The sequence below is a fragment of the Streptomyces sp. NPDC037273 genome (genome assembly GCF_055603625.1).
In genome coordinates, this window is record NZ_JBVJVO010000001.1 from 423987 (window position 1) to 539329 (window position 115343).

Sequence of the window (115343 nt, forward strand, 5' to 3'; positions counted from 1 at the left end):
GCGCTAGGCCCCCCGGCCCCGCGCTAGGCCCCCCGGCCCCGCGCTAGGCCCCCCGGCCCCGCGCTAGGCCCCCCGGCCCCGCGCTACGCCTCCCCAGACCCGCCCCCGCCCGTTCCCCCGTCCCCCTCCTCGTACCTCAGCCGGTCCACGACTTCCACGACGCCGTCCACCGTCTCGCACAGGTTGACCAGGATCGGGCCGAGGCCGCGCCGTTCGAGGGTGCCGCTGAGGGTGACGCGGCCTTCGTCGACGTCGATGTGGACGGCGGAGGGGGAGAGGCGGAGGATGCGGACGAGGACGTCCTCGCGGATCTCCTCCTGGATGGAGCGGTCGCGGCGGAGGAAGAGCTGGAGGAGGTCGCTGCGGCTGAGGACGCCGATGAGGCGGCCCTCCGCGTCGACTACGGGGAGGCGCTTGACCCGGTGGCGCTCCATCAGGCGGGCGGCCTCGACGGCGGTCCAGGACGGGCGGGCGGTGATGACGGGGCTGGACATCATGGCCTCGGCGGTGCTGGGGCCGTCCTTGGCGGCGTGGCGCCGGAGGAGGTCGGCCTCGGAGACGACACCCACGGGCCGGTGGTCGTCGTCGACGACCGGGACGGCGGTGATGCCGTACTCGTCGAGGAGTCTCGCGATCTCCTTGAACGAGGTCCCGCGCTGCACCGCGACCGCGGTCGGCGTCATCAGGTCCGCGACACTGCGGTGCCTCATCGTCCGTTCCGTCCCTTCTGCGTTCCGGATTCCATGGTCCCGCACGGTGGCGGGGGCTCGCGCGAGGGGGGCCGGAAGAGTGGTGTGAAGGGGGGCGCGACAGGGGCTTGTGAGCCCGACCCGTCCGTGGTTACCTCCGGTAAGTCATCGTCGCGCCACGGAAGAAGGACCCCCATGCCCTCTCCCCGTACGTCCGGTTCCCGACGCCTTCTCGGGGCCGTCGCCGCCTCCCTGGCACTCGTCACGGCTTCCGCGGGCGCCGGTTCCGCATCCGCTCCCGGGCCGGCCGCGGCGAAGGCCTCGGCCGCCTCCGCCGGGCTGCGCGAGGTGATGTTCGTCGGCAACAACTGGGACGGCACCGCCGACGTCATCGCCTCCCACGGCGACTTCGGCCGGATCGGCCGGGTGAACGTCATCCCCGACAAGGAACAGCGGCTCCGCGAGATCTACCTCAACCCGGTCAAGCTCGCCTTCTTTCTCGGCGTCCGCAGTGGTCCGGGCGAGGGTCACGACCAGTACGTCGACGACATGTACGCCACGCCCGACGGCTCCGCCATGGTCGTCTCGCGGCCCAGCTTCGCCGACGTCGTCTCCATCGACCTGCGGACCGGGCGGATCAACTGGCGCTTCCCCGTGGCCGGTTACCGCGCCGACCACATGGCCGTCTCGCCCGACGGCACCCGGGTCGCGGTCTCCGCGTCGACGGCGAACACCGTGCACGTCCTGGACATCGCCACCGGTGCCGAAGCCGGCTCCTTCAAGACGGGCGACAAGCCGCACGAGAACGTCTTCACCTCCGACGGCATGCTCTGGAACATGTCCATCGGCGAGGTCACCACCGCCCTCGACGCCCCCTGGCTCGACTGGTCCAAGGGGGACAGGAAGATCACCGTCGTGGACGCCCGCACCTTCAGGACGGTACGGGTCATCGACATGCGCGACCGCCTCGACGCCTTCGGGCGCGGGGACCTCTCCGACGCCGTCCGCCCGCTCGTCTTCACGCCGGACGAGAAGAAGATCTACTTCCAGGTCTCCTTCTTCAACGGCTTCCTGGAGTACGACGTCGAGTCCGACCGCATCACCCGCCTCAAGAACCTCCCCGGCAACCCGGCCACCGACCCCGACCGCACCAAGTGGGTCAACGACTCCCGCCACCACGGCCTTTCGATCAGCCCCGACGGCGACAAGCTCTGCGTCGCCGGAACGATGGACGACTACGCCACGGTCGTCGACCGGGAGTCCCTCGCTCAGGGTCCGCTCGTTCAGGCCTCCAAGCCGTACTGGGCGACCGTGAGCGGCGACGGCCGTTCCTGCGTCATCTCCGAGAGCGGCGCCGACCGCGTCACCGCCATCGACTTCGCCACCGGGCAGCGCGTGGCCTCCGTGGACGTCGGCGACCACCCCCAGCGCGTGCGGCTCGCCCGTGTCCCCGCCGACTGGACCGGCCCCACGGCCGGCTGAGAGACCACCGAAGAGGACACCGAAGAAGCCAGCGAAGAGCCCACCGAAGAGGGGCCCGCCGGAACGCGTCCGGCGGGCCCCTCCGTCGTACCTCGTCGTGCCTCGCCCTACCTCCTCGGGCAACCTTCCCGTGGTCAGGACCGGTTGACCGACACCTCGTAGAGCGAGTAGCCCCACTGGGTGGCCCGTCGCACGCCGTGGATGCGGACGTAGCGGGCGGACTGGGAGGCGAACTCGGCCGTGTCGAAGCCGCCGTCGCCGCTGTCGGTGGACCAGACGTCACGCCATTCCGATCCGTCGTCGGACAGCTCGATCCGGTACGCGCGCGCGTAGGCACGCTCCCAGTCGAGCGTGACCCGGCCGACCCGGCGTTCGGAGCCCAGGTCGATCCGGAGCCACTGGTCGTCCGACCACTCGCTGGCCCAGCGGGTGCCGGTGTCACCGTCGACCGTGAGCCCCGGCGAGTAGTTGACGAAGGGGTTCCACCACTCGGTGGTGGAGGCGGCGGCGGGGCGGCCGGCCGCGAGGTTCACTCCCGGCTCGTGGTCCTCGGTCCGCTTCCAGGTCGTCAGGTACGACTCCGCGCCACGGGAGAGCTCGTCCACGACGGCCGGGCCGCCGTTGCTGAGCCGGATCTGCTCGATCCAGTCGGGGACGAGGCCGTTGTGGGCGGCGCCGTCCGTGTTGAGGTCCCAGGTGCGCTCGCCGGTGACCTGACGGTCGATCACCGAGCCGCCGTCGAAGCTGCGGAAGGGGTACTTGACGGCGTTCGGGGCGTCGTTGCCGACCGGGCCGGGCCAGCCGCCGACACCGTTCATGTCGGTGCCGTAACCGAAGCCGACGCCGTACTTCTTGCGCAGCTCGGCCTTCTGGCCGGCCTCGCCGACGAAGCCCTCGGCGCCGTGCATGTACGAGGCCGCGAAACCGCCGAGGCGGTAGAGGCGCTCGGTCCAGTCCAGGTCCATCCAGCTGTGGCTGGAGAGGACGCCGGGGTACTCCTCGGCCTCCAGCATGTCGAGCGCGCGCCCGGCGGCCTTCACGCTCATGTGGTCGAGTTCGAGCATCATGCCGCGCTGCATCATGCCCTTGAGGGCGTACTCCCCGAGCCTCGTCAGACCGCGGGTGTTGCACTTGGCGTCGGAGGCGTACGAGGGCACGCTCACCCCGGCCGGGAGCTTCTCGGCCATCGCGGCGGGCGCGGCGGCGAGACCGATCGGGTTGTCGTGCTGCGGGCCCGCGCACTTCTCGGTGGTCCAGAAGGTGCCCGTGGACAGGAACTGGCCGATGTTGACGGCCACGCCCGTCGTGCCGCTGTCGAAGCGGACCCCGCACAGCGCGTTGTCGAACTTGTGGCAGAGGAACATGCTGCGCACACCGAGCGAGTACAGCTCGTCCAGGCCCTTGTCGATGTCGGCCTGGCCGCACTGCGCGACGTCGAGGATCTGCTTGCAGCCGAAGGGCTCCGAGGTCTCCACGCCGAGGACGACGGCGAGCTTGCCCTGCTCGATCACCGAGCGCGCCTGCGCGGCGCTGGTGACGATCCGGAACCAGCCCTTGCCGGGACCGCCGTACATCCCGTCGATGTAGTCCTGCATCTCGTACGTCTTGCGGGCTTCCAGGCGGATCGCGGTCATCTCGTCGCAGCTGCGGTCACGCGGCAGCAGCGAGCAGATCAGGCCGTTGGTCACCAGGTCGTTGACGAGCACCCGCTGGCCACCGCGCCAGGCGCGCTCCACCCAGGCGTAGTAGTTCTGCTGGTGGCTGAGCGAGTTGTTGGCGGGCCAGTCCTTGAACGTGGGCCAGCCGACCGGGTCGTGCTTGCCGTTGTCGCCACCGGTGAGGTGCTCGAAGAGGGCGCCCGAGCCGTCGGGGTAGTGCTCGGGACAGTCCTTCAGGGCGTCGGCGATGCCCGCCGTCGAGAACGTCTGGCCGCAGATCATGCGGCCGCCGAAGCCCTCGTTGGACATCAGGTGGTTGTGCGCGTCGACGAAGCCGCGCACCTTGCCCTGCGCGTCCGTTCCCTTGAACGGCGCGCCGGTCACGTTGATCTGGGAGTCGACCGCGGGCCGTGCCGTGGGCTCCCACCAGGTGCCGCCGGCGTCCGCGGCGGGCACGGGAGCGGAGCCGAAGAGCACGGCGGCCAGGGCGATGAGCAGCGCGAGGAGGGCGGATCTGCCGCCCGTACCGCGCGAATGGGTTCTGGTCATGATCAGCGATGCCTCCGGACGGTGGGGGTGTACCGGGCGCCCCGAGGATCGCGGTGTGGAGGGAGTGAGTCAATAGTCCGGGTCAAACGACCTACTGAATGTGATCGAAACTAATTCGGCGTCATCCCGCGATCAGCGGGACCAGTTGGTCTGCCAGCACGTCGAGCTGCCCCTCGGCCGCCTCGGGGTCGCCGAGGACGAGGAACTGGAGGGTCAGTCCGTCGATCGCCGCCGCCAGATACCGCGCGACGACCTCCACCGGCGCCCCCGGCGCCCCGCCGTACCCGTCCCGCACCTGTTCGATCAGCGCGGCGGCCGACGCCAGGTACTGCTCGTACTGCGCCCGCGCCAGATGCTCGAACCCCGGCTCCCGCAGGGCGTACTGGGTGAGGTCGTAGGTCAGCATGTGCTCGCCCGGATGCGCCGTCACATGGTCCCAGTACGTCCGCAGGGCACCCCGTACGGTCTCCCGCAGCGTCGCGCCCGGCTCGACCGCCGACCGCACCCGCGCCACGTAGTTGCCGGTGATCGTCTCTATGGCGGCTTCGAGCAGCGCCTGCTTCGACTCGAAGCAGTAGTGGAAGACGCTCAGCGACACACCGGCCTCGGCGCAGATCGACCGCGTCGTCGTCTTCGCCACCCCGTCCCTGGTCATCGCCCTGATCGCCGCGTCGACCAGCTGTCTGCGTCGTTCGGCCGACGACATCCGCGCCATGGTTCCTCCTCGCGTCCGGCGCACAGGGTAACCGCAGCCTCTGTGGCCTCCCCCCGGCCGGTCCCGTCCGCGACGGGACCGGCGGAGCACGACGTCAGGGGGTGTACGGGGCGTCGCTGTGGTGCAGTTCGACCATGGCCGGTTCCACCACGCGGTACGCGGCGGTGCGCCGGAGCGTCACGACGGCCGCCGGATCGGCGTCGCCCCGGGTGAGGTAGACGACGGTGGCCTGACGCGCGGCCGGGGAGGACACGACGATCGACTGCACCGGCGTACGGTCGCCGAGCGAGGCAGCCGCGACCGGGACCGGGGAACCCGCGTCGTTGCGCCAGGTGACCAGACCCCAGAACTTGCCCGTGCCGCCCGTGGTCACCTTGACGGCGGCCACGGCGTCCGCCGCCGCGTCGCCCGTCATGTCACCGATCGCGCACTGCGGCTGAAGCTCGATGACCACGCCGTCGCCCTCCCAGCGCCCGTCGGTGAAGGCGACGGTTCCCTCCGGGGCGTCCGGGAAGCGGAAGGACGAGGTCTGCAGCGGGGCGTCGCGGAGCCGGTCGCACGTCAGCGCCTTCGACGGCGTGTCCTTGCCGGGCTTCTTGGTCTCCGAAGGCTTCCCGGGCTTCTTCGACTCCGTCGGCTCCTTGGGCTCCGTCGGCTTCTTCGACTCCGTCGGCTTCTTGGACTCCGTCGGCGACGGCGTGGCCGATTCCTTGCCCTCGCCCGCGCCGGGGGACTTCGAAGCGGTGCCGGACGTCCCCGGCTTGGGGCCGGCGCCGCCCGCACCGCCGTCCGTGTCCTGGCAGCCGACCGTGACCGAGGCCAGAGCCAGGGCGGTGATCAGCAACATCGCCCGTGCCGACCGGTTTCTCTTCGCGTTCACCGCAAGACCCCCTTGTGTCCGTCCCCGCCGGCCGTCCACCGTCCGGCAGGGCCGAAGACGCACCATTTCGCCCCGCGGTTGCGGGTGCGGAGAGCGTGAGGAGAGCACGGGCCCGTGGCCTGTACTCGCCCTCGCCGCCGGAGATAATAGGGCTTTCCCCGCCACCGTTCTCCACGCCCCGAAGAGCCGCCGTGATCGACAGCACCACCGCACTCCCGACCACCGACCCGGCCGGGATACGCGCCGAACGACGCCGCCTCGTCGAATCGGTCATGGCCCACCGGCGTCTCCTCGCCGGGCGCCGCCCCTTCGAACTCGCCGACCGGCGACGGCTGAACCGCGAGGCCGGGCTGCGGACCCGGGAGGAGGACCGCCTCGGCAAGGCCCTCCAGCGGATCCACGAGAAGCGGACCAGGAACGAACGCTCCCTCACCCGCAAGCTCGACGGCCTGGACGGGAAGCGGGAGAGCCGCGAGCGCCAGGCCCTCGCCGTGCTGCGGCGCGAGTCCATCGAACGCTCCCTGCGAGGCACCCGCCTGACCACCAGCCAGGTCAACGGCATCGGCGGCGGCCTCGTCCGCGACCTCGCCGCCCAGGGCATCACCACCGCCGCCGACTTCCGACGGGTCAGCTGGGGCAAGGCCCCCAACGGCCGGGGCGGCGAGGTGCTCTACATCCACCGCACCGAGGGCCGCAAGGTCCACATCAACGGCATCGGAGAACACCGCGGCCGACCCCTCATGGAGTGGCGCCGGGCCGCCGTCGCCCGCGCCGAGGCCCGCGCCCCCGAGGAACTCCCCGCCGACGAACGGCACCGCATCGAGGAGATCATCGAGAACGAACGGCTCCGCCTCCAGGACGAACTCGCCCAGGTCCCGAAGGCCGCCGAGACCGCACGCGCCGAGGCCGAACAGCTCCACGCCGAGCGCCTGTCGGCCCTCGCCGACAGCGAGCGCGAGGCCCAGGAGGAGGCCGACCGGCGCCGCGCCGAGTTCGACGAGACGGCGGAACGCCTGCTCGCCCTCCGGGCCGAACTGGCCGCCCACGTCGACCTCCACGGCGACCTGGGCCTCCGCGACCGGCGCGCCCGCTCGAAGGCGCTGCGCCCGGTGGCGGACGCGCCTCCGGCGATCCCCGGGCCGCGCGCTCCGCGGCCCCGGCGGGAGGCGGATGCGGTGGCGGATGCGGTGGCGATGGCGGACCGGGAACCCGACTTCGGCGGCCGGGAACCCGACTTCGATGTCCGGAAGCCCGGCTTCGGTGTCCGGACCGGGCTCGGGTGGCTCGTACCGGTCGCTCTGTTCGGCGCGACGGCGGTGCTGGGCGCGGGGGAGACGGAGGCGACGCCGCTGTGGTTCTCCGTGGCGGCCCGGGTCGTCTCGCTGGCCGTGGTCGTGGACCTGCTGAGGCTGTGGATCCCGCGTCGGCGTTGGCGGACGGCGGGCGCCATGCCCGCGGGCAGCGGCCTGGTCGCCGCGGGCGCGTTCCTGGGGCTCGCAGCCGCGAGCATGTTCGTCGACCCGGAGCACGGCGCCGGAGGTGCGCCGTGGGCCGTGACGGTGGTGTCGACGGTCCTGCTCGTGGCCGGCGCGGTCCGACGTACGGGCGGCGGCGCGACCGGGGCGACCGGGGCGGCCGGGGCGGCCGACTAGGCCGGCTCCGGGCCCAGGACCTCCCGCAGGGCAGCCACGGCGTGCGCGCGGTGGGTGTCGAGGTGGTGGACGACGGTGTCCTCGTCGCGGGCGTGGAGGGCGGCGAGGACGGCGCGGTGTTCGGCGACGGCCTGCCGGCGGTGCGGGGTGTCGGTGTAGTAGAGGGAGCGGTAGGCGTCGGTGGCGTCCCACAGGGTGGTGACGAGGCGGACGAGGCGGGGCATGCCGGAGGCCTCGATGAGGGTGAAGTGGAAGCGGCGGTTGGCGGCGGCCATGCCGGGGATGTCGCCGGCGTCGGCGGCGCGTTCCACCTCGTCCTGGATGTGTTCGAGCGTGGTGACGGTGCCGTCGGGCAGGTGGCGCACGGCGATGCGTACCGCCTCGGTCTCCAGGAGTTCCCGGATGCGGTAGATCTCCTCCAGGTCGGCGAGCGACAGCTCGGCGACGAAGTAGCCCCTGTGTATGTGGTGGACGACGAGGCCCTCGGCCTCCAGGGCCTTGAGGGCCTCGCGCAGCGGTACCCGGCTGACCTCGTAGCGGGCGGCGAGGGCGTCCTGGCGGATCTGGTCGCCGGGCCTGAGCTCGCCGGTGGTGATGGCGCGCCGCAGTTCCTCGAGGACGAACTGCTGGGCGGTCTGCGGCCGCCTCTTCTGCACCGCGCTGCTCATCGCCTGTGACCTTCCGTTCCTTCGTGTCGCCACCGCCGGGAGCCTGCCCGCCGGTGGGCCCATCTTCCTATGGATCAGGGCGTGCGCGGGGGTCGTCCCAGCGTGGCCAGCAGGTCGTCGGTGTGCTGGCCGAGGCGTGGGGGAGCGGCCCGGTAGGTGGGTGGGGTGGCGTCGAGCCGGAGGGGGTTCGCGACCTGGCCGGGGCCGGCGGCGGACTCGGGCACGCGCGGGGCGAGGCCGAGGCGGTCGGCGAGGTCGAAGGCGGCGGCGAGGTCGTTGATGGGGCCGCAGGGCACGCCGGCCGCGGTGAGGTCCTCGAACCAGGAGTCGGCGGTACGGGTGGCCAGCGGCGCGGCGAGGGCCGTGACGAGTTCCTCGCGGTGGGCGACCCGGGCGGTGTTGGTGGCGAACCGGGGGTCGTCGGCGAGCTCCGGCAGGCCGAGCCGGCCGCAGAGGTTCCGGAACTGGCGGTCGTTGCCGACCGCGAGGACCAGGGGCCGGTCCTGGGCGTCGAAGACCTCGTAGGGGGCGATGCTCGGGTGCCGGTTGCCCATGGCGCGCGGGACGACGCCGGCCCCGAGGTGGGCGGCGGCCTGGTTGGTGAGCGCGGAGAGCAGGGAGGTGAGCAGGGAGACCTCGACGCGCTGTCCCCGGCCGGTGAGGTCACGGTGCCGGAGGGCGGCGAGGACGCCGAGGCCCGCGTGGAGGCCGGTGATGACGTCGACGAGGGCGACGCCGGCCTTCGTACCGGGTCCTTCCGGTTCGCCGGTGACGCTCATGAGGCCGCCCATGGCCTGGACGAGGAGGTCGTAGCCGGGCAGTGCGGCGCCTTCGGCGGTGCCGAAGCCGGTCACCGAGCAGTAGACGAGCCCGGGGTTGGCCGCGCGCACGTCCTCGTATCCGAGGCCGAGCTTCTCCATGGTGCCGGGGCGGAAGTTCTCGACCAGGACGTCCGCGCGGTCCACGATCGCGCGGGCCGTGGCCAGGTCCTCGGGGTCGGTGAGGTCGAGGCAGACGGAGCGCTTGTTGCGGTTGACGCCGAGGAAGTAGGTGGCCTCGCCGTCGGCGAACGGCGGGCCCCACGCGCGCGTGTCGTCGCCGGAGCCCGGCCGCTCGATCTTGATCACGTCGGCGCCGAGGTCGGCGAGGAGCATCGTCATGTACGGCCCGGCGAGCACCCGGCCGAAGTCGGCGACGACGATCCCGGACAGGGCGCCGGCCGTTCCGGGGAGGCCGGGAAGGTCGGGAAGGTCGGAGAGCCCGGGGAGGCCGGGGAGGTCGGGAAGCTCGGGAAGGCCGGGCCCGTCGGCCGCGGCAGGGGTGCCCGGCTGGTCTGCGCGCATTCCGCGTTCCCTCGCTCTCGCTGTGCTGCGGCGATCCGGATATTGGATCCAATCGCGCCGACGGTAGGGCTTCGCCGTGGCGATTTCAAGACTGGATCCAATATTCGATCGGGGGCTACGCTTCGCCTCGCCGCGTTGCCACAGTCGCCAGGAGGCCGTCCGTGAAGTCCTCGTCCACTCCCGTCCACCCCTTCGATCTGCTCGCCGTCGACGGGCTGCTGACCGACGAGGAGCGCGAGATCCGCCGCACGGTCCGCGCCGTCGCCGACCGCGACCTGCGGCCGCACGTCGCCGGCTGGTTCGAGAAGGGCGAGATCCCCGCCCGCGAGCTCGCCCGCACCCTCGGCGGCGTCGGCGTGCTCGGCATGCACCTGGAGGGCTACGGCTGCGCGGGCACCAACTCCGTCGCGTACGGCCTTGCCTGCCTCGAACTGGAGGCGGTCGACTCCGGACTGCGCTCGCTCGTCTCCGTACAGGGCTCGCTCGCGATGTACGCGATCTGGAAGTACGGCTCCGAGGAGCAGAAGCAGCGCTGGCTGCCGAAGATGGCGGCCGGCGAGTACATCGGCTGCTTCGGCCTCACCGAGCCCGACGCGGGCTCCGACCCCGGTTCCATGCGGACCAACGCCAAGCGGGACGGCTCCGACTGGGTGCTCAACGGCACCAAGATGTGGATCACCAACGGCTCCGTCGCCGACGTCGCCGTCGTCTGGGCCCGGACCGAGGACGGCGTCCGCGGCTTCCTCGTCCCGGCCGGCACCCCCGGCTTCAGCGCCCCCGAGATCAAGATGAAGCTCTCGCTGCGCGCCAGCGTCACCAGCGAGCTCGTCCTCGAGGACGTCCGCCTTCCCGCCGACGCGATGCTGCCGGAGGCCCGCGGCCTCTCCGGCCCGCTCGGCTGCCTCAACGAGGCCCGTTTCGGCATCGTCTTCGGCGCGCTCGGCGCCGCGCGCGACTGTCTGGAGACGGCCATCTCGTACGCCAAGGACCGGGTCGTCTTCGCCCGCTCCCTCGCCTCGTACCAGCTGACGCAGCAGAAGCTCGCCGACATGTCCGTCGAACTCGGCAAGGGCATGCTGCTCGCCCTCCACCTCGGCCGCCTCAAGGACGCCGGGCAGCTCACCGCCGAGCAGGTCAGCGTGGGCAAGCTCAACAACGTGCGCGAGGCCATCGCCATCGCCCGCGAGTGCCGCACGATCCTGGGCGCCAACGGCATCACCCTGGAGTACCCGGTGCTGCGCCACGCCAACAACCTGGAGTCGGTGCTCACCTACGAGGGGACGAGCGAGGTCCACTCCCTGGTCATCGGCAAGGCGCTCACCGGCGAGCAGGCCTTCCGCTGACCGCTGACCGGTGCCGCCCACCGGGTGACGGTCAGCCCGCCGTCACCCGGTCCACGAAGGCGTCCAGGTTGCCCGTGAGGCGGGCGACCTGTTCGTCGAGGGTGAGGGACTCCTCGTGGCGCCGGCCGCGGAGCTTCGGCTGCCGCTTGCCCCGTACGTAGAGGGAGCAGGCCAGGTCGGCGCAGAGGTAGATCCCGACCGTGTTCCCCTCGCGGCCCCGGCTCCCGGCCAGCGGCGCCACGAGCAGCGTGACGCCCGAGGACGCGTGCCCGGTCAGACAGACCTGGCACATGCTCGACTTCACCGCACTGGTCCGTCCGGCCGCCGGCACCCGCAGGGTCACGCCGAGGGGCCCGTCCTCCCGGGGCAGCACCAGATGGGCGCGGAGCGGCGCTCCCGGGTCGACCCAGCCGAGGAAGTCCAGGTCCTCCCAAGGGAGTTCGGCGAAGTCGAGCGGCAGCTTGAGGCGGGCCGCCTCGCCCTTGGTGCAGTTCACGAAGGACGCGCGGATCTCTTTGTCGGTCAGCGGTTTCACCCGTTGGACCGTACACGGACCCGGTGCGCCGGGCATCCGAATATGGGGCGGTGCGGGGCCGCCGTCGGGGCCGTACCGGCTCAGGCGACCCAGTCCGGCAGCGCCGGGTCGGCGAACCGGCCCGGGGCCCCGTCCAGGGCCGCGGCGAGCCGCTCGGCGGCGGAGTCGTACACGTCCTCGGGCAGGGTGTACGGGATGCGCAGCCGGTGCTCGTGGGTGCCGGGGTCGACGCCGAAGCGGGCGCCGCCCTCCACCCGCACGCCGTGCCGCAGGGCGCGCGAGGCGAGGGCGGAGGCCACCGGGCGGCCCAGGTCGATCCACAGGCACATGCCGCCGGGCGGAACCGTCCAGCGCCACTCGGGCACGTGCCGGGCGAGGGCATCGGCGAGCGCGGCGCGGCGCCGGCGCAGCTCCTCGACGCGCCGGGGCAGGATCGCGTCGATGCGGTCGAGCAGGGCCACGGCCACCAGCTGGTCCAGGACCGACCCGGACAGGTCGGCGGTGATGCGGACCCGGGCCAGCTCCGTCACTATCCGGGAGGAGGCGCGCACCCAGCCGACCCGCAGCCCGCCCCAGCAGCTCTTGCTGAGCGAGCCGACGGAGACGATCTGTTCCGCCTCGCCCCCGCCCGCCGCCGACGCGAAGGGCGCGGGGGCCGGCACGTCCAGCGCCATGTCGGTGAGCGTCTCGTCCACGACCAGCCAGGTCCCGGTGGCCCGCGCGGCCCGCGCGAGGTCCCGGCGCTGCTCCTGCGGCATGAGCTGCCCGGTCGGGTTGTGGAAGTCGGGGATCAGATAGGCCAGGCGCGGCGCGGTCTGCCGGAGCGCCGCGTCGACGAGCCCGGTGTCCCAGCCGTTCTCGGTCACCGGCACGGGCGTCACCCGGAGCATGCGGGTGCGCATGGCGTCGAGGGCGTTGGTGTACGAGGGGTTCTCGGCGAGCACGCGGTCGCCCGCCCGGCCCAGCAGCGTGAGCACCAGCGAGAGGGCCTGCTGCGCGCCGCTGGTGACGAGGATCTGCTCGGGGCGGGTCGGCAGGCCGCGGGCCGTGTACCGCTCGGCGACGGCGGCGCGCAGGGCGGGCAGACCGTAGGGGTGGTAGCCCTGGGCGCCGGCGTAGCGCGGCAGTTCGAGGGCGGCGGCCGCCAGCGCGGCGGTCAGTTCCTCCACGGGTGCCTGCGGCGCGGCGAGGGCGAGGTCGATGCTCGCGCCCGTCTCGTCGTGGAACCCGCCGAGGGCGGTCGGCGCCTGCCCGTCGGGCAGCGCGGTCCAGGTGCCCGCGCCCCGGCGGCTGTGCGCGTACCCGCTCTCCCTGAGCAGGTCGTACGCCCCCGTCACCGTCGTCCGGCTGACCTGGAGCGCCGTCGCGAGCTCCCGCTCGGCCGGCAGCCGCAGGCGCAGCGCCACCCGCCCGTCGAGCAGCGCCTCGCGCACGGCCCGCGCGAGCTCCCGATACCCGAACCGGCCCTCCGGAGGCGGCGTCAGGAGCGAGGCGAGCTGGCGGCCCGTCAGGGTCCGGTCCGCGGTATGGACCACACGTGCCACCGCCATGCCAATCACTCCTCATTGGCTCTGCTGTCAGGTCCAATAAGACTACAGACTCCTTTCCAGTGGCCTGGTGGCCATCTTCCGAAAAGGGATCCGCCGAGGAACCAAGGAACCCGGGAAAGGGGACGACCGATGTCCGGACACTTCACCGACCGCGACGAGCGGATGTGGCAGCGGCGAGCCGAGGAGCGCGCGACCCGGCCCCTGCCGGTCCGGGCCTGGCTGCGTGGCCTGCGGGGTCCCGCGAAGCGCGGAGGTGCGCCGCGTACCGCCCGCCGCCGCGCGGTCGTGCCCACCGCCTGCGAACAGGCGTGACCCGCGGGCACACCGGCGGGTTCGCGCGCGCCTCCGGCCGGGTCGTGGACGGCGTCAGCGGCTCGCTCGCCTCGCTGGCGGCCCTCCGGCACGCGACCGTCGTCGCCCGGCGCGAGGGCGTGCCGCTGCTCGCCGTGCTGGCCTGGGAACCCCCGGAGGGGGAAGCGCTGTACGCCCGGATGCCGGACCGTGCCTGGGCGCGCACCTGGGTCGACGAGGCCCGTCGGCGTCTGGCGGACGCCGTCCTCGACGGCCTCGGGGGCGTCCCCGCCGACGTGGCCTTCGAGGCCAGGGTCGTCCGGGGCGCGCCGGCGGACTCGCTGTGCGCGGCGGCCGGCCGGCCGGGCGATCTGCTGGTCGTCGGCTCGGCGCCGGGCCGGGGACGGCTCGCCCGGCTGCGCCGGCGGCCGGTCCTGCGGGCCGTCCTGGCCCGTGCGGCCTGCCCCGTGCTCACCGTGCCGGGTCCGGCCCTGCTCCCCGGGGAGGCGCGCGTCCTGCGCCGGAACGCGCGTGCCTCCGCGCCGGGGGGAACCGGGGCGGAGGCACGGGGTGGGGGCGGCGTCAGGACTTCGCCGGGTCGACCTTGAAGACGTGGGCCATGTCGTCGAGGACCAGGTGGGCGCCCTGGAGGGAGACGGAGGTCATCCAGATCTCGTCCTTGACCTCGTGGACGTTGCCCTTCTGGACGGCCTTGAGGCGCTTCCAGAGGGGGTTGGCGAGGAACTTGGCCTTGCGCTCCTCACCGCCCGAGTTGGTGGTGTAGAAGATCACGTCGGCGTCGGCCTGGGCGATCTGCTCCTCGCTGATCTCGATGTTGAACTCTTCGGGGTTCCGCTGGTTGGCGGGCCGGGCGATCCCCATGTCCGACAGGATGATGCCGCTGAAGGTCTTCGGCAGGTAGACGCGGGTGGGGCCGTCGAGGAAGCGGACCACGGAGGCGGTGGGCTTGCCGGCCTTGGCGTTGACGGCGTCGCCGATCTTCTTGGCGCGCGCCTCGTAGGCGGCGACCTGGTCGGTCGCCGACTTCTCCTCGCCGAGCGCCTTGCCGAGGAGGGCGATGTTCTCCTTCCAGGTCGGGCCGGTCGTCTTCACAAAGACGGTGGGCGCGATCTGGCTGAGCTTCTCGTAGAGGTCGTCGTGGCGGACGGTCGCCGAGACGATGAGGTCGGGCTTGAGCAGGGCGATCTGCTCCAGGTTCGGGCTCTCCAGGGGGCCGACGTCCGTGGTGTCCTTCACGGCGTCGCCGAGCCGGGCGGGGAAGGTCTTCTGGTCGCGGTACGAGCCGATGCCGCCGACGAGCGGCCGGTCGAGCGCCACGACGGCCTCGACCAGGCTGTTGTCGAGGGCGACGATCCGCTTCGGCTTGGCCTTGAGCTCCGTCGTGCCCTTGTCGTGCTCGATCGTCCGGGGGAAGCCCGCCTCGGCCTTGGCGTCGGTGGAGGCCGAACCGGCCGGCTTCCCGCCCGACTCGCCGCCGCACGCGGTGAGTCCGGCGGTGAGGGCCGCCGCGAGGGCGAGCACGCCGAGCCGCTGGGTCCAGCGGCCGCGGTTGAGGGTGGTCACGGGTTCCTCCACGATCGGGCGGTGTCTCGGGGTGGTGCTGACGGACAGACAAAATCAACTTAGGGAAGGCTTGCCTTCCTAAATCCTGTGTGAGGATAACGGCATTCCGCCACCGCGTGAACACGGGGGGTGGGGTGCAAGTGAGGTAAGGCATCCCTTAGCTTGTGGCGGTGCCTGTGAAGTCCTCGGCCCCGTCGGCCGCCACACCGCCCGGCCCGCCCCCGCCGACCCCGTCGCCCCGCCCCGCCAGGGCGCGCCGCGGCGCCCTCCTCGCCCCGCCGGTCCTCCTCGCCCTCCTGGTGCTCGCCCTCGCCGCCTCCCTCGCCATCGGCACCAAGTCCGTGCCGCTCGGCGACGTCCTGGCCGCGCTCGGCGGCTCGACCGACGGAGACGCCGTCGTCGTCAGCGAGTTGCGCATGCCGCGCACCCTGCTCGGGCTGCTCGCCGGACTCGCGCTCGGCGCCGCCGGAGCCGTCGCGCAGGACATCACCCGCAACCCGCTCGGCGACCCCGGACTCATCGGCGTCAGCGCCGGAGCGGCCTTCGCCGTCGCCGCCGGCATCGGCGTCCTCGGCCTCACCAGCTCCTCCGCGTACGTGTGGTTCGCCTTCGCCGGGGGAGCGCTCGCCGGACTGCTCGCCTACCTCGTCGGCGGTACGGGGACGGGCGGCGCCACCCCCGCCAAACTGGCCCTCGCCGGCGCCGCCGTGACCGTCCTCCTGGAGGCCGGCACCAACGCCCTCGTCCTGCTCGACGTCCGCACCCTCGACCAGTACCGCTCCTGGGCCGTCGGCTCCCTCGCCGGACGCGACGCCGAACTCGGCCTCCAGCTCCTGCCGTTCATCGCCGCCGGACTCCTCCTCGCCCTCGCCCTCAGCGGCCGGCTCAACGCCCTGGCCCTCGGCGACGACCTCGCCGCCACCCTCGGCACCAAAGTCGCCGCCACCCGGGCCCTCGGCGCGCTCGCCGTCGTCCTCCTCACCGGCTCGGCCGTCGCCGCCTGCGGCCTCGTCACCTTCGTCGGCCTCGTCGTCCCGCACGTCGTCCGCGCCTTCACCGGCCCCGACGCCCGTCTCCTGGTGCCCTGTTCGGCGCTCGGCGGGGCCGTCCTGCTGCTCGGCGCCGACGTCGTCGGCCGGGTCGTCGTCCGCCCCGGCGAACTCCAGGCCGGAGTCGTCACGGCGCTCGTCGGCGCCCCGTTCCTGGCGTACCTCGTCAAGCGCGGCAAGCTCAAGGAGCACACCCGATGAGCGGCAAGCCCACGGCGGTCCGCTCCGCGCGCGGCCTCCGCGTCGAACTCGGCCCCGTCGGCGTACGGTTGCGTCCCCGGGTCGCCGCCGCCGCCACCGGACTCGCCCTCGCCTCCTTCGCGGCCCTGGTCGCCTCCATATCCCTCGGTACGTTCGCGATCCCCGTCCCCGACGTGCTCGGCGCGCTGTTCGGCGGCGGCTCCGGCGACGCCGACCTCATCGTCCACGAACTACGGCTCCCCAGGGCCCTCACCGCCCTGCTCGTCGGCACCGCCTTCGGCATCGCCGGCGCCGTCTACCAGGCCGTCACCCGCAACCAGCTCGCGAGCCCCGACCTCATCGGCATCTCCGCCGGAGCCGGCGCGGGCGCCGTCGGCACCATCCTCGTCGGCGGCGTCACCGCAGCGGGCGCGGGAACCTTCGGCGCCGTACCCTTCGGCGCGCTCGCCGGCGCCCTCGCCACCGCCGCCGTCATCTACCTGCTCGCCTACCGGGGCGGCACCGTCACCGGCTACCGCTTCGTCCTCGTCGGCATCGCCGCGAACGGCGCGCTCGCCGCCGTCACCCGCTGGATGCTCGCCCAGGCCGACATCGACCAGGCGTCGCGGGCGATGGTCTGGCTCACCGGCAGCCTCAACGGCCGCGGATACGAACACGTCGGCTGGGTCGGCACCGCCCTCCTCGTGCTCGTCCCCCTCACCCTCGCCCTGGCCAGGCCCTACCAGCTCCTCCAGTTCGACGACGACACCGCCCGCGGACTCGGCGTCCCGCTGGGCCGGGCCCGCGTCGGCCTCCTCGTCCTCGCCACCTGCCTCGCCGCGCTCGCCACCGCGGCCGCCGGACCGATCGCCTTCATCGCCCTCGGAGCCCCGCAGATCGCCCGCCGCCTCGCCGGCACCGCCGGGGTCCCGCTCGTCCTCAGCGGCCTCACCGGCGCCGCCCTGCTCCTCCTCGCCGACCTCGCGGGACGACTCGTCTTCTCGCCCGTCGAACTGCCCGTCGGCATCATCACCGGCGCCGTCGGCGCCCCGTACCTGCTGCTACTGCTCGCCCGCGCCAACCGCTCGGGACAGGGAGGCTGACATGACCGCCACCACCACCGCGACGGCCGGAGCGTCCCTCAAGGGCACCGGACTGCGCCTCGGATACGGCGAGCGGACCGTCGCCGAGGAACTCGACCTCGACATCCCCGCCGGCCGGGTCACCGCCCTCGTCGGCCCCAACGCCTGCGGCAAGTCCACCGCCCTGCGCGCCCTCGCCCGGCTCCTCAAGCCCGCCGCCGGCGCCGTGCACCTCGGCGGCGAGGACATCGCCGGACTCGCCGCCCGCGACCTCGCCCTCAAGCTCTCCCTGCTCCCGCAGAGCCCGGCCGCCCCCGACGGCATCACCGTCCGCGACCTCGTCGCCCGGGGCCGTACCCCGCACCAGCGCTGGTGGCGGCAGTGGTCGTCGGCGGACGACGCCGTTGTCGACCGCGCCCTGGACGCCACCGGCACCACCGAACTCGCCGACCGCGGCCTCGACGAGCTCTCCGGCGGGCAGCGGCAGCGCGTCTGGATCGCCATGGCCCTCGCCCAGGACACCCCGGTCCTCCTCCTGGACGAACCCACGACCTACCTCGACCTCGCGCACCAGGTGGACGTCCTCGAACTCGTCGCCGCCCTCAACCGCGACGAAGGCCGCACCGTCGTCATGGTCCTGCACGAGCTCAACCTCGCCTGCCGCTACGCCGACCACCTCGTCGCGATGCGCGCCGGCCGGGTCGTCGCGGCGGGCCCGCCCGGCGAGATCGTCACCCCCGCACTCGTCCGCGAGGTCTTCGACCTGCCGGCCACCGTCATCACCTGTCCGGTGGCCGGCACGCCCCTGGTCATCCCGGAAGGGGGCCGACGCCCGCGCGTCCCGGGCCCCAAGGCCGGCGGAACGGCCTGACGGGACCCGGGACGGCCTGACGGGGCCCGGGACGGTCGCACGGACCCGGGACGGCCGTACCGACCGGGTCAGACGACGGGTGCCGCCTGCGGACCCGGCGCGGGCAGCGACGCCGAGCTCGACGCCGAGCCCGAAGGCAGCAGCGGGGAGGCCGACGGGGAGAGCGAGGACGGCGAGGTCAGGGACGACAGCGGCGTCACCGGCTGGACGGCCGAGGACGACGACTGATCGGGCGACTGGTCAGCCGACTCGCTCGTCACGCTCGCCGACTCGTCCGTCGCGGGCCCGGACTCGGGTCCCGAGGACTCGTCCGAAGGCGAGGTGTCGGGGGAACTCGACGAATCGGACGGGGACACCGACGACGTCGACGCGGAAGGCGACAGCGTCGAGGGACACGGCGACGGCGTGATCCCGTTCACCGGCGACGGCGTCTGCGTACCCGTCAGCGTCACGCAGGGCAGCGGCGACGACGGCGAGACCGACGGCGACGTGCTGGACGTGGACGGTGAGGCGGACGTGGACGGCGACACCGTCGGGGAGAGCGTGTGCGGCGGCGGAGGCGGCGGGGTCGGCTTGTCGTGCCGGCCGGTGTCGCCGTGCTTGCGCGCGAACCAGCCGTCGTCCTGGGGGTCGTACACGATGAAGACGTTCACGACCGTCACCGAGGGCGCCACCACGACCACCTGGGAGGAGTTGTACCCCTGCCAGGGCGTGCCCGTCGTACGCGGCTGCTTCTGCGCGACCGGTTCGGTGAGCGGGTTGCCACAGGCGCACCGCACCCGGGGCACCCCGCGCCCGTCGACCATGACCGCGGTGCCGGACTGGAGCACCGCCTGGTACGTGGTGGCGGAGCCGTCACGGAAGCCGTGGTTGGTCACCCGGGTGTCGACCCGGAGCTGGAGCGGGGTCAGGGAGCGCAGATAGCCGGCGACGTCGTTCGTGGGGATGCCGAGGACCTTGGCGAAGGCCGCGTTCTTCGCGGGCGCGCCGGAGAGGAAGCGGACCTGCTGCTCCACGTCGCAGCTGGCGACCGACTGCGTGCCGCCGTAGAGACCCGGCGTCGAGCCGCGCACCTCGGGGGTGGCCGACGCGGTACGCGGCGGCAGCGAGGCCGCCGAGGGGGAGGCACCGTTCGTGCGGGCGGTGGACTGGGTGAAGGGGTCGGGGCCCGAAGCCGCGGCGTTCTGCAGGAATACCTCGCCGCCACCGCCGCCGGCCGAGCCGCCGCCGTCGTCGGGGCGGTTGGTGAGGACGACGGCGAGCGCCGCCGCCGCCACCAGGACCGCGGTGACCGAGGCGACCTTCGGGACGGAGCGCCACCAAGGGCCCTTGCCGTCGCCCTTGCCCGCTCCGCCGTCACCGGCCCCGCCGCCGCCCGGGCCGCCGCCACCTCCCCCCGAACCACCGTGCGGGGGACCTGGGGGCGGCGGAGGCCCGCCGGTACCCGGGCGTGTGCTCGGGCCCGAGAGAGGGCCGGAGGGGGGACCTGAAGGGGGTACCGACGGAGGGCCGGACGGCGGGTGGGAAGTCACTGTATTTCCCTTTCTTCCGTTCCGGGGCCATTGTGTGCGCCGATCCGGCCCGCACGCCAACGGAAGCGTCACGCTCCGCCGAACCCGCGGCTACGGACCGCCGCCGCCGGTACTGCGGACCGCCGCCACCGGTACTAGCGTGGGGAGGGTGAGCAGTCGGCTCCCCACCTCCACACGGCCCGCCGCGACCGGCGGGCTCGTCGCCCGCATCGCGCTCCAGGCCCTCGCGGCCGTGGTCGCCGGATACGTCGCGATGGCCCTCACCGCCGGCCTCGGCCTCTGGGCCGCCGGCGCCGGAGACCTGCCGGGCGGCTTCACCGCCGTCCTCGCCGCCGTCGTCGTCATGGCCGCCGGCGGCAAGGTCGAACTCGCCGGCGACGCCGGCTCCCTCGCCGGCACCCAGGCCGAACTCACCGCCATGCCCCTCACCGTCACCCTGGTGGGCGCACTGGTCACCGGCTACTGCTTCCTGCGCCCGCTGCGCCACCACGCCGTGGCCGGCACCCGCGAACTCCTGCTCCGCGCGACCGGCACCGTCGTCCTCTGGCTGGCCGCCCTCGCGGGGCTCTCCGCCCTCGCGCGGCACGACTTCCGGATCACCATCGGAGGCGGCGGAGACGAACAGAGCTCCCTCGCCGACCTCTTCGGCGACCTGCTCGACGCCGTCAACCCCACCGTGGGCTTCCGCACCGACCTGGGCCCCACCCTCTTCTACGGCCTCCTGTGGATCCTCGGCGTCCTCGCCGTCGCCCTCCTCGTCTCCCGCCGCACCCCCCTGCCGCCACGGCTCGTCCGCTTCCACGAACCCGTCCGCCCCGCCGCCCACGCCATGCTCCTGCTGCTCCTCGCGTACGTGGCCGTCGGCCTCGTCATCGGCGTGGTCGTCGCCGCCACCAAGGGCCACGCCCCCGAGACCCTCGCCGTCCTCCTCCTCGGCCTGCCGAACGTCTCCTGGCTCGCCCTCGGCGTCGGCGTCGGCGGCTCCTGGGAAGGCAAGGTCGAAGGCCCCTTCGGCCTGCCCATGCCGCAGATCCTCGACGCCGTCCTGCGAGGCGGCGGCGACAGCCCCGACCTCTCGGCCGTCGACCTCTCCACCCTCACCGACCAGGACGCGCGCGCGTGGTGGCTGCTCCCCATCGCCGCCGTCCTGCTCCTCGCCGCGGCCTTCGCCGCCGCCGTACGCTCCCCGGCCCGCGTACGGCTCTGGCAGCACTCCCTGCACCTGGGCGTCGCGTTCGCGCTGACCATGCTCGTCGTCATGCCGCTCACCCTCGTCGAGGCCCGCTTCGGCCTCTCGATCCTCGGCATCGGCGAACTGGACTCACTCGGCGGGGAGGTCGTCCTGCGCCCCGACATCTGGAAGACGGTCGGCCTCGCCCTCCTCTGGGGCCTGGTCTTCGGCTTCCTCGGCGGCCTGCTCGCCTCCCGCGTCCGCCGCAAGGGCGAAGTCGTGGACGAGACGCATACGAAGTGACGCACGGGGCGGCCTACCAGCCGGCGCCCGACCCCAGTTCCCGGAACACCGGCCGTGCCCAGGCGGGCGGGGCCGGAGGCGGCCCGAGGACGCGCGGGCCGCCGGTCACCACAGGACCCGGGCCGCCCGTCGTCAGCGCGGCGCGCAGCGCGGACACGAACTCCAGGCACGTCCCGTACCGCTCCTCGGGCGTCTTCGCCAGCGCCTTCGCGAACACGGCGTCGGCCGCGTCCGGCAACCCCGGGCGCACCTCGGACAGCGGGGGAGGCGGGTCGTACTGCTGCGCCCAGAGCACGGCCCAGTCGGTGTCACGGCGGAAGGGCGGCGCCCCCACCAGCGTCTCGAACACCACGCACGCGAGGCTGTACACGTCACACCGGCCGTCGACCGGCTTGCCGGAGATCTGCTCCGGCGCCACGTAGTCCAGCGTGCCGACGAACTCGCCGACCGTCGTGAAGCCGGTCAGCGACAGGGACTTCTTCGTCAGCCCGAAGTCCGTGAGGTACACGTGCTCGGGATGGTCGCGGTCGGTGCCCTCGGCGACCAGGATGTTGCCGGGCTTCACGTCCCGGTGCACCAGGTCGTGCGCGTGCGCCGCGTCCAGGGCGGAGGCGACCTGGAGCGCGATCCGGCAGGCCGTCACGGGCGGCAGCGGCCCCTCCCGGTCGAGGAGGGCCACCAGGTCCTGCCCCGCCACGTACCGCATCGCGATGTACAGCACGCCCTCGGTCTCGCCCGCCTCGAAGACCGGCACGATGTGCGGGTGGTCGATCGAGGCCGCGACCCGCGACTCGTGCGCGAAGCGCTTGCGGAAGGTGTCGTTGCGGGCCAGCTCGGGGGCGAGCAGCTTGAGCGCCACCGTGCGGTCGAGCCGCAGGTCCCGCGCCCGGTAGACGACGGCCATGCCGCCGCGCCCGATCTCGCCCTCCACGCGGTAGCCCGCGATCTCCTTGCCGAGCAGCCCAGAGGGCCGCCCCGCCGGAAGCTCGGCGTCGCCCCGCGTACCGCCCGCCATCACTCCTCACCCGCCCTCTCCGCCGGCCGCACCACCTGCGTCGGCGGCGGCCCCGCCGCCACGGCCGGGTCGACCTGCGGCACCACCTGCGTCGGCTCGTACCCGGCGGGCGCCGCGGCGGGCCGCTCGGCCTCGGCGCCGGCGTCCGGCGGGACGTCCGCGGGCGGGGGGCCGGCCGCGGGTACGGCCGAGGGCGCCGCCGAGGTGGCGTACGTACTGAGGCCGAGCCCGTCGCAGTACACCCAGCGCTCGTGCTCGGCGTCGTACAGCCACACGGACTCGCCGTCGACGACCATGCCGACCCGCAGGCCGCGGGTCCGCAGCCGGAAGTTCTCGCCGTCGAGTCGGCCCGCGCCCAGCTCCTCCGCCGCCCGCCGGTACCGGCCGAGGGCGTCCTCGGCGCGGGCGATCAGCGGCCTCGGATCGGCGGTCCTGGCCAGCGGCCGGCCCGCCGCCGGCGGATCCTCCGGCACGCTCACGAGCAGCCGCGCGTCCACCCACGCCGTCCAGCCGTTGGAGCACAGCACCCGCCCCCAGTCCCCCCTGCGCTCCTCGAGGCGCACCGGCAGGAACGCGTCGAGCGGCGCCGTCGGCAGCCCCGGGTCCGGCGCCTCCCAGGCGTCGAGCCCGTCGCGCGGCACGACATGGCTGGGCCGGAAGTCCGGCACGAACTCCGGTACGGGAAAACTCACGGACCCACCTCCGGTACGGGGACGCTCACGGGCCTACCTCCGGTACGGGGACGCTCACGGCCTTCCTCCGGTACGGGACGCTCACGGCCTACCTCCGCATCACGACCGGCTCGTGGCGGCGCAGCAGGCGGGCCACGACCAGGCCGAGGACGAGACAGATGACCAGCAGCATGCCCATGTCGAAGAGCCAGACGTCGGCGGTGTGCCGCATCAACGGGTCGGTGGTCTTGTCGCTCGGCGCGACCTTCCCGATGTCGATGGTCGCCCCCATGGCGGCGAACGCCCACCGCGACGGCACGAGCCACGCCAGCTGTTCGAGGACGGGCGTGCCGCGCACGGTCAGGAGCGCGCCGCAGAACACCACCTGGACGATCGCGAGGAGGACGAGCAGCGGCATCGTCACCTCCTCCTTGCGCACGACCGCCGAGACGAGCAGGCCGAGCATCATCGCCGTGAAGGCCAGCAGCGCGACGGCGAGGGTGATCTCCACGAGCGGCGGCATCAGCACGCCCTTGCCGCCGGGCACGTTCAGGGGCACGCCGATCAGGGCCACCAGGGTCAGGACCACGGCCTGCACGACCGTGATGAGACCGAGGACCACGACCTTCGAGGCGAGATAGGCGGAGCGGGACAGGCCGACGGCTCTCTCGCGCCGGTAGATCGAGCGCTCCTTCACCAGTTCGCGGACCGCGTTCGCCGCGCCGGTCAGGACGCCGCCGACGCAGAGGATGAGCAGGACGTTCAGCGTCGACTCGGGGTTCAGGCTGCCCTCGGACAGGGCCCGGGCCATCGCACCCATCACGAACGGCAGCGCGATCATGATGGCGAGGAACGTGCGGTCGGCGGCGAGCGCCGCCGCGTACCGGCGTACGAGCGTCCGCAGCTGGGAGCCCCAGCTCTGCGCCTTCGGGGGCGGGCCGGGTTCGGGGGCCGGCGGGGCGCCCGCGCCGCCGAGGGGGACGGGGACGTCCGGGCGGGCCGTGGCGTCGGCGATGTACCGGCGGTGGAAGCGCGAGGACCGGTACTGCCCGGCCCAGTCGCGGTCCCGCTCGTTCTCGAAGGCCTCGAAGGCCTCCGGCCACTGGTCGAACCCGAAGAAGCCGAGGGTGTCGGCGGGCGGCCCGTAGTAGGCGACCCGGCCGCCCGGCGCGAGGACCAGCAGCCGGTCGCACACGTCGAGGCTGAGCACGCTGTGGGTGACCACGACGACCGTCCGGCCGTCGTCGGCGAGCCCGCGCAGCATGTGCATCACGGACCGGTCCATGCCCGGGTCGAGACCCGAGGTCGGCTCGTCGAGGAAGAGCAGCGAGGGCTTGGTGAGCAGTTCGAGGGCGACGCTCACCCGCTTGCGCTGGCCGCCGGAGAGGCTGTGGATCGGCTGCTCGGCACGCTCCACGAGACCCAGCTCCCGGATCACCTCGTCCACCCGGTCCCGCCGCTCGGCCGGCACCGTGTCCTCGGGGAAGCGCAGCTCGGCCGCGTACCCGAGGGCCCGGCGGACGGTGAGCTGGAGGTGCAGGATGTCGTCCTGCGGCACGAGCCCGATGCGCTGGCGCAGCTCGGCGTAGTCCCGGTACAGATCGCGCCCGTCGTAGAGGACCGAGCCCCGGTCGGCGGGCCGCTGCCCGGTCAGCGCGCCGAGCAGCGTCGACTTCCCGGCCCCGGACGGCCCGACCACCGCCAGCAGGGACTTCTCGCCCACCGGGAACGACACCTCGTCGAGCAGCGTCTTGCGCCCGTGGTCCACGGTCACCGCCAGCGACCGGACGTCAAGCGACACCTCGCCGGTGTCCGTGAACTCGACCAGCTGCCCCCCGATCAGGCAGAACGCCGACCGCCCCACGCCCACGATGTCGTCCGCCGTCACCCGCGCGTCCACCACCCGCCGCCCGTTGAGGAACGTGCCGTTGTGGCTGCCCAGGTCATGGATCCAGTACGTGCCGTCCGGATGCGCCCGCAGCTCCGCGTGCCGCCGCGACACCACCAGGTCCGCCACCACCACGTCGTTGTCCGGCGCCCTCCCGATCCGCACACTGTGCGCGGGCAGCGGCCGCACGGACGTCGGCTGCCGAAACGTCCCGGTCGCCGCCGGATGCGAAACGGACGGCGGGCGCAGCGGCGTGTCCGGGGGGTGTACGGGTACGGGCGCGGGCACGGGCTGTGGCGGGGGCGCGGGCTCCCGGAGAGGTGCCGGTGCCGGGGCCACGTGCGGGGCCGGAGGCGGCGGGGGCGCCGGGGCCGGCTCCACGGACGGGGTGGGAGGCGGGGTCGGCTCCACGAGCTGGGCCGGAGGCGGCGGGGGAGGCGGCACGGGTACGGGCGGTGGCGCGCCCGCCGAGAGCACCGCGCGCGGCCCGTCCTCCGGGTGCCCGAACCGTACGACCGTGCCGGGGCCGACCGCGCGGGGACCGGTGACGCGCAGGCCGTCCGCGAAGGTGCCGTTCGTGCTGTGCTCGTCCGCGAGGACCCAGTGGCCGCCGTCGGCGCGCAGCTCCGCGTGGTGCCAGGACGCCCGGGCGTCCGAAAGCACCACGTCGCTGGTCGGGTCGCGCCCCACGCGGTAGACGCGGCTCGGGTTCATGCGCGTCGCGTCCCCGTCGATCTCGAGGACCAGATCGGGCGCCGCGGGCGCGACGGGCCGCTCTCCCATGCCTCGAATTTTATCCGCCGGTGCCGCACCCCGCCCCTGAGGGAGGCGCCGGTAGGGTGGGCGTCCGCCGCGGGCAGCGGCCAGGACCGAGGAGGAAGCACCCGTGCCGAAAGGTGTCACCAGGAGGCGGCCCCGCACCCGCGCGGCGCTCCTGAAGGCCGCCCTGGAGACCTTCGCCGAGCACGGCTTCCACGCGACGACGATCGAGCAGGTCTGCGAGCGCGCCGGATACACGCGGGGCGCGTACTACTCGAACTTCGCCAGCAAGGAGGAGCTCTTCCTCGCCCTCTTCGACGAGCACAGCGACCGGATCGTCCGGCGGCTCGCCGAGTCGATCGACGCGCTGACCGCCGAGGAGTACACCCTCGACCGGCTCGCGGAGCTGGCCGCCCGCGTCGAACCGGACGAGCGCGACTGGTACCTCGTCACCACCGAGTTCACCCTGCACGCCATCCGCGACCCGCAGGCCGCCTGGGTGCTCGCCCGCCACGACGAGCGGCTGCGGGCCGAGATCGCCCGCGGCCTCACGCTCGTCCTGCGCCGCGCCGGGCGCGAACTGACCGTGGACGCCGACCGGTTCGCGCGGCTCCTCATCGCCCTGCGCGAGGGCGGCCTCGCGCAGAGCTACGTCGAGCCGGCCGAACTGCCGCCGGGCAGCCTGGAACGGCAGTTCCTCGTCCCGCTCCTCGAAGCGTCCACCCGGGAGATCCCCGGTCCGTCCGGTCCGTCCGGTCCGTCCGGTCCGTCCGGTCCGTCCGGTCTGAACGGTCCGTCCGGTCCGACCGGTTCTTCCGGTCAGTCGAAGAGGTCGGGGTCGGACGCGGTGATCTGATCCCACAGCGGGCGCGCCTGGAACCAGCCGGCCAGATGACCGCCGATCTGCCCGCGCGTGAGCAGGGCCGTCTCACGGTCGATGAGCTGCGGGGTGCCCGCCGCCATCGCCAGGAGCTGCGCCTGGCAGGAGCGTTCCATCGTGACGAACCACCACACCGCCTCGGCGACCGACTGGCCCACCGTGAGCAGCCCGTGGTTCTTGAGGATGACCGCCTTGTGGCCGCCGAGGGCCTTGGCGACCCGTTCGCCCTCCTCGGCCTCGTTCACCACGCCCCGGTAGTCGTCGTAGATCCCGTGGTCCTCGAAGAACGCGCAGGCGTCCTGCGTGATCGGGTCGAGCGGGATGCCGAGGCTGGAGAAGGCCTTGCCGTGCAGGGAGTGCGAGTGCGCGGCGGCGATCGCGTCGGGCCGCGCGGCGTGCACCTTCGAGTGGATGACGAACGCCGCCCGGTTCACCGGCCTGCGGCCCTCGATGACCGTCCCCTCGTGGTCGACCAGGATCAGGTCGGACGCCTTGATCTGGCCGAAGCTCATCCCGAACGGGTTGACCCAGAAGGCGTCCGGGTCGCCCGGGTCCCGCACGGTGATGTGCCCCGCGACCCCCTCCGAGAAGCCGAACCGCCCGAAGATCCGGAACCCCGCGGCGAGTTGCTCCTTGCGGTAGCGGCGCTCCTCCTCGACGGAGTCGAAGGTGGGCGGCAGCGGCAGCACCACCCCCTCGGGCAGCGGACCTACGGCGGCGGCGAGCGCGGGCGGCACGGTACTCATGACGGCTCCTCGGCGGGCGGGCGAGAGGGGGAGAGGCGCGGGCGCGCCAAAAGATACAGAGACGTATCCGTTGCGACAACGGGCCGGGAAAGAGGCGGATCTCACGCCACCGGGGCGCCGAACCGGGCCAGGCAGTGCCAGACCCGCTTGACGTCCTGCGGGTCGTACAGCCCCGAACCGGCCGCCTCCTGCACGATCCTGGCGTCCAGCCACCCGTCGACGGCGATGCGGGCGCCGAGTTCCACGTACTCCGGCCCACGGAACTCCGGGTGCCGCCGCAGCTCCTCCACCGAAAGGCGGAAGCCGCCGTGCCACTCGACCTCGCAGCCCAGCCGCCGGGCCGCCTCCTCCACCTCCGTACCCCGGTGGCTCGGGTCCAGGACCAGCGCCTCCACATCCCGGCCGATCACCACCGGGCCGTGGACGTGCGACTCGATGTAGTCGTCGATCAGGTCCTTCTCGTCGGCCTCCGCGAGCTCGATCAACCGCATCCGGGCCGCGGTGCCGAAGTCGGCGGGCTCCAGGAAGCTGTCCGGATAGCAGAAGGTCGCCCGCTCCAGGGTGGCGGCCGTCAGGCGCAGATGAGCGGAGCCGAACCGGGGCGCCGCGCCGTAGGGACGCCGGCGGAAGTCGAGCGCCCCGTACACCGGACGGCTCTCCGCGGGGGCCTCGTCGTACGCGCCCCCGAAGATCCGGCTCTCCCAGCGGTGCCGGTCGCCGCCGGGATGCGCGGTCAGGCCGCCGTTGCTGGTGCCGGTCACGAACTGGGACCGGTAGACGCCGTCGTCGGCGAGCCGGTGGAGGAAGTGCGGGTGGAAGTTGAGCGTGACCCGGAGGCTGGGGTCGAGCGCCCCGCCGGTGGAGAGACCCTCCACATGCGCGAGGGCGCGCCGGGCGGGGGAGTCGACGAGGAGAGCGGTCTTCGAATCCATTCGGGCAGTCTGGCGTCAGGGCGGGGCTTGCGGCGCGGTGTTTTCCGTGACTACGGTCGGAGGGCACGGTTAGAAAGCGCTTTCCGTCCTCCGTCGTATCTTAACGGCCCTCCCCGCCCCCTGGAGCCCACCGCGTGCCCACCGCCACCGCCGACGTCCTCATCTACACCCGCACCACCGGCTACCGCCACGACTCCATCCCCGACGCGGCCACCGCGCTCACCGAGCTCGCCGCGGAACTCGGACGCCCCGCCGAGGTCACCGAGGACCCCGCCGCCTTCACCCCCGAGCGGCTCGCCCGCTGCGCCGCCGTCGTCCTCGTCTCCACCACAGGCAACGTCCTGACCCCCGAAGGCCGCACCGCCTTCGAGACCTACCTCAGGAGCGGCGGCGCCCTCCTCGCCCTCCACGCCGCCGCCAACGCCGAACCCGACTGGCCCTTCTACGGCGAACTCCTCGGCACCCGCTTCGACGGCCACCCGGAACTCCAGCCCGGCGTCGTCGTCATCGACGCCCCCGACCACCCCGCCACCGCCCCCCTCCCGGCCCGCTGGACCCACACCGACGAGTGGTACAACTTCACCTCCCACCCGCGCGCCGGCGACCCGAACGACCTCCGCGTCCTCGCACGCGCCGACGAGTCCACCTACCACGGCGGCACCCACGGCAACGACCACCCGCTCGTCTGGTGCCGCGACGGCGACCTCGGCCGCCTCTTCTTCACCGCACTCGGCCACTCCCCGGAGGCATACCGCGACCCCACCTTCCGCGCCCACCTCGCGGGCGCCCTGGCGTGGCTGACGGCTTGAGGGGCGGAGGGGCAGGCGGACCTTGTCCGCCTGGGGGCCTGGGGGCCTGGGGGCCTGGGGGCCTGGGGGGCTGAGAGGCTGAGAGGCTGAGGGCCGGTGGGCCTTGTCGGGCTGACGGCCTGGGGGCTGGTGGGACTTGCCCGGCTGACGGACTGGGGGCCGGTCGGCCTTGTCCGGCCTACGGCCTGCGTGTCTGTGGGCTTTGTCCGGCCGGCGGTCTGAGGGTCTGGTGGCTTGAGGGCCCGGTCGGCCGTGTCCGGCTGACGGCGGGAAGGGCCGAAGCCCACCAGGCCCGAAGGCCTGGTGGGCTTCGCCGACCTCGCCGACCTCGCCGACCTCGCGGACCTCGCCGACCTCGCGGACCTCGCGGACCTCGCGGACCTCGCCGACCTCGCCGGGGGCTGGTCCCCCTGGCGGTCCGAGGGCCCGGTGCGGCCTCGTCCCGCTCACCGGGGGCGGTCACCCCACCGCACCGCCCCTGTTGCGCCGCCGCCCAGGGAGCGGGAGGTTGCAGGGAGGGGCCGATGGCACGAGGAGGCAGGTCATGGGCATCGCCACCGTGAATCCCGCGACCGGCGAGACACTGCGCACCTACGAGGCCCACGGGCCCGAGGAGGTGGAGCGGCGGATCGCCGCCGCGCACGAGGCGTACCGGCAGTACCGCACCACCTCGTTCGCCGAGCGCGCCCGGCTGATGCGGGCCGCGGCCACGCTCCTCGACGAGGACACCGAGGACATCGCCCGCACCATGACGCTGGAGATGGGCAAGCCGATCGCCGCCGCGCGCGCGGAGGCGGGCAAGTGCGCCAAGACCATGCGCTGGTACGCCACCCACGCGGCCGAGCTGCTCGGCGACGAGCACCCGGCCGAGAGCGACGTACAGGACTCCGGCGCGGACCTGGCCCGCGTCCACTACCGGCCGCTCGGCCCGATCCTCGCCGTCATGCCGTGGAACTTCCCGCTCTGGCAGGTGATCCGCTTCGCCGCGCCCGCCCTCATGGCGGGCAACACCGGCCTCCTCAAACACGCCTCGAACGTGCCGAGGACCGCGCTCTACCTCGGCGACCTCTTCCGCCGCGCCGGCTACCCCGAAGGCTGCTTCCAGGCGCTCCTGATCGGCTCCCGCGACGTCGAGGGAGTGCTCCGTGACCCCAGGGTCGTCGCCGCCACCCTGACCGGCAGCGAACCCGCGGGGCGGGCCGTCGCCGCCGTCGCCGGGGACGAGGTGAAGAAGACCGTTCTGGAGCTCGGCGGCAGCGACCCCTTCATCGTCATGCCCTCCGCCGACATCGTGCGGGCCGTGAAGACGGCCGTCACCGCGCGCGTGCAGAACAACGGCCAGTCCTGCATCGCCGCCAAGCGCTTCATCATCCACCAGGACGTGTACGACGACTTCTCCGAGCGCTTCACCGCCGCCATGAACGCCCTCACCGTCGGCGACCCCCTCGACGAGTCCACCGACGTCGGTCCCCTCGCCACCGAACAGGGCAGGACCGACCTCGAAGAACTCGTCGACGACGCCGTACGCCGCGGCGCCACCGCCCTCTGCGGCGGCCACCGGCCCGAGGACCCCGCGCTCCGCAACGGCTGGTACTACCGGCCCACCGTCCTCACCGGCATCACCCCGGCGATGCGGATCCACCACGAAGAGGCCTTCGGCCCGGTCGCCACCGTCTACCCCGTCCGCGACATCGACGAAGCCGTCGCCGTCGCCAACGACTCGCCCTTCGGCCTGAGCTCCAACGTGTGGACCCGCTCCCCCGACGAGATCGCCTTCTTCGTCCGCGACCTCGAGGCCGGCGGCGTCTTCGTCAACGGCATGACCGCCTCCCACCCCGCCCTCCCCTTCGGCGGCATCAAACGCTCCGGCTACGGTCGAGAACTCTCCGGCCACGGCATCCGCGAGTTCTGCAACACCACGACAATCTGGCAACGCGCCTGACCCCGGTGCGGCCAGCCGCCGCCCGGCCCGCCTGCGCCGATCCGCCTCGGCGGCGCGCCTGAACCCGGCGCCCGGGCCTCCCGAGCCGATCCGGCCTCGGCGGCGGGCCTGAGCCCGCGGTGCGGGGTGGCTCGTGCCGAGTCGCCTTGGCGGCGCGCCCGGTCTCGGTCCTGGGGCGGCCTGTGCCGGGTCGTCTCGCCGTGGCGCCTGCGCCGACCCGCCTCGGCGGCGTGGTCGCCCCCGGAGTAGGGGCAGCCTGCACCGATCTGCCTCGGCAGCGCGTCTGAGCCCGCGGTGCGGGGTCGCCCGCGCCGAGTCGCCTTGGCGGCGCGCCTGAGCCCGGCGCCCGGGCCTCCCGCGCCGAGTCGCCTTGGCGGCGCGCCTGAGCCCGGCGCCCGGGCCTCCCGCGCGGAGTCGCCTTGGCGGCGCGCCTGAGCCCGGCGCCCGGGCCTCCCGCGCGGAGTCGCCTTGGCGGCGCGCCTGAGCCCGGCGCCCGGGCCTCCCGCGCGGAGTCGCCTTGGCGGCGCGCCTGAGCCCGGCGCCCGGGCCACCCGCGCCGCCCCGCCTCAGCAGCGCGTCCACTCCGAAAGCCGGTCCGCCGGCCAGGTGTTGATGACCCGGTCTTCCGGCACGCCGCACTCCTCGGCGCGGGCGCAGCCCAGGATTTGCCACTCGAGTTGGCCGGGGGCGTGGGCGTCTGTGTCGACGGCGAAGTACGTGCCGGCGTCGACGGCGAGGCGGAGGAGGCGCAAGGGTGGATCGAGGCGTTCTGGGCGGCTGTTGATTTCGACGGCTGTGCCGGACTCGGCGCAGGCGGTGAAGACGCGCTCGGCGTCGAAGGCGGACTCGGGGCGGAGGCGGCCGCCGGCAACGAGGCGGCCTGTGCAGTGCCCGAGGACGTGCATGAGGGGGTCGCGTACGGCTCGTTCGAGGCGGCGGGTCATGGCGGGGGCGTCCATGCGGAGTTTGGAGTGGACGGAGCCGACGACGAGGTCGAGGCGGGCAAGGAGGTCCGGTTCCTGGTCGAGCGAGCCGTCGTCGAGGATGTCGCATTCGATGCCGGTCAGGAGACGGAACGGTGCCCATTGCTCGTTCAGTCGCGCCACGACGTCGAGTTGCTCCCGGAGCCGTTCAGGGGACAGGCCGCGCGCGACGGTCAGGCGGGGGGAGTGGTCGGTGAGGACGGCCCATTCGTGGCCGAGGGCGGCGGCAGCGCGGCCCATGTCTTCGATGGTGGCGCCGCCGTCCGACCAGTCGGAGTGGAGGTGGCAGTCGCCGCGGAGGGCGGCGCGCAGGGCCTCGCCGCCGGTCCCGGACCCGGCGGCGAGGGAGTCCTGGAGCTCGCGTTCCAGCCGGGCGAGGTACTCCGGCACCTGGCCGGCGAGCGCCTCGCGGACGACGGCGGCGGTTTTGGGCCCGATGCCCTTGACCGCTTCCAGGGTGCCCGCGGCGGCGCGCCGGTCGGCCTCGCCCTCGGGGAGGGCGGCGAGCGCGGCGGAGGCCGTGCGGAAGGCCTTCGAGCGGTAGCCGGGCTCCTGGGCGCGTTCCAGGAGGAACGCGATCCGGTTCAGTGCGGCCACAGGGTCCATGTCGTCCCTCCGCGGTGTCTCAGGAGCCGTTCGCCGTGGCGTCGGCCGGCAGCGCCGCCGGATCGATCTCGCACCACACGGCCTTGCCCTCGCCGCGCGGCTCGACCCCCCAGCGGGAGGCCAGCGCGTCGAGCAGGAGCAGCCCGCGTCCGGAGGTGGCGGCCTCCCCGGGGGTACGCCGCCGGGGCCAGGCGCTCGACCGGTCCTGCACCGAGAGCCGTACCCGCCGTACCGGCTCGGGCAGCACCTCGAGGGTGAGCACGGCGCCGCCCTCGGTGTGGAGCAGCACGTTGACGAGGAGCTCGCCGGTCAGGAGCTCGGCGTCGTCGGAGAGCTCCGGCATGCCCCAGTCCCTGAGCGCCTGCCCGACGGCGGCCCGCGCGTCGGAGAGGCCCTGCGGGTCGGCCTGGTGGATGTACTGGTGGATGCGGGGTGCCCGGGGCGTGCCGGGGTCGGGGCTGCGGCGCAGCACCAGGAGCGCCACGTCGTCGCCCGAACCCCACCGCTCCCAGAGCCGCTCGGACAGGTGGTCGGCGAGCGCTTCCGCCTGCGGCGGGCCGCTGCTGATCGCCTCGGAGAGCGCGGCGAGCCCCGTGTCGATGTCCGAGTCGGGCTGCTCGACGAGCCCGTCCGTGCAGAGCACGAGCGTCTCCCCGGGCACCAGGTCAAGGCGGGTCTCCGGGAACTCCTCGTCGCCGAAGACGGTCGCAAGGCCGAGTGGCAGGCCGCCCCGCAGCTTGGGCTGCCCGACCCGGCCGTCGGTGTGCCGGATCAGCGGACCGAGGTGCCCGGCCCGTACGGCCCGTAGCGTCCCGCTCGCCAGGTCGACCTGCGCGTACGTGCACGTCGCGAATCGGTCGGTGTCGAGATCCGCGAGAAACCGGGAGGCGCGGGCCAGCACGGTCGACGGGGCGTGACCCTCGCCCGCGTAGGCGCGCAGGGCGATCCGCAGCTGCCCCATGATGGCCGCGGCGTGGGTGTCGTGGCCCTGGACGTCGCCCACCACGACCCCGACCCGGCCCCGGGGCAGCGCGATCACGTCGTACCAGTCGCCGCCGACCTGCCGGCCGCTCCACGCCGCGTGGTAGCGCACCGCGATCTCGCCGCCGGTGATCTCCGGAATCCGGCGCGGCAGCATCGTCGACTGGAGACCCGTCGCGAGCTCCCGCTCCTCGTCGAACAGGATCGCCCGCTGCAGCGACTGCGCCACGATCGCCGCGAGCCCGAGCGCGAGGTTGCGCTCGTCCGGGTTGAAGGCCGTACGGCCCCGGTAGAACAGCGCCATGCCGCCCAGCGAACGGGCCTGCGCCACCAGCGGCAGATAGCAGGCGGCGCGGAACGGCAGCCGCTCCACGTACGGGCCCAGCTCCGGGAAGTCCCGTCCCAGCGTCTGAAACGACGACACGAACCGCGGCCGCCCGCTCAGTACCGCCTCGGCGAGCGGAAGTCCCCGGTCGAGGCGCCGGGTGCGGAAGTCGTTCAGCACGTCCAGGGAGTCGCCGCTGAGCGCGATGACGTTCAGCGAGCCGTTCTCCACGAGCCCCAGCGCCAGACCGTCCGCACCCAGCCGGGCGAGCCCGCCTGGCCCCGTCAGCGCGGCCGTCACATCGTCCACCGTCACCGCCCGCGACAGCGCGTTCGTCGTCCGCTCGACGATGCTCGTCTGCACCTCCCGCCGCTTCTCCATCTCCCGTACGAACGCGAAGTTCGTGACCTCCGCCGTCGTGTCCCGCACCACGCCCACGATCCGCCGCGCCCTGCCGTCCGGAGAACGCAGGATCCGCGCCTGCACATGCGTCCAGTGGGGTGACCCGTCCGCCTGCGGGATCGGGAAGTGCGCCGTGTACGACACCGCCCCGCCCCGCACCGCCTCCCTGACCACGCCCTCCAGCCGCTCCCGCTCCTCCGGGTCCAGCCGCTCCACCAACGTCACCGGACGCCCGTCATAGCCCTCTCGGCCCAGCCCGAAGACCAGCAGCCCCGACTCGTCGACATCGATCGTGCCCGTATCGAGATCCCAGTCGAAGCTGCCGGTCCTGTTCATGGCAAGCCACTCGGCGGGCCCGATCTCGCCGTTGTGCGCAGGCCGGTCATCGTCCGTCATCCCCCTCATTGTCGAACCCCCACCCCGCCGACGCCATGGCTCCGACACGGCGTGGCGCCACTTCGCCGCCCCAAACCCAACCAAACCCCCCACCCACCCCCAGCCCCTCCCCGAACCCAGCCCGCACCTGCCCCCTGCCGGCGGCCGCTTCACCGGGACGCGGCGCCTCCGTGTCACGGGGACTCGCTGGGGCCGCCGCCGCCCCCGCGGGCGGGAAGTTTCCGGGGCTGCTGCTGCCGCCGTGGCGCGGCCCCCCGGGTCCGCCGCCCCGCCGGGCGGAAGCCCCCGCATTCGCCGCCCCGCCGGGCGGAAGCCCCTGCATTCGCCGCCCCGCGGCGCGAAGCCCCCGAGCCCGCCGCCCCGCCGGGCGGAGACTCGCCGGAGCTGCGGCCGTTGCGGCGTGGCAGCGTCGTGGAGCTGCCCATGCCGAGGCGCGGAAACTCGCCGGGCCGCTGCCTTTATGGCGCGGACGACTGCCGGGTCCGCTGATCCCGTGGCACGGAAAGGCCCTGGGACCGCCGCCCGCCTGGCGGAATCTCCGGATCTGCCGCCCCGCGGCGCGGAACCCCCCGGATCCGCCGCCCCGCCGGGCCGAGGCTGTCAGGGGCTGCCGCCCTGACAGCGCGGGAGCGTCCTGGAGCTGCCACCTCTGTGGCTGGGAAAGCCGCCGGACGCGCTGTCTTCGCCGCGTGGAAACCTGCCGGGTTCGCTGCCTGCGGCGCCGAAAGGCCCCGGGTCGGTCGCCTCCGCCGACCGGAGGCTCCTTGGGGCTGGCGCCCCTCGCGGCCGGAGCCTCCCTCCGGCTGGCGACCCTCCCGGCCGGAGCCTCCCTGCGGCTGGCGACCCTCCCGGCCGGAGACTCCCCGCGGGCTGGCGCCCCGCCGGGACGGAAACCCCCGGGTCTGCCGCACCGCCGCGCGGAAACCCCCTGGGGCCTCCGCCTCCGCCGGGGCAGAATGGGCCGGTGCAGCTGCTCTACCGCGTTCTCGGCCCCTGCCGGGCCTTCCGTATCGACGATGGCACGGAGGCCGCCCTCGGGGGCGCCAGGCTGCGGGCGTTGCTTGCCGCGCTCGCGGCTGCGGGCGGCAGGGCGGTGGGCCCTGGTGCGCTGATTGAGCAGGTGTGGGGTGATGTCGCCGACGGGGCGGACCGGACGGCGGCGCTGCAGGCCCTTGTGGGACGCCTGCGTAAGGCGCTGGGGAGTGAGGCGCTCCTGTCCACGCCGGGCGGCGGGTACCGGCTCGCTGCCGCGCCCGACGCGGTCGACCTCCATCGTTTCGAGCGCCTCGCCGCTGAAGGCGCGGCTGTGCTCGCGGACGATCCTGGGCACGCGGCCGTACTGCTCGATGAGGCTCTCGCTCTGTGGCATGGGCCTGCTCTCGTCGACCTGCCAGGACGCGAGGCAGATCCCCTGGTTGTACGGGTCTCCCAGCGCCACGGCCAGGCCCGCCGCGACCGGTTCGCCGCCGATGTCGCGCTCGGCCGTGCCGCCTCGGCGCTGGCCCCTCTCACTGCGCTCGCCGCCACAGAGCCCCTCGACGAACCCCTTCAGGCCCTCCGTATCCGCGCTCTCCGCGCCGCTGGCCGCCCGGCCGAGGCGCTGGCGGCTTACGAGGAGGTCAGGGCGACGCTCGCGGACCGGTTGGGTACGGACCCGGGGCCGGAACTGAGGGGGCTGTACGCGGAGCTGCTGTCGGCGGAGACGGAGACGGGGGCGGGGGCGGGGGTGGGGGCGGGGGCCGGGGCCGGGGATCGCGTGACGGGGCGGCAGACAGACGCTGCGGGATCGGCCGAGGTGGTGAGGCCGGTGGGTGACGCCGGTGCGGACGCCGGTGCCGCTGGTTCCGTGGACCGTTCCGGGCCACTCGCGGCCGCGTCCCTGCCCGCCCGTCTGACCTCCTTCATCGGGCGTGACGACGAGCTGGACGCCCTCGCGGGCGCCTGGGGGCACCGGCGGCTGGTCACTCTCACCGGCCCCGGGGGCGTAGGGAAGACGCGGCTCGCTCTGGAGGCGGCCGAGACGTATCCGGGCCGGGCCCACCTGGCCGAACTGGCCGCGGTGCGCGACGGGACGACGGTCGCCGCGGCCGTCCTCACGGCGCTCGGTGCGCGGGACACGCAGCTGTGGCACAGCGCTGCCGCCGGCGAGGCGGCGGCCAGGGACCCGTACGCCTCGCTGGTCGAGCACTGTGCGGGCCGTCGGCTGCTTCTTGTCCTCGACAACTGCGAGCACGTGGTCGACGCGGCTGCCGAGCTCACCCAGGCGCTGCTCACGCGCTGCCCCGGTGTGACGGTGCTCGCGACGAGCCGCGAGCCGCTCGGTGTGCCGGGGGAGGCCGTGCACCCGCTGGGGCCGTTGCCCAGGGAAGCGGCGCTGCGGCTGCTCGGCGAGCGGGGTGCGGCGGCGCGTCCCGGCTTCACGGTGGGGGAGGACGAGGAGGCGGCGGAAGAGGTCTGCCGCCGATTGGACGGGCTTCCGCTGGCGATCGAACTGGCGGCGGCCCGGCTGAGGATGCTGTCCCTGCGCCAGATCGCGGAACGGCTCGACGACCGTTTCCGGCTGCTGACGTCCGGGGCGCGGACCGTACTGCCTCGGCAGCAGACACTGCGGGCGGTCGTCGACTGGTCGTGGGACCTCCTGGACGGCGCTGAGCGGGCGGTCCTGCGGCGGCTGGCGGTGTTCGCGGGCGGGTGTGACCCGGCGGCGGTGGAGGCGGTGTGCGCCGGGACCGATGGCTCTTCGCCGAGTGGCGTCGGAGACCGCGGGACGCCCCGCGAGGCCCCCGCGTACTCCTCCCACCCCGACGTCCTCCACACCCTCGGCGCACTGGTCGACAAGTCGCTGGTCGTCGCCGCGCCCGGGGAGGCCGGGATGCGGTACCGGCTGCTGGAGACGGTCGGGGAGTACGCGGGGGAGCGGCTCGATGAGGCGGGGGAGCGGGAGGAGACCGAGCGGCGGCATCTGAGGTACTACCGGGAGTTGGCGCGGTGGACCGATGCGGAGATGCGTGGGGTCGGGCAGGTGGAGGCGATCGCGAGGTTCGAGAGGGAGCACGACAACCTGCGGGGTGCGCTGAGGGTGGCGCTGGGGCTCGGCGAGGAGCAGGAGGCGCTGTGTCTGGTGCACTGTCTGAGCTGGTTCTGGCAGTTGCGCAGTCATACGGTCGACGCGCGGACGTGGGCGGTCGCGGCGGCGCGGCTGGGGCCTGATCCGTTCGGGGAGCCGGTACGGGCGGCGGAGCCGTTCGAGGGGCGGTGTGTGGATGTGCCGCCGCCGTGGACGGGGGAGCGGCTGAGGGAGGCGCGGCGCGGCGGGCATCTGTACGCGCTCGCGACGCAGGGCGGGGAGGGGGCCACGGCGTTCGAGGAGCCGGGGGCTCGTGCGCGGCTCGCCGCGGTCGTCGCCGCGTACCGGCCGGGTCTGCCGCAGCTGTGCCGTCAGCCGGGGACGATGTGGTTCTTCGCGCGGTTGATGCTCGGAGAGCTGCGGAGCCTGGACGAGACGTTCGCGCTGACGGTGGAGGCCTGTCGTGAGCGGGGTACCGGCTGGGACCTGGCGTTCGCGCTGCTGATGCGGGCCAAGCTCCTGGGGCATGGGCCCGGGGACGCCGACGAGGCGCTGGCCCTGTTCGAGGTCGCCGGGGACTCCTGGGGGATCGCGGAGTCCCTCTCGGCCCGGGGTGAGGCGTACGAGCGGGAAGGGCGGCTCGCCGAGGCCGCCGCCGACTTCGAGCGCGCCGCCGACGCGGCCGCGCGGGTCGGGGCCCGCTCCCAGGTGCCGGTCATCACGGCCCGCCTGGGGGCCGTACGGCTGCGCCTCAGTCCGGAGGGCGATCCGGCGGCGGAACGGCTCCTGGCGAAGGCCGCCGACGAGGCGGGCCGGTGGGGCGCGGAGGCGGCGGGCACGGCCAGGCTGCTGCTCGCCCAGTACTACGCCCACACCGAGCGCGTGCCTCTCGCCCGTACCCAGCTGGATCTCCTGGAGACCGAGTTCGGGGAGATCACGCCGGGGCTGTTCTGGGGCCTCGTCGGCGGGGTACGGGCGTGGCTCGACTGTCTGGACGGCGCGTACGGCGCGGCTCTGGACCGGCTGGCCGGCGCCGTCGCGGACGTCGAGACGCTGGCCCGGCTCGTCGCCCCGTATCTGCTCGTGGCCCAGTTCGCGACGGCCGCCTGGGCCAGGGGCGGTCGGGGCGGGCCCGGTGACGCCGAGGCCGGCGCGCGGCTCCTGGGGGCGTACGACGCGCACGCCGTCACCCACGGCGGCGGGTTCCGGCCCTTCACCGAGCCGACCGAGACCGCGATCCGCGCCCGCGCCGAGGAGACCCTCCGCGCGGCCCTCGACCCGGCGGCGTACACCCGCCACCACGACGCGGGCGCCGGGCTCCCGCTCACCGCCGCCACCGCCCTCGTACGGAATCCACGGGAGACCTCGCATGCCTGACCGCTACCTCCTTCGCGTCGCCGCCCGCAGGGGCGATCTCCATCTGATCTGGCGGCGCGGCGAGGGGGACGAACACGACACCCTGGCCGTCGACGACCGGCGCAGGCTGCTCGCCTTCCACGACGCCGAGGCCCTGCGGGACCACTGCGCACGGAACGGCTGGGACTTCGTGCCGGACGGCGAGTCGGACGTCGACCTCGAAGCCGTACGGGAGTCCGCGGCGGAGTCCGTCCGCGACGCCCGCATACGCACGGCCCCGACAGGGCTGCTCCTGGACGCCTGGAACTTCTTCGAGGACCTCGCGCGCAGCGTCGACACGGCCACGGCGCTGCCCGGCCGGGAGCCGGTCCAGGACGCCGCCTACGAGCGTTTCTTCGACGCCGCCGACGGCGGAGTCTGGTCGGAGGAGGAGGCGGCGGCCGCGTGGGCGCTGCTGCGCGCCGGTCTCGGCGCCTGGGAGGAGGCGGCCCGCGGGGCACGCGTACCGGACGGCTGGTGACGGGAGCGCCGACCCCGTGTCGAACGGCCGGTGACCTGCCCGTTTCCGCCCCCGTCACGTCTTTCCGGTCACCGCCCCGGATGCGGTCACGGGGGCCGGACCCGACAATGGCCAGTGCCGGAAGAAACGTAGGAGGCGGCATGAACGCAGAGCCCGACAAGACGTCCCTGGGGGAAGGTCCGACCCCCGACCGGCTGCTGCACGCCGGGTCGGAAGGCATGATCACGGCGGAGGACATGGTCCTCGCGTCCGGCCGTGACGTGAACCCGAAGACCCTCGCCTGGGCGGAGCGCCGCATGGCGGAGAAGGGGCCACGCGCCTCCATGGACGAGCTGCTCCCCTAGCCTCGTCAGGCACGGGCCCAGGGCCTGTGCGCGATTCCCGTGATTCCCCTCGGGCCCGGATCCGTCCCACGGATCCGGGCCCGAGGGCGAATGGCTTCCGACGATTGGCTTCCGCCGAGCGGCCTCCGACAAGTGGCTTCCGCCGAGAGGCTTCCGCATTACTGGAACACGTTCTACCGTGGCCGCCGTCGCGCGTCGCACCACGCTCGGACGCGCCCCGCACCGAGGACGGCGCACGGCGCCGCCGCAGGACGCCGCCACGGGAGGCACGGATGCACCTCGAGTACACGCCCGAGCAGAACCGTCTGCGGGCCGAACTCCGCGCGTACTTCGCCGAGCTGGTCCCGGAGGACTTCCACACCCGGTACGCGGACCCGGCCGCGCAGAAGCGCTTCTACCGGGAGACCGTGCGCCGGCTCGGCACCGACGGGTGGCTGGGGGTGGGGTGGCCGGCCGAGTACGGGGGCCGGGGGCTGACCCCGATGGAGCAGTTCATCTTCTTCGACGAGGCCGCGCAGGCGGGCGTACCGCTGCCGCTCATGGCGCTGAACACGGTCGGGCCGACGATCATGCGGTACGGCAGCGACGAGCAGAAGGCCTACTTCCTGCCCCGCATCCTCTCCGGCGAGATCGACTTCGCCATCGGCTACAGCGAGCCCGACGCGGGCACCGACCTCGCCGCCCTGAAGACCCGGGCGGTGCGGGAGGGGGACACGGCCACCGGCCACTACACGGTCAACGGCCAGAAGATCTGGACGACCAACGGCGACACCGCCGACTGGGTCTGGCTCGCGGTCCGCACCGACCCGGACGCCCCGCCGCACAAGGGCATCACCATGCTCCTGGTCCCGACCAGCGACCCCGGCTACTCCTGCACCATCATCAACACCCTCGCCTCGCACGACACCACGGCCAGCTACTACGACAACGTCCGCGTCCCCGCCTCCCAGCGCGTCGGCGAGGAGAACAAGGGCTGGCGGCTCATCACCAACCAGCTCAACCACGAGCGCGTCACCCTCGCCGCCCACGGCACGATGGCGATCCGCGCCCTCCACGACGTCCAGCGCTGGGCCGCCGGTACCCGGCTCGCCGACGGCCGCCGCGTCATCGACCTCCCCTGGGTACGCCGCACCCTCGCCCGCACCCACGCCCGCCTCGACGCGATGAAACTCCTCAACTGGCAGATGGTGAACGCCGTCCAGCACGGCACCCTCACCCCCCAGGACGCCTCCGCCGTCAAGGTCTACGGCTCCGAGGCCCGCCGCGACGCCTACGCCGCCCTCATGGAGGTCGTCGCCGCCGCCGGCGCCCTCAAGGAAGGCTCCACCGGCGCCGTCCTCCACGGCGAACTCGAACGCGGCTACCGCTCCGCCGTCATCTTCACCTTCGGCGGCGGCAACAACGAGATCCAGCGCGAGATCATCTCCTGGATCGGCCTCGGCATGCCCCGCGTCCGCCGCTAGCCGAGAGGGACGCGGCCCCGCTCGCGTTCGCGTGCCGCCCGGTCAGCTCCGGACGTTGAGGACGGGGTGGAGCATGAGGTGGTGGGTGGGGCGGGTGGGGTCTTCGAGTCTTCTGACGAGGAGTTCGACGGCTTCGGTGCCGACGGCGCGGCGGGGTGGGGCGACGGCGGTGAGCGGGGGGTCGGCGAGGGTGGCCAGTTCGTCGTCGTAGGTGACGACGGCGAGGTCGTCGGGGACGCGGACGCCGGATTCCTGGAGGCGGCTGACCAGGGGGAGGGCGATCGAGTCGTTGTGGACGAGGATCGCGTCGACCTGGCCGCTCCGCACGCAGCGGACCAGCCGGGCGCACTTGTCGTCGAGGTCCGCGAGGTCGTTCTCCTGGAGGACGGTGGGGACTTCGGGGGAGCAGGGTTCCAGCTTGAGCGCGGTGAGGGCCTGTTCGTAGCCGGTGCGGAGCATGGGCGCGGTCATGGTCTGGAACTGCAGGAGCGCGATGCGGCTGCGGCCCAGCGCGGCCAGATGACGCAGGGCGAGGTGGGCGCCGTACTCGTGGCTGGTGGCGACGTGCTCGACGGGGCCCGTGTCGAGGCCGACGCGGCGCTCGGCGAGGACGACGGGGACGGGGAGTTCCCTCAGCCAGGTCTCGGTGGCGGGTGAGGTGCGGGGGTCCTCCGCGGTCGTCACCAGGAGACCGTCCACGCCGCCCTGGAGCATCTTGGCCACCAGGGCCTTCTCGGTGAAGGCGTTCTGCGACACCTCGACGGACAGCGTCGCGCCGAACGCCTCGGCGGCCGCCTTCGCGCCGCTGACGACCTCCGGGTAGTAGTACGAGGAGTGCGGGACCACCATGCCGAGGCTGTAGGTCCGGGGCGTCCGCCGCGCCGCCGTGGTCCCGGCGGACCCGGGTACCGCGTCCGCGTCGGCCGCGGGCACGGAGGGCGATTCCCCCGGCTCCTCGGAGGGCCAGGCGACTCCGCCGTGGACGCGGACGACCTTGCCGCGCCGCGCCAGCTCGCGCACGTCGCCGCGCACCGTGACGGCGGCGACGTTCAGCTCCTCGGCGAGCGTGCCGATCCTGACCGAACCCCGTTCCCGCACCGCGGCGATGATCGCGCGCTGCCGGTCTTCCGCAAGCATCCCGTGCTCCCCTCTCCCCTCCAGTGATCGCCATCAAACGATATCACTTCCCTTCTCCGAGGGGTGCCGCTGACCCACTTCCGACCTTCACGTGATATCGAAAGGAGCGAAAAGTATTGACGTGATGTTCGCTCTGTCGAATGATGCCGTTCGACATCACATCGAACGATCGGTGAATCCCATGCTTCGCAAAACCGCGGTCACGCTGGCCGGATCGGCCACGGCGCTCGCCCTGCTCGTCACCGGCTGCGGCGACGGGGGACAGGACGCCGCCACCACCACCTCCGGCGCGGCGAAGACCGGAGAGGTCACCTTCTGGTCCTTCCTGAAGGGATCCGAGGGCGTGGCCGCGGCCTTCAACAGGACCCACCCCGGGATCAAGGTGAAGTTCGAGACGGTGCCGTCGGGTCAGGAGTACTACTCCAAGCTCACGAACGCCGTGAAGGCCGGCACGGCACCGGACGTGGCGGTCGTCGAGTACCCCTATCTGCCGGAGTTCGCGGCGCAGGGCAAGGTCGAGGACCTGAGCGGGTCGCTCGGCGCGACCGTGCGGGACGAGTTCCCGGAGGCGGTGCGGCAGCTGGTCGAACTCGGCGGCAGCACGTGGGGTGTGCCGCGTGACGCGGCCCCGCTGACGCTGATGTACCGGAAGGACTTCTTCGACCGGCACAAGATCGCGGTGCCCGCCACGTGGGACGCCTACCGGACCATGACCGAGCAGGTGAAGAAGGCCGACGCCGACGCTCGTGGCGGGGTCCTCTACACCAACAACCCCGGGCAGCTCACCGCCCTCGCCTGGCAGGCCGGCGGGCAGTGGTTCGCCGCCGACAAGGACGCGTGGAAGGTCGGCGTCGACGACGCCCCCTCGAACAAGGTCGCGGCCTTCTGGGGGGACCTCGCCCGCGAGGACCTCGTCCGCTCGGTGACCGACGCCGACCCGTTCTGGACGAGCGTGCAGAAGTCCCGGACCGTCGCCTACGTGTGCGCCAGCTGGTGTGCGGGGGCGCTGCAGGCCACCGTGCCCGACCAGAAGGGCAAGTGGGCCGTGGCGCCCGCTCCCAGCTGGGACGGCAAGCCCGCCTCGGCGATGTTCGGCGGCTCCTCCTTCGTGATTCCGAAGGGCTCCGACAACACCGGGGCCGCCGCCGAGTTCATCAAGTGGATCACCACCGACCCCGAGGGCATGAAGGCGTGGGTGGCCTCGGGAACCAGCAGCATGCTCCCCGCCGCTCCGGACCTCGTGCCGGTCGCCCGAGCGGCGTTCAAGACGGACTACTACGGCGGCCAGGACGTGTACGCGGTCGGCGTGGAGTCGTACAACGCGATCCGGAACGGCTGGACGTGGGGCCCGGTCATGGGCACCACCAACGCGGCCATCTCCGACGAACTGCCCGACGTCGCCGAAGGCAAGACCTCCCTGCCCGCCGTCCTCACCCAGGCCGAGCGGGCCACGGTCAAGCAGATGGAACAGCGCGGCATGAAGGTCTCCGCTCCCTGACCCACCGCGCGGCACGCCCGGCCCGGTGGCCCGCCCCCCGCCGCGGCGCACACGGTCTGGTGGCCCGCCCCCGCCGCGGCGCACCCGGACTGGTGGCCCGCGCCCCCGCGGCACGCCCGGCCCGGTGCCCGCCCGCCGCCCATCGCCGCACACCCGGCCCGGTGGCCCGCCCCTCGCGGGCCCCCGGCCCCCGCCCCGCCCACCTCGGAAGGCCGTCATGGCAAGCATCTCCACACGCGGACAGCGCGGCGCGGCCGCGCTGCTCCTGACACCGTTCCTCGGCCTCTTCGCGGCCGTCACCCTCGCACCGCTCGTGTACGCGGGATGGCTCAGCCTCTTCACCACCCGCACGTCCGGGCTCGGATTCGGCGGCGCCGAGGACGTCTTCGCCGGCTGGGACAACTATGTACGGGCCCTGTCCGACCCCGCGTTCCGCGACGGTTTCCTCGTCGTCGCCGCGTACTGCGCGATCTACATCCCCGTGATGATCGGCGGCGCGCTGGCCCTGGCCCTGCTGCTCGACTCCGGACTCGCCAAGGCCAGGTCCTTCTTCCAGCTGACGCTGTTCCTGCCTCACGCCGTACCGGGCCTCATCGCCGCGCTGATCTGGGTGTACCTCTACACGCCCGGCCTCAGCCCGGTCATCGACGTCCTTGAGGCCGGCGGCTTCGGGGTCAGCTTCCTGTCGGCCGACAACGCGGTGTTCTCCACGGCCAACATCGCCGTGTGGGAGTGGACCGGCTACAACATGGTCATCTTCTACGCCGCCCTCCAGGCCGTACCGCGCGAGACGCTGGACGCCGCGAAGGTCGACGGGGCCGGCGCCCTGCGGACCGCCCTTTCGATCAAGGTCCCGATGATCCGCCCCGCGGTGGCGCTCGCCGTCCTGTTCACCGTCATCGGGTCGATCCAGCTCTTCACCGAACCCCGGGTCGTCTACAGCGCGTCCACCGCCATCGGCAGCAGCTGGACGCCGAACATGTACGTACAGACAGCGGCGTTCCAGGACAACGACTTCGGACTCGCCGCCGCGGGCTCGCTGCTCATCGCCCTGTTCGCCGCTCTCCTCTCTTTCGCCGTCACCCGTATCTCACGCCGCGGGAGCAAGTCGTGACCACCTCCGTCCGTCCCCCCGAAACCACGGCCGCACCCGCACCCGGCGCCACTGTCCGGCCACCGCGCGGCAGCCGGCGCGCCCCGAAGCGGCCCTCGGCCCTGCTGTCCAAGGCGGGGGTCACCGCGCTCCTCGCCCTCGCCGCCGTCTACACCCTGGCGCCCCTGACCTGGCTGCTGCTCTCCTCCACCAAGAGCCGCAAGGACCTGTTCGGCACGAACGGGTTCGCGCTGGGCGACGAGTTCCACCTGACGCGGAACCTGAGGCACCTGTTCACCGCCCAGGACGGCGTCTTCCTGCGCTGGATGGTCAACACCGTGCTGTACGCGGGTGTCGGCGCCCTCCTCGCGGCGGTGTTCAGCGTCGCGGCCGGCTACGCCTTCGACAAGCTGGCGTTCCCGGGCAAGGAGCGCCTGTTCGCGCTCGTCCTCCTCGGCGTGATGGTGCCCGCCACCGCGCTCGCCGTCCCCCTCTACCTGCTCGCCGCCGAAGCCGGCCTGGTCAACACCTTCTGGGGCGTCTTCCTGCCCGGCCTGGTCTTCCCGTTCGGCGTCTACCTGGCGCGCGTCTTCAGCGCCGCCTACGTGCCCGACGAGGTCCTGGAAGCGGCCCGGATGGACGGCGCCGGCGAGTTCCGCACCTTCTGCCGGATCGCCTTCCCGATGATCGCGCCCGGTTTCGTCACCATCTTCCTCTTCCAGTTCACCCAGATCTGGAACAGCTTCTTCCTGCCCCTGGTGATGCTGTCCGACCAGGACCTGTACCCCGTCAACCTCGGTCTGTACGTGTGGTACTCGTCGGCGCTCTCCCAAGGACACCCTGAGGACTACCTCCTGGCCGTCGTCGGCTCGCTCGTCTCCGTCGCCCCGCTCATCGCCGTGTTCCTGATGCTCCAGCGGTTCTGGAAGTCCGGCATGACCGCCGGCGCCGTCAAGTAGCCGCACTCCCCAGGCCGTCACAGTGAGGAACCCCCGCATGGCCCCGCCCACGACCACCCGCCCGCGCGCCCTGTTCGCCATGGGCCGGCACCACCACGGCCTGATGTTCCCGCCGGCCGCGATCCGGCGCCTCCAGGAGTACGTCGAGCTCGACCCCGACCATGTGGTGGAGGACTTCGCCGGCGAGTCCGCGCTGGAGGACGTCGAGATCCTGATCACCTCCTGGGGCTGCCCCGTCCTCGATGAGGACGTGCTGGCCAGGCTGCCCGCGCTCAAGGCCGTCGTGCACGCGGCGGGCAGCGTCAAGCACCATGTGACGCGGGCGTGCTGGGACCGGGGGATCGCGGTGTCCTCCGCGCCCGCGGCCAACGCCGTACCCGTCGCCGAGTACACCGTCGGCGCGATCCTCTTCGCCAACAAGCGCGTCCTGGAGATCGCGGAGCTCTACCGCCGGCACCGCGCACCGCTCGACTGGTCCCGCCGCTTCCCCGGTTTCGGCAACTACCGGCGGACCGTGGGGATCGTCGGAGCCTCCCTCGTCGGGCGCAAGGTCATCGAACTGCTGCGCCCCTACGACCTCGAACTCCTCCTCGCCGACCCGTACGTCGACGCCGGGCAGGCGGACGCGCTCGGCGTCCGCCTGGTGGAGCTCGACGAGCTGGTGAGCGTGTCGGACGTCGTGTCGCTGCACGCGCCCGAACTGCCCGAGACCCGGCATCTGCTGGACGCCCGCAGGCTGGGCCTGATGCGGGACGGCGCCACCCTCGTCAACACGGCGCGTGGTGCGCTCGTCGACACCGACGCCCTCACGGCCGAGGCAGTGACCGGCCGCGTCCACGCCGTCATCGACGTCACCGAACCCGAGGTGCTGCCGGCCGGCTCACCGCTCTACTCCCTGCCGAACGTCCTGCTCACCCCGCACATCGCGGGCTCCCTCGGCGGCGAGCTCGACCGCATCACCACGAGCGCCATCGACGAGGTCGAGCGCTACCGCGCCGCGAGACCGTTCGCGCACGCCGTGCACCGCGCGGCCCTCGCGACCTCCGCCTGACCGGCGCGGGTCACAGCGTCTCGGTGACCTTGCTCAGCCCGCGCGGCCGGTCGGGGTCCTCGCCCCGCGCCAGCGCCAGATGCCGCGCCAGGCTCTGGAACGGCAGGATCTCCACCAGCGGGGACAGCGCCTCGGGTACGCCCTCCGGAAGCGCGATCCCCGCGTCCGCGCGGTCGACGGCCTCGGTACGGCCGACGACGACGAGATCCGCGCCCGAGCCCGTCAGCCGGTCGAGGACCGGGAGCATCGCGTCGCCGCCGCGGCCCTCGGCGACGACGGCCATGACCGGGACCTGGGGATCGAGCATGGCCAGCGGCCCGTGCAGGAGGTCCGCCCCGGAGAACGCCTGCGCCGCGACGTACGAGGTCTCCATCAGCTTGAGCGCCGCTTCCCGCGCCGTCGGGTACGAGTAGCCGCGGCCGGTGCAGACGAGCCGCGAGGCGAACCGGTAGCGGCCGGCCAGCTCGGCGATCCGCGGCTCCTGCCCGAGCACCCGCGCACCGGCCTCGGGCAGGCCCGCGGCGAGCGCGCCCGTGCCGCCGCGCAGCCGGTCCACGAGCAGGTACAGCGCGAGGAGCTGGGCGGTGTACGACTTGGTGGCCGCGACCGCGAGCTCGGGGCCGGCGAGGACGTCGACATGGCACTCGGCGGCCCGCGCGAGAGCCGAGTCGGCGCGGTTGGTGACCGCCAGGGTCAACGCGCCCCGGGCCCGGCCCACTTCGAGCGAGCGCACGAGGTCGGGCGACCCGCCGGACTGGCTGACCGCCACCATGAGCACGTCGCGCGAGACCGGAGCGGCGTCGTAGGTGGTCATCGTGGACGGCGAGACCAGCCCGCAGGGCAGCCCGCACAGGACCTCGAAGAGGTACTTCGCGTACAGCGCCGCGTGGTCGGAGGTCCCGCGCGCGACGAGCAGGACGAACCGGGGGCGGTGCGCCAGGACGAGGGAGACGGCGTGGGCGAGCTCCGAGTCCGGGGCGCGGTACCGGTCCAGCAGCCGCTGCCACAGGAGCGGCTGCTCGGCCACTTCCGCGGCCATGGCAGCGCCGGCCGTCCGGGGCGACTGCGCGAGTTCTGTCATGGGTTCCGCTCCTGTTCAGGTGGGTGGTGCGGCGGCGGCGAGGTCGATCGCCAGCTCCGCCGCGCCGATGAGCTGGGCGTCTTCGAGTGCGGCGCCGGTGATGGCGGGCAGCAGGGGGACACGGCCCTGGAGGCGCCGCCGGACGGCGGGTACGAGCAGGCCGGCCGCGGCGCGGCCGAAGCCGCCGCCGAGCACCACCAGTTCGGGGTCGAGCAGCGTGGCGGCGTTGCCGATGGTCAGGGACAGGTCGTCGACGACCTCCGCGAGGACGGCCGTGGCGGCCTCGTCGCCGGAGCGGGCGAGGCGCAGGAAGTCCTCGGAGCCGAAGCCGTCCGGCAGGCCGTCCTTCCGCTCGCGCATCCGCGCGAGCATCCCGGCCGTGCCCACCCGCGATTCGAGGTCGCCGAAGCCCGGCCACGGCGTGGCCAGGGACGCGCGGCCGAGCAGCGTGTAGCCGATCTCGCCCGAGGCGCCGGAACCGCCGCCGTACAGCTCGCCGTTGAGGACGAGCGACGCGCCGACGCCGGTGCCGAGGGCGATCGTCAGCACGTCGCGCCGGCCGCGCGCCGCCCCGTGGCGGAGCTCGGCCAGGGCGAGCAGGTTCACGTCGTTGGCCACGCGCACGGGCAGGCCGAGACGCTCTTCGAGGAGCGCGCCGAGCGGCAGGTCGTGCCAGTGCAGCGAGGGCGCGAACTCGACCCGCCCGCTGTCCCGCCTGACCACGCCCGGCACGCTCACGGCCACCGCGGCCACCGGCGCGGGCCCGCTCGCCGCCTCCCTGACCAGCGAGGCCGCGAGTTCGGCCAACGCCTCGAAGAAGTACAGGCCGGGGCGCCCGTCGTCGCCGGCGGCGAGGGAGCTCCTGCTGCGCCGGGTCATGCGGGCGTCGAGGTCCGCGACCGCTCCGGCGATCTTGTGGCTGCCGATGTCGAGGGCGAGCACCGACCGGGCCTGCGCGTTGAACCTCACCAGACGTGCCGGCCGCCCGCCCGTCGGCACCGTCTGCCCCGCTTCCAGCACGAGCCCGTCGTCGATCAGCCGGTCGACGAGCCGGTTGACCGTCGCCGTGCTGAGCCCCGTGTGCCGGACGAGCTCGGACAGCGACTGCGGGCCCGCCGCCCGCAGCTGGTCGAGCAGGGCCGTGCTGTTGACCCGGGCCGCCGTGCGGTTCGTCGCCGTGGGTCGCTTCGGCCGGTCGTGGTGCGCGGGCGTGCCTGTGGTCATGGACGGCCTTCCGGGTGGTCCCCGTGAGTGCGCGCCGACAGGGCTTCCGCCGGCCGCGAACCACTTTTCATCAAGTTGAGACGAAGGGAAGCATGCGCGGGATGAGGCGTGCGGTCAAGGGCGCCGGGCAGCCGAACGCCGCTCGGGGCACGCCCCGGCGGCCGACATGCCGTCGGGCCGGGGAGAGGGCAAGGTGGTGTCCCGGAGCGGACCGGGACACGTGGTGCCGAGGACGGGAGGTCGGGGATGACGGGCGCCGACGGGGGTGCGGCGGCACGGCTGCTCGCGCGCGTGGCCCTGCTCGCGGGTCTCGGTTCCCTGGTCGTGCTGGGCCTCACCGTCGGGAACGGCGGACTGCTCGTCCTCGGGGCCGGACTCCTCGGGCTCGTCCTCGGCGCGGCCGGAGTGTGGTGGTTCCTGGCACACCGGGGGCTGCTCCGGCTGACCGGGGCGTGCGTGGCCGTGGCCGCTCCGGTCGGAGTCGTCGTCTTCTACGCCCTGGACGGACTGTGGCGCACGGCGCTGCTCCTCGTCCTGTGCTGGGGCGCGGCGTTCGCCTGCGCGCGGGCCGCGCTGCGCAAGGCACGCCCCGAGCGGACCAAGCGGGCGGTGGCGGCGGCCAGGCCGCAGCGGCCGTTCCTCATCATGAACCCGAAGTCGGGCGGCGGGAAGGTCGGCCGCTTCGGTCTGGTGGAGAAGGCGGAGGCCCTGGGCGCGCGGGTGGTCGTGCTCGATCCCGAAGCGCCCGCCGACGTGGCCGAACTGGCCCGTGAGGCGGTCGACCAGGGTGCCGACCTGCTCGGTGTGGCGGGCGGCGACGGCACCCAGGCGCTGGTGGCGGCGGTCGCCGCCGATCACGACCTGCCGTTCCTCGTCATCTCCGCCGGCACCCGCAACCACTTCGCCATGGACCTCGGCCTCGACCGCTCCGACCCGGCCCGCTGCCTCGACGCGCTGACCGACGGCGAGGAACTCCGCATCGACCTCGGCGACGTCGACGGGCGCCCCTTCGTCAACACGGTCTCCTTCGGCGTGTACGCGGATGTCGTCCAGCGCCCCGAATACCGCGACGACAAGGCGGGCACCGCCCTCGCCCTCATGCCGGACCTGCTGGTCGGCGACGACGCGCGCCGCCTCGACGCCCGCGTCGACGACGGGGAACTGACCGCCCAGCAGGCGGTGCTCGTCAGCAACAACGCCTACGAGTCACCCGACGAGCTCAGCGCGGGCCCCCGGCGCCCCAGCCTCGACGACGGCGAGCTGGGCGTCCTCGGCATCAAGGTGGAGGGCGCGGCGGAGGCCGCCGACCTGGCCGTACGCGGCTCCGAGTCGACCGGGCTGACGGTCCTCACCGCACGCCGGGTCGAGATCACCGCCGACGCGGAGGAGATCCCGGTGGCGGTCGACGGCGAGGCGCTGCGCATGCCCACGCCCGTCGTCTGCACCCTGCGCGCCGGCGCCCTGCGGGTCCTCGTGCCCCGCGACCGGCCGGGCGTCCCGGCGCCCGCCCCGCGCGTGAGGTGGCGGCAGGTCGTCGACCTCGCGCTCGGCCGCGGGTGACGGGGCCCGGGAGCCCGTCGCGGGTGCCGGGTCGGATCAGGGGTCGGGCCCCGGTCGGACCAGCGGTCGGGCCCCGGTCGGGTCAGCGATGTGGTCCCGGTCGGGTCAGCGGTCGGATCCGCGGTCGGGTCAGCGGTATTCGCAGAGGTACGCGGTGTCCACGGCGACCTTGAGCTGGAAGCGGCTGTCGCCGGGGACCTTGAAGTGCTCGCCGGCGGCGAAGGTCTCCCAGTCGGCGGCACCGGGCAGCAGGACCGTGAGGGCGCCGCTGACTACGTGCATGATCTCGGGAGCGGCCGTGCCGAACTCGTACTCGCCGGCGGCCATGACGCCGATGGTCGCGGGGCCTTGCTCCTGGGTGAACGCGATCGACTTGACCGTGCCGTCGAAGTACTCGTTGACCGTAAACATGGGCATCCTCGGGAGAATCGGGCGAAGGGGCGGCCGGAGTGCCGACGCCGGAGCGTCGAGAACCGGCCACGGGTAGGGGCACCCTAACCGGGCGCCGACGGGCCCCTTCGGCCCTTCTCACGTGCTGGACGGTCAGGTCGTCGGACGGCCGCCGAAGGACCAGTCGTGGACCTCGATCTGCGCGTACCGGCCCGGAGTCCGCAGGACGGATGCGGCCGCCGCCGCGTCCGCGGCACGGACCAGGGCCGCCGTGCCCACCCAGGTGGCGCCGTCGTCGGACAGCAGCGGACCGTAGGCGATCAGGTCGTCGCGGTCCGCCGGGCCGTCCGGGGCCGTGAGGTCGACGGCCTCGCCCTCGCCGAAGCCCAGGACCAGGAAGCGGTCGCCGCCCTCACGGCCGCCGGGGAACTCCCACATCGTCCGCCCCAGCACGTTCCGCCACCGCCGCAGCAGGACGTCCCGGTACACGCCCGCCTGGTAGTTGGGCTCGTCGAAGGCGAACGCCCGGGCCGCGGCCGCGTCGGGCAGGTCGATTATGTGGATGCTGCCGGTGCACGCCTCGCCCGCCGCGTCGAAGGTCGGCCCGCGCGCGATCAGCTGCTTCGCGAAGCCGTCCATGTACGCCCAGTGGGCCTCGATCAGTTCCTGCCGCAGGGGCATCGATCCGGCGCGGTCGCGGTGGTAGCAGAGGTATTCCATGGCGCTCAGGATGGGCCACCCGTGACGATCATGTCGAGGGCAGCGGTTCCCGGGCCGCGTGCCAGGCGGCCGGAAGCTTGGCCACGCCCGTACGGGCCGCGATCACCCCGCCCGCGATGGCACACGTGGTGTCGATGTCACCCAGCCCGCCGACCGTCACCCACAGGCCCTCCTCCAGGTCGTCGAGGTGCCCCGCCGCACACCAGAGGGCGTACGGGACCGTGTCGGGACCCGACATCCGGTAGCCGGAACCGAGCACCTCCGCCGCGTGCCGCACCGACGTGCGCTCCGGCATCCGGGCCGCGATCCGCACCCCCGACCGCACGTCGCTCTCGGGCAGCCGCTCGGCCACCTCCCGCAGGAACTCCGGCCGGGCGGGCGCCGCCCCACCGCGGCTCCGCGTCGCCAGCGCCGCGGCGAGAGCCACCGCCACCGCCCCCGCGACCGCCTCCGGATGGTGGTGCGAGACCACGCTCTGCGCGGCCGCGCCCTCGGCCACCGCGTCGAGGTCCCCGGCGAGCCACGCGCCGAGCGGGGCCACCCGCATCGCCGCGCCGTTCCCCCACGACCCTTGGCCCCCGAACTGCCCGGCCACCACCTCGCGCCACGGCTCGCCCGCCCCGATCCTCCGCAGGACGTCGTGCATCGACGCCCCGTACCCGCGATGCGTGTCCTCCGCGTACGCCTCCGCAAGCCGCACGGCCAGCCGGTCCTGGTCGACCGCCCCGCCGCCCTCGGCGAGCTCCCGCACCAGCACCACCGCCTGCGCCGTGTCGTCGCTCCACTGCCACAACGGCTCCGGCGGCGGCACCCGCGCCTCCAGGGCCCCCGGCCCCTCACGGCGCAGAATGCCGAACCAGCGGTCACCGAAGGCATCACCGAACGCGAGCCCGGACAAGGAGTCGAGAACCGGGACAGGGACCGGGACCGGGACGGGGCCGGGGCCGGGGTCGGGGACGGAGGCGGGGTCGGGGACGGAGGCGGGGTCGGGAAGGCTGGTCATCGGAGCAGTATCGCCAGGCGGCGGAACTCCCGGCACCCGCATTTCTGGGCGGGCGTTCGCGGAGCCGTGACGGCCGGCCGCCGTCAGCGCCCGTGGTCCGCCGCGTACGCCGCGAACACCCCCTCGGGGGGCCGGCCCGTGCGCAGGAAGCGCTCGTCGAGGACGGCGGCCAGGTCGTCGAGCGCCGTGCGGAGGACCGAGGCGGAGAGGCGGACGTCCGGGTGGCGGGCCCGCTCGGCGTTCTCCGTCAGGGTGACGGCGTGGCCGAGCCGGGCGGCCAGGGAGATCTTCTCGTCGACGTCGTAGAAGTAGTAGGACTCGGCGTACTGGAGGAAGTCGACGGTCACGGTGGACAGCGCCGAGGCGAGCCCGTCGAGGAGCGCCGCACCACCGGCGGAGTCGATCGCCCCGGCCGTGACGGAGCTGCGGCGCAGGTGGGAGAGGCGCAGGGCGAGCGCTCTGCGGCGGGCGAGCGCCGGGTAGATCCCGAGGACCCAGGCGACGGTCGCCGACAGGAGGGCGAAGCCCACCAGGGCCTCCATCGGCGCGAGGACGCGCAGCCACCCCGACGTCGGCGCGATGTCGCCGAGGCCGAGGGTGGCCAGGGTCACCAGCGACACGTACAGGGCGTCGACCGGGCCCGCGTGCTCGCCGGGGGTGAGCCCCGTGGCGTACGAGAAGTCGTCCGGCATGTGGGGCCAGTAGATCAGCGCCCAGCCGACCGCGAGGACCACCGCCCACACGGCGACGACCGCCATCATGCCCACCGGCCCCGCCAGACCGACCGGCCGCCACCGCGCCCCGCGATGCGCCGACAGCCGCCAGAGGACCCGCATCACCAGCCTGCTCAGCCCGCCGTGCCGGGTGGGGTGCCAGATCGTGTGGAACACGTCCCGCAGGATGAACCCGATCAGCACCGCGCCCGCGGCGACGCACAGCCACGTCATGCCGGCACCGCGGGCCTGAGCGCACCCTCGCTGACCATGCTTCGAGCATGCGCGGCCGAAGGCCGCCCCGCACGCCACGGCCCGCACGCCACGGCCCGCCCGCACGCCCTGCCGCGCGGTACGCGGAGAGCCGCCGCGCGCCGCACGGGCGCCGCCCGTCCGCCTCCGCCCCGGCCCTCCGCCCCGAAGTCGGCGCGTACCGATCGGTTTGCCGGGGCGCGTTCCGGCGTAGCCTGAGCGCCATGAGGCAGGACGCCGATCCCGGGCTTTTCGGGCCCCGTTCCGTGACGTGGCAGGTGCACTCGGACCCGGTGATGTGGATCGCGGGGGTCCGGGCCCTGTGGCTGCAGGCCTTGCATCCGGTCGCCGTGCGGGGCGTGATGATCAACAGCGGCTTCCGGGAGGATCCCTGGGGGCGGTTGATGCGGACGGCGAACTTCGTGGGGACGCTGAGCTACGGGACCACCGAGGCCGCGGAGGCGGCGGGCGCGCGGGTGCGGAAGATCCACCGGCTGCTCGGGGTCGACGACCCCGAACTGCTCCTGTGGGTGCACTGCGCGGAGACGGACTCGTACCTGTCGGTGGCCCGCCGCTCCGGCATCCCGGTGACCGACGCGCAGGCCGACCGGTACGTGGACGAGCACCGGACCTCGGCCCGGCTCGTCGGGCTCGACCCGCGGGGCGTGCCGGGGTCGACCGCCGGGCTCGCCGCCTACTTCGAGGCGATACGGCCCCGCCTCGCGGCCGGCGAGGACGCGCGGACCGTCGAGGACTTCCTGCGCCGCCCGCCGGTGAAACCCGTCCTGGTACCGGCGCGCGAGGTGATCTGGCGGCGCGTCACCGCACTCGCGTACGACACGCTGCCTCCTTACGCCCACGAGCTCTACGGCCGCCCCGCCCCGCCCGCGGAGACGGTCACCCGCCGGCTGGTCGCCACGGCCGGACTCCTCCGCCGCATCCCGGCCGGCCTGCGGTGGCGGCTGCCGCCCCGGCACATCATCCGGGCCGTCGAACGCCTCGGCCCCGAGACCAGGCCCGACCCGTACGTCCGGCTGGCGGCCCGGCTGCCGTCCGGGGGAACGGAACCGGACACCCGCTAGCCGTACCCCGCCCCGTATTCACTGTCCGACCCGGCGGCCATACTGGAGGAGCCGGGCAGGCAGGACGAATCGACGGGGGCGACGGCACGCGATGGGGGACTCGAGACTGATCCACGGCCGGTACCGGCTGCAGGAGGTCATCGGCCGCGGCGGCATGGGCGAGGTCTGGCGCGCCACCGACGAGGCGCTCGGGCGCCGCGTCGCCGTGAAGTGCCTCAAGCCGCTCGGCCCGCAGCAGGACCCGCAGGTCCTCACCGTCGTGCGCGAGCGGTTCCGGCGCGAGGCGCGGGTGGCCGCGGCGCTCCAGCACCGGGGCATCACCGTCGTGCACGACTTCGGCGAGTACGACGGGGTCCTCTTCCTCGTCATGGAGCTCCTGGAGGGGCGCAACCTCAGCCAGCTCCTCGCGGCCAACGCCCAGCAGCCGCTGCCCGTCCAGGACGTCGTCGAGATCGCCGACCAGGTCGCCGACGCCCTCGCCTACACGCACGGCCAGGGCATCGTCCACCGCGACCTCAAGCCGGCGAACATCATGCGGCTGCGGGACGGCACCGTGAAGATCTGCGACTTCGGGATCGCGCGCCTCGGCGCCGACATGGGCTTCACCTCGAAGCTCACCGGGACCGGGATCGCCATGGGCACCCCCCACTACATGTCGCCCGAGCAGATCGGCGGCAGCGAGGTCGACCACCGCAGCGACCTCTACTCCCTCGGCTGTGTGCTCTACGAACTGGCCACCGGCGCCCCGCCCTTCGACCTCGGCGACTCCTGGGCCATCCTCATCGGCCACCGCGACACCGTGCCGCGCCCGCCGCGCACCCTCCGCGCCGAGCTCCCGCCCTTCTTCGACCGCCTCGTCGTCGACCTGCTCGCCAAGGCCCCCGAGGAGCGCCCCCCGCATGCCGCGGACCTGCGCCGCCACATCGCCCTGGGCCGCGTGTCGACCGTCCTCCAGCCCGGCTCCACGCCTCCTCCGCCCGGCCCGTGGCCCGGCGACACCGCCCCCTACCCGGTCCCGGGTCAGCCCCCGGTCGGCCCGGACCCGGTGACACCCGCGCCGGTGCCCGCGCCCGTGCCCGCGTGGGCGCGGGGGATCGGCGGCGGACACCGTCCGGCCGCCGACGCCCCCCACGAGGCCGCCGCCGGCGCCCCACCCCGGCCGGTGGCCCACGACCCCGCCGCCGCCGTCCTCACCACCGAGTGGACCACCGCCGGCCCCCCGTCGGACGTCCCCGCACCCGCGCCGCACGCCGCCGCGAGCACCCCTCACGCGCCCGCCGCTCCCGCGCCCGCCGAGCTCGTCGCCGTGCTCGCCGGCCGTCACCGCGCGGGCATGGGACTCGGCAGGCTCGGCCGCTGGGAGGAGGCCGAGTCCGTGCACCGGTCCGTCGCCGATGACCGTTCGCGGGCGCTCGGCGACGACCATCCGGACACCCTGGCCAGCCAGTACGAGGTCGGGTTCGCGCTGGCCAGACTCGACCGCCCGGCGGAGGCGCTGGGCGTCTTCGGCCGGGTCGCCGACGTGCGCGCCAGGGTCCTGGGCGATGACCACGCCGACACGCTGGCGGCGCGGCAGGAACGGGCTTACGCGCTGGGCCGGTTGGGGCGCCACGGGGAGGCGTACGAGCTGTACGCGGAGGTGCTTGCGGCCCGTGAGCGGACGGTGGGCCCCGACCACCCGGACACCCTGCGGTGCCGTCACAACCTGGCGTTCACGCTGGGCAGGCTCGGCCGCCTCGAGGAGTCGTACCGTACGGCGCACGAGGTCGCGGAGGCGCGGGCCCGGCTGCTGGGCGAGGGTCATCCCGACACCCTGGTGACCCGTCACGAAGTGGCGTACACGCTGGGGAAGCTGGGGCGCGGGCAGGAGGCGCTCACCGAGTACCGGGCGGTGGCCGACGCGCGCGCCGCGGCCCTCGGCCCCGACCATCCGGACACCCTCGCCGCCCGGTACGAGACCGGCGTCCACCTCGGCCGTCTCGGCCAGGCCGCGGACGCGCTCGACGTCTGCCGGGACCTCGTCGCCGCCCGTACCCGCGCACAGGGCGCCGACGCGCCCGAGACGCTGCGGGTCCGCCACGCCCTCGCGGTCAACCTCGGCCGGCTGGGCCGCTGGCCGGAGGCCCTCGCGGAGTCGGAGACCGTGTACGCGGACCGGGCGCGGGTCCTGGGCGCGGAGCACTCCGACACCCTGCTCAGCCGCCGGGAGGCCGCCGTCGCCCTCGGCCGGCTGGGCCGCTGGGAGGAGGCACGGGAGTCGCACGGGGCGATCGCCGCGGCCCGCACGCGGCTCCTCGGCCCCGCCCACCCCGACACCCTCGCCGCCCTCGACGACGAGGCCCACTGCCTGGAGCGCCTCGGCCGCCACGCCGAAGCCGCCGCGCTCCACCTGCGCGCGGCCACCCCGCCCCCGTCCTGACCGGCACTCCCCAAGGCTGTTCAGGCCACTGACCGGTTCCCGCCAGGTCCTCTTCCGCGCGCCGCCGGCCGCGTGTGAGCATGAGCCATGACCGACCTCGACGCGCCGCAGGGCGCCCCGGCCGCAGCCCGTCCGTACGACGCCGTGATCGTCGGGGCGGGCCACAACGGCCTTGTCGCCGCCGCCTATCTGGCGCGAGCCGGAAAGAGCGTTCTGGTGCTGGAGCGGCTCGGCTCCACGGGTGGGGCGGCGGTGTCGACGCGGCCGTTCGCGGGGGTGGACGCGCGGCTCTCCCGGTACTCGTACCTGGTGTCGCTGCTGCCGGAGAAGATCGTGCGGGAGCTGGGGCTGCGGTTCGAGGTGCGGAAGCGGTCGGTGTCCTCGTACACGCCGAAGGGCGACGGGGGGCTGCTCGTCGGGGGAGGGGCCGAGCGGACGCGGGCCTCGTTCGCGGCGCTGACGGGTTCGGACCGGGAGTACGAGGCCTGGGAGGCCTTCTACGGCCGTACGGCCCGGGCGGCGCGGCGGATCTTCCCCACGCTGACCGAGCCGCTGCCCACGCGTGCGGCGCTGCGCGCCCGGGTCGACGACGAGGAGACCTGGCGGATGCTCTTCGAGGAGCCGCTGGGCGTCGCCGTGGAGCGGAGTTTCGCCGACGACCTGGTGCGCGGTGTCGTCCTCACCGACGCCCTCATCGGCACGTTCGCCGACGCCCACGACCCGGCGCTGCCGCAGAACCGGTGCTTCCTCTACCACGTCATCGGCGGCGGCACCGGGGACTGGGACGTGCCCGTCGGCGGCATGGGCGCCCTGACGGACGCGCTCGCCGACGCGGCCCGGGCGGCCGGGGCCCGGATCGTCACGGGCCACGAGGCCACCCGGATCGAGACCGACGGGCGGCGCGCCGAGATCACGTACCGCACCGCCGACGGCGAGGGCACCGTCCAGGCGGGGCACGTCCTCGTCAACGCCTCGCCGAGGGAGCTCGCGGTCCTGCTCGGCGAGACGGCGCCGCCCGCCGCGGAAGGCGCGCAGCTGAAGGTCAACATGCTGCTGACGCGGCTGCCGAGGCTCCGCGACCGCTCCGTCGACCCGCGCGAGGCGTTCGCCGGGACGTTCCACATCGCCGAGGGGTACGGGCAGCTGGCCACCGCGTACGAGGAGGCGGCCGCCGGCAACCTGCCCAGCGCGCCACCCTCCGAGATCTACTGCCACTCCCTCACCGACCCGACGATCCTCGGCCCCGAGCTCGCGGCCCGGGGGCACCAGACCCTGACCCTGTTCGGCCTGTACACCCCCGCCCGGCTCTTCGCCGCGGACAACGACGGCGCGCGTGCCGCCCTCCTGAAGGCGACCCTCGACCAGCTCGACGCGCACCTCGACGAGCCGATCGCCGACTGTCTGGCCCTCGACGCGGAGGGCCGGCCGTGCGTCGAGGCGAAGACCCCGCTCGACCTCGAACGGGAGCTGCGGCTCCCCGGCGGCCACATCTTCCACCGCGACCTGTCCTTCCCGTACGAGGCGGACGGCGCGGGCCGCTGGGGAGTGGAGACCGGGCACGCCAACCTGCTGCTCTGCGGGGCGGGCGCGATCCGGGGCGGCGGGGTGAGCGGCATCCCGGGCCACAACGCGGCGATGGCGGTGCTGGGACGTTGACGCGTGGCGGCCTTCCGGCGGGGGTGTGAAGCTGATCTGCGAGCGCGCTTAAGAAATCCTCGATGGACCGGGAGCGCGACGTACGGAAGATTCTCTTCCAGGGATCTTGGGCACGCAGCCGTGCCCGCAACCCCACATCACAGGAACACGCACGTCGGGAGCCGTTGCATTGAAGGCGCTGGTCAAGCTGAAGGCGGAGCCGGGACTCTGGCTCACGGACGTGCCCGAGCCGGAGACCGGCCCGGGGGACGTGCTCATCAAGGTCAAGCGGACCGGCATCTGCGGCACCGACCTGCACATCCGCTCGTGGGACGGCTGGGCGCAGAAGACCATCGCCACCCCGCTGACGATCGGCCACGAGTTCGTCGGCGAGGTCGTCTCCGTCGGCCGTGACGTCGCCGACATCGCCATCGGCGACCTGGTGAGCGGCGAGGGCCACCTCGTCTGCGGCAAGTGCCGCAACTGTCTGGCCGGCCGCCGCCACCTCTGCCGCGCCACCATCGGTCTCGGCGTCGGCCGCGACGGCGCCTTCGCCGAGTACGTCGCGCTGCCCGCCTCCAACGTGTGGGTGCACCGCGTCCCCGTCGACCTCGACGTCGCCGCGATCTTCGACCCGTTCGGCAACGCCGTGCACACCGCGCTCTCCTTCCCGCTCGTCGGCGAGGACGTCCTGGTCACCGGCGCGGGCCCGATCGGCATCATGGCCGCCGCCGTCGCCAAGCACGCCGGCGCCCGCAACGTCGTCATCACCGACGTCAGCGAGGAGCGCCTCGCCCTGGCCCGCAAGACGGGCGTCTCCCTCGCCCTCAACGTCGCCGAGCAGACCATCGCCGACGGCCAGCGCACCCTCGGGCTCAAGGAGGGCTTCGACGTCGGCCTGGAGATGTCCGGCAACCCGCACGCGATGCGTGACATGGTCGCCAACATGACCAACGGCGGAAAGATCGCCATGCTCGGCCTGCCCGCCGAGGACTTCGCCGTCGACTGGGCGAAGATCGTCACGTCCATGATCACGGTCAAGGGCATCTACGGCCGCGAGATGTTCGAGACCTGGTACGCGATGTCGGTGCTTCTGGAGGCGGGTCTCGACCTCAGCCCCGTCATCACCGGCCGCTACGACTTCACCGACTTCGAGGCCGCCTTCGACGACGCGGCCTCCGGCAAGAGCGGCAAGATCATCCTCGACTGGACTGCGGGAGCCTGATTCATGTTCGATTCCGTACGCGACGACATCCGTACCACCCTCGACGAGATCCGCGAGGCCGGGCTGCACAAGCCCGAGCGCGTCATCGGCACCCCGCAGTCGGCCACCGTCGCCGTCACCGCGGGCGGCCGCCCCGGCGAGGTCCTGAACTTCTGCGCCAACAACTACCTCGGCCTCGCCGACAACCCCGAGATCATCGCGGCCGCCCACGAGGCGCTCGACCGCTGGGGCTACGGCATGGCGTCCGTCCGCTTCATCTGCGGCACCCAGGAGGTCCACAAGGAGCTGGAGGCGCGGCTTTCCTCGTTCCTCGGCCAGGAGGACACGATCCTCTACTCCTCCTGCTTCGACGCCAACGGCGGCGTCTTCGAGACGATCCTCGGCCCCGAGGACGCCGTCATCTCCGACGCCCTCAACCACGCCTCGATCATCGACGGCATCCGCCTCTCCAAGGCCCGCCGCTTCCGCTACGCCAACCGCGACATGGCCGACCTGGAGCAGCAGCTCAAGGCCGCCGTCGAGGGCGGCGCCCGCCGCAAGCTGATCGTCACCGACGGCGTCTTCTCCATGGACGGCTACGTCGCCCCGCTCGACGAGATCTGCGACCTCGCCGAGCAGTACGACGCCATGGTCATGGTCGACGACTCGCACGCCGTCGGCTTCGTCGGCCCCGGCGGCCGCGGCACCCCCGAGCTGCACGGCGTCATGGACCGCGTCGACATCATCACCGGCACCCTCGGCAAGGCCCTCGGCGGTGCCTCCGGCGGCTACGTCGCGGCCCGCGCCGAGATCGTCGCCCTGCTGCGCCAGCGCTCGCGCCCGTACCTCTTCTCGAACACCCTCGCCCCGGTCATCGCCGCCGCCTCCCTCAAGGTCCTCGACCTCCTGGAGTCCGCCGGCGACCTGCGCGAGCGCCTGAACGCCAACACGGCGCTCTTCCGCTCCCGCATGACCGAGGAGGGCTTCGACATCCTCCCCGGCGACCACGCCATCGCCCCCGTCATGATCGGCGACGCCGCCGTCGCCGGCCGCATGGCCGAGCTGCTCCTGGAGCGCGGCGTGTACGTGATCGGCTTCTCGTACCCGGTCGTGCCGCAGGGCCAGGCGCGCATCCGCGTGCAGCTGTCCGCCGCGCACTCGACGGAGGACGTGAACCGGGCCGTCGACGCCTTCGTGGACGCCCGCGCGGCCCTCGACGTCTGAGCGGGGCGCGGCAGGGCCCCGCGAGGGGCCTGAGCAGGGCTCCGGCCCTGCGAAAATAGGAACATGATCGAAGCGCGGCGGTTGCACATCCTCCGTGCGGTGGCAGACCACCGCACGGTCACGGCGGCGGCCGCCGCGCTCTATCTCACCCCCTCCGCGGTCTCCCAGCAGCTCGCCGCCCTCGAGCAGGAGACCGGTCACCGCCTGGTCGACCGCAACGCCCGCGGCGCGCGGCTCACCCCGGCCGGCGAGATCCTGCTCAGCCACGCCAACGCCGTCCTGGCCCAGCTGGAGCGCGCCGAGTCCGAACTCGCCGCCTACGGCTCGGGCGAGGCCGGTACGGTCACGGTCGCGGCCTTCGCCACCGGCATCGGCCTCGTGGTGGCCCCCGCCATCGCCGCCCTCTCCCGCACCGCGCCCGGCATCCGGGTCCGGGTGCGGGACGCCGAGGGCGACGAGAGCCTGATGATGGTCCTCGACCGGCAGGTCGACGTGGCCGTCGCCGTCGAGTACCGGGGCGCCCCCGGCGAGGACGACGCCCGGCTCACCCGCGTCCCCCTCTACGCGGAACCCTTCGACGCGGTCCTGCCGCCGGGCCACCCGCTGGCCGCCGGCGAGCGCGTCGCGCTCGGGGACCTCGCCAAGGACGCCTGGATCGGCCAGTCCGTCGGCAACCCCTGCCGCGATGTGACGGTCCTGGCCTGCGAGTTCGCCGGATTCGCACCGCGCCTCGAACACGCCTCCGACGACTTCCGCGCCGTCGTCGCCCTCGCCTCCGCCGCGGCCGGCGTGGCGCTCGTGCCGCGCTCCGCCCTGCGCGGCGTGGAGCTCACCGGTGTGGAGGTCCGCCCCGTCGACGGCGTCGCGCCGACGCGCCGGGTCTTCGCCGCGGTGCGGCGTGGCGCCGAGGACCACCCGCTGATCAGCCCGGTCCTCGCGGCGCTCGGTGACGCGGCAGGACCCCGGAGCTGACGGCAGACTTCCGGACGATCAAGCGCTCGTACGATTGCTCCAATCTCGAACTTTTCCCGCGTCCGCGCAGGTGAGGGGGTCGTGCAAGCTTGTACAGCCCTCCGGTCGCACGGGCCTCTGACCGCTCGTGACCCGTCCCGCACCCCTCCCCAGCTCCCCGAACGACCAATCGGTCGGGATCGATACGTGCATACGGCCGGAAAATGCGGACGGATGTGCGATCACTCTTCGCGTCGACAAGACTCCTCTCCGCAGCCGACCGGCTCGCACCCCCGAACCCACGCGAAGGGACACCCCCGTGCTTTACTTCCGTACCCTCGGCGCCACCGCGCTCGCCACCCTCACCGGCCTCGCCCTCATCGGCACCGCGATCACCGGCACCGCCGAGGCCGCGCCCGCCGGCCTCTACCCGCCGTCGGCCCTCGTCCTCACCCTCGGCGAGGGCGACGACCCCGCCACCGCCAGGATCGTCCGCGCCGTCACCCTGAGCTGCGCCCCCACCCCCGGCGGCACCTACCCCAGCCCCGCGACCGCCTGCGCCGAACTCGCCGCGTCCGAAGGCGACCTGGGCGCCCTGACGGCCTTAGCGGGCCGCCGCCCCTGTACCCGCGAGTGGGCCCCCGTGACGATCACCGGCGACGGCGTCTGGCAGGGCCGCCGCGTCTCCTGGTCGGAGACCTACTCCAACGCCTGTGACCTGCGCGCCCGCACGGCCAGGACGACGGCCCTCACCTTCTGACCCACCCATCCGCCCGGCCTCGGCCGGCTTCCGCGCGAGGCCCCGACCGCCTCCCCGTACGGCCCGCCCCGCGCGGGGCTCAGTCGGCCGAGCGGTCCCAGCCCCGGGCCTCGATCCGCGCCCCGTCCGCCGGCCGGGCGTCGTCGAACACCGGCCGCCCCGCCGCGTCCAGGAGCCTCAGCCCGTCCACGTACACGCCCCGCCCCACGTACCGCCGGTCCGTGGTGTACCGCCAGCGAAGCAGTACCGGGGCTCCGGGCAGCGGCGCGGACACGGTGTGCCAGCGGCGGCCCGACCAGCCGCCGACCGCGCCCGTCGGCCGCGGGAGCCCGCGGTCGACGGTGAAGGGCACGGGCCGCCAGCTCGTGCCGCCGTCGGCGGAGGACTCCAGGACGACGGGGTCGGCGCCCGGCTCGGTGTCCCACCACAGCGCGCACCGCAGGGACGTGGCGCCCGGGGCGGAAGGGAGCGTCAGTGTCGCGGTCGTGGCGCTCGCCATGCCGGCGAACCAGGGGGCGTGCCGGCCGGGCGAGGTGCGGTTCCGGGCGGGGCGCACCGGGACCGCGCGGGCCAGGGCGTCCGCCGTGGCGACGCGCGGGGCGGAGCCGGAGCGCCAGGAGCGGACGGGGTGGACGGAGTTGCCGAGGACGATCAGGAAGGAGTCGGTCGTCGGGTCGAGGACGAGGCTGGTGCCGGTGAAGCCGGTGTGGCCGGCCGTGTGGGGCGTGGCCATCGCGCCCATGTACCAGTGCTGGTAGAGCTCGAAGCCGAGACCGTGCTCGTCGCCGGGGAAAGCGGTGTTGAAGTCGGTGAACATCAGCTCCACGGAGGCGGGGGAGAGGATGCGGGCCCGGCCGTAGGCCCCGCCGTTGAGGAGCGTGCGGGCGAGGACGGCGAGGTCCCAGGCGCACGAGAAGATCCCGGCGTGGCCGGCGATCCCGCCGAGACCGTAGGCGTTCTCGTCGTGGACCTCGCCCCACACCATGCCCCGGTCGAGGCCGGACCACGGCGGTCGGGCGTCCTCGGTGGCGGCGATGTCGGGCCGCCACGAGAGCGGCGGGTTGAAACGCGTGCGGTGCATCCCGAGCGGAGCGGTGATCTCGTCGTGGAGCAGTGTCTCCAGACCGCGAGCGGTGATCTCCTCCAGGATCAGCTGGAGCGTGACCAGATTCAGATCCGAGTAGAGGTACGTGGATCCCGGCGGGCTCACCGGCTTCTCCGCCCACAGCAGCCGCAGCTTCCCCTCCCGCGTCGGTTCCCGGTACAGCGGGATCCAGGACCTGAACCCCGAGGTGTGGGTGAGCAGCTGACGGACTGTGATGTCCCCCTTCCCGCCGCCCCCGAACTCCGGCAGATACGTCGTGACCCTCGCCTCCAGGTCCAGGGCCCCGCGCTCGATCTGCTGCACCGCCAGGATCGAGGTGAACAGCTTGGTGACCGACGCCAGGTCGAAGACGGTGTCCTCGGTCATCGGCCGCCGCTCCTCGGGCGGCAGCTCGACCCCGGTGCCGGTCTTCTCGTCGTACGCCGCGTACCGCACGGCCCAACCGATCGCCCGGTGCAGGGCGACGGTCCCGCCGCGCCCGGCGAGCAGCACCGCGCCCGCGTACCAGGGATGGTCCGGGGACGGCCCCAGGAAGGACTCGGCCTCCGTGACCAGCCGGTCCAGGTGAGGGGCGAGCAGCCCCGCCCGCTCGGCCGACCCCCGGCGCAGGGTGGTCCGCCGCGCCGCGGAGAAGCCACCGGACCCGGAACCGAACCCGCCCTCGGGCCCGAACCCGCCCTCGGGCCCCACGGCGCTCCCGGACCCGGCCGAGGGCGTGCCCCCCGCCCCCGTACCCCGCTCCGGGGACGCCGCCGCCCCTGGCACCGCACCGATCATCAGCGCACCTCCGAGGGCCAGGATGCCGCCGCCGAAGGCGCGGCGGCTCGGCCCTCCCTCTCGCTTCGCGTGCTCCGTCATGCCCACCCTCTCCCACGGGGGCCGACGGCGAAACCCGGGCGCGCCGCCAACCGTCCGACCGCAAAGAATCTGACGATGCATCAGAAAACCTCTTCCCTCCGTCGCACGGCTGGGGCATCCTGCCGCCCATGAAGACGGAGCTGAGTCGCACCCTGGGGATCGAGCACGCCATCTTCGGCTTCACGCCCTTCCCCGCGGTGGCCGCCGCACTGACCAGAGCGGGCGGGTTCGGCGTCCTGGGCGCGGTCCGCTACACCGCCCCCGACGACCTCGCCCGCGACCTCGACTGGATGCAGGAGCACACCGACGGGCTGCCCTACGGCCTCGACGTCGTGATGCCCGCGAAGAAGGCGGTCGAAGGGGTCACCGAGGCCGAGATCGAGGCCATGATCCCCGAGGAGCACCGGGCGTTCGTCCGCGCGACCCTCGCCAAGCACGGCGTGCCCGAACTCGCCGAGGGCGAGGCCTCCGGCTGGCGGATCACCGGCTGGATGGAGCAGGTCGCCCGCAGCCAGCTGGACGTGGCCTTCGACTACCCCATCAAGCTGCTCGCCAACGCCCTCGGCTCGCCGCCGCCGGACGTCGTCGCCCGCGCCCACGAACACGGCGTGCTCGTCGCCGCCCTCGCCGGCAGCGCCCGGCACGCCCGGCACCACGCCGAGGCGGGCATCGACGTCGTCGTCGCCCAGGGCTACGAAGCCGGCGGCCACACCGGCGAGATCGCCTCCATGGTCCTCACCCCCGAGGTCGTCGACGCCGTCTCCCCGCTCCCCGTGCTCGCCGCCGGAGGCATCGGCAGCGGCGAACAGATCGCCGCAGGACTCGCGCTCGGCGCCCAGGGCGTCTGGCTCGGCTCGATCTGGCTCACCACCACCGAGGCCGAGCTGCACTCCCGCGCCCTCACCGAGAAGCTCCTCGCCGCCGGTTCCGGCGACACGGTCCGCTCCCGCGCCCTGACCGGCAAGCCCGCCCGTCAGCTCCGTACCGAATGGACCGACGCCTGGGACGACCCGGCGGGCCCCGGCCCGCTCCCCATGCCGCTCCAAGGGCTCTTGGTCGCCGAGGCCGTCTCCCGTATCCAGAAGTACGAGGTCGAGCCGCTCCTCGGCACCCCCGTCGGCCAGATCGTCGGCCGGATGAACTCCGAGCGCAGCGTCCAGCAGGTCGTCGACGAGCTCACCCGCGGCTTCGAGAAGGCCGTCGACCGCATCAACCGCATCGCCGGACGGAGCGCCCAGTGAGCAACGGTCCCACCGGATTCTGGTCCCAGGCGGCCGCCGACCCCGGCCGCACGGTGCTCGTCGCGCCCGACGGCGAGGAGTGGAGCGCCGGGCAGCTGCACGCGGCGGCCAACCGTCTCGTGCACGGGCTGCGCGCCGCGGGCCTGGAGCGCGGCGACGCCTTCGCCGTCGTGCTGCCCAACGGTCCCGAGTTCTTCACGGCCCATCTGGCCGCCACCCAGGCCGGCTTCTACCTCGTGCCGGTCAACCACCACTTCGTCGGCCCCGAGATCGCCTGGATCGTCGCCGACTCCGGCGCCAAGGTCCTCATCGCCCACGAGCGGTTCGCCGACGCGGTCACCCTCGCCGCCGACGAGGCCGGACTCGCCGCCACGCACCGGTACGCGGTCGGCGCCGTCCCCGGCTTCCGGCCGTACGCCGAACTCCTCGACGGCCAGGACGAGGCGGCCCCCGCCGACCGCACCCTCGGCTGGGTCATGAACTACACCTCCGGCACCACCGGACGCCCCCGCGGCATCCGCCGGCCCCTCCCCGGAAAGCTCCCCGAGGAGACCCACCTCGGCGGCTTCCTCGGCATCTTCGGCATCCGGCCCGCCGAAGGGAACGTCCACCTCGTCTGCTCCCCGCTCTACCACACGGCCGTGCTCCAGTTCGCCGCGGCCGCCCTCCACATCGGACACCCGCTCGTCCTGATGGACCGCTGGACACCGGAGGAGATGCTCCGCCTCATCGACCGGTACGCCTGCACCCACACGCACATGGTCCCCACCCAGTTCCACCGGCTGCTCGCCCTCCCGCAGGACGTACGGGGGCGCTACGACGTCTCCTCGATGCGCCACGCCATCCACGGCGCCGCGCCCTGCCCCGAGCACGTCAAGCGGGCGATGATCGACTGGTGGGGGCGCTGCGTCGAGGAGTACTACGCGGCCAGCGAGGGCGGCGGCGCCTTCGCCACCGCCGAGGAGTGGCTGAAGCGCCCCGGCACGGTCGGCAGGGCCTGGCCCATCAGCGAACTCGCCGTCTTCGACGACGACGGGAAGCGGCTGCCGGCCGGCGAAGTCGGCACCGTCTACCTCAAGATGAACACCGGCGGCTTCCAGTACCACAAGGACGAGGCCAAGACCGCGAAGAACCGCATCGGCGACTTCTTCACCGTCGGCGACCTCGGCGTCCTCGACGAGGACGGCTACCTCTACCTCCGCGACCGCAAGATCGACATGATCATCTCCGGCGGCGTCAACATCTACCCCGCCGAGATCGAGGCCGCCCTCCTCTCCCACCCCGCCGTCGCCGACGCCGCCGCCTTCGGCATCCCCCACGCCGACTGGGGCGAAGAGGTCAAGGCCGTCGTCGAGGCCGCCGAAGGCCACCACCCGGGACCCGACCTCGCCGCTGCCATCCTCGCCCACTGCGCCGACCGCCTCGCCGGCTTCAAACGCCCCAAATCCGTCGACTTCATCCCCGCCATGCCCCGCGACCCCAACGGCAAGCTCTACAAGCGCCGCCTCCGCGACCCGTACTGGGAGGGCCACGACCGGCCCCTGTGATCTCCCGCGCCCCGCACCCGGAACCGATCGGGGTGCGGGGTGCGGCCGTTCCGACCCGCCGCCGCCGGGTTCAGCCCGTCGTGCCGCGGGCCTGCGCGCGCAGGGCGCGGGGGGAGAGGCCGAACTCGGCGCGGAAGACGCGGCTGAAGTGGCTGGCCTCACCGAGGCCGCTGCGGGCGGCGAGGGAGTAGGCGGGGAGGTGGGAGAGGGCGGGGTCGAGGAGGTCGCGGCGGATGCGTTCGAGACGGCGACGGCGGACGTGGTCGCCGACGGTCGTGCCCGACTCGCGGAACAGGGCGTGGAGATGGCGGACCGAGATGTGGTGGGCCGCGGCGATCGCGCCCGGTGAGAGGTCCTCGGCCAGTCGGTCGTCGATGTAGCCGAGGACGCGGTCCAGGACGCCCGCCGCGCCGGTGGCGGGCGCGGCGCCCGTGCCGGACGTCTCGCGGAGCAGGGTGCGGAGGATCGCCGACACGTGCTCGCCCATGTCGCGGCGCGCCAGCGGGCCGAACCCCTGGGCGCGCTCGGCGAGTTCGCCGACCATCGCCGCGAGGACCCGGCCGCTGGGCGAGCGGGGCAGGGCGGCGTTTGCGGTCACCGGGCCGCCGGCACTGGCCAGGTGCCCGGCCGTGGCGGCGTCGAGAGCCAGGACGAAGTACCGGTGGGACGAGCCCAGTTCCAGGCGGAACGGACGGGCGCCGGTGTAGAGCACGAAGTCGCCCGGCGCGAGCTCCGCGAGCCGCCCGTCCTGCTCCAGCTCGCCGCGACCCGAGACGAGCAGGCCGAGGAGATGGCCCGGCCGGGGCGCCGCGGGGGAGCGGCGGGGCATGACCCTGATCTCCTGCTCGCCGCTGATGTCACAGCCGCTCAGCGCCCCGAAACGGCTGGGCCGCATGTCGGCCGCGTACCCCTCGTCGCCCGCCCGTGCCCGGACGAGCACCGTGTCGGAGGCGCCCGACAGGTCCGCCGACGCGGTGTCGAGGTAGCCGAAGACCAGGTTGCCGTCGTCGCGTCGTTCCACCGGCATGTCGTTCTCCCCCCAGCCCGCACCGCCGCGCCCTTCGCGCCGTGCGGTCCCCGCGCTGCGGGCACAGAACCGTGCGCTGCCGGGCCAGTGGCCTTCGCGGGATTGCCAGATGCTCGCAGAGTCCCCGCTGCACCCGGAAGCACAGAGGCGGTAACAGATGGATGTACTTCTGGCCATCCTTGGCCAGTTCGGCCTCTACGGCCTGCTCACGGTCGGCATCGCGGTGATCTTCGCCGCGACCCGGGTGGTCAACCTCGCCCAGGGGGACCTGGCCATGGCGGGCGCGTACGTCGCGGCGACCGCGACCGCCGCCCCCTTCGGCCTCCGCACCCTGCTCGCCCTCGCGGCGGGAGTGCCGCTGCTCCTGGCCATCGAGCGGCTGCTGCTGCGGCGCCCCGGCTCCGACGGGCTCGCCGCCATGCTGGTCACCTGGGGTCTGGGCATGGCGCTGCGGCAGGGCGCGGAACTCCTCTTCACCGGCACCTCCCGCACGGTCGCCGTACCCGTGGACGGCACCCTGGACGTCCTCGGCACCCCGTACCCGGCCTACCGGCTGGTCTGCGCGCTGACCGCGGTCGCCGTCATCGGGCTCGTCCTGTTCGCCGCCCACCGCACCGACTGGGGCCTGAGGCTGCGCGCCGTGGCCGACAACCCTTCCATGGCGGCGCTGCTCGGCACCGACCCGCGCCGGATGCGCGCCACCGCGTTCACGATCGGCGGCCTGCTCGCGATCCTCGCCGGGGCGCTCTACAGCCCCGTGCTCGCCGTCAACCCCGGCATGGGCTTCGGCCTGCTCGTCCCCGTCTTCTTCGGCCTGCTGCTCAGCCGCCCGGGAGCCCTGGCCACCGCCGCCGGCGCCGCCCTGCTGATCTCCGCCCTGTCGGTGCTGCTGCGCACCTGGCTCTCCGACACCCTCGCCGAAGCCCTCTTCTACGCCGTCGTCGTAGCGATCGCCGCCCTGCGCTCGCGCCCCTGGATCGGAAGGTTCTCCGCATGGTTCCGTCGTACCCCCGCGCCCGCGAGCGCCGCGTGACGCCCGCACCCCGCCCCACCGCGCCGGCGGTCGCGGCCCTCCTCGCCCTCGCGCTCACCGGCTGTCAGGGCGCCGCCGTCTCCGGCGACGACACCCCGGCCGCCGGCGGCCCGGTGAAGATCGGTGTGATCGTCCCGCTCACCGGACCGGTCTCCCAGGTCGGCACCGCCCTGCGCAACGGCCTGGAACTCGCCGTCAGGAAGGTCAACGCCGACGGCGGCGTGCACGGCCGACCCGTGGAGTACGTCGTCGTCGACGACGCCGGAGACCCCGCCAACTCCACCCAGCTCGCCCGCCGTCTGGTCCGCCAGGACAAGGTGACGATGCTGTTCGGCACCATCACCGGCGACACCGCCGAAGCGGTCGGCCGGGTCGCCGACGAGGCACACGTGCCCTTCGGCACCGCCATCCTCGGCGACACCGAGCACTGCTACTCCTACCAGTGGGGCTTCGGCGAGTCAGCCCGCCAGATGCTCGCCCCCACCGTCCCCGGCCTCCTCGCGAAGTACGGCACCAAGGTCGCCCTCGTCGGCTCCGACTACAACTACCCGCACTTCTACGCCGGCGTCGCCAAGGACCTGGTGGGGAAGGCGGGCGGCACCGTCGTCGCCGAGGAGTACAGCCCCCTCGGCCAGACCGACTGGCAGCCGGTCATCGGCCGCCTCAAGGCCGCCCGGCCCGACGCGGTCCTCTCCATGGTCGTCGGCGCTGACGCCGTCACCTTCGGCAATCAGGGCCGGCAGTTCGGCCTCCTCAAGCCCGAGCTCGGCTTCGAGGGCGCGTCCCTGGACGCCGACTTCCAGCCCGCTCTCGCCGACCTCGTGGCCGGCCGCACCCACACCGTGCGCTGGAGCGACCGGCTCGACGACCCCGAGAGCCTCGCCTTCGCGAAGGACTACCGGGCCGCCCACCAGTGGAAGGCCCCGATCCCCGAGGTGGCGGGCAACGCCTACTTCGGCGTCAAGTTCTTCCTCGCCGCCGCCGAGAAGGCCGGATCCAACGACCCCGCCGCCGTGAACAAGGCGATCGGCGCCCTGTCCTTCGACAGCCCCCTGGGCAAGGGCACCCGCTTCGAAGCCCGCAACCACGTCCTCCAGGCCGACATGCGGGAGGTCACCATCGGCCGCGACGGCGCCTACACCGTCACCGCGACGCGCCCGATGGTCGCCGACACCACCCCGAAGAAGGGCTGCTCGTGACCGTGACCGTGCCCGTGGCGCCGGGCGCCCCGGCCGCGTCCACGGTCCGCCGCCTCCTGCGCCTCGCCCTCCCGGCCCTCACCGCGGCCGGTCTGCTCGCCGCGCCCTTCGGCCTCGACGCCTTCGCCGTCGCCACCCTCACCCTCGGCCTCTGCCACGGCCTGTTCGCCTACGGCCTCGACCTGAGCTGGGGCCGGGCCGGACTGCTGAGCGTCGGACACGCAGCCTTCTTCGGACTCGGCGCGTACGCCGTCGCCCTCGGCCAGGAGCACCGGCTGCCCCAGGCCCTGACGGTGACCGCGGCCGTCGCCGCCGCCGTGATCATCGCCGTGCCCGTCGTCCGCATCGGCCTGGCCGCCGTGGTGCCCGACGCGCCGCTGATCCTGCTGACCATCGGCGTCGGCCTCCTGCTCCAGCGGGCCGCGACCGCCCTCGCCTCCGTCACCGGCGGGACCAACGGCCTCTCCGTCTCGGGAACCGACGTGGTGACGTCGTACTACGTCACCCTCGGGGCCGTCGCGGCCGTGGTCGCCGTCTGCGGAGTCCTGGTGGTGCGCGGCAGGTTCGGCGCCCGTCTGGTGGCCGCCGCCCGCAACCCGGAGCGGGCCGCGCAGAGCGGCGTCGACGGAACGCGGGTGCGCACCACGGCGTTCGCCGCGAGCGCGGCCGTCGCGGCCCTCGCCGGAGCGCTGTACGCGCCGGTGGCGGGCCTTGTGTCACCGCAGGTGTTCGGCCTCGGCCTGTCGACGTCCGTGCTGATCTGGCTGGCACTCGGGGGCCGCGGGTCGACGGTGGGACCCTTCGTCGGCGCCGTCGCCGTCACCGTCGGCCAGCAGTACCTGGGCTCCACCTGGCAGGGCTGGTACCTTCTCGCGCTCGCCGCCCTGTTCCTGCTCGTCGTCCAGGTGGCACCGGCCGGCCTGACCGCCGCACCCCGCCGGTGGCTCGCCGGGCCCGGGCCCGACGTACGGCTGCCTGCCGCGGCGCGCCGCACTCGGGGGCGTACCACCGCCGAGGCGCCCGACGGCGGGGTCCCGCTCGCCGTCACCGGCGTGCGGAAGTCCTTCGGTCCCGTCGAGGTGCTCGCCGGGGTGGACCTGAGCGTCGAGGCGGGCCGGTGCGTGTGCCTGATCGGGCCGAACGGCGCGGGGAAGAGCACCTTCCTCAACGTCGTCGCCGGACAGCTCGCCCCCGACGCCGGGACCCTGCGGCTCTTCGGGACGGACGCGGCCGGCCTTCCGGTGCACCGGCGGGTGGGGCTCGGCGTCGGGAGGATGTTCCAGATCCCCAGCGTCGTCGCCGAACTCTCCCCGGCCGACAACCTCCGCCTCGCCCGGATCGAGGCACCCGAACCCACCGAACCCCCCGACGCGTTCCGCGACCTCGCCGAGGACGGACTCCGGCCGGCCGGCACCCTGCCGCTCGCCGACCGCAGACGCCTCGAACTCGCCATGGTCCTCGTCGCCGCGCCCCGGCTGCTGCTCCTCGACGAACCCGCCGCCGGACTCGGACCCGACGACGCCCGCTGCCTCACCCGCGAACTCCGCGAGGTCAACCGGCGCACCGGCTGCGCCCTGCTCGTGGTCGAACACGACATGGACATCGTGCGGGAACTCGCCGACGAGGTCGTCGTCCTCGCCGGCGGCCGGGTCCTCGCCCGCGGCCCGCTCGACGAGGTCGCCGCCGACCCGGAGGTCCGCGCCGCCTACCTGGGAGCACGCTGATGCTCGAACTGACCGACCTCGCCGGCGGATACGGGCAGGCCGCCGTCGTCCGCCCCACCGGTCTCACCGTGCGCGGCGGCGAGATCACCGCCCTGATCGGCCGCAACGGCGCCGGCAAGACGACCCTCCTGCGGACCGTCTTCGGCCTCGCCGACCGGCACGGCGGCCGGGTGAGCCTCGACGGACGGGACCTGCCCCCGGGCCGTCCCGAGCTGCTCGCCCGGGCCGGCGCCACGCTGATGCCCGAGGACCGGGGGGTGTTCCCGTCCCTGACGGTCGCCGACAACCTCCGCCTCGCACGCCGCCGTGACGTGGTCCCCGTCGTCGACCCGTACACCGTCTTCCCGCTCCTCACCGACCGCGCGGGCCAGCAGGCCGGCACGCTCTCCGGCGGGCAGAAGCAGCAACTGGGCATCGCACGCGCGATGCTGGCCGGCCGCACCCTGATCGCCGTCGACGAACTGACCCAGGGGCTCCAGCCCTCCGTGGTCTCCGACGTCCTGGAGGCCCTCGGCACGATCGCCGCCGCGGGCGTGGCCGTCCTCCTCGTCGACCAGCACGCCGGCGCCCTCCTCGAACACAGCCGGCACGTCGTGGTCATGGAGGCCGGGCGGGTCGTCCTCGACGCGCCGAACGGGCCGGGTCTGCGCGACCGCCTCGACGACATCCTCGCGGTCCGCTGACCGCCCCCACCCCGCTTGGAGCCACCTCCCATGGACCCCTTCTCCTCGGCCACCGACCTCGCGGCGGCCGTACGCAGGCGCGAACTCAGCCCGGTCGAGATCGCCGAGACCTACCTCCGCAGGATCAAGGAGTACGACGGCGAGCTCGCCGCGTTCACCTGGCTCGACGAGGAAGCCGTCATCGCCGCCGCCCGCCGCGCCGAACAGGCCGTCACCGACGGGCTCCCGCTGGCGCCCTTCCACGGCGTCCCCATCCCCGTCAAGGAGTTGACGCAGGTCGAGGGACAGCCCGCCACCTACGGCTCCTACGGAGTCGACGACCGGCCCCGCACCCTCACCGAACCGGTGGTCCGCCGCCTGCTCGACGCCGGATTCCTCCTCATGGGCCGTACCAACTCGCCCGAGATGGGCCTGCTCTCGACCACCGACAACAGCCGCTTCGGCAGCACCCGCAACCCCTGGGACCACGCCTACTCCGCGGGCGGCTCCAGCGGCGGCGCCGCGGCGGCCGTCGCGGCCGGCCTCGCGCCCGTGGCCCACGCCAACGACGGCGGCGGCTCGATCCGGATGCCGTCCTCCGCCTGTGGACTGCTCGGACTCAAGCCCAGCCGCGGCCGCGTCCCCCAGCAGGTACCCGGCTGGGAACACGCCACCGTCGAAGGCGCCATCACCCGCACGACCCGCGACGCCGCGGCGCTGCTCGACGCCATGTCCGTACCCGACCGGCTCGCCATGTACCAGGCGCCCGCCCCCGAGCGGCCCTACGCCGACGAGATCGGCCGTGACGCCGGACGCCTCCGGATCGGCCTGCTCACCAAGGCGCCCACCGGACTCCCCGTCGATCCGCAGTGCGTCGCGGCCGCCGAGCACACCGCCCGGCTGCTCGTCTCCCTCGGCCACCACGTCGCCCCGGCCTCCCCGCGCTTCTTCAGCGAGGAGGCGATCACCGGGTACGCGCAGACGGTCCTGGACGCCGCCCTCTGGGCCGCCCCCTACGAGCGGCCGGAGCGCGCCGAGCCGCACCTGCGGTTCCGGATGGACCGGGCCGCGCGCCGGCACTCGGGGGAGTACACCCGGGCCGCGGGCCTCCTCGCCGAGGAGGCGCGGGCGGTCCGCGCCCAGTGGGGCGAGGACTTCGACCTGCTCCTCACCCCCACCATGGCCTGCCTGCCGCCGCCGGTCGACGCGCTCCTGGAGGAGGCCAACGCCGACCCGGGCGGCCCGCGCACCACCGAGACCCGGATGATCTCCTTCACCGCGATCTGCAACATCACCGGACAGCCCGCCATCAGCCTGCCGACCCACACCTCGGCCGAGGGCCTCCCCGTCGGCAGCCAGCTGATCGCCGGCCCCTGGGACGAAGCCGCCCTCATCCGCGTCGCCGCCGAACTGGAATTCCTCGACGGCTGGCCGCACCGCCGCCCCGCGCGCCACCTCGGCTGATCCCCGGGACCCGCGCGCAGGCCTCCCTTCGTCGGCGGTGACACCACGCCACCGCCGTCTCCCGGTTCCCGTCCCCAGGGAACCGGCCCCCCTTTGGAAGGAGCCGTACATGGCACGCACCGCACCGGCCCGCATGCTGCGCCGGATCGTCGCCGAACACTCCACCGACACCGGCGGCCAGGCCCCCGGGGGCCCCTCCCGCCGTACCGTCCTCGGCGGCCTCGCCGCCGGCGCCGGCCTGGCCGCCGTCTCCGCCGTCGGCGCGGCCGGCACCGCCCGCGCCGAGACCGCGCAGCCCGTCATCGCGATCGTCGGCGCGGGCATCGCGGGACTGAACGCGGCCCTGCGCCTCGCCGACCACGGCATCGGCAGCGCCGTCTACGAGGCCGACACACGGGTCGGCGGCCGCATGTACTCCAACCCGGCCGGCTCCTACTGGGGCGACGGCCAGTCCTCCGAATGGGGCGGCGAGATGATCGACACCGGTCACGCCCTGATGCAGAGCCTGGCCGCCCGCTTCAACCTGCCCCTCGACGACCTGCGCGCCGCCGAACCCGCCGGCGCCACCGAGGTCTACCGCTTCGACGGCGCCTACTACACCTATGCCCAGGCGAGCGCCGACTTCAAGAAGATCAGGCCGGCGCTCCAGCAGGACCTCTCGACCTTCGAGTGGCCGGTCGCCTGGAACGCCGCCAACAGCCCCGGCGCGGTGGCCCTGTCGAACCTGTCCATCCACGACTGGATCGCCACCCGTGTCCCCGGCGGACACGCCTCGCCGTTCGGGCAGCTCCTCGACGTCGCCTACACCACCGAGTTCGGCCGCGACACCACGTCCTCGTCCGCCCTCGGCATCATCGGCATGCTCGCCTACCAGCCCAGCCCCAACGGCTTCGCGCTGTTCGGCGAGAGCGACACCCGCTACCGCGTCCGCGGCGGCAACCAGCGCCTCCCGCAGGCCATCGCCGCCGCCCTGCCCCCGGGCACGGTCCGCCACGGATGGCGGCTCGAATCGGTCGCCGCCGCGCCCGGCGGCCGCCAGCTGCTCACCTTCACCGCCGCGGGCTGTACGAGGACGGTCCTGGCCGACCACACCGTCCTCGCCCTGCCGGCCGGCGTCCTGCAGCGGCTCGACCTGTCCGCCGCCGGATTCGACAGCCGCAAGCTCGCCGGCATCGCCGCGGCGCGCATGGGCAGGAACTGCAAGCTCTCCCTGCAGTTCGACACCCGCCACTGGAACGGCTCAGGCCCGTGGGGCACGGCCAGCGGCAGCACCATGACCGACACCGGCTACCAGACCTCCTGGGACTCCAGCAGGGCCCAGCCCGGCGGCAAGGGCATCCTCACGGTCTACGCCGGCGGCAGCCGCACCGCGGACTTCACCCCCTCCTCGCCCTTCCGCACCGCGTCCGACCCCCAGATCACCAGCTACGCCCTGGCGGCGCTCGCCCAGCTCGAACCGGTCTTCCCGGGCCTCACCGCCCACTGGACCGGCAAGGCCACGCTCGCCGCCTGGCCGCTCAACCCGAACGCGTACGGCTCGTACGCCGCCATGCCCCTCGGCTACGCCCACCAGTACGGCGGCTACGAGGGCGTCCGCCAGGGCAACACCCACTTCGCGGGCGAGCACACCTCCGAAATGGCCCAGGGCTACATGGAGGGCGGCGCCGAGTCCGGGCAGCGCGCGGCCGACGAGGTCCTCGCCGACCTCGGCGTCCTGTAGCCGCCCAGGGCCGTGCCGCCGGAGCGACACCGGTGGCACGGCCCGCCGGCCGCTGGGGCAGAATGCTCCACCGGAACGGCAGGCAGCGCGGAGGAAGACCGAGATGGCGGGACAGCACGTCGACGTGCTCATCATCGGCGCGGGCCTGTCCGGCATCAGTGCCGGCTGCCACCTGCTCGCCGGGAACCCCGGGTCCACCTTCCTGGTCCTGGAGCGGCGTGCCGGGGTCGGCGGCACCTGGGACCTGTTCCGTTACCCCGGCGTGCGCTCGGACTCGGACATGTACACCTTCGGATACCGCTTCCGGCCCTGGCGCGGCACCAAGGTCCTCGCGGCCGGCGCGGACATCCGCGGCTACCTGCGGACCACGGCCGACGCCTACGGGGTCTCGGACCGGATCCGCTTCGGGCGGAGGGCGGTCCGGGCGGACTGGTCGAGTGAGCGGGGGAGGTGGACGGTGGAGGCGGTGGACGAGGCCACCGGCGAGACCGAGATCCACACCGCTCGCTTCCTGGTCGGCGCGACCGGCTACTACGACTACGACGCGGGACACCGCCCCGAGTTTCCCGGGGAGGAACGCTTCACCGGGACCTTCGTGCACCCTCAGCACTGGCCCGAGGACCTGGACCACGCCGGAAAGCGGGTGGTGGTCATCGGCAGCGGTGCGACCGCCGTCACGCTGGTGCCCGCGCTGGCCGCGGAGGCCGCGCACGTCACCATGCTCCAGCGCTCGCCCACGTACCTGGTCAGCCTCCCGGCCGACGACCCCTTCACGCTCCTGCTGCGCCGGCTGCGGCTGCCGGCCGGGCTCGCCCATCGGCTGGGGCGCGCCCGCAACATCGCCATGCAGCGGTTCCTGTACGTGCTCTGCCGCCGGGCGCCGCGCCTCACGCGGAGGGTGCTGCTGAACCGGGTGCGGGCGCAGCTCGGCGGGCGGGTGGACATGCGGCACTTCACCCCGGCGTACCGGCCGTGGGACCAGCGGATCTGCGCGGTGCCGGGCGGGGACCTGTTCGCGGCGCTCAGGGGCGGGCGGGCGTCGGTGGTGACCGACCACGTCGAGACGTTCACCGAGACGGGCGTCCGGGTCAGGTCGGGGGAGGAGATCCCGGCGGACCTCGTCGTGACGGCGACCGGTCTGCGGCTGCGGCTGGCCGGGGGGATGGAGCTCGCGGTCGACGGGGAGCCGGTCGTCCTGAGCGAACGCCTGCTCCACAAGGGCGTGATGGTCGACGGCGTGCCCAATCTGGCGATGGTCATCGGCTACACCAACGCGTCCTGGACGCTCAAGGCCGACCTGGCCGCCGGGTATGTCAGCCGGTTGCTCGCGCATCTGGACCGGCGCGGGCTCACCAGCGTGACCCCGGTCGCCGCCGATGCGGACCGTTCGTCGGTGTCCGTCCTCGGTGAGTCGCTGACGTCGGGTTACGTGGCGCGCGGCGACGCGATCATGCCGCGTCAGGGCACCCGGGACCCCTGGCGGCTCCGTAACGACTACTTCCGTGACCGGCGGGCGCTGCGGCGCGGCCCGGTCGAGGACTCCGCCCTCCGCTTCCGGTGACCGATTGATCCCGATGCGGGGGTAGGCGGGGGCCCGGCGGCGTAAGTCAAGGCCGCAGAGGGGTTGTCAGTGCAATTTCACATTACTATGTTACACCGCACACGGTTCGATGAACGCCTGTCATACGCCGTGCGAACCACCCCAGTTCGCGTACCCATCCCCGCCCCACCCCCCTCATCAGCAGGAGTTCCGTTGTCCCTCCACCGACGTGCGCGCTCGTCCCTGCTCGCCTCCGCCATCACGGTGACCCTCCTGGCCTCCGCCGGTCAGTCCGCCGTGTCGGCGGCGGAAACCGAGAACCGGCCGGCCCCGGTCGCGGGCCCCGCGGCACCCCAGGCCGCCACCGCGGACACGACCAACCCCTTCCTCCAGGGCGACGAGGTCGACCACCTCGCCGACGCCACACCCAAGACCTTCGGGCCCGCCCCCGCCCCGGGCGGCCTCGCCGCCGGCCGCGTCGCCGGAAAGGCCAAGGCCACCGGCCGGACCAAGGCCCAGACCCAGACCCAGACCCAGGCCCAGAACCAGAGCCAGGCCAAGTCCGGTGCCACCGACGGCGCCAGGAGCCTCACCGCGGCCGCCGAAACCACCGCGGCGGGCGTGCCCTGCACCCTCGACGGCATCACCGGCCTCAGCGCCGACCAGTTCGCCGCCTTCCTCGCGGACCCCGCCGTCACCACCGACTGCGTCAACAAGCTCGTCTGGACCTGGGACGCCCGCCTCGTCCCCGTGATGTCCGACGCCCACGTACAGGCCGTCTCCCGCCGCATATCGAGCCTGGCGGCCACCCACGACGGCAAGAACTCCTCCGGCCTGGAGGGGATGTTCACCTATCTCCACGCCGTCGCCTACCACGACTACTCACGCACCGAGATCGACACCACCGACGCGCCCACCGTGGACGCGATACGCCAGGCCGTCGCCGACTTCGGCGCCGCCCCGCGCACCTTCGACGTCACGACGAGCAACGCGAACACCCTCCGCGAGGCGCTCTACGCCGCCAGCGCCCCCGGACTGCGCCAGCACCAACTCGGCCTCATCAAGCGGGTCCTCGCCACCATGGACCCGTCCCACACCGCGACCAACCTCGACCCCGCCTGGGCGGGGGCCGCGCTCGCCGGCCTCTCCGTCAACTACCTCGGCGTCTACCCGGGCAACCAGGACGCCGCCTTCCACGCGGCCGTCACCGCCGACCCCGCCTACCGCGCCCTCTTCAAGGCCTTCGCCGGCTACAGCCACCTCAAGGGCACCGCCAACTCCTGGGTCGCCCGCGACGCCCTCAGCGAGTACGGCCGCTTCGGCCAGGTCGACGCCCTCAGGACCCAGATCGTCGCCGACCTCGGCCCCCTCCTCGACCAGACCGTCACCACCTTCGGCCGCGGCAGCGAGCAGTGGGCGCAGATCGTCTCCTGGCTCAACCACTACGACGCCTGCAAGCCCTACGGCGTGTGCAAGGCGGACATCGAGAAGCAGCTCTTCCCGTACACGTACACCTACGACAACGGCGCCATCCGGGTCCGCACCGCGCTCGACCGCGCCACCGTCGACCAGCTGTACTACGCGAGCAAGCAGGTCAAGGCGCAGTACCACCGCGTCCTCGGCACCGAACAGCCCCTCGCCGGCGACACCAACACGACGCTGAACATCGTCCTCTACGCCTCCCGCGCGGACTACGTGAACTACCACCCGATCCTCACCGGGTACAGCACCAACAACGGCGGCATCTACATCGAGAACGGCGCCACCTTCTACACGTACCAGCGCCGCGTCCCCCAGGACTCCAGCCTCACCCTCGAAGAGCTCTTCCGGCACGAGTACGTCCACTACCTCAACGGCCGCTTCGCCGTCCCCGGCACCTTCGGACAGGGCCCCTGGTACCAGGGCGACCGCACCACCGCCATGGACGAGGGCACCGCCGAGTTCTTCGACGGCGCCACCCGCGACAACGGCATCGCCGTCCGCAAGTCCCTGGTCCGCGGCATCATCAACGACACCGCCGGCGGCGGCCCGCGGATGACCGTGAACCGGCTCCTGCACGCCACCTACGACGGCGACGGCTTCCGCTTCTACAACTACGCGGGCACCTTCTTCGAGTTCCTGTGGACCGAACGCCCCTCGCTGCTCCGCGAGATGTACACCCACCTGCGGAACAACGACGTCAGCGGCTACGACGCCTGGCGCGACCGGCTCGGCGCCGACCCCGGCCTCCAGCAGGCCTACGACCGCTTCCTCGACGCTCAGATCGCCAAGGTCGACACGCTGTTCGTCCCGAACACCACCTACACGGCCAACGGCTCCCTGCGCGACGCGGACGTCTCCGCCGTCCGCACCGCCTTCGCCAACGCCACCCAGAACACCCCCGACTGCCGCGAGGCCGGCGAGTACGGCAAGCGCCGCTTCGTCTGTACCGGCCGGATCACCGCCAACCTCTCGGACGCGAACAACGCCGACAAGGTCTTCAAGGACATGTCCGAGACCGTCGACTACTTCATCCTCGACCGGGCGGGCGCCGCCTCCAACAACCTCGCCGACATGAACTGCTCCTTCGGCACCGTCGACATCTGGTCCAACCGGGTCGCCGGCACGTCGACCTTCAACTGCGAGGGCCCCCTGCGCAGCTGACCCGCCCACCCGTCCGGGCCGGCCACTCCACGGGGGGAGTGGCCGGCCCGGCACCCGTTTCCCCCGACACCGTTCCCCGGAGGACGCACGTGAGCACCACCCCGCACCAGATCCGCACCACCGACTACCACACCGCAGGCGAACCCTTCAGGATCGTCGACCAGGACCTCCCCCCGATCCCGGGCGACACCGTCGCCGAGCGCCGCGCCCTCGCCCTGCGGCTCGGCCCCCTCGACGAAGTGCGCCGCCTCCTCGTCCGGGAACCCCGCGGCCACTCCGGCATGTACGGGGGCTTCATCGTGCCGCCCGACGACGACGGCGCCCACTTCGGCGTGCTGTTCTGGCACAAGGACGGCTACTCCACCGCCTGCGGCCACGGCACCATGGCCCTCGGCGCCTGGGCCGTCGACACCGGCCGCGTCCCCGCGCCCGACGACGGCGACGTCCCCGTCCGCATCGACGTCCCCTCCGGCCGCGTCACCGCCACCGTCCACCGCGCCGGCGGCCGCACCACCGGCGTCACCTTCCGCAACGTCCCGACCCGCGTCCTCGCCCGCAAGACCGCGGTGACCACCGGCTTCGGCACCGTCGAGGCCGACATCGCCGACTCCGGAGCCGTCTACGTCTCCGTCCCCGCGCGCGAGCTCGGCCTCGACACCAGCAAGGCCGCGCTGCCCGAACTCGTCCGCGCCGGACGGGAGATCCGCGCCGCCCTCCCCGAGTACGACGTCTACGGCGTCATCCTCCACGACGAGCTCCCCGACACCCCCGAAGGACCGCGCCAGCGGAACGTCACCGTCTTCGCCGACGGCCAGATCGACCGCTCGCCCTGCGGATCGGGCACCTCCGCCCGGCTCGCCCTGCTCGGCGAGGACGGCCGGCTCGACGGCGGGGCCACCCTCACCCACGAGTCCGTCGCCGACACCGTCTTCACCGGCCGGCTGCTGCCCGGCGGGATCACGGAGGTGACCGGCGCCACCCACCGCACCGGCACCCATACCTTCGTCCTCGACCCCCACGACGAGCTGGGTACGGGATTCCTGCTGTGACCGAACCGCTCCGGATCGACGCCGCGGCCATGACCCGGGTGTTCACCCCGGGAGCGACGGCCCGCGTCCTCGCCGACGTGCTGCTCTCCGGATTCGACCCCGAGACCGCCCCGCACCGGACCTCCGTCCACGTCCCCGCCGGTGAACTCCTCCTCATGCCGGCGGCCTTCGGTCCGCTCGCCGGAGTGAAGATCGCGGGCGTGGCCGCCGGCAACCCGGCCCTCGGCCTGCCCCGCATCACCGGCTCCTACCTGCTGCTCGACGGGGCGAACCTGCAGCCCCTCGCCCTCCTCGACGGAGCGGCCCTCACCGAACTCCGCACCCCCGCCGTCTCCGCGCTCGCCGTCCACCACCTGACACCGGACGACAGGCCCCTGCGCCTGGTGCTCTTCGGCACCGGACCCCAGGCCTACGGCCACCTGGAGGCGGTCCTCGCCGTCCGCCGGGTCGCCGAGGCGATCGTCGTCGGACGCAACCCGATCGGCGCGCGGGCCCTCGCCGGATACGCCCGCACGCTCGGCGCCACCGCCCGTACCGGCACGCCCGGGGACGTCGAGAAGGCCGACCTCGTCGTCTGCTGCACCACGGCCCGCGAACCCCTCTTCGACGGCACCCTGGTGGCGCCCGGCGCCACCGTCGTCGCGGTCGGCTCGCACGAGCCGGAGGCCCGGGAGACCGACACCGCGCTCGTCACCCGCGCCGACGTGTACGTGGAGGCCCGCGCGGCCGCGCTCCGGGAGGCCGGCGACCTGCTCGTCCCGATGGCCGAGGGCGCGATCGGCCCGGACCACATCGCCGGCACCCTCGCCGACCTGGTGCGCGGCCACCGCGCCCCGACGGCGGAACGCCCGATGTTCTTCAAGAGCGTCGGCATGGCCTGGCAGGACCTCGCGGTCGCGGGGGCCCTCTACCAGGCCCTCCGCAGACCCTGACCGCATCGCGAACGCCCCGGCCCCGCACCAGCGGGACCGGGGCGTTCGCCGTGTGCGCTCAGCCCTCCTCGGGGAAGTGACAGGCGACCTCCCGCGCCTCACCCGGGACGGCGATCCGCAGCAGCGGCGCCTCCGTCCGGCAGATCTCCCGCGCCTTCGGGCAGCGCGGGTGGAAGGTGCAGCCCGGCGGGGGAGCGGCCGGGCTCGGGGGATCGCCGAGCAGCGTGATCCGCTCCCGGGCCCGCTCGGCCGCCGGATCGGGCAGCGGTACGGCCGACAGCAGCGCCCGGGTGTAGGGGTGGGCGGGGGCCGCGTACACCCGTTCCTTCACGCCGATCTCGACGATCCGGCCGAGGTACATCACCGCGACCCGGTCGCAGACCCGCTTCACCACCGACAGGTCGTGGGCGACGAAGAGGTAGGCGAGGCCCAGTTCGCGCTGGAGCCGTTCCATCAGATTGACGATCTGCGCCTGCACGGAGACGTCGAGCGCGGAGACCGGCTCGTCGGCGACCACGAGCCGGGGGCTCGTGGCGAGCGCCCGGGCGATGCCGATGCGCTGGGCCTGGCCGCCGGAGAACTCGTGCGGGTAGCGGTCGATGTGCTCCGGGATGAGCCCGACCAGATCCATCAGCTCCACGGCCCGCCTGCGGGCGTCGGCCGCCGAACTCCCCTGCACCATCAGCGGGTCGGAGATGATCCGGGCCACCGACTGCCGCGGGTTGAGCGAGGAGTGCGGGTCCTGGAACACCATCTGGAGGTCCCGGCGCAGCGGCTTGAGCTGCCGCTGGGACAGATGGCTGATGTCCCTCCCGTCGTACGAGACCGAGCCTGCGGTCGGCTCAAGGAGCCGCACGATCATGCGGCCGGTGGTCGACTTGCCGCAGCCGGACTCGCCGACCAGGCCGAGCGTCTCGCCCGCCGCCACGTCGAAGGAGACCCCGTCGACGGCCCGGACCGGCGCCGAACGGCGCCGCCCGGGAAAGGTCATGGTCAGATCGCGCACCCGCAGCAGCGGCGGCGCGGAGGTGTCGTCGGGCGCGGGCGCCGGGTGCGGCAGCGCCGCCTGGGCGGTGGTCATGAGTCGACCCCTTCGTGCGGGGAAGGCGCGGCGGACAGCGCCGGGAACGACGGGAAGTGACAGGCGGCGGCGTGGCCTCCGGGGCCGTCGAGCCGGGGGCGCTCGCTCGCGCAGCACTCCCGCTCCTCGTCGGTGCCGGCGGCGGCCCGCGCGCAGCGCGCGGCGAAGGCGCAGCCGGGCGCCGGTTCGAGCAGCGACGGCGGGCTGCCGGGGATCGCCCGCAGCGGTGTGTCGTCGGGGTCGTCGAGCCGGGGCAGCGAGTCGAGCAGCCCGCGCGTGTACGGGTGCGCGGGCTCGGCGAACAGTGTGTCCACCGGGGCCTGTTCGGCGGCCCGCCCGCCGTACATCACCAGGACCTCGTGGGCGACCCGGGCGACCACGCCCAGGTCGTGCGTGATCATCACGACGGAGAGCCGCCGCTCCTGCTGGAGCCGGGCGAGCAGGTCGAGGATCTGGGCCTGCACGGTGACGTCGAGGGCGGTGGTCGGCTCGTCGGCGATGAGCAGGTCCGGTTCGCAGACCAGCGCCATCGCGATCATCACCCGCTGCCGCATGCCGCCGGAGAACTGGTGCGGGTACTCGCCGGCCCGGCGCTTCGGCTCGGGTATGCCGACCTCGGCGAGCGCCTCGACGGCCCGCGCCCGGGCGGCGGCCCGCCGGGAGCCGAAGTGCACCCGGTGGTGCTCGGCGATCTGCTCGCCGACCGTGTAGTAGGGGTGGAGGCTGGACAGCGGGTCCTGGAAGATCATCGCCATCCGGCGGCCGCGCAGCCTGTTCAGGTCCCGGTCCGGCAGGCCGACGAGCTCGCGCCCGCCGAGCGCGACGGAGCCGGAGACCTCGGCGCCGGTGTGCAGCCCCATCACGGCGAGCGAGGTCACGGACTTGCCGGAGCCGGACTCGCCGACGATGCCGAGGGTGCGCCCGTGCGGCACGTCGAAGGAGAGGGAGTCCACGGCCCGGACGGGGCCGCGCGGGGTCGGGAAGGTGACCGTGAGGTCGCGGACCCGCAGCAGGGGTTCCGGTGCGGCCATCAGTACCTCACTCGCGGGTCGACGACGGCGTACAGCAGGTCGACGGCCAGGTTGGCGACGACGATGAAGGTGGCGGCGAGCAGGGTCACGCCGAGGATGACGGGCTGGTCGCCGGTGGTGAGGGCGCCGTAGAAGAGGCGTCCGATGCCGGGCAGCCCGAAGAGGGACTCGGTGATGACGGCGCCCGCGAGCAGCCCGCCGAGGTCCATGCCGAAGATGGTCAGGACCGGCGTCATGCCGGCCCGCAGACCGTGCTTCACGACGACCGTGCGCCGGGGCAGGCCCTTGGCGCGGGCGGTGCGGATGTACGGCTCCGCCATGGACTCGATCATCGAACCGCGGCTCTGCCGCGCGTACATGGCGGCGTAGAGCACGGCGAGCGCCAGCCAGGGCAGCAGCAGGTTGGAGGCCCAGGACAGCGGGTCGGTGGTGAAGGGGACGTACTGCGGGTAGGGCAGCAGTCCGGTGAGCCGGATGAATCCGTAGATGAGCAGCACCGAGGTGAAGTACACCGGCAGGGAGGCGGCGGCGACCGCGCCGACCATGAGGACCCGGTCGGTGAGGGTGTCCTTGCGGAGGGCGGCGGTGACGCCCGCGCTCAGGCCGAGGACGAGCCACAGGACGGCGGCGCCGACGGCGAGCGAGGCGGAGACCGGCAGGCGGTCGACGAGCAGGTCCCAGACGCCCTCGCTGTTCTCGTAGGAGTAGCCGAGACAGGGGAAGTCGCAGCGCAGGGCGTACTGGCCGCTGCCCATGGTGCGGCCGGTGAAGATGCCGGTGACGAAGTCGGCGAACTGGCTCCACAGCGGGGCGTCCAGGCCCATGTGGGCGCGGATCGCCTCCAGGCGTTCGTCGCTGCAGGCCTTGCCGCAGGCGGCGGCGGCCGGGTCGGAGGGCAGCACGTAGAAGATGACGAAGGTGACGGCGGCGATCGCGAGGAGGACGCCGATCACGCCGAGCAGCCGGCGGCCGAGGTAGAGGATCACGAACGGCCCCCTCGCGGGTCGAGGATGTCGCGCAGGGCGTCGCCGAGGAGGGTGAACGCGAGCACGGTGAGGAAGAGGCAGAGGCTGGGGACGAGGAAGTACATCGGGTCGGTGTCGTAGTAGGCGACGCTCTCCGCGATCATCTGCCCCCAGGACGGGGTCGGCGGGCGCACCCCGACGCCGAGGTAGCTGAGCGCGGCCTCGGTGGCGATCATGCCGGGGATCATCAGCGTGGTGTACGCGATGACGGGTCCCGCGACGCCCGGGAGGACGTCCCGGGCGAGGATCCGCCAGGGCCCGGAGCCGCCGACGCGGGCCGCGTCGACGTACTCGCGGTGCTTGAGCGAGAGGGCCTGGCCCCGGACGACCCGGGCCACGCCGGGCCAGCCGAAGAGGCCGATGACCAGGATCATCAGGAGGGTCCGGTTGACGTCCCTGGCCACCGACATCATCGCGATCATGAAGATGAGGGAGGGGAAGGACATGGTGAGGTCCATCAGACGGGAGAGGACCGTGTCGGTGCGGCCGCCGAAGTAGCCGGCGGCGATGCCGGCGGCCGTCCCCGCCACCACGACGATCGCGGTGGCGGCGAAGGCGATGAGCAGCGACACCTGGGCGCCGTGCACGACACGGGCGAACAGGTCGCGTCCGGTGACGGGTTCGACGCCGAGCCAGTGCTCGGCGGAGACCCCGCCGAGCGGCCCGATCGGCTGGCCGCCGAGGTAGGGGTCGACGGCGGACTTGTCGAACTCCTCGGGGCCCCAGCCGCCGAGCCCGCTGATCAGCGGCGCGGCGACGGTCATCAGGGCGAAGAGGGCGATGACGGCGAGGGAGGCCTTGAGCGAGGTGCGGCGGCGCAGTTCCGCGCGGACCGACCGCCAGGCCCCGCCGCCCCCGGAGATCGCCGGGGAGGAGGGGGTGGTGGTGAGCGTCATGGGAGGGGCGTCCTTCAGTTCGCGCTCTTCGACGGGTCCTTGAGACCGACGGTCGCGTAGTCGAGCTGGCCGCTCCAGGAGGTGTGTCCGAAGGCGCCGGCGACGTTGGTGCCGATGAGGAGCGTGCGGCGCTTCGAGGCGCCGGGGGCGACGGGGGCCTTGGCGAGGATCTGCCCGTCGAGCTCCTGCCACGCCTTGTTGGCCTGGTCGCCGTCGGACATGGCGGCGATCTCGTCCATCCGCTTCATGGTGGCGTCGTCCGTGAAGAGGGAGTGGTTGCCGGAGTTGCCCTTCTCCTTGATGAAGCGTCCGTCGAAGACGAAGGGGAGGAAGGTGGAGCCGGACGGGTAGTCGGGGCACCAGCCGGTGTAGACGAGGTCCGTGCGGTTCTTGGTGTCGCCGATGGTGTCGTAGAAGGCCGAGGGGTCGACGGTCTCGATGGTGACCTTGATGCCGGCCTTGCCGAGGGACTCCTGGACGGCCTCGCCGATGCGCTTGTCGTTCATGGAGACGGTGAGGCGGGTGGAGAAGCCGTCGGCCTTCCCGGCCTCCTTGAGGAGCTGCCTGGCCTTCTCGGGGTCGCCGGCGAGCGGGATCTTCAGGGTGTCGGGCTGCTTGCCGCCGGTGAAGAGGGGGCCGGGCATGGCGGCGGTGGAGGCGTCGACGACGGCCGGGCCGCCGGCGGCGGTGACGATCGCCTCCCGGTCGAGGGCGTACTGCACGGCCTGGCGGACCTTCAGGTCGTCGAAGGGGGCCTTGCGGGTGTTCATCTGGACCATCTCGGTGCAGCTGCTGGACTCGGCGAGCAGCCGGGCCTTCACGTCGGCCTTGGTGAGCACCTTGGAGATGGACTCGGGGCGGAGCTGGGCCCAGGAGACGGCGGAGGCGTCGGTGCCGGTGGAGGCGATGAGGCGGTCGTCGATCTGGTTGCCCTTGAGGCCCATGGTGACGACGATCCGGTCCGGGTACGCCTTGCGGACGGCGTCGGACTTCGGGTCCCAGTGGGTGTTGCGGACCAGCACGAGCTGCTTGTCGCGGGCGTAGCTCTCGACCTTGTACGGCCCCGAGGAGAACGGGCGGCTGTCGTACTGGGGGCCCTTGTCCTGGGCCTGGGGCACGGGGGCGAAGGTCGGGAGGGTGGCGGCGAAGGGGAACTCCGCGAAGGGGGTGTGGAGTTCGAAGACGATCGTGCGGGCGTCGGGGGTCTTCACCGAGGCGAGGTGCTTGCCCTCGGCCGGGCCTCGGTAGTCCTTGCCGCCGACGAGGTAGCGGGCCGCGTAGTCGGGGCCGCCGGGCAGGTCGGGGGAGAAGGACCGCTCGACGTTGTGCTTGATGTCCTGGGCGGTGATCGGGGTGCCGTCCTCGTACTTCAGGCCGGCCTTGAGGCGGAAGGTCCAGGTCTTGGCGCCGTTGGACGGGGTGCCGAGGTCCTCGGCGAGGTCCGGGACGAGCTCGCTGCCCTTGGCGCCGGCCTCCGCCTTGTAGGTGACGAGGGTGCGGTAGAGGAGCCGGGTGCCGAAGTCCATGTCGGGCATGACCCAGTTGCGGGCCGGGTCGAGGTGGGTGAAGTCCTGGTTGGACAGGACGGTGAGGGTGCCGCCCTTCTGCGGGGTGCCGCCGAGGACGGAGCCGTTGGTGCCGGTCGCGGGGTTCTTGCGGTCCCGGGACCCTTCGGACTTCTTGCCGTCCCCGCAGCCGGTGATGCCGAGGGCCAGGGTCGCCACCAGGGCGGTGGCCAAGGTGTACGTGCGCTTGTTCATGGGTGGTCACTCCGGGAGCAGCGGTTCGGACAGCCGGCGACGGCTGGAATGTGACCGGTAACATAGTAATGTGAAATTGCACTGACAAGATGTCGGAAGCTCCGTTATCCATCCGTGTCCGGCGGGTCGCCGTGGCGCCCGCGCGACGACTGCGATGCTCCGCCGGTGGGGTCTTGGCAACCGCAGTGCCATGTGAAATATTACTGACGTGCCCACGAGAAAACCCTCGGATGTCATCATCGTCGGCGCCGGCGTCGTCGGCGCGGCCTGCGCCTACTACGCCGCCCTCGCCGGCCTCTCCGTCACCGTCGTCGACCGCGGCCCCGTCGCGGGCGGCACGACCGGAGCGGGCGAGGGGAACCTCCTGGTCTCCGACAAGGAGCCGGGACCCGAACTCGAACTCGCCCTCCTCGCCACCGCGCTGTGGCGGGAACTGGCCGACCTGCTCCCGCCGCAGGTCGAGTACGAGGCCAAGGGGGGCCTCGTCGTCGCCTCGGGCGAGTCCGGGATGCGGGCCCTGCGGGAGTTCGCGGCCCGTCAGGAGAAGGCGGGCGTCACCGCCCAGGAGGTCCCCGGGGACCGGCTCCACGATCTGGAGCCCCACCTCGCTCCTGGCCTCGCGGGAGGCTTCCTCTATCCACAGGACGCCCAGGTGATGCCCGCCCACGCCGCCGCCCAGCTGCTGCGCGCCGGCGGCGAGCGGATCAGCCTCCGCCTCGGCGAGGAGGTCACCGGCCTCCTCACCGGACCGGCCGGCGAGATCCGCGGCGTGCGGACCACGGCCGGCGACCTGCACGCCCCCAAGGTGGTCAACGCCGCCGGAACGTGGGGCGGCGCCCTCGCCGAACTCGCGGGCGTACACCTTCCCGTACTGCCCCGCCGGGGCTTCGTCCTCGTCACCGAACCGCTGCCGCGCCTGGTGCGGCACAAGGTCTACGCCGCCGACTACGTGGCCGACGTCGCCAGCGGCTCCGCCGCGCTCCAGACCTCCGCCGTCGTCGAGGGCACCCCGGCCGGGCCCGTCCTCATCGGCGCGAGCCGCGAGCGCGTCGGCTTCGACCGCACGCTCTCCACCGAGGTCCTCCGCCGCCTCGCGGCCGGAGCCACCGCGCTCTTCCCGGTCCTCGGCGAGGTCCGCGCGATCCGGACCTACCTCGGCTTCCGCCCCTACCTGCCGGACCACCTGCCCGCGATCGGCCCCGACCCGCGCGCCCCCGGACTGCTGCACGCCTGCGGTCACGAGGGCGCCGGCATCGGCCTCGCCCCGATCACCGGCCGCGTTATCGCGGCCTCCCTGACCGGCGACGAACCGCCCCTCGACATCGAGCCGTTCCGCCCCGACCGCTTCCCCACGCCCACGCCCACGCCCACGCCCGCGCCCTGAGGCACGCGCACCGTCACGAGAGGAGGGCCCGTGGCCCGCACCCCCGCCGACCTCGTCGGCGCACAACCCGAACCACCGTTCGAGATCACCTTCGACGGCCGGCGCGTCACCGCCCTGCCGGGCCAGACCGTCGCCGCCGCCCTCTGGGGCGCCGGCATCCTCGCCTGGCGCACCACCCGGGACGGCGGCCGGCCCCGCGGCGCCTTCTGCGGCATCGGACAGTGCTACGACTGCCTCGCCACGGTCAACGGCGAACCCAACCGCCGCGCCTGTCTGGTCCCCGCGCGCCCCGGCGACGCGATCACCACCCAGGAGGGACACGGCCATGACCGCCTCGCCGTCTGAACCGGACGCGCCCGGCGCGACCTACGACCTCGCCGTCGTCGGCGCGGGCTCCGCCGGACTCGCGGGCGCCGTCACCGCCGCCGAACTCGGCCTCTCCGTCGCCCTCCTCGACGCCTCCGCCCAGACCGGCGGACAGTTCTACCGGCACCCCGCGCCCGCCCTGGGCGCGGTACGGCCCGAGGCCCTCCACCACGACTGGTCGGCCTTCTCCGACCTGCGCCGACGCCTGGCCGACAGCCGTGTCACCCATCTGTCCGGGCATCACGTCTGGTCCACCGTGCGGGAGGCCGACGGCACCTGGACCGTGCACGCGGTCACCGGCGCCGACGGCGCCGACGAACGGCCCGCCCGCGTCAGGGCGCGGGCGCTGCTCCTCGCCACCGGGGCGTACGAGCGCCAGCTGCCCTTTCCCGGCTGGACCCTGCCGGGCGTCGTCGGCGCCGGGGGAGCGCAGGCGATGCTCAAGTCCGGGCTCGTGCTGCCCGGCCGCCGCGTCGTCGTCGCGGGCAGCGGCCCGCTGCTGCTCGCCGTCGCCTCGTCCCTCGCGGCGGCCGGCGCCCGGGTGCCCGCCGTCGTCGAGGCCGCCGGCTATCTGCGGTACGCCCGCAGCCCCCGGGCGCTCCTGACCAACCCCCGCAAGGCGGCCGAGGCCCTGGTGCACGGGGCCGCGCTGCTCAGGCACCGCGTGCGGGTGGTGCCGGGCAGCGCCGTCACCGAGGTGCACGGCACCGACCGGGTGGAGGCCGTCACCGTCAGCCGCCTCGACGGCGACTGGCGGCCCGTGCCGGGGACGGGCCGCCGCATCCCCTGCGACGCGCTCGCCGTCGGACACGGCCTCGTCCCGCAGATCGAACTGGCCACGGCCGTCGGCTGCGCCACCCGGCCGCTGCCCGACGGCACCCTGGGCCTCGTCCTGGACGTCACCCAGGAGACCTCGGTGGCCGGACTGTGGGCGGCGGGCGAGACCGGCGGCGTGGGAGGCGCCGAACTCGCCCGCACCGAGGGCGAGCTCGCGGCCCGCGCCGTCGCCGCCCGCCTCCGGGGCCGCCCCGCGGTCGCCGGGACCGGTGGACTCCGGCGCCGCCGGGATCGGATGCGCGCCTTCGCGGACGTGATGTCCGCGGCCCACGCCCCCGGTCCCGGCTGGCAGGCCTGGCTGGACGACGACACGGACGTCTGCCGCTGCGAGGAGGTGCCCGCCGGACGCGTCCGCGAGGCGGTCGCCGAGCTCGGGGCGCGGGACGCGCGGACGGTCAAACTCCTCACCCGGGCCGGCATGGGCTGGTGCCAGGGGCGGATGTGCGGCACGGCCGTCGCCTGCCTCGCGGCACGCGGCGGCGAGGCCGAACCGCCCTCCGAGCGCCGCCCGTTCGCCGTACCGGTCCGCCTCTCGGCGCTCGCCGCGCTGGAGGAGACACCCGGGCCGGACGGCCCGCACTAGACCCCACCCGGGGGAGAGGCCCATCAGGGGGCCTCTCTTCCTACCCCCTTATAAAATGTCACACACTACAGAAAGGCCGTCGACATGACCGCCACCACCTGGAACACCGACCGCCCCTGGCGCGGCATCATGGTCGCCACCACCCTCCCCTTCCGCGAGGACCGCTCCGTCGACTACGACGCCTACGCCGAGCACGTGTCCTGGCTGATCGCGAACGGCTGCGACGGTGTCGTGCCGAACGGTTCCCTCGGCGAGTACCAGACCCTCACCGACGCGGAGCGCGCGGAGGTCGTCCGTACCGCGGTCGCGGCGGCCGGTGACGGGGCGCGGGTCATGCCGGGCGTCGCCGCGTACGGCAGTGCCGAGTCGCGGCGCTGGGCCGAGCAGGCCGCCGAGGCGGGTGCCGGATCGGTCCTCCTCCTGCCGCCCAACGCCTACCGCGCCGACGAACCCGCCGTACGCGCCCACTACGCCGAGGTCGCCAAGGCCGGCCTGCCCGTCGTCGCCTACAACAACCCGATCGACACCAAGGTCGACCTGACCCCTTCGCTGCTCGCGAACCTGTACGCCGACGGCAGCATCGTCGCCGTCAAGGAGTTCAGCGGTGACGTGCGCAGGGCGTACGAGATCGCCGAACTCGCCCCCGGGCTCGACCTCCTGATCGGCGCCGACGACGTCCTCCTGGAACTCGCCCTCGCCGGGGCCGTCGGCTGGATCGCCGGCTATCCCAACGCGTTCCCCACCAGCTGCGCCGAGCTGTACCACGCCGCCGTCGGAGGCGACCTGGCCACCGCCGTGCCGCTGTACAAGTCCCTGCACTCGCTGCTGCGCTGGGACTCCAAGACCGAGTTCGTGCAGTCCATCAAGCTCTCCATGGACCTCGCCGGACGCCAGGGCGGCCCGACCCGTCCGCCGCGCCACCCGCTGACCGGGGCCGTCGAGGCCGCCGTGCGCACCGCCACCGAGAAGGCCATCGCCGAAGGTCACCGCTGACGCCCGCCCCCGCCCCTCGACCGAAAGGATTCCCGTGCGTACGCGTCATGTCTTCCACGCCGTCGACTCGCACACCGAGGGCATGCCCACCCGTGTGATCACCGGGGGTGTCGGGGTGATCCCCGGTGCCACCATGGCCGAGCGCCGGGTGCACTTCATCGAGCACATGGACCACCTGCGGACCCTGCTGATGTACGAGCCGCGGGGGCACGCGGCGATGAGCGGGGCGATCCTGCAGCCGCCCACCCGCCCCGACGCCGACTACGGCGTGCTGTACATCGAGGTCTCGGGACTCCTTCCGATGTGCGGCCACGGCACCATCGGGGTGGCGACGGTACTGGTGGAGACGGGCATGGTCCCGGTCGTCGAGCCCGTCACCACCGTCCGCCTCGACACCCCGGCCGGCTTGGTCAGCGTCGACGTACGCGTCGAGGACGGGGCGGCGAAGGCGGTCACCTTCACCAACGTGCCCGCCTTCAGCGTCGGCCTGGACCTGAAGGCCGAGGTCCCCGGCCACGGCACGGTCACCTACGACCTGGCCTACGGCGGCAACTTCTACGCCTTCGTCGACCTCGACGCCCTGGGCCTGCCCTTCGACCGGGCCCGCAAGGACGACCTGCTCGCCGCCGGCCTGGCCGTCATGGACGCGGTCAACGCCTCACCGGACCGGCCCGTCCACCCCACCCACCCCGAGATCGCCGGCCTCAAACACGTCTACCTGGCCGCCCCCGGCTCCGACGCGACCCGCTCGCGCCACGCGATGGCCATCCACCCCGGCTGGTTCGACCGCTCGCCCTGCGGCACCGGCACCTCCGCCCGCATGGCCCAGCTCCACGCCCGAGGACACCTCCCACTGGAACGCGACTTCGTCAACGAGTCCTTCATCGGCACCGAGTTCACCGGCCGCCTCACCGCCGAGACCGAAGTCGGCGGCCTGCCCGCCGTCATCCCCACCGTCACCGGCCGCGCCTGGATCACCGGCACCGCACAGTACTTCCTCGACCCGCACGACCCCTTCCCCGGAGGCTTCCTCCTGTGAACGACACGCTTCCCCTCCTCACCTCCCGGAACCCCGCGGACCCGGCCGACGTGCTCCTGCGGATCCCCGCACCCGGCGCCTTCGCGGCCGTCGACACCGTCGAACGCGCCCGCGCCGCCCAGCCCGGCTGGCTGCGCGCCGGGGCGGCCGCCCGCTCGGCAGCGCTCGGCGCGGTCGCCGACGGCATCGAGGCCGCGGCCGCCGAACTCGCCGCCCTCGCCGTCCGCGAGGTCGGCAAGCCCATCGGCGAAGCCAGGGCCGAAGTCGCCCGCACGGTGGCGATCTGGCGCTACTACGCCCAGGCGCCCTTCGAGCCCACCGGCGCCGTCCACGAGACCGCGGCGGGAGCCGGGCTGCTGCTCACCCGCCGCCGCCCGCACGGCGTGGCCGGCCTCATCACCCCCTGGAACTTCCCCTTCGCCATCCCGACCTGGAAGGCCGCACCGGCACTCGCGACCGGGAACGCGGTCGTCCTCAAGCCGGCCCCCGAGGCCACCGCCTGCGCCCAGCGCCTGGCGGAGATCGTCTCGGCGGCGCTCCCCGAGGGCGTGTTCACCGTCCTGCCCGGCGGGGCGACCGAGGGCAACGCGCTCGTCTCCGCCGTCGACGTCGTCTCCTTCACCGGCTCCACCCCCGTCGGCCGCGCCGTCGCACGGGCCGCGGCCGCCCGCGGCATCCCGGCGCAGGCCGAGATGGGCGGCCTGAACGCGGCGCTCGTCCTGCCGGACGCGGACATCGCGCAGGCCGCCGCCCACATCGCCGCCTCCATCGCCGGGTACGCGGGCCAGAAGTGCACGGCCACCAGCCGGGTCATCGCCGTCGGCGCAGCCCTCGACCCGCTGCGCGAGGCGCTCTCCGAAGCCCTGCGGGCCGTCCCCGTCGGCGACCCCGCCGACCCGGCCACCGTCTGCGGGCCCCTCGTCGCCGAGTACGCTCGCGACCAGGTCGTCGAGGCCACCCGGGGACTCTCCGTGCTCGCGGGCGGCACCGTACCCGACAGGACCGGCTGGTTCGTCGAGCCGACCCTGGTCGAGAAGGTGTCGCCCGGACACCGGCTGCTCCGCGAGGAGGTCTTCGGACCCGTCGCCTCGCTGCTCGCCGCCGACGACCTCGCGCACGCCGTCCGGATCACCAACTCGGTGCCGTACGGCCTCGTCACCTCGGTCCACACGGCGGACCTCAACACCGCCCTCTACGGCCTCGACCTGCTCGACACCGGCATGATCCGGATCAACGCCCCCTCCACCGGCGTCGACTTCCACCTGCCGTTCGGCGGCTCCAAGGCGTCCAGTCACGGGCCCCGCGAGCAGGGCGCCGCCGCGCTCGAGTTCTACACCTCGGGACGGACGTACACGCTCAACCCCGCGGGCGCCGGAGCGTGACATCGTACGGTGGTGATGTCGAACGGAACGAAGGGATCACCACCGTCATGGGGCATCTGACCCAGCGCGACCTCAACGCCTCCAGAGAGCGGCTGCGCGACCAGGTCGCCCATGCCCTGCGCGCCGCCCTCATCTCGGGCGAGCTGCGGCCCGGGGTGGTGTACTCGGCGCCGACGCTCGCCGAGGACTTCGGCATCTCCGCCACCCCGGTCCGCGAGGCGATGCTCGACCTCGCCCGCGAGGGCCTGGTCGAACCCGTACGCAACAAGGGCTTCCGGGTCACCGAGGTCGACGAGCGCGACCTCGACCAGTACAACGAGATCCGGGCGCTCATCGAGATCCCCACGGTCGGCCGGGTCACCCGCGTCGCCGCCCGCGAGGACCTGGAGGCCCTCCGGCCGGTCGCCGAGGACATCGTCCGCGCGGCCCGCGAGCACGACCTCATCGGCTATCTGGAGTCGGACCGGCTCTTCCACCTCACCCTGCTGGGCCTCGCGGGCAACCAACGGCTCGTCGAGACCGTCGGCGACCTGCGCAAGCGGTCCCGGCTCTACGGCCTCACCGCCCTCGACGAGAGCGGCAACCTCCTGCCGTCCGCCGAGGAGCACCTGGAGCTCCTCGACCTCATGCTCGCCGGCGACGCCGAGGCCGCCCAGGCCTGCATGACCCGGCACCTGGGCCACGTCCGCTCCCTGTGGGCCAAGGGCGGCGGTCCGTCCGAGGCGTAGGGTCCGTCCGGCGGATGACGGCGGGGGCGCGGCGTCCGACACGGCACCTATGCCATGTCACACCTCACACCTCACCCGTAACCGACGGCCGCTGCCACAGCGTCCCGGAAGGAACCCATGAACCCCGCGTACGCGACCGCCGACCACACCTTCACCGTCCCCCTGGACCACGCCGACCCCGGCGGCCCCACCATCGAGGTGTTCGCCCGCGAGGTCGCCGACCCGGCTCGCGCGGGCGAGGAACTGCCCTGGCTGCTCTACCTCCAGGGCGGACCCGGCGGCAAGTCGCCGCGTCCGTCCGCCGGTTCCCCCGGCTGGCTGCCGCACGCCGTCAAGACCCACCGGGTGCTGCTCCTCGACCAGCGCGGCACCGGCCGCTCGACGCCGGTCACCGCGCGCTCCGCCGCCCGGTTCGCCTCGCCGGAGCGGCTCGCCGACCACCTCGCCCACTTCAGGGCCGACGCGATCGTCGCCGACGCCGAGCTGATACGCCGTGAACTCTGCGGCGACACCCCCTGGGAGACCCTCGGGCAGAGCTACGGCGGCTTCATCACCCTCAGCTACCTGTCCCGGGCGCCCGAAGGGCTGCGCGCCTGCTACATCACCGGCGGCCTGCCCGGACTCACCGCCACCGCCGACGACGTGTACGCCCACACCTACCCCCGGGTCCGCGACCGCGTCCTCGACTTCTACGCCCGCTACCCCGAGGACGCCGCCCGGCTGCGGAAGATCGCCGACCTCCTGGAGGACCGCGACGTCCGGCTGCCCGACGGCGACCGGCTCACCCCGCACCGGCTCCGGACCCTCGGCCTCGCCCTCGGCATGGGCGACGGGTTCGAGCGCGTCCACTGGCTGCTCGACGAAGCCCTCGACGCCGGTGGCGAGTTGACCGACACCTTCCTGCATCAGGTGGCGACGGTGACCGGATTCACCGACAACCCGCTCTTCGCCGTCCTGCAGGAGAGCCTGTACGGGCAGGGCGCGGGACCGACCGGCTGGGCGGCCCACCGGGCGCTCGCCGACTTCCCTGAGTTCGCCGCCTCCGCCGACCCCCTGCTGCTCACCGGCGAGATGATGTACCCCTGGATGTTCCGCGAGATCAAGGGTCTGCGCCCGTTCGCGGAGGCGGCCGAGCTGCTCGCCGCCCGCACCGACTGGCCGGCCCTGTACGACCCGAGCCGCCTCGCCGCCAACGAGGTCCCGCTCGCCGCGGCCGTCTACCACGACGACATGTACGTGGACGCGGGCATCTCCCTGCGCACCGCCCGGGCGATCGGCGGCGCCCGCGTCTGGGTGACCAACGAATGGGAGCACGACGGCCTCGCGGCCTCCGGCGACCGCGTCCTCGCCCGCCTCATGGACCTGGCCGCCGGACGCGCCTGAGGCCGCGGACCCCGACGGCGTACGGGTGCGGCCACGGCGGCCACGGCGCCCGAACGAAAGGGGCGAAAGGCCCGATGTGGCAGGATGCGGATCATGAGTTCGAGCACCACGGCGATGACACGGCAATGGACCACCTGGGGGCCGGTGGTGGCGGCGCTTGCCCTCGGCGCGGCCTGGGGCCGCGACCTACCGGGCTTCGCGGTGGCGATCATCGCGCTCTGCCTGATCGCCGCCGTCCTCGCGGCGGTCCACCACGCGGAGGTGATCGCCCACCGCGTCGGTGAACCCTTCGGCTCCCTCGTCCTCGCCGTGGCCGTCACCGTCATCGAGGTCGGCCTGATCGTCGCCCTCATGGCGGGCGGCGGCGAGAAGACCTCGACCTACGCGCGCGACACCGTCTTCGCCGCCGTCATGATCACCTGCAACGGCATCGTCGGCCTCTCCCTCCTCGTCGCCGCGCTGCGCAACCGCGTCGCCGTCTTCAACGCCGAGGGCTCGGGCGGCGCGCTCGCCACCGTCTGCACCCTCGCCGTGATGACCCTGGTCCTGCCGACGTTCACCACCAGCCACCCCGGCCCCGAGTTCTCCTCCGCGCAGCTGGCCTTCGCCGCCGTCGCCTCTCTCTGTCTGTACGGCGTGTTCGTCGGCGTCCAGACCGTGCGGCACCGCGACTACTTCCTGCCCGTGGCGCGCCCGGGCCAGGATTCGGAGGACGACCACGCCGACCCGCCGGGCAAGCGGGAGACCTGGGTCAGCGTCGGGCTGCTGATGCTCGCCCTCGTCGCCGTCGTCGGCAACGCCAAGCTGATCTCGCCCACCATCGAGGACGGCGTCCAGTCGGCCGGTCTGCCGAAGGCGGTCGTCGGTGTGGTCATCGCCCTGATGGTGCTGCTCCCCGAGACCCTGGCCGCCGTCCGGGCGGCCCGCAGGGACCGCGTACAGACCAGCCTCAACCTCGCGTACGGCTCCGCGATCGCCAGCATCGGCCTGACGATCCCGTCGATCGCGCTCGCCTCGATCTGGCTGTCCGGGCCCCTCGTGCTGGGCCTGGGCGCGCTGCACATGGTCCTGCTCGCCCTCACCGGTGTGGTGAGCGCGCTGACCGTGGTGCCCGGACGAGCCACTCTCCTCCAGGGCGGCGTCCATCTCGCGATCTTCGCCGCCTTCGTGTTCCTGTCGTTCAGCCCCTGACGACCACCACCCGCAGCGCCGGCGAGCGCAGGATGTCCTTCTCGCAGAACCGGGAGGTCACCCAGCGCTCGCCGGAGTACAGCCGGGTCTGGTCGCTGTAGTGCGGCGACGCCGGGTTCGAGGACTGGGAGTACGACAGGAGTGTGCGGGCCACCGGGCACCGGCCGCCGTCCCAGCCCACCGCCTGGACGTGACTGGTGCCGTGCGCGACCTCGACGTAACCGCCGCCCGCCGCGTTCCACACCGGCTCGGTCTTGTTCCAGACGCCCAGCGCCTCGGTCCCGCCGCTCACCGGGATCCGCTGCCCGTTCCGCACGACGAACTGGTGCTCCCCGAGGGGCGCGTCCAGCGGGATGCCCGCCGCCCGCAGCTCCGCCACCGCGTCGGCCAGCGCCTTCGCGAAGCCCGGCGCCGCCGTGTTCACGGTGCGCGGGGTACGGACCGGGTCGGCCGCCGAGAACGGCACCAGCCACTGGTCGGCCGGCTTCACCGTGCCGGCGAACTTCCGCCAGAACCGGTCGAAGAGCAGCGCGCCCGCGCTGTCCGTGTTCACCGTCCGGTCCCAGGCCCCGATCACCCGGCAGGCCTCGGGCTCGTCCGGCAGCGCGGCCGGGCAGGCCGCGGCCACGTCGGCCGCCGCCAGGTCACCGACCGGCGCCCGGTTGGCGAACTGCTGCCGCTGGAGGTCGGCCACCGTCAGACCGCCGCGCCCGGCCATCGCCGCCACGTCCTCGACACCGCCCCGGGTGCGCGGCGAGCGCGGGGTCGCGATCGTGCCGAAGATCCGCTCGTAACCGGTCAGCGGCCGGTCGGCGTTGGTCAGCCAGGCGCTGTCGTTGGAGTTCTCGACGTACGGGGTGTCCCGCAGCACCGGCATCCGGGCCGGTCCGAATACCCCCGGCTGGACCGCGTCCGGGTCCGAGCCGAGCGCGCAGTCCGAGCGCGAGCCGTCGAGCACCGCGACACCCGACGCCGGATAGGTCGCCCGGCCGAGCGGGGTGGAGCAGCGCTGGGCCAGCTCGTCGGTGATCCGGGGGAGCACCTGCGCCTGGCTGAAGTACGAGTGCCCGGCCGAGTCGGCCGCGATCGTGTTGACCCACGGCAGGCCCTGCGTGCGGCGCAGCGCCTCGGCGACGTCCTGCGTCGAGCGGGCCTTGCCGAAGCCGAGCGCGGTGTCGGAACCGCGCAGGTTGGCCGCGTTGGGGTCGTTCAGCGCGTACGCCGTGGTCGCGGTCCAGGGCAGCGGGAGCTGTGCGCCGAGGCCGCCGACGACCGGGCCGTACCGCGTCCACCACTGGGTACGGGTGACGGGGGCGCCGTCCTTCACCGGCACGGTCACCGAGCGCTCCGTCATCCGCTCCGGCCTGCCGTCCACCAGATAGGACGTCGGGTCGCCGGGGGCGAGCGTCAGCTGGTGCAGGTTGAGCGGCACCCCGGTGGCGACGGTGTGGCTCCAGGCCACCTTGTCGTTGAAGCCGATGTTCACGACGGTGGTGCCGAGCAGCGAGGCGCCCGACACGTTCAGCTCGCCGGGGATCGTCTGCTGCGACTGCCAGAAGCGCCGGCCGCCCTGCCACGGATAGTGCGGGTTGCCCAGGAGCAGCCCGCGCCCGTTCGCCGTGGTCGACCCCGCGAAGGCGACGGCGTTCGAGCCCATGGTGGCGTTCTCGGCGGCGAACAGCTCCTTGGCCGCGGCCGCCGCGTCGTCCGGATCGGGGACGGCAGCGGGGACCGCGCCGGCGGCGGTGGGCGCGAGGGCCGGGGGAGCGGCCGGCGGGCGGGCCGCGGTGATGCCGTCGACGGCGCGGCCCTGGCCGCCGAGCACCGACACGGCGAAGCCGCGCCGGGCGACGTCGAGCGCGGTCACCGGGCGGACCCAGTCGGCGCCCGCGCAGGCCGGGTCCGTGATCCGGTTCTTCCGCAGCCAGGCGTTGTAGCCGGCCGCCCAGCCGCGCATCAGCTCCTTCAGATCGCGGCTCGGCCCGGCCGGCGCAGGCGTGCGCAGCAGCTCCTCGACCGTCCCCGCGTCCTTCACGCCACGGAAGTACAGATCGCTGGAGAGGTTGTTTGTGGCGGAGGACAGCGAGCCGTCCGGCGCCGCGTCCGGGCCGAAGTACCGGGAGCGCTCGCCGGTGACGGTGAGGAAGCCGTCCGCGAGGACGCAGACCTGGTCGGCGGCCTGCGCCCACCCGGTGCCGAAGCCCAGGTTCGCGTAGTCCTTCGCCACGATGTGCGGGATGCCGTACTCGGTGTACCGGATGACCGCCGACAGGCCCCGGTCGGACGGGTGCCGGTCCCGGTCGCCGGAGTCCGCGGCCGCCGCGCCGGGCAGCGAGGCGGTGACGACGGACAGGGCGGCGGCGGCCAGCGCCAGGTGTTTCAGACGGGTGCGGAGGTGCAACGTGCCTCCCAACGGATCGATGAGCACTGCGGGTCGGACCATGCACGCAGCCGCCCGCCCCGTTGTCAACATGCCGTTCGGTATCCGAGGTCCGGCCATGTACGGCGCACCGCGCGGTACTTGACCTTCCGCCGGTGCCGCGCGGAGGATCACCGCATGGAACGACTCCTCAGCCGCGCCGTCGACGGTGTCCTGCGCATGAGCGCCCAGCGCGTCCCCGACCGGATCGCCGTACGGTACGCCGACCGCACCTGGACGTACGCGGAGCTGGACGCGGCCGTCACCACCGCCGCCGCCGTCCTGCGGGAGCCGCACCACGGCCTCGGCCTGCCGGACGCCGCCCGGGTCGCCACCTACGGCCACAACTCGGACGCCTACCTCATCGCGTTCCTCGCCTGCTCGCGCGCCGGCCTCATCCACGTGCCCGTCAACCACCACCTGACCGGCGACGACCTCGCGTACATCCTGGAGCAGTCGGACGCCTCGCTCGTCCTCGCCGACCCCGCCCTCGCGGACCGCGTCCCCGACGGCTACGCGGTCAAGGCGCTCCGGGACGCCCCCGGCTCGCTCCTCGACGCGCTCGCGGCACCGGAGGAGTACGACACCGACCGCGATGCCCGCGAGTACGTCCAGCTCCTCTACACCTCGGGCACCACCGCTCTGCCCAAGGGCGCGGTGATGACCCATCACGCCCTCGTCCACGAGTACGCGAGCGCCATCGAGGCCCTCGACCTGGGCGAGGACGACCGGCCGGTGCACGCGCTGCCGCTCTACCACTCGGCCCAGATGCACGTCTTCCTGCTGCCGTACCTCGCCGTCGGCGCGGAGAACACCATCGTCGACGGGCCGGACCCGGCCGTCCTCTTCGACCTGATCGAGGCGGGCCGCGCCGACAGCGTCTTCGCCCCGCCGACCGTCTGGATCGGCCTCGCCAACCACCCGGAGTTCGACACCCGCGACCTGTCCGGGCTGCGCAAGGCCTACTACGGGGCCTCGATCATGCCCGTCCCCGTCCTGGAGCGGCTGCGCGCCCGCCTGCCCGGCCTCGCCTTCTACAACTGCTTCGGCCAGTCCGAGATCGGCCCCCTCGCCACCGTCCTCGGGCCCGACGAGCACGAGGGCCGGATGGACTCCTGCGGCCGGCCCGTCCGCCACGTCGAGGCGCGCGTCGTCGACGAGGACGGCAAGGACGTGCCCGACGGCACCCCCGGCGAGATCGTCTACCGGTCCCCGCAGCTGTGCGACGGCTACTGGCGCAAGCCCGAGGAGACCAGGGCGGCCTTCCGGGGCGGCTGGTTCCGCTCCGGTGACCTCGCCGTCCGCGACGCCGAGGGCTACCTCACCATCGTCGACCGCGTGAAGGACGTCATCAACTCCGGCGGCGTCCTGGTCGCCTCACGCCAGGTCGAGGACGCCCTCTACACCCACCCCGACGTCGCCGAGGCAGCCGTCATCGGCCTCCCCGACGACCGCTGGATCGAGGCCGTCACCGCCGTCGTCGTCCGGCGCGGCGACGTCACCGAAGCCCAACTCCTCGCCCACGCCCGCGAGAACCTCGCCTCCTTCAAGGCCCCCAAGCGCATCCACTTCGTGGACACCCTTCCCCGCAACGCCAGCGGCAAGATCCTCAAGCGCGAACTCAGGGACCGCTTCGGCGCGGCCTGACACCCCGCCCGTGCGTTCCCGTCCCGCTCAGCCCAACTCCTCCGTGACACAGAGGATGTTGCCCTCACTGTCCTTGAACCAGGCGCCCCTCATCGTGTCCGACTCGACCACCCCGTCGACCGTCTTGATCCCCGGCAGGTCGTACTCCTCGAACGTGACCCCCTTGGACCGCAGCGTCGCCATCTCCGCGTCCAGGTCCCCGACCTTCCAGCTCGCCAACGTGTGCTCCGCCTTGCCCCCGTACGGCGTCTCGTAGAGCCCGATCGTCGTGCCACCACACTCGTACCTGGTGTCCTCGGCCGACTCCCTCGTGAGAGGAAGACCGAGGGTCTCCGAGTAGAAGCGCTTCGCCCGCTCCATGTTCTCCACCGGAATGATCGCGGCGATAGGGGAGTCCGACAGCATCGCAACCACCTCCTCCCCCCAGGCTACGCGCGAGAGCCCCGGCAAACCCGTTTGATCTTCGTCGGGGAGGTGTTAGCTTGACGGCCGAACTTTTAAGTGATCCCGGGGGGGATTTTCGTGAACCGTCGAAATCTGCTGAAAAGTGCCATCGCGATCGGCATGGGCGCTCCGCTCGCCTCACTCGCCACGGCGACGCCCGCCCAGGCCGCGGGCAACTTCGGCGTGCTGATCACCGAGCAGCTCAAGAACAAGGTCATGCTGTTCGACGCCATCAAACTGTGGACGCCCGAGAACCTCGTGTGGGAGTGGCAGGCGCCGAGCCAGACGGAGTGGGCCCGCCTCAACGACGCGCGCTACCGCGAGACCGACCGCTACGGCTGGACGTGCGCCGTCGCCGCCGGCGGCGGCAAGGTCGGCATCGTCAACTTCGGTGACGACGACGCGTTGTTGTGGTCGGCGACCCCGGGCGGGAACCCGCACGCGGTCGAGTACCTCCGCAGCCACGGAGTCGTCGTCGTGGCGTCTTCCGCGAAGGTGTCCGCCACTCTCGACTACCCGGGCTACATCTCCGTATACGCCCCCACCAACGCCGACGACGTCAGCACCCTCGGGTCCGCGCCCGTCCAGCGCATCGAGTTCACGGGCGCGCACGGCCTGTGGTGGGACGGTTCGCACCTGTACGCGCTCGGCACGTGGACGCTGGCCAAGTACCGCGTGACCGGTTCGCTGAAGAACGCCAGGCTCGAACTCGTCGACAAGCACGTGTGGGCCACCGAGTTCGGCGGCCACAGCCTCGACATGGACTTCACCGACCCGAACCGGCTCGTCCTGAACGGCGGTCAGGCCATCTGGACCGTCGAGAAGTCGAACCTCGCGCTCACCAACATCCGGCCGAAGAGCTACGGAGTGAAGTCCTTCTCCCGCGCCGCCGACGGAGAGTCGTTCTGGCTCCAGTCGATCGAAGTGACCGACCCGGGCAAGGAAGGCTGGTGGAACACGTACGTGCAGTTCTTCGACCCCACCGGCAAGCCGACCTACGCCCGCGGCCTCGACTACTACGGCTACGAGGGCCGGATCTACCGGGCCCGGATCTCCAGCATCAGGCTCTCCTGAACGGAGGGGCCGCCCGCCGGCCCCTCCGCGATCGTGGCTCCGGGGCTCCCGGTCAGGAGTCCCGGAGGTCCACGATCCGCTTGATCTTGCCCACCGAGCGCTCCAGGGTCTCCGGGTCGACCACCTCGACCGTGACGGAGACGCCGATGCCGTCCTTCACGGCGGTGGTGATGGCCCGCGCCGCCTCCGCGCGGTCGGCGGGGGTGGCGTCGGGGCGGGCCTCGGCGCGGACGGTGAGGGCGTCCAGGCGGCCCTCGCGGGTGAGGCGGAGCTGGAAGTGCGGGGCGACGGCGGGGGTGCGGAGCACGATCTCCTCGACCTGGGTGGGGAAGAGGTTCACCCCGCGCAGGATGATCATGTCGTCGCTGCGGCCCGTGACCTTCTCCATGCGGCGGAAGACGCGGGCGGTGCCGGGCAGGAGCCGGGTGAGGTCGCGGGTGCGGTAGCGGATGACCGGCATGGCCTCCTTGGTGAGGGAGGTGAAGACGAGTTCGCCTTCCTCGCCGTCCGGCAGGACCTCGCCGGTGAAGGGGTCGACGACCTCCGGGTAGAAGTGGTCCTCCCAGATGTGGAGGCCGTCCTTGGTCTCGACGCACTCCTGGGCCACACCGGGGCCGATGACCTCGGAGAGGCCGTAGATGTCGACCGCGTCGATGGCGAAGCGGTCCTCGATCTCCTTGCGCATCGCCTCGGTCCAGGGCTCCGCGCCGAAGACGCCCACCTTCAGCGAGGTGGAGCGGGGGTCGACGCCCTGGCGCTCGAACTCGTCGAGCAGGGTGAGCATGTAGGAAGGGGTCACCATGATGACCTCGGGCCGGAAGTCCTGGATGAGCTGGACCTGGCGGGCCGTCATGCCGCCCGATGCGGGGATGACGGTGCAGCCGAGCCGCTCCGCGCCGTAGTGGGCGCCGAGACCGCCGGTGAACAGGCCGTATCCGTACGCCACATGGACCTTGTGGCCGGGACGGGCGCCGGCCGCGCGCAGGGAGCGGGCCACCACGTCCGCCCAGGTGTCGAGGTCGCGGTCGGTGTAGCCGACGACGGTCGGCCGGCCGGTGGTGCCGCTGGAGGCGTGGACGCGCCGGATGCGGGACTGGTCGACGGCGAACATCCCGAAGGGGTAGTGGTCGCGCAGGTCCGACTTGGCGGTGAAGGGGAATCGGGCCAGGTCGGCGAGGGTGCGGCAGTCGTCCGGGGTCACTCCGGCCGCGTCGAAGGAGCGGCGGTAGAAGTCCACGTTCGCGTACGCGTGCCGCAGGGTCGCGCGCAGCCGCTCCAGCTGGAGTGCCGCCAACTCGTTCCGTCCGAGCCGCTCGCCGCTGTCCAGCAGTTCCGTCATGCGCCGCTCCCGTCGTCGTAAAACGGACTACCGATCATTCGGTAGATACGTTCAGGGGCCAGTTAAACCGTGGACACCCCCGCCTTGGCAAGGGTCCGGCGGAACTTTTCGCCCCCGCGCGGCTGCCCGGACGGCGGAGCGTGCGGGGCGCTCACGGGGCGGTTGCCGCCACCCGGTGCTCCAGCCCGCCCGCGCCGCACCCGGAAGCCCTCGGCGACGGTGCGTTACACCTGGACGCGGAGAGTGACGAAAGAGTCCGCGAGCACCACAGAACCCCCAGAAAAGGGAGTCACCATGTCGGTCGACACCGAGCCGGCGGCCACCCCCGCGCCCACGCCCGCCGTCCGCGTCCGCGAGGTCCGGCTCAGCCTGAGCACCGCTGCCGCCCGCAACCTCGCCACCACCACCAAGTCCGAACCCCAGATGCAGGGCATCAGCTCCCGCTGGCTGCTCCGCACCCTGCCCTGGGTCGAGACGCCCGGCGGTGTCTACCGGGTCAACCGCCGTCTCTCGTACGTCGTCGGCGACGGCCGCGTCACCTTCGTGAAGAGCGGCTCCAGGGTCGAGGTCATCCCCGCCGAACTGGCCGAGCTCCCGCTCCTGCGCGGCTTCGACGATCCCACCGCGCTCGGCGCGCTCGCCGAGCGCTTCGTCCAGAAGGAGTACGAGCCCGGCGAGGTCGTCGTGCACGCCGGCGCGGACGCCGACCACGTCTACCTCATCGCCCACGGCAAGATCGAGAAGCTCGGCACCGGACAGTACGGCGACGAGACCCTCCTCGGACGCCTCGGCGACGGCGACGCCTTCGGCGGCCAGGTCCTCGCCGGCGCGGCGACGTGGGAGTTCACGGCCAAGGCCGTCACCGCCGTCACCCTCCTCGCCCTGCCCCGCACCGCCTACCAGGCCGTCGCGGAACAGTACGAGAACCTCCACGACCACGTCATGGACCTGCACACCGACGGCCACCGGCGCACCACCAACCGGGCGGGCGAGGCGGCCATCGAGCTCAGCGCCGGCCACATCGGCGAGTTCGCCCTGCCCGGCGCCTACGCCGACTACGAACTCAGGCCCCGCGAGTACGAGCTCAGCGTCGCCCAGACCGTCCTCAAGGTCCACACCCGCGTCGCCGACCTCTACAACCAGCCGATGAACCAGACGGAGCAGCAGCTGCGCCTGACGATCCAGGAACTCCGCGAGCGCCAGGAGCACGAACTCGTCAACAACCCGGAGTTCGGCCTCCTCCACAACGCCGACTTCGACCAGCGCATCCAGACCCACTCGGGCCCGCCCACCCCGGACGACCTCGACGACCTGCTCAGCATGCGGCGCGACACCCAGTACCTCTTCGCCCACCCGCGCGCCATCGCCGCCTTCGGCAAGGAGTGCAACAAGCGCGGCCTCGCGCTCTCCTCCGTCGACCTCCACGGCCATCGGATCCCCGCCTGGCGCGGAGTCCCCCTGCTGCCCTGCGGGAAGATCCCCGTCAGCGACAAGCAGAGCTCCTCGATCATCGCCGTCCGCACCGGCGAGGACAACGAAGGCGTCATCGGCCTCCACCAGACCGGCCTGCCCGACGAACTCGAACCCGGCCTCAACTGCCGCTTCATGGGCATCGACGAGAAGGCGATCATCTCCTACCTCGTCACCGCCTACTACTCCGCCGCGATCCTCGTCCCCGACGCCGTCGGCATCCTGGAGAACGTCGAGGTACGCCCCCGCGCCTGACCTCGTACACACCCGGGCCCGAACGTCACGCCTTGGGGTGCATTCGGGCGCGTCCGGACCGGGAAGCCCCGGGGCGTGGGAAAGGGTGACCCCGTGACCACCACCGTCCCCGGCGCCGCCGACATCCCGCAGGTCCACTTCTGGGCCGTACCCGACCTGACCGGCCTCGACTTCGACCCGCTGCTCGCCAGACTGCTCCACGAGGACCCGGTCAGCCGGGTCCGGATGCCCAACGGCGAGGGGTACGCCTGGCTCGTCACCCGCTACGAGGACGTCAAGTTCGTCTCCGTCGACCCCCGCTTCAGCCGCCAGGCCGTCTGGGGCCGCTCCATCACCCGCGTCGCCCCCCACTTCATCCCCATGGAGGGCGCCGTCGGCTTCGCCGACCCGCCGGACCACACCCGGATGCGGCGCGTCGTCGCCCGCGCCTTCAGCGCCCGCGCGCTGCGGGCGCTCCGCGACCACGCCCAGGCGACCATGGACCGGCTCCTCGACCGGGTCGAGGAGCACGGCGCCCCCGCCGACCTCATGGAACTCGTCAACCGGCCCTTCCCGCTCGCCATGGTCAGCGAACTCATGGGCGTGCCCGAGGAGGACCAGCCGCTGATGGCCCGCTGGTCCGACACCATCATCTCCGCCGCCGCCGGACGCGAGGCCAGCGAGCGGGCCAAGTCCGAGATGGGCGCCTACTTCACCGAACTCATCGGCCGCAACCACGGCACCGGCAAGGAGACCCTCGCCGCCGTCCTCGCCGACGCCGTCGACGACGACACGCTCACCGGGCACGAGGCCGTCGGCCTCGCCGTCCTCATCCAGATCGGCGGCGCCCACGCCGTCCGCAACAACAGCGCCAACATGGTGTACGCGCTCCTCACCCACCCCGAGCACCTCGCGCGGCTGCGCGCCGAACCCGCCCTGGTACCGCAGGCCGTGGACGAACTCCTCCGCTACATCCCGCACCGCAACGCGGTCGGCCTCTCCCGGATCGCCATGGAGGACGTCGAGGTCGGCGGGGTCACCATCCCGGCCGGCGACCCCGTCTACGTCTCCTACCTGACCGCCAACCGCGACCCGGACGTCTTCCCCGAGCCCGAACGGCTCGACTTCGACCGAGGCCACAACCCGCACGTCGCCTTCGGCCACGGCCCCCACTACTGCCCCGGCTCCGCGCTCGCCCGCATCGAGTCCGAGATCCTCGTCGAAACCCTCTGGACCCGCTTCCCGGACCTCCGGCTCGCAGTCCCCGAAGAGGAACTCCGCTGGCAGCGCGGCGCCCTCATCCGGGGCCCCGAGACCCTTCCCGTGACCTGGTGAGAGGACCCGCCACCCCGTGACCGCCACAGCGATCGGACCGGGCGGCGGCCTCATCGTGCCGCCCGGCCACGGAAAGACCCTGACCACCGCCGCCCAGCACGTCACCTTCAAGGTGACCGGCGAGCACTCCCGTACCGCCTCCACCTTCGAGGTCGTCGTACCGCCCGGCTTCGACGTCGGCGCCCACGCGCACGGGCACAGCGAGGAGCTCTTCTACGTCCTGGAGGGCGAGCTCGACGTCCTCGCCTTCGAACCGCTCGTCCGCACCCGCGACAGCTGGCGCGAGTGGGAGTCCGCCTCCGGACAGCGGGCCGTCCGGGCCACCCCCGGCACCCTCATCCTCGTGCCGCCCGGCTGCCCCCACGCCTTCGCCAACCCCACCGGCGAACCCGTCCGCATGCTCTTCCAGGCCTCGCCCCCACCCGACCACGAGCGGTACTTCGAAGAGCTCATGGAGATCCTCGGCTCGGGCGGCGAAGTCGACCACGCGGCCATCGAGAAGCTCCGCGTCCGCTACGACATCGAACAGATCACCCCGCTCCGGCACGACGCCGGCGTCCGACGGAAAACGGCCCCCACCCGATGAACCCGCCCGAGAACCCCACCGGCGACCACGGCCCGGTCATCCACGACTGGCCCGTGGTCCCGCTCCCCGGCACCGACTTCGACCCGCTGCCGCACCGCCTGCTCCGCGAGGAGCCCGTCGCCCGCGTCCGGCTCCGCCACGGCGAGGGCCACGCCTGGCTCGTCACCCGGTACGAGGACGTCAAGCAGATCGCCTCCGACCCCCGCATGAGCCGGGCCCTGACCGTCGGCCGGCCCATCACCTCCATGACCCCGCACAACCTCGCCCCGGCCGGCGGCGTCGGCCGCGCCGACCCGCCCGACCACACCCGGCTGCGCAAGCTCATCGCCCCCACCTTCGGGCGCCGCCGGATGACCGCCCTGCGCGAGCACACCATGCGGCGCGCCGAAACCCTCGCCGTACGCCTCCTCGACGCGGGACCGCCCGCCGACCTCGCCGAGACCTTCATCGGCCCGCTCTCCGCGACCGTCGTCGCCGAACTCCTCGGCGTACCCCACGCCGACCTCGACCGCGTCCAGCGCTGGCGCGAGGGCGTCCTCTCCAGCGACACCACCGCCGCCGAGGGCGAGTCCGTCAAGAAGGAGATCGCCGGCTACTTCGCCGACCTCGCCCGGCACCGCGCCGAACACCCCGGCGACGACCTGCTCAGCGAGCTCGCCGTCGCCCGCGCCGCCGGCGGGCTCAGCACCCCCGAGCTGGTCTCCATGGCCGTCATGCTCACCCTCAACGGCCTCGACGCCGTACGGAACACCGTCGCCACCATGGTGTACGTACTCCTCGTCCACCCCGAGCAGACGGCGAAGCTCCGCGCCGACCCCGCCCGGCTGCCCACGGCGGTCGACGAACTCCTGCGGTACATCCCGCAGCGCAACGGCGTCGGCATGCCACGGATCGCCACCGCCGACACCGAGGTCGGCGGCGTCACCGTCCGCGAGGGCGAAGCCGTCTACGTCTTCTACCCGGCGGCCAACCGCGACCCCTCCGTCTACACCGACCCCGACCGCCTCGACCTGACCCGCCAGGAAGCCCCCCACCTCGCCTTCGGCCACGGCGCCCACTACTGCGCCGGCGCCCAACTCGCGCGCATGGAGGCCGAGGTGATGCTCGCCACGCTGCTCGCGCGCTTCCCCGGACTCGCCACGGCGGTGGAGCCCGAGCGGATCGAATGGCGCCGGGGGACCGTCAACCGGGGGCCCGTCTCGCTGCCCGTGACCTGGTGACCCCGGGCCCCGAGCCGAGACGGGTCAGGCCGTCCAGTGCGCGGGGCGCTCGAAGCCCGCGGGCAGCCGGGTGGCGGCGCTGCCGCGCGCCGCGTTCAGCTGGGGCTGGGTCAGGAAGAGGGCCCCGGTCAGGTCGGCGCCCGACAGGTCGGCATCCCGCAGGTCGGCGCCGATCAGGTCGGTGAGCGACAGATCGGCGTCCGTCAGGTCGGCGGCGATGAGAAGGGCCCCGCGCAGGTCCGCGCCGCGCAGCTTGGCCCCGCGCAGCCGCTTGCCGATCAGGTCCGCGCCCCGGCGGCTCTTCGGCTTGCCTCCGGCGCCCGCGCGGACGAGCTCGCTCGTGCGCAGCAGCAGCGGGTTCACCTCGGCCCGTACGGGTCCCACGTCGAACTTCTCCAGCTCGGCGGGCGTGCCCTGGGTGAGCGCCTCGACCCGGGCGAGCGCCGTGCGCAGCTGGGCGTGCACCGGGCGCGCGGCCGGCAGCGCGAGGGCCTCGGTGAGGTAGCGGAGCAGCTCGTGGAGCTGACGCACCACGGGGAAGACCTCGTACATCTGCCGGGCCGTCTCCGGAGCCTCGCGCCAGGACACGCCGCCGAAGGTCACCTGGGAGACGTGCTGGCCGGCGCCGAAGCAGTCGTACACCGTGCAGCCCTGGAAACCGCTCGTGCGCAGCCGGGTGTGGATGCCGCAGCGGAAGTCGTCCTGGAGGTTCCGGCACGGCTCGCCGGACGACTTGTTCACGGCGAAGTCGGCGGACTTGGCGAAGGGCAGGGCGACACAGCACAGGCCGAAGCAGTTCGCGCAGTCGCCGCGCAGCGCGGTTTCCCGGGTCTCGGGCACGGGGGAACGGTTCCTTCGCAGTTCGGGGACGGTACGACCACCGTATCGCGCTCTCCGTGAAACCCGTTGCGAAGATCGTCCGGGGCCCGTGAGGATCGGGGCCATGGCCACCTTCACGAGCTACGACGGAACCGAACTCGCCTACCGGACACTCGGCGCGGGGGACCCCCTCGTGTGCCTGGCGGGCGGACCGATGCGCGACGCCGCGTACCTGGGAGACCTCGGAGGACTCGCCGCCCATCGCACGCTGGTGCTGCTCGACGCCCGCGGCACCGGGGCGAGCGCCGTGCCCGCCGACCCCGGCACGTACCGCTGCGACCGGCAGGTCGGCGACGTGGAGGCGCTCCGCGCCCACCTCGGCCTGGAGCGGATCGACCTGCTCGGCCACTCGGCCGGCGGGAACCTGGCCACCCTGTACGCGGCCGCCCACCCCGAGCGGATCCGCTCGCTCGTCCTCGTCACCTCGGCCGGCCGGGCGCTCGGCGTCGGCACCACGGACGAGGAGTGGGACGAGGCCGTCACCGTCTTCGCCGACCAGCCCTGGTACCCAGAGGCCAGGGCCGCGCTCGACGCACTCGGACCGGACACCCCGATGTCCGTCGACCACGAGGTCGCCGCCCCCTTCTCCTACGGCCGCTGGGACGAGGCCGCGCGCGAGCACGCCGCCGCCGAGGCCGGGCAGGCGCACTGGGAGGCGGCCGAGGCCTACCACGGCCCCGGGGCCTACGACCCGGAACGCACCCGCCGCGACATCGCCGCGCTCACGGCGCCGGTCCTCGTCCTCGCGGGGGAGTACGACGGCGGCCCGACCCCGGCCAAGGCCGCCGAGGCGGCGGCCTTCTTCCCGCACGCCGAACTCGTCGTCCTGCCCGGCGCCGGGCACTTCCCCTGGATCGACGACGGCGACGCCCTCGTCCGCCTGGTCGCCGCCTTCCTCGACCCGGAGGTGCGCACGGTCACCGTCGACGGCGTACGCCTCGCCCACCGCGTCCTGGGCCCCGAGGACGCCCCGCCGGTCGTCCTGGTCCACGGCCGCGGCGAGAACTCCACCACCTGGACCGAGATCGCCGCCGACCTCGCCCACGACCACCGGGTGTACGCCCTCGACCTGCGCGGCCACGGCCTCAGCGACCACCCCGGCCGCTACGGCTTCGACACCTTCCGCGACGAACTCGGCGGCTTCCTCCACGCCCTCGGCCTCACCGGCGCCACCGTCGTCGCCCACTCGATGGGCGCGGGCGCCGCCTGCCTCCTCGCCCAGCGGGAACCCGGCCTCATCGGCCGCCTCGTCCTGGAGGAACCGCCCGGCTTCGTCCCCCTCGACCCGCCCCGCCCGCCCGCCGAGCGCCCCGAAGGCCGCCTCGCCTTCGACTGGCCCCTCGTCCCTGCCACCGACGCCCAGCTCAACGCCCCCGACCCCGCCTGGCGCGCCGGCCTCCCGGCGATCACCGCCCCCACCCTCGTCCTCGCCGGCGGCCCCACCAGCCACGTCCCCCAGGACCACCTCACCGCCCTGGCCGCCGCCATCCCCCACGCCCGCCTCGTCACCCTCGACTCCGGCCACCTCCTCCACACCGACCGCCCAAAGGAATTCCTCACGGCGCTCAGGGAGTTCGGCCTCCACTGAGGCCCGTGACCGCCCCGCGGCGCGCCGGGTCCCTCACCCACCGTGCCGCTCCTGCGCGGCCATGACCTCGTCCCCGTGCTCGAAGGCCCACGCGCCGAACGCGTCGATGGGCCCGAGCAAGGACCGCCCCAGCCCGGTCAGTTCATAGAAGACCCGGGGCGGCGGGCCCGCGTCGGCGTGCCGCTCGAGCAGCCCGTTGAACTCCAGCCGCCGCAGCGTCTCGGTGAGGACCTTGGAGCTGATCCCGCCGATCCGCTCGCGCAGTTCGCCGTGGCGGCTCGGCCCGTCGCTAAGGGACCAGAGCACCACGGAGTTCCAGGTGTTCGCGAGCAGGTCGAAGGCGAGGCGGGCGCGGCAGTCGGCGAGGAATCCGTCGGAAGTCACGTACCAGATGGTGCCCGACCGGCTTCCTAATGTCGTTCCCGAGGCCCCCGGACGTACCGGGAGCCGGAGAGGGACGGATCGATGAGGATCGGCGTACTGGGCACGGGCAACATGGCGGACGCCCTGGGCGGCCACTGGGTGCGGGCGGGGCACGAGGTGTTCTTCGGAGGCCGCGACGAAGAGAAGGCGCGGCTGCTGGCGCGGCGCGTCGGTGACGGCGGGCGCTTCGGGAGCCTGCGCGAGGCCGCCGGGTTCGGCGACGTGGTGCTGGTGGCGCTGCCGTACGGCACCGGGGCGGAGGTCGTGGCGGAACTCCGGGACGTGCTGGCGGGGAGGGTCCTGGTCGACTGCTCCAATCCGGTGGGACCGGGCTTCCGGCTGCTCACGGAGGGCGGCCCGTCGGCGGCGCGCCGGCTCGCCGCCGCGGCGCCGGGCGCGCACGTCGTCAAGGCATTCAACCTGTGCCACGAGGACGTGTGGCGGATGACGCCTCCCGTCTTCGACGGCCTGCCGCTCGCCGTCCCGGTCTGCGGCGACGACCCGGAGGCCCTCGTGCGTGTCGGCGCGCTGGTACGGGACGCCGGCTGCGCCCCCGTGGCCGGCGGCGGCCTTGACCGGGCCGGCCTTCTCGAGGCCACCGCGGCGCTCTACATCGGGCTGTGGGTTGGTGAGGGTGCAGACGTCCGGGCGATCGCTCCGCCGCTCGCGTTCGCGACGGGTCCTTCCTGAGAAGGGGGGCCGGGCCGGGTGTGGCGGTCGGGGCCTTCCCTTCGTGGCGTTTCTGTGGCGGGGTCACGGGGTGCGTGAGACGGTGAAGCGCACACGTGGGGGCGTGTGGGGCCAACGCGCGGGTGACGAGGGGGAGTTGACGTCATGGGTGATGTCGTATCGGACCTGTACGAGGTGCTGATCGCCGAGTACTTCGCCAAACCGGAGGCGGATCAGGCGCCCTTCTACGGGGTCGCGGAGGGGCTGCGGGCGTACGCCGACTCGATCTGGGACGACGCGGGGGACGCGAATCTTCACGTGCGGCGGTTGCTGTCGTCGGGGCGGGGCGAGGCGATGGACGCGCTGGCGGCGCACTGGGAGAAGGTGATGAACCAGGACGTCAGCTCGGTGGTGGAGGCGGCGCGGGCGACGGGGATCGCGGCCTACGAGATCGGTGACGTGATCGCCGTGACCAAGACGCAGCTGACCCAGGTGGCGGCCGTGTGCGCCGCCGAGGCCGCCGCCGCGCTGGTCGCCGGGGTGGTGACGTTCGGTGCCTCCGAGGCCGTCGTGGTGGCCGCCGTCACCCAGGGGCAGACACAGTCGCGGGTGATGGTGGAGAAGTGTCACCGGCTGGTGTCGTCCACGCTGACCAGGCTGCTGCGGGATCCGTCCGTGGCCGGGCTCGCGGGCGTCGCCGCCGGGTTCTCCGGCGGGGTCGGGGGTCAGGCCGGCGGGGGTGGGGGCGAGGCGGGGACGGGCCGCGCCTGGGGCGACGAACTGGCGGCCGGGCCCGGCGCGGCGGGCGTCAGCGTCGACCACGCCGAGCACGAGCGCGCCGCCGAGAAGCTCAGGGAGGTCGCCACCCAGGTCTTCGGGGAGACGGCGGGCCTGCTGGCCGGAGCCGCGGGCCACCACGCCACCGCCGCCGCGAGCGGTGCGCTCGGCGCGGCGGTCGCGGGGGCGCTCAACAAGGTCTTCGAGGACCTGGCCGCGTGCACGAACGCGTTCGGCGACCATCTGAACGGCGCCCTGCCCGACGGCATCCTGCGGATCTCCACCGGTCAGCAGGCGACGGACGGCGACAGTAAGCGGCGGATGTCCGAGCTGGACCGCTGAGGGAACGCGCGGGGGCGCGGGCGTGCTGCCCGCTCCCCCGCCGCCGTGTCCGCGTCAGGCCGTGTCCTGCGAAGCGTCCGCCTCCACCGCGACCGTGCGGGCCCAGCGGTAGTCCGCCTTGCCGCTGGGGGAGCGTTGGATGCGGTCGGTGAGGACGAGCTGGCGGGGGACCTTGTAGCCGGCGAGGCGCGAGCGGCAGTGGGTCTGGAGGGAGTCGAGGTCGAGGGGCGGGGCGTCGGCGCGGAGCTGGACGACGGCGGCGACGTGGTTGCCCCAGCGGGCGTCGGGGACGCCCGCGACGAGGGC

Annotated in this window: 95 protein-coding genes (1 of these 95 only partly in view); 58 read left to right on the plus strand and 37 right to left on the minus strand. The window is 73.6% G+C overall.

The features are described from left to right. Positions 1-83 precede the first annotated feature (83 nt). A complete protein-coding gene (locus tag ACZ7G1_RS01875) occupies positions 84-710 on the minus strand; it encodes a CBS domain-containing protein (RefSeq protein ID WP_470877633.1) in 627 nt (208 codons plus the stop codon). Positions 711-884: 174 nt separating this feature from the next. Here ACZ7G1_RS01875 and ACZ7G1_RS01880 point away from each other — a divergent pair, with 174 nt between their 5' ends. Next, positions 885-2171, plus strand: coding sequence for a YncE family protein (locus tag ACZ7G1_RS01880; RefSeq protein ID WP_470877634.1), 1287 nt, complete (start codon positions 885-887; stop codon positions 2169-2171). Positions 2172-2305: 134 nt separating this feature from the next. Here the strand turns inward: ACZ7G1_RS01880 and ACZ7G1_RS01885 are convergent, their stop codons facing one another. The 3 genes from ACZ7G1_RS01885 to ACZ7G1_RS01895 form a co-directional block, all read right to left on the minus strand. After that, positions 2306-4378 (minus strand): galactose-binding domain-containing protein, encoded by a 2073-nt coding sequence (locus tag ACZ7G1_RS01885; RefSeq protein WP_470877635.1) that lies wholly within the window; start codon positions 4376-4378, stop codon positions 2306-2308. Positions 4379-4499: 121 nt separating this feature from the next. Next, complete coding sequence (locus tag ACZ7G1_RS01890; protein ID WP_470877636.1) at positions 4500-5093, minus strand: TetR/AcrR family transcriptional regulator; 594 nt, start codon at positions 5091-5093, stop codon at positions 4500-4502. Between the two features lie 94 nt (positions 5094-5187). Next, positions 5188-5973 carry a hypothetical protein gene (locus ACZ7G1_RS01895; RefSeq protein WP_470877637.1) on the minus strand — a complete coding sequence of 262 codons (786 nt, stop codon included), beginning with the start codon at positions 5971-5973 and terminating at the stop codon, positions 5188-5190. Positions 5974-6164: 191 nt separating this feature from the next. Between ACZ7G1_RS01895 and ACZ7G1_RS01900 the strand changes: the two genes are divergently transcribed. Beyond that, positions 6165-7625, plus strand: a complete 1461-nt coding sequence (locus tag ACZ7G1_RS01900) for a hypothetical protein (RefSeq protein ID WP_470877638.1) — start codon at positions 6165-6167, stop codon at positions 7623-7625. On the opposite strand, the gene ACZ7G1_RS01905 is transcribed toward ACZ7G1_RS01900, so the two are convergent. Then, complete coding sequence (locus ACZ7G1_RS01905) at positions 7622-8293, minus strand: GntR family transcriptional regulator (protein WP_470877639.1); 672 nt, start codon at positions 8291-8293, stop codon at positions 7622-7624. The genes ACZ7G1_RS01900 and ACZ7G1_RS01905 overlap by 4 nt on opposite strands. 74 nt (positions 8294-8367) lie before the next feature. After that, positions 8368-9636, minus strand: coding sequence for a CaiB/BaiF CoA transferase family protein (locus ACZ7G1_RS01910; RefSeq protein ID WP_470877640.1), 1269 nt, complete (start codon positions 9634-9636; stop codon positions 8368-8370). A 161-nt stretch (positions 9637-9797) separates the two neighbouring features. On the opposite strand from ACZ7G1_RS01910, the gene ACZ7G1_RS01915 reads away from it, so the two are divergent. Next, on the plus strand, positions 9798-10979 hold the full coding sequence (locus ACZ7G1_RS01915; RefSeq protein ID WP_470877641.1) for an acyl-CoA dehydrogenase family protein: 1182 nt from the start codon (positions 9798-9800) through the stop codon (positions 10977-10979). A gap of 31 nt (positions 10980-11010) precedes the next feature. On the opposite strand, the gene ACZ7G1_RS01920 is transcribed toward ACZ7G1_RS01915, so the two are convergent. Both ACZ7G1_RS01920 and yczR read right to left on the minus strand, forming a co-directional pair. Continuing rightward, entirely contained in the window at positions 11011-11550 is a 540-nt protein-coding gene (locus ACZ7G1_RS01920; RefSeq protein ID WP_470877642.1) for an FBP domain-containing protein, read from the minus strand. A gap of 44 nt (positions 11551-11594) precedes the next feature. Further along, the gene (yczR, locus tag ACZ7G1_RS01925) at positions 11595-13064 is read right to left on the minus strand and encodes a MocR-like transcription factor YczR (protein WP_470877643.1); all 1470 of its coding nucleotides are present in this window, start codon (positions 13062-13064) and stop codon (positions 11595-11597) included. A 129-nt stretch (positions 13065-13193) separates the two neighbouring features. Here yczR and ACZ7G1_RS01930 point away from each other — a divergent pair, with 129 nt between their 5' ends. Next, positions 13194-13376 (plus strand): hypothetical protein, encoded by a 183-nt coding sequence (locus ACZ7G1_RS01930; protein WP_470877644.1) that lies wholly within the window; start codon positions 13194-13196, stop codon positions 13374-13376. Beyond that, positions 13373-13963: a universal stress protein gene (locus tag ACZ7G1_RS01935; protein ID WP_470877645.1), complete on the plus strand. Its 591-nt coding sequence runs from the start codon at positions 13373-13375 to the stop codon at positions 13961-13963. Before ACZ7G1_RS01930 ends, ACZ7G1_RS01935 begins: the two co-directional genes overlap by 4 nt. Here the strand turns inward: ACZ7G1_RS01935 and ACZ7G1_RS01940 are convergent. Then, a complete protein-coding gene (locus ACZ7G1_RS01940; RefSeq protein WP_470877646.1) occupies positions 13938-14939 on the minus strand; it encodes an ABC transporter substrate-binding protein in 1002 nt (333 codons plus the stop codon). The genes ACZ7G1_RS01935 and ACZ7G1_RS01940 overlap by 26 nt on opposite strands. 176 nt (positions 14940-15115) lie before the next feature. Between ACZ7G1_RS01940 and ACZ7G1_RS01945 the strand changes: the two genes are divergently transcribed. Genes ACZ7G1_RS01945 through ACZ7G1_RS01955 form a run of 3 tightly spaced genes read left to right on the plus strand, consistent with a single transcriptional unit; the run spans position 15116 to position 18121 of the window. Next, positions 15116-16189, plus strand: a complete 1074-nt coding sequence (locus ACZ7G1_RS01945; RefSeq protein WP_470877715.1) for a FecCD family ABC transporter permease — start codon at positions 15116-15118, stop codon at positions 16187-16189. Continuing rightward, positions 16186-17271 carry a FecCD family ABC transporter permease gene (locus tag ACZ7G1_RS01950; protein ID WP_470877647.1) on the plus strand — a complete coding sequence of 362 codons (1086 nt, stop codon included), beginning with the start codon at positions 16186-16188 and terminating at the stop codon, positions 17269-17271. The genes ACZ7G1_RS01945 and ACZ7G1_RS01950 overlap by 4 nt, the downstream gene beginning before the upstream one ends. A 1-nt stretch (position 17272) precedes the next feature. Further along, positions 17273-18121: an ABC transporter ATP-binding protein gene (locus ACZ7G1_RS01955; protein ID WP_470877648.1), complete on the plus strand. Its 849-nt coding sequence runs from the start codon at positions 17273-17275 to the stop codon at positions 18119-18121. Between the two features lie 68 nt (positions 18122-18189). Here ACZ7G1_RS01955 and ACZ7G1_RS01960 read toward each other — a convergent pair whose 3' ends face one another. After that, positions 18190-19653, minus strand: a complete 1464-nt coding sequence (locus ACZ7G1_RS01960) for a DUF6777 domain-containing protein (RefSeq protein ID WP_470877649.1) — start codon at positions 19651-19653, stop codon at positions 18190-18192. Positions 19654-19801: 148 nt separating this feature from the next. Here ACZ7G1_RS01960 and ACZ7G1_RS01965 point away from each other — a divergent pair, with 148 nt between their 5' ends. Beyond that, on the plus strand, positions 19802-21127 hold the full coding sequence (locus tag ACZ7G1_RS01965) for a streptophobe family protein (protein WP_470877650.1): 1326 nt from the start codon (positions 19802-19804) through the stop codon (positions 21125-21127). A 13-nt stretch (positions 21128-21140) separates the two neighbouring features. On the opposite strand, the gene ACZ7G1_RS01970 is transcribed toward ACZ7G1_RS01965, so the two are convergent. The 3 genes from ACZ7G1_RS01970 to ACZ7G1_RS01980 form a co-directional block, all read right to left on the minus strand. Next, on the minus strand, positions 21141-22142 hold the full coding sequence (locus tag ACZ7G1_RS01970) for a serine/threonine-protein kinase (RefSeq protein WP_470877651.1): 1002 nt from the start codon (positions 22140-22142) through the stop codon (positions 21141-21143). Continuing rightward, positions 22142-22834 carry a hypothetical protein gene (locus tag ACZ7G1_RS01975; protein ID WP_470877652.1) on the minus strand — a complete coding sequence of 231 codons (693 nt, stop codon included), beginning with the start codon at positions 22832-22834 and terminating at the stop codon, positions 22142-22144. Before ACZ7G1_RS01975 ends, ACZ7G1_RS01970 begins: the two co-directional genes overlap by 1 nt. A gap of 88 nt (positions 22835-22922) precedes the next feature. Then, entirely contained in the window at positions 22923-25484 is a 2562-nt protein-coding gene (locus tag ACZ7G1_RS01980; protein WP_470877653.1) for an FHA domain-containing protein, read from the minus strand. 103 nt (positions 25485-25587) lie between these two features. Between ACZ7G1_RS01980 and ACZ7G1_RS01985 the strand changes: the two genes are divergently transcribed. Beyond that, positions 25588-26316 (plus strand): TetR/AcrR family transcriptional regulator, encoded by a 729-nt coding sequence (locus tag ACZ7G1_RS01985; RefSeq protein WP_470877654.1) that lies wholly within the window; start codon positions 25588-25590, stop codon positions 26314-26316. Here ACZ7G1_RS01985 and ACZ7G1_RS01990 read toward each other — a convergent pair. Both ACZ7G1_RS01990 and ACZ7G1_RS01995 read right to left on the minus strand, forming a co-directional pair. After that, positions 26280-27086: a class II aldolase/adducin family protein gene (locus ACZ7G1_RS01990; RefSeq protein WP_470877655.1), complete on the minus strand. Its 807-nt coding sequence runs from the start codon at positions 27084-27086 to the stop codon at positions 26280-26282. The two genes, ACZ7G1_RS01985 and ACZ7G1_RS01990, sit on opposite strands and share 37 nt — an antisense overlap. A gap of 101 nt (positions 27087-27187) precedes the next feature. Continuing rightward, a complete protein-coding gene (locus tag ACZ7G1_RS01995) occupies positions 27188-28018 on the minus strand; it encodes a DUF3626 domain-containing protein (protein WP_470877656.1) in 831 nt (276 codons plus the stop codon). A gap of 134 nt (positions 28019-28152) precedes the next feature. On the opposite strand from ACZ7G1_RS01995, the gene ACZ7G1_RS02000 reads away from it, so the two are divergent. Further along, the gene (locus ACZ7G1_RS02000; protein WP_470877657.1) at positions 28153-28827 is read left to right on the plus strand and encodes a ThuA domain-containing protein; all 675 of its coding nucleotides are present in this window, start codon (positions 28153-28155) and stop codon (positions 28825-28827) included. Positions 28828-29371: 544 nt separating this feature from the next. Continuing rightward, positions 29372-30769 (plus strand): NADP-dependent succinic semialdehyde dehydrogenase, encoded by a 1398-nt coding sequence (locus ACZ7G1_RS02005; protein ID WP_470877658.1) that lies wholly within the window; start codon positions 29372-29374, stop codon positions 30767-30769. A 566-nt stretch (positions 30770-31335) separates the two neighbouring features. Here ACZ7G1_RS02005 and ACZ7G1_RS02010 read toward each other — a convergent pair. Both ACZ7G1_RS02010 and ACZ7G1_RS02015 read right to left on the minus strand, forming a co-directional pair. Further along, positions 31336-32358 (minus strand): PHP domain-containing protein, encoded by a 1023-nt coding sequence (locus ACZ7G1_RS02010; protein ID WP_470877659.1) that lies wholly within the window; start codon positions 32356-32358, stop codon positions 31336-31338. Between the two features lie 19 nt (positions 32359-32377). Next, a complete protein-coding gene (locus tag ACZ7G1_RS02015; protein WP_470877660.1) occupies positions 32378-34462 on the minus strand; it encodes a SpoIIE family protein phosphatase in 2085 nt (694 codons plus the stop codon). Positions 34463-35426: 964 nt separating this feature from the next. On the opposite strand from ACZ7G1_RS02015, the gene ACZ7G1_RS02020 reads away from it, so the two are divergent. From ACZ7G1_RS02020 to ACZ7G1_RS02035, 4 genes are all read left to right on the plus strand, one after another. After that, positions 35427-38906 carry an AfsR/SARP family transcriptional regulator gene (locus tag ACZ7G1_RS02020; protein ID WP_470877661.1) on the plus strand — a complete coding sequence of 1160 codons (3480 nt, stop codon included), beginning with the start codon at positions 35427-35429 and terminating at the stop codon, positions 38904-38906. Beyond that, positions 38899-39405 carry a hypothetical protein gene (locus tag ACZ7G1_RS02025; RefSeq protein WP_470877662.1) on the plus strand — a complete coding sequence of 169 codons (507 nt, stop codon included), beginning with the start codon at positions 38899-38901 and terminating at the stop codon, positions 39403-39405. The genes ACZ7G1_RS02020 and ACZ7G1_RS02025 overlap by 8 nt, the downstream gene beginning before the upstream one ends. Positions 39406-39545: 140 nt before the next feature. Then, positions 39546-39749 carry a hypothetical protein gene (locus ACZ7G1_RS02030; RefSeq protein WP_470877663.1) on the plus strand — a complete coding sequence of 68 codons (204 nt, stop codon included), beginning with the start codon at positions 39546-39548 and terminating at the stop codon, positions 39747-39749. Positions 39750-40021: 272 nt separating this feature from the next. After that, positions 40022-41212, plus strand: coding sequence for an acyl-CoA dehydrogenase family protein (locus ACZ7G1_RS02035; RefSeq protein ID WP_470877664.1), 1191 nt, complete (start codon positions 40022-40024; stop codon positions 41210-41212). A 42-nt stretch (positions 41213-41254) separates the two neighbouring features. Here the strand turns inward: ACZ7G1_RS02035 and ACZ7G1_RS02040 are convergent, their stop codons facing one another. Further along, positions 41255-42349 carry a LacI family DNA-binding transcriptional regulator gene (locus ACZ7G1_RS02040; RefSeq protein ID WP_470877665.1) on the minus strand — a complete coding sequence of 365 codons (1095 nt, stop codon included), beginning with the start codon at positions 42347-42349 and terminating at the stop codon, positions 41255-41257. Positions 42350-42530: 181 nt separating this feature from the next. Between ACZ7G1_RS02040 and ACZ7G1_RS02045 the strand changes: the two genes are divergently transcribed. The 4 genes from ACZ7G1_RS02045 to ACZ7G1_RS02060 all read left to right on the plus strand — a co-directional run bounded on the left by ACZ7G1_RS02045 (position 42531) and on the right by ACZ7G1_RS02060 (position 46950). Further along, entirely contained in the window at positions 42531-43847 is a 1317-nt protein-coding gene (locus ACZ7G1_RS02045; protein ID WP_470877666.1) for an ABC transporter substrate-binding protein, read from the plus strand. Positions 43848-44064: 217 nt separating this feature from the next. Next, on the plus strand, positions 44065-44961 hold the full coding sequence (locus ACZ7G1_RS02050) for a carbohydrate ABC transporter permease (RefSeq protein WP_470877667.1): 897 nt from the start codon (positions 44065-44067) through the stop codon (positions 44959-44961). Beyond that, positions 44958-45899: a carbohydrate ABC transporter permease gene (locus ACZ7G1_RS02055; RefSeq protein WP_470877668.1), complete on the plus strand. Its 942-nt coding sequence runs from the start codon at positions 44958-44960 to the stop codon at positions 45897-45899. Before ACZ7G1_RS02050 ends, ACZ7G1_RS02055 begins: the two co-directional genes overlap by 4 nt. Positions 45900-45936: 37 nt before the next feature. Next, a complete protein-coding gene (locus tag ACZ7G1_RS02060) occupies positions 45937-46950 on the plus strand; it encodes a hydroxyacid dehydrogenase (protein ID WP_470877669.1) in 1014 nt (337 codons plus the stop codon). A 10-nt stretch (positions 46951-46960) separates the two neighbouring features. On the opposite strand, the gene ACZ7G1_RS02065 is transcribed toward ACZ7G1_RS02060, so the two are convergent. Next, complete coding sequence (locus tag ACZ7G1_RS02065; protein WP_470877670.1) at positions 46961-48031, minus strand: SIS domain-containing protein; 1071 nt, start codon at positions 48029-48031, stop codon at positions 46961-46963. 15 nt (positions 48032-48046) lie between these two features. After that, positions 48047-49255: an ROK family transcriptional regulator gene (locus ACZ7G1_RS02070; RefSeq protein WP_470877671.1), complete on the minus strand. Its 1209-nt coding sequence runs from the start codon at positions 49253-49255 to the stop codon at positions 48047-48049. A 246-nt stretch (positions 49256-49501) separates the two neighbouring features. Here ACZ7G1_RS02070 and ACZ7G1_RS02075 point away from each other — a divergent pair, with 246 nt between their 5' ends. After that, the gene (locus ACZ7G1_RS02075) at positions 49502-50815 is read left to right on the plus strand and encodes a diacylglycerol/lipid kinase family protein (RefSeq protein WP_470877672.1); all 1314 of its coding nucleotides are present in this window, start codon (positions 49502-49504) and stop codon (positions 50813-50815) included. Positions 50816-50944: 129 nt separating this feature from the next. Here ACZ7G1_RS02075 and ppnP read toward each other — a convergent pair whose 3' ends face one another. The 4 genes from ppnP to ACZ7G1_RS02095 form a co-directional block, all read right to left on the minus strand. Continuing rightward, the gene (gene ppnP, locus ACZ7G1_RS02080) at positions 50945-51232 is read right to left on the minus strand and encodes a pyrimidine/purine nucleoside phosphorylase (RefSeq protein WP_470877673.1); all 288 of its coding nucleotides are present in this window, start codon (positions 51230-51232) and stop codon (positions 50945-50947) included. A 126-nt stretch (positions 51233-51358) separates the two neighbouring features. Next, on the minus strand, positions 51359-51925 hold the full coding sequence (locus ACZ7G1_RS02085) for a YciI family protein (protein WP_470877674.1): 567 nt from the start codon (positions 51923-51925) through the stop codon (positions 51359-51361). Positions 51926-51953: 28 nt separating this feature from the next. Further along, the gene (locus ACZ7G1_RS02090) at positions 51954-52928 is read right to left on the minus strand and encodes an ADP-ribosylglycohydrolase family protein (RefSeq protein WP_470877675.1); all 975 of its coding nucleotides are present in this window, start codon (positions 52926-52928) and stop codon (positions 51954-51956) included. Between the two features lie 83 nt (positions 52929-53011). Further along, positions 53012-53875 carry a potassium channel family protein gene (locus ACZ7G1_RS02095; RefSeq protein ID WP_470877676.1) on the minus strand — a complete coding sequence of 288 codons (864 nt, stop codon included), beginning with the start codon at positions 53873-53875 and terminating at the stop codon, positions 53012-53014. 242 nt (positions 53876-54117) lie between these two features. Here ACZ7G1_RS02095 and ACZ7G1_RS02100 point away from each other — a divergent pair, with 242 nt between their 5' ends. The 7 genes from ACZ7G1_RS02100 to ACZ7G1_RS02130 all read left to right on the plus strand — a co-directional run bounded on the left by ACZ7G1_RS02100 (position 54118) and on the right by ACZ7G1_RS02130 (position 63168). Beyond that, a complete protein-coding gene (locus ACZ7G1_RS02100; RefSeq protein ID WP_470877677.1) occupies positions 54118-54975 on the plus strand; it encodes an oxygenase MpaB family protein in 858 nt (285 codons plus the stop codon). Positions 54976-55066: 91 nt separating this feature from the next. Continuing rightward, positions 55067-57394, plus strand: a complete 2328-nt coding sequence (locus tag ACZ7G1_RS02105) for a serine/threonine-protein kinase (protein ID WP_470877678.1) — start codon at positions 55067-55069, stop codon at positions 57392-57394. An 87-nt stretch (positions 57395-57481) separates the two neighbouring features. Beyond that, positions 57482-59050, plus strand: coding sequence for a phytoene desaturase family protein (locus ACZ7G1_RS02110; protein WP_470877679.1), 1569 nt, complete (start codon positions 57482-57484; stop codon positions 59048-59050). 169 nt (positions 59051-59219) lie between these two features. After that, on the plus strand, positions 59220-60254 hold the full coding sequence (gene tdh, locus ACZ7G1_RS02115; RefSeq protein WP_470877680.1) for an L-threonine 3-dehydrogenase: 1035 nt from the start codon (positions 59220-59222) through the stop codon (positions 60252-60254). Between the two features lie 3 nt (positions 60255-60257). Then, positions 60258-61457 carry a glycine C-acetyltransferase gene (locus ACZ7G1_RS02120; RefSeq protein WP_470877681.1) on the plus strand — a complete coding sequence of 400 codons (1200 nt, stop codon included), beginning with the start codon at positions 60258-60260 and terminating at the stop codon, positions 61455-61457. Between the two features lie 63 nt (positions 61458-61520). Further along, positions 61521-62429, plus strand: a complete 909-nt coding sequence (locus tag ACZ7G1_RS02125; RefSeq protein WP_470877682.1) for a LysR family transcriptional regulator — start codon at positions 61521-61523, stop codon at positions 62427-62429. Between the two features lie 298 nt (positions 62430-62727). Further along, a complete protein-coding gene (locus tag ACZ7G1_RS02130) occupies positions 62728-63168 on the plus strand; it encodes a subtilase-type protease inhibitor (RefSeq protein ID WP_470877683.1) in 441 nt (146 codons plus the stop codon). 79 nt (positions 63169-63247) lie between these two features. Here the strand turns inward: ACZ7G1_RS02130 and ACZ7G1_RS02135 are convergent, their stop codons facing one another. Next, entirely contained in the window at positions 63248-65131 is a 1884-nt protein-coding gene (locus ACZ7G1_RS02135) for a serine hydrolase domain-containing protein (RefSeq protein WP_470877684.1), read from the minus strand. A 128-nt stretch (positions 65132-65259) separates the two neighbouring features. Here ACZ7G1_RS02135 and ACZ7G1_RS02140 point away from each other — a divergent pair, with 128 nt between their 5' ends. Together ACZ7G1_RS02140 and ACZ7G1_RS02145 are read left to right on the plus strand one after the other, a co-directional pair. Next, the gene (locus ACZ7G1_RS02140; protein ID WP_470877685.1) at positions 65260-66372 is read left to right on the plus strand and encodes an NAD(P)H-dependent flavin oxidoreductase; all 1113 of its coding nucleotides are present in this window, start codon (positions 65260-65262) and stop codon (positions 66370-66372) included. Continuing rightward, positions 66369-67919: an acyl-CoA synthetase gene (locus ACZ7G1_RS02145; protein WP_470877686.1), complete on the plus strand. Its 1551-nt coding sequence runs from the start codon at positions 66369-66371 to the stop codon at positions 67917-67919. Before ACZ7G1_RS02140 ends, ACZ7G1_RS02145 begins: the two co-directional genes overlap by 4 nt. Before the next feature lie 70 nt (positions 67920-67989). On the opposite strand, the gene ACZ7G1_RS02150 is transcribed toward ACZ7G1_RS02145, so the two are convergent. After that, the gene (locus ACZ7G1_RS02150) at positions 67990-68946 is read right to left on the minus strand and encodes a helix-turn-helix domain-containing protein (RefSeq protein WP_470877687.1); all 957 of its coding nucleotides are present in this window, start codon (positions 68944-68946) and stop codon (positions 67990-67992) included. A gap of 157 nt (positions 68947-69103) precedes the next feature. On the opposite strand from ACZ7G1_RS02150, the gene ACZ7G1_RS02155 reads away from it, so the two are divergent. From ACZ7G1_RS02155 to ACZ7G1_RS02200, 10 genes are all read left to right on the plus strand, one after another. Continuing rightward, positions 69104-69979, plus strand: a complete 876-nt coding sequence (locus ACZ7G1_RS02155) for a branched-chain amino acid ABC transporter permease (RefSeq protein ID WP_470877688.1) — start codon at positions 69104-69106, stop codon at positions 69977-69979. Further along, positions 69940-71178: an ABC transporter substrate-binding protein gene (locus ACZ7G1_RS02160; RefSeq protein WP_470877689.1), complete on the plus strand. Its 1239-nt coding sequence runs from the start codon at positions 69940-69942 to the stop codon at positions 71176-71178. The genes ACZ7G1_RS02155 and ACZ7G1_RS02160 overlap by 40 nt, the downstream gene beginning before the upstream one ends. Next, positions 71175-72902 carry a branched-chain amino acid ABC transporter ATP-binding protein/permease gene (locus ACZ7G1_RS02165; RefSeq protein ID WP_470877690.1) on the plus strand — a complete coding sequence of 576 codons (1728 nt, stop codon included), beginning with the start codon at positions 71175-71177 and terminating at the stop codon, positions 72900-72902. The genes ACZ7G1_RS02160 and ACZ7G1_RS02165 overlap by 4 nt, the downstream gene beginning before the upstream one ends. Then, the gene (locus ACZ7G1_RS02170; protein WP_470877691.1) at positions 72902-73585 is read left to right on the plus strand and encodes an ABC transporter ATP-binding protein; all 684 of its coding nucleotides are present in this window, start codon (positions 72902-72904) and stop codon (positions 73583-73585) included. Before ACZ7G1_RS02165 ends, ACZ7G1_RS02170 begins: the two co-directional genes overlap by 1 nt. 30 nt (positions 73586-73615) lie before the next feature. Continuing rightward, the gene (locus ACZ7G1_RS02175; protein ID WP_470877692.1) at positions 73616-75028 is read left to right on the plus strand and encodes an amidase; all 1413 of its coding nucleotides are present in this window, start codon (positions 73616-73618) and stop codon (positions 75026-75028) included. 109 nt (positions 75029-75137) lie between these two features. Next, a complete protein-coding gene (locus ACZ7G1_RS02180; RefSeq protein WP_470877693.1) occupies positions 75138-76748 on the plus strand; it encodes a flavin monoamine oxidase family protein in 1611 nt (536 codons plus the stop codon). A gap of 103 nt (positions 76749-76851) precedes the next feature. Continuing rightward, positions 76852-78309: a flavin-containing monooxygenase gene (locus ACZ7G1_RS02185; protein ID WP_470877694.1), complete on the plus strand. Its 1458-nt coding sequence runs from the start codon at positions 76852-76854 to the stop codon at positions 78307-78309. 192 nt (positions 78310-78501) lie between these two features. Continuing rightward, positions 78502-80931: a collagenase gene (locus tag ACZ7G1_RS02190; RefSeq protein WP_470877695.1), complete on the plus strand. Its 2430-nt coding sequence runs from the start codon at positions 78502-78504 to the stop codon at positions 80929-80931. 89 nt (positions 80932-81020) lie between these two features. Further along, positions 81021-81980 (plus strand): proline racemase family protein, encoded by a 960-nt coding sequence (locus ACZ7G1_RS02195; protein WP_470877696.1) that lies wholly within the window; start codon positions 81021-81023, stop codon positions 81978-81980. Then, positions 81977-82912: an ornithine cyclodeaminase family protein gene (locus tag ACZ7G1_RS02200; RefSeq protein ID WP_470877697.1), complete on the plus strand. Its 936-nt coding sequence runs from the start codon at positions 81977-81979 to the stop codon at positions 82910-82912. The genes ACZ7G1_RS02195 and ACZ7G1_RS02200 overlap by 4 nt, the downstream gene beginning before the upstream one ends. Before the next feature lie 58 nt (positions 82913-82970). Here ACZ7G1_RS02200 and ACZ7G1_RS02205 read toward each other — a convergent pair whose 3' ends face one another. The 5 genes from ACZ7G1_RS02205 to ACZ7G1_RS02225 are packed head-to-tail and all read right to left on the minus strand — an operon-like array spanning position 82971 to position 88705. Next, positions 82971-83993, minus strand: a complete 1023-nt coding sequence (locus ACZ7G1_RS02205; protein WP_470877698.1) for an ABC transporter ATP-binding protein — start codon at positions 83991-83993, stop codon at positions 82971-82973. Beyond that, positions 83990-85024, minus strand: a complete 1035-nt coding sequence (locus tag ACZ7G1_RS02210) for an ABC transporter ATP-binding protein (protein ID WP_470877699.1) — start codon at positions 85022-85024, stop codon at positions 83990-83992. Before ACZ7G1_RS02210 ends, ACZ7G1_RS02205 begins: the two co-directional genes overlap by 4 nt. Beyond that, complete coding sequence (locus tag ACZ7G1_RS02215; RefSeq protein WP_470877700.1) at positions 85024-86010, minus strand: ABC transporter permease; 987 nt, start codon at positions 86008-86010, stop codon at positions 85024-85026. The genes ACZ7G1_RS02210 and ACZ7G1_RS02215 overlap by 1 nt, the downstream gene beginning before the upstream one ends. Then, entirely contained in the window at positions 86007-86945 is a 939-nt protein-coding gene (locus tag ACZ7G1_RS02220; protein ID WP_470877701.1) for an ABC transporter permease, read from the minus strand. Before ACZ7G1_RS02220 ends, ACZ7G1_RS02215 begins: the two co-directional genes overlap by 4 nt. Before the next feature lie 14 nt (positions 86946-86959). Next, a complete protein-coding gene (locus ACZ7G1_RS02225) occupies positions 86960-88705 on the minus strand; it encodes an ABC transporter substrate-binding protein (protein ID WP_470877702.1) in 1746 nt (581 codons plus the stop codon). Positions 88706-88913: 208 nt separating this feature from the next. Here ACZ7G1_RS02225 and ACZ7G1_RS02230 point away from each other — a divergent pair, with 208 nt between their 5' ends. The 9 genes from ACZ7G1_RS02230 (at position 88914) to ACZ7G1_RS02270 (ending at position 98591) form a co-directional block, all read left to right on the plus strand. Continuing rightward, entirely contained in the window at positions 88914-90089 is a 1176-nt protein-coding gene (locus ACZ7G1_RS02230; protein WP_470877703.1) for an NAD(P)/FAD-dependent oxidoreductase, read from the plus strand. A 30-nt stretch (positions 90090-90119) separates the two neighbouring features. Next, on the plus strand, positions 90120-90434 hold the full coding sequence (locus ACZ7G1_RS02235; protein WP_470877704.1) for a (2Fe-2S)-binding protein: 315 nt from the start codon (positions 90120-90122) through the stop codon (positions 90432-90434). Continuing rightward, positions 90415-91875, plus strand: a complete 1461-nt coding sequence (locus ACZ7G1_RS02240; protein WP_470877705.1) for an FAD-dependent oxidoreductase — start codon at positions 90415-90417, stop codon at positions 91873-91875. The genes ACZ7G1_RS02235 and ACZ7G1_RS02240 overlap by 20 nt, the downstream gene beginning before the upstream one ends. An 84-nt stretch (positions 91876-91959) precedes the next feature. Then, the gene (locus tag ACZ7G1_RS02245) at positions 91960-92868 is read left to right on the plus strand and encodes a dihydrodipicolinate synthase family protein (RefSeq protein ID WP_470877706.1); all 909 of its coding nucleotides are present in this window, start codon (positions 91960-91962) and stop codon (positions 92866-92868) included. A gap of 34 nt (positions 92869-92902) precedes the next feature. After that, positions 92903-93907: a proline racemase family protein gene (locus ACZ7G1_RS02250; protein ID WP_471203932.1), complete on the plus strand. Its 1005-nt coding sequence runs from the start codon at positions 92903-92905 to the stop codon at positions 93905-93907. Beyond that, entirely contained in the window at positions 93904-95289 is a 1386-nt protein-coding gene (locus tag ACZ7G1_RS02255) for an aldehyde dehydrogenase family protein (RefSeq protein WP_470880095.1), read from the plus strand. The genes ACZ7G1_RS02250 and ACZ7G1_RS02255 overlap by 4 nt, the downstream gene beginning before the upstream one ends. Before the next feature lie 47 nt (positions 95290-95336). Continuing rightward, positions 95337-96017, plus strand: coding sequence for a GntR family transcriptional regulator (locus ACZ7G1_RS02260; protein WP_470880094.1), 681 nt, complete (start codon positions 95337-95339; stop codon positions 96015-96017). Between the two features lie 117 nt (positions 96018-96134). Then, complete coding sequence (locus ACZ7G1_RS02265) at positions 96135-97400, plus strand: alpha/beta fold hydrolase (RefSeq protein WP_470880092.1); 1266 nt, start codon at positions 96135-96137, stop codon at positions 97398-97400. A 93-nt stretch (positions 97401-97493) separates the two neighbouring features. Then, positions 97494-98591 carry a calcium:cation antiporter gene (locus tag ACZ7G1_RS02270; protein WP_470880090.1) on the plus strand — a complete coding sequence of 366 codons (1098 nt, stop codon included), beginning with the start codon at positions 97494-97496 and terminating at the stop codon, positions 98589-98591. Here ACZ7G1_RS02270 and ACZ7G1_RS02275 read toward each other — a convergent pair. Next, positions 98581-100992, minus strand: a complete 2412-nt coding sequence (locus tag ACZ7G1_RS02275) for a penicillin acylase family protein (protein ID WP_470880088.1) — start codon at positions 100990-100992, stop codon at positions 98581-98583. The two genes, ACZ7G1_RS02270 and ACZ7G1_RS02275, sit on opposite strands and share 11 nt — an antisense overlap. 156 nt (positions 100993-101148) lie before the next feature. Between ACZ7G1_RS02275 and ACZ7G1_RS02280 the strand changes: the two genes are divergently transcribed. Next, complete coding sequence (locus tag ACZ7G1_RS02280) at positions 101149-102657, plus strand: fatty acyl-CoA synthetase (RefSeq protein WP_470880086.1); 1509 nt, start codon at positions 101149-101151, stop codon at positions 102655-102657. Between the two features lie 27 nt (positions 102658-102684). Here the strand turns inward: ACZ7G1_RS02280 and ACZ7G1_RS02285 are convergent, their stop codons facing one another. Continuing rightward, entirely contained in the window at positions 102685-103062 is a 378-nt protein-coding gene (locus ACZ7G1_RS02285) for a VOC family protein (RefSeq protein WP_470880084.1), read from the minus strand. A 117-nt stretch (positions 103063-103179) separates the two neighbouring features. On the opposite strand from ACZ7G1_RS02285, the gene ACZ7G1_RS02290 reads away from it, so the two are divergent. Further along, complete coding sequence (locus tag ACZ7G1_RS02290) at positions 103180-104175, plus strand: hypothetical protein (protein WP_470880082.1); 996 nt, start codon at positions 103180-103182, stop codon at positions 104173-104175. 52 nt (positions 104176-104227) lie between these two features. Here the strand turns inward: ACZ7G1_RS02290 and paaK are convergent, their stop codons facing one another. After that, entirely contained in the window at positions 104228-105514 is a 1287-nt protein-coding gene (gene paaK / locus ACZ7G1_RS02295; protein ID WP_470880080.1) for a phenylacetate--CoA ligase PaaK, read from the minus strand. A gap of 294 nt (positions 105515-105808) precedes the next feature. Here paaK and ACZ7G1_RS02300 point away from each other — a divergent pair, with 294 nt between their 5' ends. From ACZ7G1_RS02300 to ACZ7G1_RS02315, 4 genes are all read left to right on the plus strand, one after another. Beyond that, positions 105809-107239, plus strand: coding sequence for a family 2B encapsulin nanocompartment shell protein (locus ACZ7G1_RS02300; protein WP_470880078.1), 1431 nt, complete (start codon positions 105809-105811; stop codon positions 107237-107239). 93 nt (positions 107240-107332) lie between these two features. Then, on the plus strand, positions 107333-108553 hold the full coding sequence (locus tag ACZ7G1_RS02305; RefSeq protein WP_470880077.1) for a cytochrome P450: 1221 nt from the start codon (positions 107333-107335) through the stop codon (positions 108551-108553). Between the two features lie 16 nt (positions 108554-108569). Further along, a complete protein-coding gene (locus tag ACZ7G1_RS02310; RefSeq protein ID WP_470880075.1) occupies positions 108570-109139 on the plus strand; it encodes a cupin domain-containing protein in 570 nt (189 codons plus the stop codon). Further along, positions 109136-110359 (plus strand): cytochrome P450, encoded by a 1224-nt coding sequence (locus tag ACZ7G1_RS02315; RefSeq protein WP_470880073.1) that lies wholly within the window; start codon positions 109136-109138, stop codon positions 110357-110359. Before ACZ7G1_RS02310 ends, ACZ7G1_RS02315 begins: the two co-directional genes overlap by 4 nt. Before the next feature lie 24 nt (positions 110360-110383). Here ACZ7G1_RS02315 and ACZ7G1_RS02320 read toward each other — a convergent pair whose 3' ends face one another. Further along, positions 110384-111199: a pentapeptide repeat-containing protein gene (locus tag ACZ7G1_RS02320; RefSeq protein WP_470880071.1), complete on the minus strand. Its 816-nt coding sequence runs from the start codon at positions 111197-111199 to the stop codon at positions 110384-110386. Between the two features lie 103 nt (positions 111200-111302). Here ACZ7G1_RS02320 and ACZ7G1_RS02325 point away from each other — a divergent pair, with 103 nt between their 5' ends. Then, positions 111303-112826 carry an alpha/beta fold hydrolase gene (locus ACZ7G1_RS02325; protein WP_470880069.1) on the plus strand — a complete coding sequence of 508 codons (1524 nt, stop codon included), beginning with the start codon at positions 111303-111305 and terminating at the stop codon, positions 112824-112826. A 33-nt stretch (positions 112827-112859) separates the two neighbouring features. Here the strand turns inward: ACZ7G1_RS02325 and ACZ7G1_RS02330 are convergent, their stop codons facing one another. After that, the gene (locus tag ACZ7G1_RS02330) at positions 112860-113210 is read right to left on the minus strand and encodes a winged helix-turn-helix transcriptional regulator (protein WP_470880067.1); all 351 of its coding nucleotides are present in this window, start codon (positions 113208-113210) and stop codon (positions 112860-112862) included. Between the two features lie 81 nt (positions 113211-113291). Here ACZ7G1_RS02330 and ACZ7G1_RS02335 point away from each other — a divergent pair, with 81 nt between their 5' ends. Further along, positions 113292-113939: an NADPH-dependent F420 reductase gene (locus ACZ7G1_RS02335; protein WP_470880065.1), complete on the plus strand. Its 648-nt coding sequence runs from the start codon at positions 113292-113294 to the stop codon at positions 113937-113939. A 144-nt stretch (positions 113940-114083) separates the two neighbouring features. Then, entirely contained in the window at positions 114084-115037 is a 954-nt protein-coding gene (locus tag ACZ7G1_RS02340) for a hypothetical protein (RefSeq protein ID WP_470880063.1), read from the plus strand. 54 nt (positions 115038-115091) lie between these two features. Here ACZ7G1_RS02340 and ACZ7G1_RS02345 read toward each other — a convergent pair whose 3' ends face one another. Next, positions 115092-115343, minus strand: the final stretch of a protein-coding gene (locus ACZ7G1_RS02345) for an acyl-CoA synthetase (RefSeq protein WP_470880062.1). It continues 1383 nt past the right edge of the window; 252 of the gene's 1635 nt are visible here — the last part of the coding sequence; its start codon lies beyond the right edge, outside the window; the stop codon is at positions 115092-115094.

Coding starts and splice junctions, on each gene's coding strand:
- ACZ7G1_RS02225 (WP_470877702.1), bottom strand. CDS start 88,705: ATGAACAAGCGCACGTACACCTTGGCCACCGCCCTGGTGGCGACCCTG.
- ACZ7G1_RS02025 (WP_470877662.1), top strand. CDS start 38,899: ATGCCTGACCGCTACCTCCTTCGCGTCGCCGCCCGCAGGGGCGATCTC.
- ACZ7G1_RS02085 (WP_470877674.1), bottom strand. CDS start 51,925: ATGGAATACCTCTGCTACCACCGCGACCGCGCCGGATCGATGCCCCTG.
- ACZ7G1_RS01905 (WP_470877639.1), bottom strand. CDS start 8,293: ATGAGCAGCGCGGTGCAGAAGAGGCGGCCGCAGACCGCCCAGCAGTTC.
- ACZ7G1_RS02030 (WP_470877663.1), top strand. CDS start 39,546: ATGAACGCAGAGCCCGACAAGACGTCCCTGGGGGAAGGTCCGACCCCC.
- ACZ7G1_RS02205 (WP_470877698.1), bottom strand. CDS start 83,993: ATGACCACCGCCCAGGCGGCGCTGCCGCACCCGGCGCCCGCGCCCGAC.
- ACZ7G1_RS02005 (WP_470877658.1), top strand. CDS start 29,372: ATGGGCATCGCCACCGTGAATCCCGCGACCGGCGAGACACTGCGCACC.
- ACZ7G1_RS02265 (WP_470880092.1), top strand. CDS start 96,135: ATGAACCCCGCGTACGCGACCGCCGACCACACCTTCACCGTCCCCCTG.
- ACZ7G1_RS02175 (WP_470877692.1), top strand. CDS start 73,616: ATGGACCCCTTCTCCTCGGCCACCGACCTCGCGGCGGCCGTACGCAGG.
- ACZ7G1_RS01875 (WP_470877633.1), bottom strand. CDS start 710: ATGAGGCACCGCAGTGTCGCGGACCTGATGACGCCGACCGCGGTCGCG.
- ACZ7G1_RS02270 (WP_470880090.1), top strand. CDS start 97,494: ATGAGTTCGAGCACCACGGCGATGACACGGCAATGGACCACCTGGGGG.
- ACZ7G1_RS02050 (WP_470877667.1), top strand. CDS start 44,065: ATGGCAAGCATCTCCACACGCGGACAGCGCGGCGCGGCCGCGCTGCTC.
- ACZ7G1_RS02325 (WP_470880069.1), top strand. CDS start 111,303: ATGGCCACCTTCACGAGCTACGACGGAACCGAACTCGCCTACCGGACA.
- ACZ7G1_RS02340 (WP_470880063.1), top strand. CDS start 114,084: ATGGGTGATGTCGTATCGGACCTGTACGAGGTGCTGATCGCCGAGTAC.
- ACZ7G1_RS01885 (WP_470877635.1), bottom strand. CDS start 4,378: ATGACCAGAACCCATTCGCGCGGTACGGGCGGCAGATCCGCCCTCCTC.
- ACZ7G1_RS01955 (WP_470877648.1), top strand. CDS start 17,273: ATGACCGCCACCACCACCGCGACGGCCGGAGCGTCCCTCAAGGGCACC.
- ACZ7G1_RS02185 (WP_470877694.1), top strand. CDS start 76,852: ATGGCGGGACAGCACGTCGACGTGCTCATCATCGGCGCGGGCCTGTCC.
- ACZ7G1_RS02170 (WP_470877691.1), top strand. CDS start 72,902: ATGCTCGAACTGACCGACCTCGCCGGCGGATACGGGCAGGCCGCCGTC.
- ACZ7G1_RS02335 (WP_470880065.1), top strand. CDS start 113,292: ATGAGGATCGGCGTACTGGGCACGGGCAACATGGCGGACGCCCTGGGC.
- ACZ7G1_RS01930 (WP_470877644.1), top strand. CDS start 13,194: ATGTCCGGACACTTCACCGACCGCGACGAGCGGATGTGGCAGCGGCGA.
- ACZ7G1_RS02015 (WP_470877660.1), bottom strand. CDS start 34,462: ATGACGGACGATGACCGGCCTGCGCACAACGGCGAGATCGGGCCCGCC.
- ACZ7G1_RS02045 (WP_470877666.1), top strand. CDS start 42,531: ATGCTTCGCAAAACCGCGGTCACGCTGGCCGGATCGGCCACGGCGCTC.
- ACZ7G1_RS02285 (WP_470880084.1), bottom strand. CDS start 103,062: ATGCTGTCGGACTCCCCTATCGCCGCGATCATTCCGGTGGAGAACATG.
- ACZ7G1_RS02140 (WP_470877685.1), top strand. CDS start 65,260: ATGAAGACGGAGCTGAGTCGCACCCTGGGGATCGAGCACGCCATCTTC.
- ppnP (WP_470877673.1), bottom strand. CDS start 51,232: ATGCCCATGTTTACGGTCAACGAGTACTTCGACGGCACGGTCAAGTCG.
- ACZ7G1_RS02240 (WP_470877705.1), top strand. CDS start 90,415: ATGACCGCCTCGCCGTCTGAACCGGACGCGCCCGGCGCGACCTACGAC.
- ACZ7G1_RS02040 (WP_470877665.1), bottom strand. CDS start 42,349: ATGCTTGCGGAAGACCGGCAGCGCGCGATCATCGCCGCGGTGCGGGAA.
- ACZ7G1_RS01890 (WP_470877636.1), bottom strand. CDS start 5,093: ATGGCGCGGATGTCGTCGGCCGAACGACGCAGACAGCTGGTCGACGCG.
- ACZ7G1_RS02180 (WP_470877693.1), top strand. CDS start 75,138: ATGGCACGCACCGCACCGGCCCGCATGCTGCGCCGGATCGTCGCCGAA.
- ACZ7G1_RS02220 (WP_470877701.1), bottom strand. CDS start 86,945: ATGACGCTCACCACCACCCCCTCCTCCCCGGCGATCTCCGGGGGCGGC.
- ACZ7G1_RS02155 (WP_470877688.1), top strand. CDS start 69,104: ATGGATGTACTTCTGGCCATCCTTGGCCAGTTCGGCCTCTACGGCCTG.
- ACZ7G1_RS02035 (WP_470877664.1), top strand. CDS start 40,022: ATGCACCTCGAGTACACGCCCGAGCAGAACCGTCTGCGGGCCGAACTC.
- ACZ7G1_RS01880 (WP_470877634.1), top strand. CDS start 885: ATGCCCTCTCCCCGTACGTCCGGTTCCCGACGCCTTCTCGGGGCCGTC.
- ACZ7G1_RS02150 (WP_470877687.1), bottom strand. CDS start 68,946: ATGCCGGTGGAACGACGCGACGACGGCAACCTGGTCTTCGGCTACCTC.
- ACZ7G1_RS02110 (WP_470877679.1), top strand. CDS start 57,482: ATGACCGACCTCGACGCGCCGCAGGGCGCCCCGGCCGCAGCCCGTCCG.
- ACZ7G1_RS02075 (WP_470877672.1), top strand. CDS start 49,502: ATGACGGGCGCCGACGGGGGTGCGGCGGCACGGCTGCTCGCGCGCGTG.
- ACZ7G1_RS02280 (WP_470880086.1), top strand. CDS start 101,149: ATGGAACGACTCCTCAGCCGCGCCGTCGACGGTGTCCTGCGCATGAGC.
- ACZ7G1_RS02245 (WP_470877706.1), top strand. CDS start 91,960: ATGACCGCCACCACCTGGAACACCGACCGCCCCTGGCGCGGCATCATG.
- ACZ7G1_RS02100 (WP_470877677.1), top strand. CDS start 54,118: ATGAGGCAGGACGCCGATCCCGGGCTTTTCGGGCCCCGTTCCGTGACG.
- ACZ7G1_RS01995 (WP_470877656.1), bottom strand. CDS start 28,018: ATGGATTCGAAGACCGCTCTCCTCGTCGACTCCCCCGCCCGGCGCGCC.
- ACZ7G1_RS02315 (WP_470880073.1), top strand. CDS start 109,136: ATGAACCCGCCCGAGAACCCCACCGGCGACCACGGCCCGGTCATCCAC.
- paaK (WP_470880080.1), bottom strand. CDS start 105,514: ATGACGGAACTGCTGGACAGCGGCGAGCGGCTCGGACGGAACGAGTTG.
- ACZ7G1_RS01920 (WP_470877642.1), bottom strand. CDS start 11,550: ATGCCCGGCGCACCGGGTCCGTGTACGGTCCAACGGGTGAAACCGCTG.
- ACZ7G1_RS02300 (WP_470880078.1), top strand. CDS start 105,809: ATGTCGGTCGACACCGAGCCGGCGGCCACCCCCGCGCCCACGCCCGCC.
- ACZ7G1_RS01910 (WP_470877640.1), bottom strand. CDS start 9,636: ATGCGCGCAGACCAGCCGGGCACCCCTGCCGCGGCCGACGGGCCCGGC.
- ACZ7G1_RS01970 (WP_470877651.1), bottom strand. CDS start 22,142: ATGGCGGGCGGTACGCGGGGCGACGCCGAGCTTCCGGCGGGGCGGCCC.
- ACZ7G1_RS02090 (WP_470877675.1), bottom strand. CDS start 52,928: ATGACCAGCCTTCCCGACCCCGCCTCCGTCCCCGACCCCGCCTCCGTC.
- ACZ7G1_RS02060 (WP_470877669.1), top strand. CDS start 45,937: ATGGCCCCGCCCACGACCACCCGCCCGCGCGCCCTGTTCGCCATGGGC.
- ACZ7G1_RS02095 (WP_470877676.1), bottom strand. CDS start 53,875: ATGACGTGGCTGTGCGTCGCCGCGGGCGCGGTGCTGATCGGGTTCATC.
- ACZ7G1_RS02120 (WP_470877681.1), top strand. CDS start 60,258: ATGTTCGATTCCGTACGCGACGACATCCGTACCACCCTCGACGAGATC.
- ACZ7G1_RS02010 (WP_470877659.1), bottom strand. CDS start 32,358: ATGGACCCTGTGGCCGCACTGAACCGGATCGCGTTCCTCCTGGAACGC.
- ACZ7G1_RS02105 (WP_470877678.1), top strand. CDS start 55,067: ATGGGGGACTCGAGACTGATCCACGGCCGGTACCGGCTGCAGGAGGTC.
- ACZ7G1_RS02260 (WP_470880094.1), top strand. CDS start 95,337: ATGGGGCATCTGACCCAGCGCGACCTCAACGCCTCCAGAGAGCGGCTG.
- ACZ7G1_RS02125 (WP_470877682.1), top strand. CDS start 61,521: ATGATCGAAGCGCGGCGGTTGCACATCCTCCGTGCGGTGGCAGACCAC.
- ACZ7G1_RS02070 (WP_470877671.1), bottom strand. CDS start 49,255: ATGACCACAGGCACGCCCGCGCACCACGACCGGCCGAAGCGACCCACG.
- ACZ7G1_RS01950 (WP_470877647.1), top strand. CDS start 16,186: ATGAGCGGCAAGCCCACGGCGGTCCGCTCCGCGCGCGGCCTCCGCGTC.
- ACZ7G1_RS02210 (WP_470877699.1), bottom strand. CDS start 85,024: ATGGCCGCACCGGAACCCCTGCTGCGGGTCCGCGACCTCACGGTCACC.
- ACZ7G1_RS02160 (WP_470877689.1), top strand. CDS start 69,940: ATGGTTCCGTCGTACCCCCGCGCCCGCGAGCGCCGCGTGACGCCCGCA.
- ACZ7G1_RS02135 (WP_470877684.1), bottom strand. CDS start 65,131: ATGACGGAGCACGCGAAGCGAGAGGGAGGGCCGAGCCGCCGCGCCTTC.
- ACZ7G1_RS01990 (WP_470877655.1), bottom strand. CDS start 27,086: ATGAGTACCGTGCCGCCCGCGCTCGCCGCCGCCGTAGGTCCGCTGCCC.
- ACZ7G1_RS01980 (WP_470877653.1), bottom strand. CDS start 25,484: ATGGGAGAGCGGCCCGTCGCGCCCGCGGCGCCCGATCTGGTCCTCGAG.
- ACZ7G1_RS02065 (WP_470877670.1), bottom strand. CDS start 48,031: ATGACAGAACTCGCGCAGTCGCCCCGGACGGCCGGCGCTGCCATGGCC.
- yczR (WP_470877643.1), bottom strand. CDS start 13,064: ATGGCGGTGGCACGTGTGGTCCATACCGCGGACCGGACCCTGACGGGC.